Origin of the sequence: Morganella morganii H1r, assembly GCF_000633515.1 — a bacterium.
In the GTDB taxonomy this organism is placed as follows: Bacteria; Pseudomonadota; Gammaproteobacteria; order Enterobacterales; family Enterobacteriaceae; genus Morganella; species Morganella morganii_B.
The window spans coordinates 173,014-274,047 of record NZ_AYMP01000006.1 but is presented as its reverse complement, the minus strand read 5'-3'; the positions used below and the strand labels follow the sequence as shown (position 1 = coordinate 274,047).

The following is a 101,034-nucleotide window of genomic DNA, read 5'->3' as shown; positions in this document are numbered from 1 at the left end:
TTTATTAAACCACTACACTGCTGATACGTGTGGTTCACCAGTACGGCATAGCGGAACGCTCAGAATAAATTTTCAGAGCAACCACTGAGTGGTTTTTGGTGAGATTTATGTTTCAACCAAAGATCACTTAGGAGGCAGATATGACAGTAATCACTTTTCTACCGGCAAAAGAAAACTCGAAGACCCGCAGATTAAGAAAGCAAAGTGAGTTTTTAGCGCGGAAGATATCCAGAAGAGAGATGCAAAAACAAAGCCGCTCAGTGGAGGAGATTTTTGATTCAGTATTTGCGCCAGCGAAAGAAGAACGTCCGGTGCTGACACTGAAACCAACACAGTATTACCCGTCCGGTGATAACTGCTGCTTACCTAAAGTGGCAATTTTCAGCGGAGTTAAGACTAGGCAGCCGAAAGGTGATTTCGGGATTACAGTGCGAGCATGACCTGATGGGTTGTGTGAGCGCAGAGATTTTTATGTACCAACACCAGAACAGGCGCTAAATCGGTCGCATCTTTATGAAAAGCACCGTCAGTACCGGAGGATTTATGTAGAAAGCAAAACGGGAAGACCGCAGTTGCATAGCGACAATGGTTAGGTAGTGACTACCCCCTGAGTAGCCGGATGGCTAGCCTGTGTAGCGACGGGTCAAGGTTTAGATTACAAGTAGCTCTGGTAAAGCAGCGGGAACGCCAAGCCTGCACCAGTTATTAGCGGCCAAAAGGCGACAGGAACTCAAGGGCATGAGCGAGGCCACTGCGAGAGTGTGGTGCTTCACCCAAGCGCCTTCACGATGGCGTTAGGTTGAATAAAACAGGAGATGCCAACCATGTTAGACCACGGAATATTAAATGTACCGCTGAGCAAGCGCGGGAACATTGATTCAGAAATAGACCGTTACAAAAAGCAGCAGGCAGCAGAAAAATCAGACGCAATAGCGGTTCGTAACTCAGATTTCAGGCCTGACAAAGAACACGCTAAAGCACTGTGGGCGCAGGTTAACCGCGACCTAATTAAGGATCACGCAAAGCAGCGCGGCATGAGGTTCAGCGAACTCCGCGACACACTTGACGGATATGTGAAATGGAGTCCAAAAAAAGCGATTCAGGTTCTTCCGATGTTTATTGAAGCATGACAGCCCGGAAGGACGGGCATCCAGTCAGTAATCTGAAATCTATATTTTTTGCTTCAGGATGGAATAGTAACAGTCTGATATCTTAATTAGATTAACTCCGGGACGGAAGGAGGATTCAACAACTTCCAAAACACCCTTATCAATCAAACGCTTTGCTGCTTTTTTATAAATCCTAATTTTCCTTTTTTTGTATTTTCCATTAAGAAAATATATCAGCAATGCACGTTCTTCATCGTCGAAATTTTTTATTACTTTGGGGGCTTTTATGAATCGAAAAATTATTTTTTTAATTAGCTCACTCATTAGCTCTCCATAATTCATTGAATATACAAATAATATTTTAGCATAAATCAACTTGCGATTTTGCTGAAATTTTAACTTTTCTTGCAATCCGGGGATAACTATTCGGACATCACGTAGCACAGGGAAGTGCATAGGAGGAAGTATGCATAAATGCCAATATTGCGGATATATGTTTGAAGATAACGATATGCAACGAATATCCCTGAATATGGTCGGCAGGCCTTACGGCATCTGCAAATCATGCGGAGACAAGTATAAGAAGAAAGGCATGTGGGATAACGAAAAAAATGATATCAACTGGAAATTAGTTCCACATATCGATGAGAGTTAAGGGAGGAAGTATGACAGATAAAACAGGTGGAGCGGCTTTCCCTGCAAGTGGACATCCAGATACGCAGTTTGTAGCGCAGGAAGGTATGACGTTACGAGACTATTTCGCTGCCAAATTTATGCAAGCTGCCAAATCTAACCCTAACTGTGGATATGACTGGGACGATTTGGCTCATGATGCATATGAAATGGCAGACGCAATGTTAAAGGCTAGGGGGTGATATGGAATTTAAGGGTACACCGGGGCCGTGGTACACAAGCAATGAAGGTCGGTTACTGGTAAGGGATGAGGAATGGCAATGCGTTATTGCTGACGGTATCGGCTGTAATGGTGAAGAGGAAGAAGTGGCGAACGCCAGACTAATAGCGGCAGCGCCTGGTTTACTTGATGCGCTGATTAATTTGATTGAATACTGGAAGCTGGACGAAACTGCTGAAGCTTATGCGGCAATGCTAGCAATCAACAAAGCACTTAGCAGCGAATAGTCGCCCTGCTCTCTTTCACACAGAAGTAACCCACCCTATAAATAAACGGAGTTAATTATGGCAAACGAACTGGTCGTTATCGAACCAGCGACAGCGCTCGACCTTTTTACAGCGCCGGATAAGGTTCAGGTGCTGCTGTCTGGTATCCGGGAGAAAGCATTAGCAGAACAGGCATTACTCGATACTGATTTATCGAAAGCTAAGAATCGCGATGCTATTAAATCTCTAGCCTACAAAGTAACGCAGTCAAAAACATACATCGACAAAGCCGGAAAGGCTGTCGTTGATGAGCTGAAAGAGCTGCCGAAAAAGTGGATGCCAGTCGCAAGCAGTGCCGGGATGAACTCGACGCACTGAGCGAAGAAATCCGCCAGCCGGTAACAGCCTGGGAGGATGCAGAAAAGGCGCGTGTAGCAGCGGAAGAATTAGCTCGCCAAATTGAGCGTGACCACGAAGAAGCACTGCAGATGAATGAGCTGCACGACCTGCGTAAAGCTGAAGAAGAACGCAAACGCATTGAGCATGAAAACGAAATCAAGCGTCAGGCAGCAGAGCAGGCACGAATCGAAGCTGAACAGAAAGCACAGCGTGAGCGTGATGCGGTGGAGCTGAAAGCTAAACAGGAACGTGAGGCTGCGGAATTAAAAGCACGGCAGGAAGTCGAGGCGGCAGCTAAGCGCGAACGTGAGGCCAGAGAGGCGCAGGAACGCGCAGAACGTGAAAAGCAGGAGGCTATCGCGAAGGCTGAGCGTGAAAAGTTGGCTGCAGTTGAAGCGGAGCGGCGCAAGGCAGAGGAAGCCGAACGCGCACGACTGGCGGAGATTGAGCGCCAGAAGCAGGAAGAATTAAAGCGCCAGGCGAACAAAGAGCATCAGCGTAAATTTAACCGCGAAGCTTTACAGGCACTGACTGAAGCAGGATTTGACGATAAAACCGCAACAAAATTCCTTGAGTTGGTAATTAAAGGCGAAGTCCCGCACCTCTCAATGAACTACTAACCCACCCTATCCCACCTCGGGATATCAGCAGGTAAACAACATGGACATGCTTAAACAGCAGGAGCATCGCTACAAGCTTTGTAGTGAGAGTTTCGCACGTAAAAAATCAGGCTTAAAGCCGGTGTTAATTACATTTCTGGCGCTGACGGTTGTTCTGTTGTTCGCCAGATGAGGGGGATTTATGCAGAAACTGGAAGTATCCGGAGGGCAGACATCATCACGGACGGTTCTTGGTCGGAAAGTAACAACGCATGAAGGGTTCGATCACATTACCGGAAGCCTGAGTCAGCTCCTCGGTTCGTCAGCATGGAGCATGAACGAACTGGTCGAATACATGATTAACAACGAATACATGGACGACTTCACTGACGAGTTAATCAAAGCCGGACACGGAAGTTCTTTCTTCGCACGGATAGCGGAGAAGATGCGCAAGGAGGCAGCATGAACGCATACGCAGCACAGGATGCTCAGGAAAAGCGACGGCTGGAGCATGCAGCATGGCAGGATGCCGTGTCATGTGACTTTGAGGAATTCACACAGGACGTGATATTCGAAATCAGCACGGACACACTGGAATACCTCGGCACTGAAAGGGAAAACGAAATCAGGGAGGCAATAGACAAAGTTCTAAGAAAACGGAGTAAGCAGCATGGAAACGGGAATTCATTATGGGCTTAGTAACGAGGACTATCACAAGGATGAAGCGATAGGCTCCACATCAATAAAGGCGATCAGCGTCAGCCCTGCAAATCTGTATTTCAACCCATTTAAAGGAAGTAAATCGGCACAGATTGGCACAGCAATTCACGCAGCATTGCTGGAGCCGCAGGTATTTGAAAGGGATTTCATTTTGCTGCCAGACGTCAAGGATCGGCGCTCGGCAGAATACAAGGACGCATTAAAACTGACGGATGCTGAAAAGATACTGGTGAACGGTGAGGTTGAAACAATACAAAGGATGATTGAATCGGCCAGCCTGAACAACGATTTCACTGATTACATGGCAACACCTGGGCATTCTGAAATATCAATGTTCGCCACCTGCCCGGAAACAGGACTGAAATTAAAGTGCCGGTTTGACAGGATGTCAGACTCACACCCTTACCCACTAGATGTAAAAAGTTGCATGGACGCAACAGAACGCGGGTTCAGTCAGGCTTTCGGGAAATATCACTATCATGTGCAGGCTGCATTTTATTTGTACGTGCTGAAATTAGTCACAGGAAGAGACTTAAATCAGTTCTGCTTTTTCGCCATTCAGAATAAGCCGCCGTACACCAACTGCATGTATTACATCGGCGAGGACTCGCTGGAGCTGGGAAGAAAGGTAATGTTCGAATCTCTGCACACAATAAAACAGTGCATTGATGGCGACATACCGAAAACCGAAGGAATGGTTTTGCCATCCAGCGAAATAAACGTGCCCTCTTATCTTTTCGATGATGAATATCTTGATGACGAGGTATATCTCTAATGGATTTATCAAAAACAATTATCCCGAAATCGGATCAGCTTAATTTCGATGATGTCAGAAACCAGTCAATAACGGCAGTAATTAAATCTGTGCGCGAAGGCTCAAAAGACCAGCCTGTATTTATTGACCTTGTTGGGTATGACGGAAGGCCGTACAAACCATCGAAATCAATGCGGCGTGTTCTTATTGGCGCGTGGGGTAATAACGGTCACGCATGGGTGGGAAGGTCTCTGAAACTTATCGGTGACCCATCAGTGACATATGGAGGTGTTAAGGTTGGTGGCATCAAAATTAACGCCATGAGCGATATTGACGGCGAGTTATCCATGATGCTTACCGTGTCCCGGGGGAAGCGCGTTGAATACCGAGTTAGTCGGCTGGTAACGAACAGTATGATGCTTGCAGACTTCACAGCCAAGGTCGGCGAAATGGAACCTGAGAAATTCGAAAATTCATACCAGTGGCTGAAAAATAAATTTACTGGTGACGCAGAAAACACGGAAAAGTTAGATGTCGTGTACCAGAGCCATAAGGCCGATATGCAGGGGCAGTAAAACATGGGTGATATAGACGATATATTCCGCGCAATGCGTGAGAATGCCAAAGAACGGAAGCAACAGAGATTAAAAGAAAATGCAGGGAGGTTATCAGGGATTGATATTCCGTTTGCTCAGGACAAAAGCGGAACAATTCATTTTTCAACACCAGCCGGAAAAGTTCTGTTTTACCCCACCACAAACAAAATTCAGCACAAGAAAAAGGTCACGCGCGGCAATCTGGAAAAGGCTGTCGCACTGGCTAAAAGTCTTGGTGCGTAACCCCACCGTTTCAGGATGAAGCGTAATGCAGGGATGCTGAGATAAGGATCAATTATGACTATCGAACAGTTACAAAAAGAAAACGAAAAGCTGAAAGAGGTTTTATTTGCAGGCGCTTTCGTTATGAAAAAAGCAGTTCACAAATATGACTTTGGTATTGGTATGGAAGAACAAGCCAACGACTTTATTAAACATGCCGAACGGTTGACCAAAAAGAAAATGCCGAAGTTCGTGTAGGGATGCTGATAACAGAGGAATGAATATGCCGCGACCAATCGACTTAATAGCTGATATCACGGATGAGTATATCGGCAAGCATTTTGAAGGAACGAACTACGGCCACACTAATTATCGGGACATCGTTGGCAAGGGGTGTCTGAGCGCTATGGCCGGTTATCACAACGGATATACCACGCAGTGCATATTGATAAGCATGGGACTGACCACGGAGAAATTACGACTGACTAAGCGCGGCCGTGAATTTCTGTTCTGGCATTTTAACTATCACCCGGTTAATGGGCGAAAAATTGATTAGCCAGATGCCACAATAGTGACGCACAAGGATGTGTTTAGTCACTGATACAGGTACAATGTGCCGTCTTTTTATAAGGGGGTGTTATGTCTGATTTTTTAACTGTAGTTAAAGATAATGCGTTGGCAATAACAACATTGGTCGGTGTATTCACCATTATAGGCGCTGGTCTTGGTTTTTGGCTTAATTTTCGCCTTTCAAGAAAAAAACTAGAATCAGATAAAAAAGCTCTGCGCCAGCAAATGATAACTAATAATATAGCTCCAATGAGACAAGAATGGATCAATGATTTAAGGTCGAAAGTGGCTACATATATATCTTCAACAAAATATGTTTTGAATTTTAAACATCGTAATGCACCAAGTACATTTAATGATGATAACCCTATGTATCTTTATTTCAGAGAAATGGCAAGAGTATCAGATGAAGCACAACAATACATCGACCTCGTCTTGCCAGAAAATGCAAACAATAAAGACCCTGAAGCAGATGAAATAAGGTTTATAATGGGGGAGGTTGATGAGCTATTATCCACTGATAGCTATGAATATGTTGACGTGATTATACTGTTAGACCGGTGTGCTCAGGAAACAAAAACACTACTCAAAAAAGAATGGGAAGTAACAAAATCACTTAAAGAGATAGAATAATACCCACCCTGCACCGGCAGGGTTTTTTATACCCAAAATTAAGAGCTAACCATGACAATCGGATTTGTATTACTACTGGTAATACACGGCTCTGCTGTGCCTGTTACCGATGATATTTATACGCTCGAAGAATGTGAGAGCCGCGCAGTGCAGGTAATGGCTGTGCGGGATGTTGAATTAGTGTGTGCGGAGGTGGTGAAATGAAAGTTAGATTATTGAACAATGGTGGATACAACTCACTGGAGACTGTGGAGTTCCCTGTCATTGTTGATGGGTTTTATTATGATGATGTAAAGCACTGTATTGGCGTTAGAGGTGATGAGTTACTGTCAATAGGTGGTGATTCATCATGCATTTTCTCAAAAGATGACCTTTCTTTTTTATTGGGAGAAGAATGCGAGGTGGTCAATGAACAAATATCGTGACAAATCAGACCTTGAGATTAATGGCGGGTAACATGCGTGTCCATAAAATAAAGAATAACTCTCACATCAATAAGTATATTGAAGATAATGGATGCCTTTTTGTTAGCAAGTATAGGGATTCACATACCAAAGCAAGGAAGCTAGCGAGGAAAATGGCATCGGAAGGCATCATTAAAATGGAAGAGGTCAGTGGTGGGTTTATTTACAGAAAACGAGAGGTAATAAAATGATGCGGTACAAAGAAGTGACCGATTACGAAATTAATAAAACCGTAGCGAAATATCTAAAATTAAACACAATCGCATATGACCGCACGGAAATCGTTTTATTCGATGATATGGACGCAACACCATTCGACCCATGCAACAACCCAGCGGACGCAATGCCGATTGTTATTGAGAATGGCATCAGCATGGTTCGAGTAAATAACGAGTGGTCAGCGCGTCAATTTAACAGTTACTGCATCGAAGTTAATGATAGTAACTATTATCGCGCCGCTATGGAAGTATTCCTGATGATGAAAGAGGCGGAGAATGAAAAATGAATATTAAATTAGGGCAGTACGTTATTACATCAGACCCACACCAGTTAATCCTCAGTGAAATTAAAATAGCAAAAGAAGGAAAGAATGCCGGACAGGAATTTACGGCGACCATTGGCTATTACCCAAAACTGGAGCAGCTGATTAAAAAGATAATCACCATTGAAGTGCGCAAGGATGATATTCAGTCTCTTCAGGACATGGCTGACAAAATCGACGAACTGAGCGCCACCCTCTCCCGTCAAATCCGGGAAGCACAAATCTGAGGTGACCAATGACACCACAGGAAGAAGAGAACGGACGCAGACGAATAGCAAGGGAATGCCTGAAGGAATTAATGCAGTTCACATCTGACGAACAACACACCGCAATACTCGACAAATACACACCGAAATTTAAACCACTTAATCACCTGCGCTTTCCGGCAAAGAGAGTGCTCGGGTATTACGTGCGTACGTTACAGAAGGAGATGAAGGATGGAGGTTGCAACTAAACCGACTTTAGCCAGAGCCAGCTCGCTGACTTTATGCCGGCCGGCGGTAGACTCCTACCCGATGGATAGCCGTGAAGCATGTGCCTTCATGGGGATATCTTACCCTACCCTGAAAAAATGGATTGATGCCGGAAGATTGTCAGGCGCGAGAAAAGACCCTCTTAAGCCTAAATCGCCGTGGCAGTTCACCAGGGCAAATTGCATTGCAGCCATCAACTACAAAATGCACAATACGCCTGAAAGCGTGATTAGTGCGGAAGAGGAAAGGACATGTCAATCTTCCGGAGAGGTGAGACCTGGTACGCCAGTTACTCGCACAATGGTAAAAGAATTAAGGAGTCGCTTGGTACAACGGACAAAAAGCAAGCGCAGGAGTTGCACGATAAACGAAAGGCCGAGCTGTGGCGTGTAAGCGCGCTGGGTGAAACCCCAAAGGTTACTTTTGAGGTTGCCTGCATGCGGTGGCTTGAGGAAAAATCAGGCAAAAAATCACTTGATGATGATAAGACCAAGATCCTGTTCTGGCTTGACCACTTTGAAGGGATGCACCTAGCAGATATTGATGAAATTAAAATCTATGATGCTGTCAGCAAGCTGAAAAATCAGAAGCAGGAAGAAAACTGGGAAAAGCATGTTGCCGGCAGGAAGCGACGCGCTGTCAGTAAGAAATCAGAATCTGTTTCTGTGGCAACCAAAGCGGCCTACCTGGCTTTCATAAAGTCACTGCTGCGCGCCGCCGAACGCGACTGGAAGTATCTCGATAAAGCTCCGAATATCAGGGTGCCGAAACCGAAGAATAACCGGATCCGCTGGCTCGAGCCGTGGGAAGCGAAACGACTGGTCGATGAATGCAGTGAGCCGCTTAAATCTGTCGTGACATTTGCTCTGGCTACCGGCCTGCGGCGTTCCAATATTGTTAATCTGGAATGGTCGCAAATAGATATGCCGAGAAAAGTAGCGTGGATTCACCCTGATCAGACAAAATCAGGAAAAGCGCTGGGTATTGCTCTTAACGATACTGCGTGTCGCGTACTTCGTGAGCAAATAGGCAATCACACAAAGTATGTTTTTGTACATACGAAGGCCAAAAACAGATCTGACGGCTCAATGACTCCGGTTGTCAGAAAAATGCGCGTTGACGGTAACACCGCGTTCAGGACTGCACTAAAACGTGCCGGCATAGATAACTTCCGGTTTCACGATCTTCGCCACACATGGGCGAGTTGGTTAATTCAGGCTGGGGTACCACTATCTGTATTGCAGGAAATGGGAGGATGGGAATCGATAGAGATGGTACGCAGGTATGCTCACCTGGCACCGAGTCATCTGAGTCAGCACGCGCAGCAAATAGATGCTGTTTTTGGCAATGATGTCCCAAATATGTCCCACCCCACCCTGAGTGTGGTTGGTGAGCACAAATGAAAAACCCGCTATATCTGTGAAATATAACGGGTTTAATATGGTGCCGGCTACCGGAGTCGAACTGGTGACCTACTGATTACAAGTCAGTTGCTCTACCAACTGAGCTAAGCCGGCTAATTTGGCGGAAGGATAGAGATTCGAACTCTAGGACGGTCTCCCGTCGGCGGTTTTCAAGACCGCTGCCTTAAGCCACTCGGCCATCCTTCCATGGGGCGCGATTATGCTGAAAAATGAGGAACCTGTCTACCCCTATATGCAAAAAAAAATGATTTTTTTGTCTGCCTGCTCAACATTCACGCACCGTACCGGCCTGAGGGCGGAAGACAGCTGTTATTGTGACAGGAATTAGTATGATAGAATTAATTCCCGGTGAATTTACAGTCAAGTACTTACTATAAGGTTGCAACGGAACATATGTACAGACAGTCACATTCCAGGCCTTATGCGATACCCGGCTTTTATGCATCATTTATTTCGTTATTAGTCTTATCTCTCTTTTTATACGGATATAACTATTACGATGCCTGGCTGGGAAGCAAGAAAGGCGCACTCTACAGTTTCAGCAGCCGGATAGAACATCAGGTTGAAACGTACCGCTATCAGTCCGCTGAGCTGTTCCGGCTCGCCAATACCACGGATACTGATAAACGGCCCGAGCTCGTTCCCCCGCATAAGATCCTGAATGATATTTACTGGATTGACAGCCGTGTACCGGTGGTGGATGCCATTTTATTCGGTCAGACCAATGATGAGACGTACGCCATTGCACGGCGTTTTTCGGATTATCTGACCATTCTGTGGGGCGGCGAGAATCAGTTTAACTCCATGTATTACCTTAACGGTCTGGATAACAGTCTGCTGCTGGTCACATCCCACTCCGCCCTGCGCCCGGAACTGCGCTATCGTGAAAGCCAGCTGACGCTGGGAGCCGATGAAAAACGGGCAGAAATGCTGGCGGATTCCACCGCGCTGGATGAACGGGAGACACTCTCCTCTTTTACCAAGATGCCGTCGGAATCAACGTATTACTATACCTACCGCGCAATGTTCAATAACCCCGGTCAGCTGACCAGCGTGGTAGCGTTTGATTTACCGGTGAATAACCTGGTACCGGACAATCTGGATCTGTCCAATCTGTCACTGATCCCGGCCGGGTCCCATACGCTCAGTAACCGCCCGAATGCGGTACAAATCAGTATTAACGGCCTGTCACTGAAACTCAGTTACCGTCTGCGTGAAATGCCGTATCAGGTGGTTTATCAGCTCTCGCTGCTGGCACTGGCCGAAGAAATGCTGTCGGCGAATATCTGGTTATTAATTTCTGCCTTCCTGTTCACTGTACTTTCTGTCGGCGGCCTCGTTTATATCCGCAAGCGATTTATTTCCCCGCTCAATACATTGGTCCGCCAGGCCAGAAACAGTGAGGCAATAACCAATGAGATTGTGGCTCAGGTTCCTGTCGGGCTGGCGATTTATGATTTTGCCGCCAATAAACGGCTGGTCGGTAATACGATTGCCACCCAGCTGCTGACCCTCAGTGACCTGAACAAAACCCGCGATATGGCCCGGGAGCATCAGGGCCGGATCCAGACCACAATTGATAATGTGGTCAATGAAGTCAGTATGAATCCGGTCCGCAATATGAATGATACGTATCTGATCCTGTTCCGGGATGTGGATCAGGAGGCACTGACCGCGCGCCGTCTGCAACTGTCTGACCGCGAGTATAAGAAAAGTATCAAAGCCCGTCAGTCGGTGTTATCGAATATCCGTTCCGAGCTGGTGGTGCCGGTCAAACAGCTTGGTAATGATCTGCATACACTGGCACCGTATGTCACCGATCCGGCCGGTGCTCAGCTGTTGGACAAAGTGGTGACAGAATCCGGTTATTTGTGTGAGTGGATTGAAAATATCATTCTGCTGGCTGACCTGGAAACCGATGACTGGAAGCCGACCAATGATGAATTCCTGTTGTCACAGATGGCTGAGGATATTGTTAAGCAATTCTCACGTCAGATAAATGACAAAGGTATTCCGCTTTATTTCCATAACGGAATTAACAAGCAGCTTAATTATATTGGTGACGGTCCTGTTATCAGTAAGATTTTTTTATTATTGCTGAATTATGCCGTCAGCAATTTAAGATACGGGAAATTAGTTATTCGCCTTAAGAATATATTCAAAGATGAACATAATAATATCAAATTTGAAATAATCGTCAGCGGTTCGGGTCTGCCGCAATCTGATCTTGTTAATCTGCATGATCCGTTTATGTTTCAGGTCGCGGATACCGAAGGTCGTCCGAACTCCGGTCTGGCATTCTATTTGTGTGATTTATTATGTAAGAAGCTGAAAGGTGAACTGAAAATAAATAGTAAACCGGATATCGGCACTCACTATAGCGTTGAGCTGCCGCTGCCTGCCACTGAGATGATCGGTGAACCGTCAGAGGTGCTGGAAGACACGCTGTTTAAGATCAATATCATTAATCCGAGCATTCGGGAAATAATTAACACAATTATAATTGAAAATGGCGGAATTTTATTTGATAAAAATCGCGCATTATTGCAAGATGAATATGACATCCTGATAACTGACTTTGATAAGAAAGCGAGAAAGCCAATACTCTTTTTACGAAATGACATTATTGAACATAAAATGATTACGCCTTCCCTGGTGGAGTGTAATTATAATTTCAATGATGAAATTCTGAATGCTATTACGCTGCTTATCGAACAAAGCTTAACTTCGGATGAGTTTGATGATAGATTCTTACCCGGGAATCCGGGTATTAATACAGCAGCGCTTTCCGTCGGGGAAGTTGTTGCATTATATAAAAATCAGCTGGCACAAAGTACGTATAAAGATTTATTTGCCACCACAGTACCTCCTGATATAAGTAAGATGTACACAGAAGCAGAATTAAGTGAATTGCAGCCACTGGCGCTGACAGTACATCGGGTCAAAGGGGTCTTTGCTGTACTCGACTTTGATTATCTGAAATCACGCTGTGAAGATATAGAACGCTGTATCGCTGACAAAAACAAAATGAAAGTGGATGAAGGTATCCGGGAAATTGATGCCATTGTCACTGAATTGCTGCAGCAAGGTAACCAAGAGTATGAATAACCTGAATGTTATTATCGCTGACGACCATCCTATTGTTCTGTTCGGGATAAAAAAGTCTCTGGAACAGCTGGAAACGGTTAATGTTGTTGGTGAATTTGAAGATTCCACTTCACTTATCAATAACTTAGCACGCCTGGATGCGGATGTTCTGATCACTGACCTCTCCATGCCGGGAGATAAATACGGTGATGGCATCACGCTTATCAAGTATATCAAGCGCCATTATCCTGACCTGGCGATTATTGTGCTGACCATGAACAATAATCCGGCGATCCTCAGTGCCGTACTGGACCTCGATATCGAAGGGATCGTACTGAAGCAGGGGGCTCCTGCTGATCTGCCGAAAGCACTGGCCTCGTTACAGAAAGGAAAGAAATTCACGCCTGACAGCGTTTCCAAACTGCTGGAAAAAGTGAATGCCAACGGATACGGCGATAAACGCCTGTCTCCGAAAGAGAGTGAGGTTCTGCGTCTGTTTGCCGAAGGGCATCTGGTCACTGAGATTGCGCGTAAACTGAACCGCAGTATCAAAACCATCAGCAGCCAGAAAAAATCCGCCATGCTGAAGCTGGGTGTGGATAACGATATCGCCCTGCTCAATTACCTTTCGTCTGTCACTATCGACAGCCACAGAGACGAGTAATCCGGACACGTTTTACAATACTGATACAAAACCGCCATTCATCTGAATGGCGGTTTTTTTATGTGTCCGGTTATTCTGCCCGGGGCGGTGTGATCTGCGGGATATAGTGCTCCATCATGGTGCGCAGCGCCTGCATCGAGACCGGTTTGGAAAGGCAATCATTCATGCCGGAGGCCAGACAGCGCTCGCGCTCCTCTGCCATCGCGTTGGCGGTGATCCCGATGACCGGCAGTGTCATGCCCTTCTCTCTCAGTGTCCGCGTCAGGTCATAGCCGTTCATATTCGGCATGTTAACGTCTGACAGAATAATATCCACTTCATGGGTTTCGAGGAAATTGAGTGCATCCAGCCCGTCATCCGCCGTTGCCGTGTGGTAGCCGAACAGATGCAGCTGATCGGACAGCAGATGGCGGTTAATCGGATGGTCATCCACAATCAGGATCCGGACATGCACCGCCTGCTGACTGTCCGGCAGCGGCGGCGGCGGCAGATCATCCGCTTCCTGACGGCGGTTATTCAGGCGATCGGAAACAAAATCAAACAGCCCGTCGAGCTGATGCGTGTTATGCCGCCAGTGATTTCCCCCCTGCGGCACCGGTTTGTCGGTATAACCGGCATCCAGCTCAATCAGCAGACGAGCCTGTTTCATCACCGGAGTGACCACATCCGTTATCACCACCGCACAGGTAATATCCGGACATTCAGACAGCGCCACCGGTACCGGTGCAATATCCCGCCAGTAACGCTGCATATAATCCGCCAGCACACCGTTACGGAAATCAAAGACCAGCGGTACGGTCAGCGGCACAATATCCGCATGATGACCGGACGGATAAGCGGTATAGCACGGGAAGCGGATCCCGAACAGACTGCCGACCTCTTTCTGCGATTCCACCATCATGTCGCCGTCCATCAGTGAAATCAGTTTTTCACAGATAGGCAGACCCAATCCGGTCCCTTGTGACGGGCTGTCCGTGTTCGGCATAATCTGATAGAACGGGTCGAATAACTGGCGCAGTTCCTCCTCACTGATACCACCGCCGGTATCCTGAATATCCACATGCAGATATTCACCGCAGACATAGACGTGAATACACACCATTCCGACATACGTGTATTTAATCGCATTATTAAACAGGTTGGCGATCACCTGCTGCATCCGTACCGGATCATTACAGACCAGTTCCGGCACCTCTTTTTCGATAAAGCAGTACAGAGAAAGGTGTTTTTTCGCCACCAGCGGCAGGTAGTTTGCCACCACAAAGTGAATATGTTCGCGGAAATTAAACTCTCTCGGCTCAATTTTCAGCTGTTTGGATTCAATTTTGGAGAAGTCGAGAATATCACTGATGATTTTCAGTAATAAAGATGACGAGTTATTCATGGTACCGAGCAAACGCTGGGCATCCCGCGAATGTGCCATGGACTGTAACAGTTCCAGGTTACCGATGATACCGTACAGCGGTGTGCGCAACTCATGGCTGACCGTGGCGAGGAACATGGATTTCGACTGGTTGGCCTGCTCTGCCGCCTGTGCGGCGTCCTGTAATGAACTTTCCAGCTGCACACGGGCGCTGATATCCACCAGCACACAAATCGCCACTTCCTCGTTCTGGTAACGGGAATGCACAAAACTGACCTGAAGGTGCCCGCCGTTACGGGTCACCATATCTTCCATCCCCTGACGTTTATCTTTTATCAGCAGACCGATGCGGTTGCGATCCTCGAACGAAAGCATACGCCAATAATTATGAGCCAGCTCATTACTCAGCAGTGCCGTACCGTCGAGGGTACGCAGGATACAGATCCCGACCGGCGCGGAGGCCACAATTTTGTGGTTAAACTGCTCGTGCTCCTCCAGACGTATTGCGCTGTTTTCCGCAGGCATAAATATCCGCCGTTCCAGCAGCCAGGTGAACAGCCCGATAATAATGGCGGAGATCAGGTTAAGGATCGCCCCGTTGAGGATCTGGAATTTCAGTTTCTCATAAATTGAGCTCAGCGGCGTGGTATACACCACACTCAGCAGCGACGGCGTCAGTCTGCGTTTAAAGACCAGCCGGGTGAATCCGTCGTCATAGCCGAAATAATTGTCATCCACCAGATAGCTGTCTTTATTTTTCTGCGTGTTAATTTCTTCCGGATAGGAGAGCACGACATCATCCTGCTCATTAATGATCACCATATTAGCCGGAAAATCGCGCAGGCGGTTAAAGTTCTCCAGCTGCAGGCTACGTTCAATCCCCATCAGCGCCAGAAAACGACCGTCATAATAAAGCGGCATCATCACAAACAGGCTGGCTATACCCTGATTACCGCCCGGTGCCGCCCAGTAAATGGTGCGTTCTTTCCCCTGACTTTTCAGGCGGAAATAGTTCTGAGAATAATCATTGACCATTCTGCGCAGCGTTTCGCTGCTGGTGGAGAGATTGCGGATCGGAAATGACACCATACACAGGGTTTTTGAACCGACCAGAAAGACCTGATTCAGTCCCGTTGGTGCGGCAATATTATTCTGCCAGTACGTCAGGAGATCTTTGAATGCAATAATATAGGAGCCGCTGCCGGTACGGAAGGCCGTACAGTCGCCTTTGGTGTTCAGTGCCCGGTAATCGATAAAAAACCCGTCAGTTGTCCGGTCAGCGGGTTCTCCCGGCCGGACTTCTTTATTTTCGACAAACCGTTCATTCATATAACGGATATCACGGGTTATATCGGTGGATTGCCGGAAATAGGCTAATAAGGCATCGTAATCGGAATAATACTGCTGGCGGATATCATTGCGCATCCCGTTATAGATATTCAGTAAATAGAATACTGTCACCAGCGCCCCCAGCCCCCATAACATCACACCGACGATCCGGAACAGGTAACGCGAAATTTTCAGTGATGTCTGGAAAGATGAAAAGTATCTCAAAGGGGCTCCGCCAATAATGAATCTGATATATTCACGAGGTTTCAGGCTGTTATGCCTAGGATATACCACTGTGCAATGTTTACAAAACCCCCGGGGTAAATAAAAAGCAGGAACAATATTATTGTTCCTGCTTTATCCGTTTTCTGATTTTATATTACCGGAAACCGGTGATATTAATCGTTATTCTCTTCTGCATTATCATCCGGTGCCGCATCCGTCACTTCACCGTCTTCAGAGAAATCATTTTCATCCTCTTCCGGCTCTGCCAGACGCTGCAGACCGACCACTTTCTCTTCTTCTCCGGTACGGATCAGTGTCACACCCTGGGTATTACGGCCCACGATACTGACTTCAGAGACGCGGGTACGGACCAGTGTACCGGCATCCGTGATCATCATGATCTGATCATCCGCGCCGACCTGGATTGCCCCCACGACTTTCCCGTTACGCTCACTCACTTTGATGGAGATAACCCCCTGAGTGGCACGGGATTTGGTCGGATACTCCGCTTCCGCAGTCCGTTTGCCGTAGCCGTTTTCGGTGACCGTCAGAATTTCACCTTCACCGCGCGGAATAATCAGTGACACGACCGCATCGTCATCACCCAGGCGGATACCGCGCACACCGGTGGCAGTACGCCCCATGGCACGGACAGCATCTTCCGCAAAGCGGACAACTTTACCGTCAGCAGAGAACAGCATCACTTCATTGCTGCCGTCAGTCAGGTCAACACCAATCAGCTCATCACCCTCATTGAGGTTGACGGCGATAATACCGGCATTACGCGGACGGCTGAAGTCCTGCAGGGAGGTTTTCTTCACGGTACCGCTGGCGGTCGCCATAAAGACAAATTTACCTTCCTCATATTCACGAACCGGCAGAATCGCGGTGATACGCTCATTCTGTTCCTGATCCAGCGGTAATATGTTGATAATCGGACGACCGCGCGCACCACGGCTGGCTTCCGGTAACTGATACACTTTCAGCCAGTACAGCTTCCCTTTGTTGGAGAAGCAGAGAATGGTGTCGTGGGTGTTCGCCACCAGCAGACGTTCGATAAAATCTTCTTCTTTGATGCGGGCGGCAGATTTGCCTTTCCCGCCGCGGCGCTGGGCTTCATAGTCGGTCAGCGGCTGATACTTCACATAGCCCTGATGGGACAGTGTCACCACAACATCTTCCTGACTGATCAGGTCTTCGATGTTGATATCCGCCGTGTTTTCTGTGATATCCGTGCGGCGCTTATCATTGAATTGCTCTTTCACTGCCACCAGCTCTTCACGGATAACTTCCATCAGACGCTCAGGGCTTTGCAGGATATGCAGCAGACCGGCGATCAGTTCCAGTAATTCGCGGTATTCGTCGAGCAGTTTTTCATGCTCCAGACCAGTCAGTTTCTGCAGACGCAGATCCAGAATCGCCTGAGCCTGAACGTCGGTCAGATGATACAGACCATCGCGGATACCAAACTGCTCATCCAGACCTTCCGGACGTGCGGCATCATCACCGGCACCGGCCAGCATGGCAGCAACCGTACCCAGTTCCCACGCCTGTGCCAGTAACCCGGCTTTTGCTTCCGCAGGTGTCGGCGCACGGCGGATAAGCTCGATAATCGGGTCGATATTAGCCAGTGCGATCGCCAGACCTTCAAGGATATGGGCGCGTTCACGGGCTTTGCGTAATTCATAGATTGTCCGGCGGGTCACCACTTCACGGCGGTGGCGCACAAACGCACTGAGAATTTCTTTCAGATTGAGGATCTTCGGTTGTCCCTGATGCAGGGCAACCATATTGATACCAAACGTGGTCTGCATCTGTGTCAGCAGATACAGGTTATTCAGTACCACTTCACCGACCGCATCGCGTTTGACTTCAATCACAATGCGCATACCGTCTTTATCGGATTCATCACGCAGCGCGCTGATGCCTTCCAGACGTTTTTCTTTAACCAGCTCGGCGATTTTCTCAATCAGGCGGGCTTTGTTTACCTGATACGGAATTTCATTAACGATAATGGTTTCGCGGCCGGTTTTTTCATCCGTTTCCACGTCGGCGCGGGCACGGATATGAATTTTGCCGCGTCCGGTGCGGTAAGCATCAAGAATACCGCGGCGGCCGTTGATAATCGCCGCTGTCGGGAAGTCCGGCCCCGGGATGTGCTCCATCAGACCTTCGATACTGATATCTTCATCATCAATATAGGCCAGGCAGCCGTCGATGACTTCGCCCAAGTTATGCGGCGGAATGTTGGTGGCCATCCCGACGGCAATACCGGATGAGCCATTCACCAGCAGGTTCGGGATGCGGGTCGGCATCACATCCGGGATCATTTCGGTACCGTCATAGTTCGGTACAAAATCCACGGTTTCTTTGTCGATGTCGGCTAACAGTTCATGGGCAATTTTCGCCATACGGACTTCCGTATAACGCATTGCCGCTGCGGAGTCACCGTCGATTGAACCAAAGTTACCCTGACCATCCACCAGCATATAGCGCATTGAGAACGGCTGAGCCAGGCGGACAATCGTTTCATACACAGCACTGTCACCATGGGGGTGATATTTACCGATCACATCCCCGACCACACGGGCAGATTTTTTATAGGCTTTATTCCAGTCATTACCCAGTTCTTTCATCGCGAATAATACGCGGCGGTGAACCGGTTTCAGACCATCCCTGACATCGGGGAGCGCGCGTCCGACAATAACGGACATGGCGTAATCCAGATACGAGCTTTTCAGCTCCTCTTCGATGTTAACGGGCAAGATTTCTTTGGCATTGTCGCTCATGGAGCCAGTATCCCTCATTACTCCGGATTCAAGGTGCGGAACTATACCACAAATCGCCAATGTTTAAAAAAGGAGATATAAAAATCGGGAGAGTATTTTATTTCTGACGCATCCGCGCCCGGCATTGTATACTGACGCCATCGCGTATTCCGGCAGGTTCTGCCGCAGCAAGAGAGAGAAACAGACCATGAATGACACAGCTTCCCCGCTGACAGCCAACGTCGATCCTGCGGAAATTAAAAAGTTTGAGGATGTTGCCTCACGCTGGTGGGATTTGGAGGGTGAATTTAAACCGCTGCACCGGATCAATCCGCTGCGTCTGGCCTATATTCAGCAGCGGGTTAACGGTGTGTTCGGGAAGAAAGTGCTGGATGTCGGCTGCGGCGGCGGAATTCTGGCAGAAAGTATGGCGCGGGAAGGTGCGGACGTCACCGGGCTGGATATGGGCGCGGAGCCGCTTCAGGTTGCGCGTCTGCATGCACTGGAAAGCGGCACCGATATCACCTATGTGCAGGAAACGGTGGAACAGCACGCAGAAAAACATGCGCAACAGTATGATGTGGTGACCTGCATGGAAATGCTTGAGCACGTACCGGACCCGGCCTCTGTGGTGCGTTCCTGTGCCCGTCTGGTCAAACCGGGAGGGGATGTGGTGTTCTCCACCATTAACCGCAACAAAAAAGCCTGGTTTATGGCGGTTATCGCAGCAGAATATATTCTGAAGATGGTACCGCCCGGCACACACGATGCGAAGAAATTTATCCGTCCGGCAGAGCTGATCGACTGGCTGAATAACACCGGCCTGCGTGAGCAGCATATGATCGGTTTACATTACAATCCGTTAAGCGATAAATTCTGGCTGGCATCCAATGTGGATGTAAATTATATGTTGCATACCCGCTTTATTTTATAGTGTCAAGTTAATTACTCTGCCGATTAATAAAACGCCAAACAAATCGCATTTTTCTAAAATTATCGCTTCGCGTAATCAGGTAAGCACTGTTTCATTTTATCAGCGATCTCAGTGCTTACCACTCCGTCCATGGGTAACTATCCTCAAGTTATCCACAAAAGATCCTGATTTTATACACTTGATCCTGAGCGCATTTATCATTATCTTGTTACCCATCTTTTACAGACACACTACATCTTGTGTTTAAATCGCTCATCACCCGCTATTGACTTTCCCGGAACAATTGTTTCAGGGATCGTTTTTTATCGGGCTGATATACATTATCAGCGTGTTAATCACAGTAAGGTGTCCTTTTCAAAACAGGGTATATCAACTGATGAACCAGAATCTGCTTGTTACCAAACGAGATGGTCACAAAGAACGTATCGATTTAGACAAAATCCACCGCGTCATTACCTGGGCCGCCGAAGGCCTGAATAATGTCTCTGTCTCCCAGGTCGAGTTACGTTCCCAGATTCAGTTCTATGACGGGATCCGTACCGCAGATATTCATGAAACCATGATTAAGGCCGCCGCCGACCTGATTTCCGCTGAAACCCCGGATTATCAGTATCTGGCTGCCCGCCTGGCCATTTTTAACCTGCGCAAAAAAGCCTACGGCCAGTTTGAGCCGCCGGCGTTATATGCCCATGTGCAGAAAATGGTGGCTGCCGGTAAATATGACGAAAATCTGTTAACCGATTACACCGAAGCTGAATTTGACCAGATGAATGAATTCATCGATCACTGGCGCGATATGAATTTCTCCTACGCCGCTGTCAAACAGCTGGAAGGGAAATATCTGGTTCAGAACCGGGTTACCGGCGAAGTGTATGAAAGCGCACAGTTCCTGTATATCCTGGTTGCGGCCTGTCTGTTCTCGCATTACCCGAAAGAGACCCGTCTGGATTATATCCGCCGGTTCTATGACGCCACGTCAACCTTTAAGATTTCCCTGCCGACACCGATCATGGCCGGTGTCCGCACCCCGACCCGCCAGTTCAGCTCCTGTGTGCTGATCGAGTGCGGCGACAGCCTGGATTCCATTAACGCGACCTCCGGTGCGATTGTCAAATACGTGTCCCAGCGTGCCGGTATCGGTATCAACGCGGGCCGTATCCGCGCACTCGGCAGCCCGATCCGCGGCGGTGAGGCATTCCATACCGGCTGTATTCCGTTCTACAAGCATTTCCAGACCGCCGTGAAATCCTGCTCTCAGGGCGGTGTGCGCGGTGGTGCGGCAACACTGTTCTACCCTATCTGGCATCTGGAAGTGGAAAGCCTGCTGGTTCTGAAAAACAACCGGGGTGTTGAGGGCAACCGTGTCCGCCACCTCGATTACGGCGTCCAGATCAACAAACTGATGTATGAGCGCCTGATCAAAGGCCAGGATATCACCCTGTTCAGCCCGTCAGACGTACCGGGGTTATATGACGCGTTCTTCGCCGATCAGGATGCGTTTGAGCGTCTTTATGTGCAGTACGAAAAAGATCCGTCAATCCGCAAACAAACGCTGAAAGCCGTGGAGCTGTTCTCCCTGATGATGCAGGAACGTGCCTCTACCGGCCGTATCTATATTCAGAACGTGGATCACTGTAACACCCACAGCCCGTTTGACCCGTTTATCGCGCCGGTGCGCCAGTCCAACCTGTGTCTGGAAATCGCCCTGCCGACCAAACCGCTCAGCGACATGAATGATCCGAACGGGGAAATCGCGCTGTGTACGCTGTCCGCGTTTAACCTGGGCGCCATTGATAACCTCGATGAGCTGGAAGAGCTGGCTATCCTAGCAGTACGCGCCCTGGATGCCCTGCTCGATTACCAGGATTATCCGATTGAAGCGGCACGCAAAGGCTCAATGGGCCGCCGTACCCTCGGTATCGGGGTGATTAACTTCGCTTACTACCTGGCGAAACACGGCGTGCGTTATTCTGACGGCAGTGCCAATAACCTGACTCACCGCACCTTTGAAGCTATTCAGTATTACCTGCTGAAAGCGTCCAATGAGCTGGCAAAAGAGTACGGTGCATGCCCGTGGTTTAACGAAACCACCTATTCACAGGGCATTCTGCCGATCGACACGTACAAGAAAACGCTGGATCAACTGACCAACGAGCCGCTGCATTATGACTGGGAAGGCCTGCGCGAAGAGATCAAAAAACACGGTCTGCGCAACTCCACCCTGTCTGCCCTGATGCCGTCAGAGACATCCTCGCAGATCTCTAATGCCACCAACGGCATTGAGCCGCCGCGCGGTTATATCAGCGTGAAAGCCTCGAAAGACGGCATTCTGCGCCAGGTCGTGCCGGAGTATGAGCGGCTGAAATCCGCCTATGAGCTGTTATGGCAGATGCCGGGTAACGAAGGGTATCTCCAGCTGGTGGGGATCATGCAGAAGTTTGTCGATCAGGCAATTTCGTCCAACACTAACTATGACCCGACCCGGTTCCCGAGCGGCAAAGTGCCGATGAACCAGTTACTGAAGGATTTGCTGCTGGCCTATAAATACGGCGTGAAAACACTGTATTACCACAATACCCGCGATGGTGCGGAAGATACCCAGGAAGATCTGCCTGAGGAAGTGGTTATCGCCGACGATGATGGTTGTGAAGGCGGCGCGTGTAAAATTTAAGGTGAATAAATAATGTCTTATACAACATTTTCGCAGGTACATAATGATCAGCTGAAAGAACCGATGTTCTTCGGGCAGCCGGTAAACGTTGCCCGTTATGATCAGCAGAAGTACCCGATTTTTGAATCACTGATTGAAAAACAGCTCTCTTTCTTCTGGCGTCCGGAAGAAGTGGACGTATCCCGCGACCGCATTGACTACAATGCCCTGCCGGATCACGAAAAGCACATTTTTATCAGTAACCTGAAATACCAGACCCTGCTGGATTCCATCCAGGGCCGCAGCCCGAACGTGGCGCTGCTGCCGCTGATCTCCATTCCGGAGCTGGAAACCTGGGTGGAAACCTGGTCTTTCTCGGAAACCATTCACTCCCGTTCTTACACGCATATTATCCGTAATATCGTGAATGACCCGTCGGTGGTGTTCGATGATATCGTGGCAAACGAAGAGATCATCAAACGCGCGGAAGATATTTCCGGCTATTATGATGATCTTATCCGTATGACCAATGAATATCATATGTTTGGTGAAGGTACACACACGGCAAACGGTAAAACCTTTACTGTTACCCTGCGCGCCCTGAAACGCCAGCTGTATCTGTGCCTGATGAGCGTCAACGCACTGGAAGCGATCCGTTTCTATGTCAGTTTCGCCTGCTCTTTCGCTTTTGCCGAGCGCGAACTGATGGAGGGTAATGCGAAAATCATCAAACTGATCGCCCGTGATGAAGCACTGCACCTGACCGGCACCCAGCATATGCTCAACCTGCTGCGCAGCGGCCAGGATGATCCGGAAATGGCGGAAATCGCCAGAGAGTGCGAACAGGATTGCTATGATCTGTTTGTCCGTGCGGCGGAGCAGGAAAAAGAGTGGGCAGATTACCTGTTCTGCAACGGCTCTATGATTGGTCTGAACAAAGATATCCTGTGTCAGTATGTGGAATATATCACCAATATCCGCATGCAGGCGGTGGGTCTGCCGCTGCCGTTCAAAGTCCGCTCGAACCCGATTCCGTGGATCAACGCCTGGCTGGTATCTGATAACGTCCAGGTGGCACCACAGGAAGTGGAAGTCAGCTCCTATCTGGTCGGCCAGATTGACTCTGAGGTCAACACTGACGAACTGAGTAACTTCGAACTCTGATGCCCCGCTATAAAATCACCCTGCATGGCAACATGCAGGGTATTCAGCTGCATTATGTCAGCGAAGAACACAACAACCTGCTCAATACACTCGAACAGTCCGTCCCGGTGGAATACCAGTGCCGTGAAGGTTACTGCGGTGCCTGCCGTGTCCGCCTGAAACGCGGCAAAGTCGGTTACCGGCAGCGACCGGTGGCGTTTATTAATGACGGTGAAATTCTTCCCTGCAGTTGCTACCCGCTGAGTGACATCGACATCGAGTTGTAAGCTGTTTTGTGACCGGATATGCAATCCGGTTTTTTTACATCAAATGTGTAACGAAATCTTTACGTAATACGTAATTTAAATTTGACACCCTTCCCGTTTTTCATTACGCTTTGCCCACATATTATTGATTGAAATATCATGAGGTTTTGGTGAAAAATCGTACACTCGGCAGTGTTCTGATTGTTGCGGGAACAACGATCGGTGCCGGTATGCTGGCAATGCCCCTGGCGGCTGCGGGGATCGGTTTTCCGGTCATTGCGGTTATTCTGATCGGCCTGTGGGCTATCATGAGCTACACCGCCTTACTGATGGTTGAAGTGTATCAGTACAGTTCACCGGACACCGGTTTAGGCAGTGTCGCCCGTCAATACCTCGGATTACCGGGTCAGATCCTGACCGGTTTCAGCATGTTATTGCTGATGTATGCCCTGACCACTGCCTATATCGGCGGTGCGGGGGAAATGATCTCCGCCAGCCTGCTAAGCTGGTGGCAAATATCTGTTACACCGGGCACCGCGACCATTATTTTCACCCTCGTCGGTGGCCTCGTGGTGTGTGTCGGAACGCACTCGGTTGATTTTATTAACCGCATTCTGTTCACCGGCAAAATTATCTTCCTGATCATCATGCTCGCTGTCATGATGCCGCATGTGAATATGACCAACCTTGTCAGCATGCCGATCCAGAACGGACTGGTGCTTTCCGCTATTCCGCTGGTCTTTACCTCCTTTGGTTTCCACGGCAGTGTGCCGAGCCTGGTGAATTACATGAACGGCGACAGCAAAAAGCTGCGCTTTATTTTCCTCACCGGCAGCGCCATTCCGCTGGTGGCGTATCTGCTGTGGCAGGTTGCCACTCTCGGCGCGATCCCGTCCGATACCTTCTTTGGTATTCTGGCGCAGAAATCCGGCCTTGACGGCTTACTGACCGCACTCAGTGAAACCGTGGCCAATAAATACGTGGATATCGCTGTCAGCCTGTTTATGGATCTGGCACTGGCTACCTCGTTCCTGGGGGTGGCGCTGGGGTTATTTGATTATCTGGCTGACCTGTTCAGACGCAAAAATTCTGCCTTCGGCCGTACTCAGACCGGGATCCTGACCTTTGCCCTGCCGCTGATTTGCGCCCTGTACTACAAAAGCTTTACCGGCGCGCTGGCGTATGCCGCAATGGCACTCTCCTTCCTGGCGCTGATCCTGCCGTCATTATTAGCATGGAAAGTACGGCAGAACCCGAAAGCCGGTGCTTACCGTGTCGCAGGCGGAAATGGTGTACTGATCTTTATCTTCCTGTTCGGCCTGCTGGTGATCTCCATCGAATTCATCAAAAGTGCCGGTTATCTGCCGAGTATTTAATGCCATTTTTCTGAAAACACGCCCGGATTTCCGGGCGTGTTTTTTTATCAGTACGCCGCATTCAGCCGTTCAAATCCGGCGGTCAAATCCGCAATCAAATCTTCCGTGTCTTCCAGGCCGATTTGCAGGCGCAGTGTCAGGCCGCCCGGCTGCCAGTCAGTGACCGTCCGGTAACGGCTGCAGTCAAACGGCACTATCAGGCTCTCAAACCCGCCCCAGGAATAACCCATTGCGAAAATAGCCAGCCCGTCAAGCATCGCAGCGAGATCGCCGGTGGTGTATTTCGCATTCAGAACCACCGAGAACAGGCCGGAAGAGCCGGTGAAATCCCGCTTCCAGATAGCATGCCCCGGACATTCCGGGAAGGCAGGATGCAGCACTTTGCTGACTTCCGGGCGGGACTGTAACCACTCCGCAACTTTCAGCGCCCGGTGCTGCGCTTCTTTCAGGCGGATATGCAGTGTGCGCAGACCGCGCAGCACAAGGAAACAGTCCTCAGCCCCGGGCAGCATCGCCATCTGGTCATAGGTATTGCGCAGTGCCGGCCACCACTGCGCATTGGCCGAAACCAGCCCCATCAGCACATCCGAATGACCGCCGGGGTATTTGGTACCCGCTTCCAGGGAGATATCACAACCGTGCTCATGAGCACGGAAAAAGAGTGGTGTCGCCCAGGTGTTATCAATAACGGTTGTCACATGATGGCGTTTCGCCACGGCGGTAATTGCCGGGATATCCTGTACCTCGAACGTCTGGGAGCCGGGGGATTCAAGGAAAATCACGGTTGTTTCCGGGCGGATAAGCGATTCAATCCCCGCGCCGATCAGCGGATCATAATAGGTGGTGGTAATGCCCATCTTTGCCAGCAGACCGCCGCATAACTGCCGGGTCGGGTGATAAACGGAATCTGTCATCAGCAGATGGTCACCGCTTTTCAGGGCAGTCAGCAACGCAAGTGTCACCGCGCCCAGCCCGGACGGGGATAACACCGTACCCGCAGCGCCGGTCAGTTCACTCCAGGCATTTTCCAGCGCCGCAATCGTCGGGGTACCGTCAGTGCCGTAATGAAATTCCGCCCGGCGGTTGATCAGGGCATCATACGTGGGGAAAACCACGGTAGAGCCGCGGTATACCGGGGTATTCACAAATCCGTGCTGTGACGCGGGGTTACGGCCGCTCTGCGTCAGCCGGGTTTCTGTCCGTAAAGGGCGGCGTACATGTTCTGACATAATCACCTCAATAATAGTCTGCCTGGTTATGCTGCTATCCTGCCATAAGCACCGCGGCTTGCCTTAGTCGCTTTTCAGCTAAGATATACCGTTATTCTCATCGTCGTGTTGTAAAGAAATATCTGGCAATTTTGCTGCATCACTATTATTAATACGTTACGAAACCTTATATTATCAACAGATTAATTTTCATATGACGGAAAGGATATGGAATCAGAAGAAATCAGGGACCGGCGTCCGCTGCAACGGCGCGGTGTAACCCCCAACAGGATCTCTGTCGCCGGTTCAGTCTGTGCGTTATTCGCCGAAGGCGGCCTGCGCAGCCCTGCCGGGGCTGATTTACGTAAGGAACATAAAGGATGACCCGTAAAACGTTTTCGCCGGATCAAAAAATTGTCTCGGCGCTGCTGGTGTCGGTATGCCGGTTTCTGACCGGGATCCGCGCAAAACAGAATGCCCCGCTGCCGGAAGGTAAGCCCTGTATTTATTATGCCAACCACTCCAGCCACCTTGACGGGCTGGTGATCTGGTCCTGCCTGAACAACGCGGCACGCAAACATGTTCATCCGGTCGCAGCGCAGGATTACTGGAATAAAACCCGGTTCCGCCGCTATATTGCCAAACGCATCTTCGGTGCCGTGCTGATTGCACGCGGTAAAAAAACCGAACCGGCAACAGCGGATGAACAGCAGGAAACCACCCCGGCGGAGAATCCGCTGGATGTGATGCAGAATGTCCTCAATAGCGGGGATTCCCTGATTTTATTCCCGGAAGGTACGCGCGGCGACGGTGAAAAAATTCAGGATTTCAAAGCCGGGCTCTGGCATTTATCACGCAATAATCCGGATGCGGTGCTGGTGCCGGTTTATCTGGAAAACCTCAACCGTGTGCTGCCGAAAGGCTCACGGCTGGTTGTGCCGATTATCTGCACCGCCACATTCGGTGCTCCGGTTGAACCGGCCGGGGGAGAAGAGAGCAAAGCGGACTTTTTAGTGCGGACCCGCCTGGCGTTAGAGGCAATACATCATGAAAGATAATGAGTTATTCTGGATCTTCAGCGGGCTGTTCGGGTTCCTGGCGGTGGCAACGGTTATCGGCCTGATCCTGAAACAGATTAAAGGAAATACCTCGGTTATCAGTAACCTGAATGCCCGTATCCGCGCCTGGTGGCTGATGTGTATTATCGCCGCTGTCGCTATCAGCATAGGGCCTGTCGGCTCTGTGGTACTGTTTGCCTTTATGTCCCTGCTGGCACTGCGCGAGCTTATCACCCTGACGCCGACACACCGCGCCGACCACGGTGCCCTGTTCTGGTGTTTCTTTATCATCCTGCCGGTGCAGTATGTACTGGTCGGCGTTCAGTGGTATAACCTGCTGGCGGTCTTTATCCCCGTCTATGCGTTCCTGTTTATCCCGACCCGCATGGTACTCTCTGGTGACACCCGCCACTTCCTGGAGCGCATGGCAAAAATCCAGTGGAGTGTGATGATTGCAGTTTACTGCCTCAGTTACGCCCCTGCACTGCTGGTACTGCCGATTCCGGGTTTCACCGATAACATCAACCTGCTGCTGTTTCTGATGATCGTGGTTCAGATTTCTGACGTGCTGCAATATGTGTTCGGTAAACTGTTCGGCAAACACCCGATTGTGCCGAAACTGAGCCCGAACAAAACCGTTGAAGGCTTTATCGGCGGGATCCTCAGTGCCAGCTGTGTCGGGATGGCGCTGTGGTGGGCCACACCGTTCAGCCCGTGGGCGGCATTCCTGCTCTCAGTGATGATTTGTCTGGCCGGTTTCGCGGGCGGATTGTGCATGTCCGCTATCAAGCGGGACAGCGGGATCAAAGATTTCGGTGCCATGATTGAGGGGCACGGCGGCATGATGGACAGACTCGACTCCCTCTGCTTCGCCGCCCCGGTCTTCTTCCATGTGCTGAAATATTTTTATACCTGATGACTCAGGAAATTCTGCTGATCCGCCACGGTGAACCGGTGCCGGATAAAAAAACACCGCTGGCGCTGCGCGACCTCCGCGCCTGGCTGGCGGAATATGATGCGGGCGGGATTATCCCGCCTGCAGCGCCGCCGTTACCGCTGTCTGCAGAAGCATTGTCCCGTTATTTCCCGGTAGCCAGTCCGCTGTTCCGTACCACGGCATCTCTGGACGTTCTCGGGATCACGCCCCGCGCCATTGTTGATGAGCTGCATGAAGCGGTCCTTCCCCTGTTCTCTCCCGCACTGCTGATGCCGGTAAAACTGCCGCCGATGTGGTGGGTAACGGCGTTCCGTCTGCTGTGGCTGGGGGGTGGCGGAAAATCTGTTCCCTCTGTGGCGCAGGTACGCGGGCGGGCACAGTGCGCCGCGAAAATCCTGGCCGGTTATGCACAGGAACACGGTGCCGTACTGGTCATGGCACACCGGATTATCAATCACGCCCTGCGCCCTGCACTGGAACAATCCGGCTGGCAGATGACAGAAAAAACGCATAACAGCTACTGGGGAATGATGCGGTTTACCCGTACCGCACCACACCGCTGATACCTGCCGGTGTATTCTGAACCACATTCCTCCGCATGTTCCGCCATATCCGCTCTGTTTTGCTCACTTTCCCGTATAAGGCGCTGCCTGCTTTGTTCCGCAAGCTGATTATCTGCTGCTGCCTTGCTTATTTTTAAATAGTTATTGCCATTAAGTGAATATTTATGTATTTTTAATTGAAAATCACGCATAAAAATGAGGTTGTCATGTTTAAGAAATTAGTCTTTGCAGGCTGTTTATCATTATTAGCATTCACCGGGGTAAGTCAGGCCAAAGAAACCTATGTGGTCGGTGCGGGCGGCACCTATCGCCCGTTTGAATTTGAAAACAGTGAGAAACAACTCGAAGGGTTTGATATCGATATTATCAAAGCGGTTGCTGCCGCCGAAGATTTTGACGTCAAATTAATCAATACGCCGTGGGAAGGTATTTTCGCCACACTGTCTACCGGGGATCGCGATATTTTAATTTCCGGTATTACCATCACCGATAAACGCAAACAGATGGTGGATTTCTCCGCTCCGTATTTCCCGGCAGAACAGGCAATTGTGGTAAATGAGAATTCACCGATCAGCGCATTATCTGAACTGAGTAAATATAATGTCGGCGTGGTGAACTCCAGCACCGGGGATATTGTGGTCTCTGATGTGCTCGGTAAAACCAGTACTGCCATCAAACGCTTTGATAATACCCCGCTGCTGTTACAGGAATTATATGAAGACGGCGTGGATGCGGCGGTCGGCGATGTCGGTGTGGTGAAGTTTTATATAAAAACCCACCCCGATAAGAAATTTAAGCTGATTTACGACAATCATTTTGAAAAACAGTATTTCGGTATTGCAGTCGCCAAAGGTAATACGGAATTACAGGAAAAAATTAACCGTGGTCTGGCAAAAATTATTGCCGACGGTACTTACGCCAAAATCTATCAGAAATGGTTCGATAACGACGTACCTGCCCTGCCCGCGCAGTAATTCATTATTTGTCTGATTATAAACCCGCCCTGCGGCGGGTTTGATCTGTTTTTTCAGGATGGATGTTATGTCAGCTTTCCGCTGGGAAATTATAGAAGAATACGCTCCGTTATTTATGGACGGGGCGCTGATGACAATAAAATGTACGATTATCTGCGTCATCCTGGGGACCCTCTGGGGACTGACGCTCGGCCTCGGCCGGACAGCCCGTGCCGAACGCGGCCCGGCAAAATGGCTGCTGCTGTTCTTTGTGCAGTATCCGGTACGGTTTTATGTCAGTGCATTCCGCGGTACGCCGCTGTTTGTACAGATCATGGTGGTTCACTTTGCACTGGTGCCGCTGTTTATCAACCCGCGTGACGGTCTGATGGTCACCAGCGGTATTATCAGCTCCGACACCGCCAGAATGCTGCGATCTGAGTACGGCGCATTTCTCTCCTGTATTGTTGCTATCACACTCAATGCCGGGGCGTATGTTTCCGAAATTTTCCGCGCCGGGATCCAGGCTGTCGATCGCGGTCAGACAGAAGCCTCCCGCGCACTGGGCATGAGCTGGGGGAAAACCATGCGCAAGGTGATCCTGCCGCAGGCTTTCCGCCGTATTCTGCCGCCGCTGGGTAACAATGCGATCGCGATTGTCAAAGATTCCTCCCTGGCCTCCGCTATCGGCCTTGCCGACCTTGCCTATGCTGCACGGACAGTATCCGGCGCATATGCGACTTACTGGGAGCCGTACCTGGTCATCTCCGTTATTTACTGGATGCTGACATTCCTGCTGGCGCAGCTGGTTCAATACACCGAAAGAAGGTTGAGCAGAAGTGATTCACGTTAATAATTTACAGAAAAAATTCGGTAATACCCATGTGCTGCGCGGCATCAGCTGTGATATCCGTCCGCAGGAAGTTGTCTGTGTGATAGGGCCGTCCGGCTCCGGAAAAAGCACCTTTCTGCGCTGCCTGAATGCCCTGGAACGCCCGGATTCCGGTGAGATTGTGGTAAACGGCACCGATGTGTGTGATCCGAAAACAGATTTGAACAAAATGCGCGAACATACCGGTATGGTATTTCAGCGCTTCAATCTGTTTCCGCATATGACGGTGCTGGATAACATTACAATGGCGCCGCTGATGGTATCAGGACTGAAAAAAGCCGATGCCCTGCTTAAAGCGGAGCGGTTGCTGGAAAAGGTCGGTCTGCCGGACAAAATTGATGCCTGGCCGGAGAGTTTATCCGGCGGTCAGCAGCAGCGCGTCGCTATTGCCCGTGCCCTGGCGATGGATCCGACGGTGCTGCTGTTCGATGAACCGACTTCCGCGCTTGACCCGGAACTGGTCGGTGAAGTGCTCAATGTGATGAAAGCCCTTGCCCATGAGGGCATGACAATGGTGATTGTGACCCATGAGATGAATTTTGCCCGCGAAGTGGCAGACCGCGTCTTTTTTATCGACCAGGGGATCATTCAGGAGTCCGGCACACCGGAGCAGATTTTTAATCACCCGCAGAACCCGCGTACCGCCGCGTTTCTCAGCCGCGTGCTGTAGTTGCTGTAGTGAACAGAGAAGAAGGACAGAGACAGACAGCCTCTGTCCTTTTCTGTTTATGCCGTTAACTCACTGTGTGTAAAAATAAATTTGTTCACATCATATAACCCGAGGCTGGTGAGTTTCAGTGTCGGGATCACCGGCAGTGACAGGAATGCCATCTGAATAAACGGCTCATTCAGCATCACTCCGCAGTCGCGGCAGGCCGCTTTCAGTGATTCAATTTCAGCGGCGATTTCATCTGCTGTTTTATCACTCATCAGCCCGGCAATCGGCAGTGCAGCATGGCTCAGCACCCGCCCGTCCGCAACCACACACATCCCGCCGCCACCGGCAATCAGCTGATTCACCGCCAGCGCCATATCCATCGGATCAATACCGGCGACAACAATGTTATGGCTGTCGTGGCTGACCGTTGATGCCAGAGCCCCGCGCGTCAGGCCGAAATTGTGCAGCAATGCCGTTGCAGGTGGTGTCTGGCGGCCATAGCGTTCAATCACTGCAAGCGAGCAGATATTATCGCAGTCATAGCGGCGACCGTCCCAGCTGACCCGCTGTTCACCGGTGATCAGCTCATTCGGAATGACACTGATGGCGCGGTACTCGCGCCCCGGTTCCGGCACAAAGGCCAGAGATTGCGCTGTCACTGCCTGACGCCGCACGGTATTCTGCACCGGCGGACGTGATGCTGCCTGTTTAGCTTCCCGCTCACGCAGCAGCGCCGCTTTATCCACCCAGCGACCGCCGCACATAACCGCCTGAATATCTACGGTTTTCTCATCCCGCAGCAGAACCAGATCCGCCTGTTTACCCGGCGCCACCAGCCCGAGGTTTTTCAGCCCGAAATGCCGTGCGGCAGACCAGCCGGCAACACGGTAAGCAATATGTACCGGAATCTGATGCTGATTGATCAGACGATACACCAGTGCATTCATATGTCCCTCATGAATGATTTCCCACGGATTGCGGTCATCGGTACATAACAAACACTGCGGGCTGCTCATCGCCGTGATGAGCGGTGCCAGCGCATCCAGATTCCGTGCCGCCGACCCTTCTCGGATCATCAGTGCCATTCCCAGCGCCAGTTTTTCCAGCCCTTCCTCATAACGGTGCGATTCGTGACAGTTTTCAATCCCCCCGGCAATATAGCCGTTGAGGTCTTTCCCGGTAACCATCGGGCAGTGACCATCCAGCGTCATACCGCGGAATGCATCCAGTTTATCCAGCGTTTCCGCCTCACCGGCAATCACCGCAGGAAAATTCATCATCTCCGCCAGTCCCGGCACATGCGGATGATCCTTGTATTTCAGCATCTCTGCCAGCGGGAATTCCGCGCCGTTCACATCACTGCCCGGTAATGCAGGCACACAGGAACTTACCTGAACAAACTGGTTCTGCTGTGCCTGTTCCGCGCAGCGCAGAAACCATTCAATCCCCTCTTCCCCCATGACGTTCACGATTTCATGGGGGTCACACACGATGGTCGTGACTCCCAGCGGCAGCGTGGCACTCTCAAAGGTGACCGGCGTCATCATGCTGGATTCAATATGCAGGTGCGCGTCAATAAACCCGGGGACAACCACCGCATTTTTACCGTCAATAACCTGATGCGCCGGGGCATCCTTATACACCACCCCGACACCGGCAATGGCATTCCCGCTTATTACCACCGGGCCCGGAAATTCACCGCCGTTAATCAGATCCAGGATCCTGACATTATCAATACGATAATCCGCCGGTGCCTCACAGCGGGCCACGGCGAGGAGTGTTGTCATTTCTTCACGGCTGCGCGTGCAGGTGTGCTTATTTTTCTCACTGTTCATCACTGTCCCCTGTTTTTCTCTCACATTGATAATGTGAATTCACGGTGTTCTCTCTGTCCTGTGAGGTGTACCGGAATAAAGGTGATCCCCGCCGCAATGGTTACAAATTATTGCGACACAACCGGATGATTACGGTTTCTCACGGAATGTCGTCACGATGCTGGCATTGATTATGCATTTATCAGACCAGTTATCTTTTCCCCGGGAGACAGGAGCATAAAATGGATAGTCAAACACCGGAAACCATCCGGGAAACAGGTGTACTGGGACGTTTATTCCGTTTACAGGCACACGGTACCACGGCACGAACCGAAGTTATCGCCGGTATAACCACCTTTCTTACCATGGTGTATATCATTTTTGTTAACCCGCAAATCCTCGGCGCTGCCGGGATGGATACACAGGCTGTCTTCGTCACCACCTGTCTGATCGCGGCATTCGGCTGTATTCTGATGGGCTGTCTGGCAAATCTGCCGGTTGCACTGGCACCGGCAATGGGACTGAACGCCTTTTTTGCTTTCGGTGTGGTTTCCGCCATGGGTTACTCCTGGCAAACCGGGATGGGGGCTATCTTCTGGGGGGCACTTGGCATGTTACTGCTGACTGTTTTCCGCGTCCGTTACTGGATGATCGCCAATATCCCGCTGAGTCTGCGGGTGGGGATCACCAGCGGTATCGGGCTGTTTATCGCTATGATGGGGCTGAAAAATATCGGTCTGGTTGTGGCGAACCCGGACACCCTGGTCTCTATGGGGGATCTGACCTCCCACTCCGTCTGGCTCGGCGCACTGGGCTTTTTTATTATCACCATTCTGGCCTCCCGCCGTATTCACGCGGCGGTCCTGATCTCCATTGTGGTCACCACACTGATTGGCTGGCTGCTGGGGGATGTCACCTATAACGGCATTTTTTCTATGCCGCCGGATGTCACCAGTGTGCTGGGTAAAGTGGATGTGGCCGGGGCCTTTAATATCGGGCTGTCAGGGATTATTTTCTCATTTATGCTGGTTAACCTGTTTGACTCATCGGGTACCCTTATCGGGGTAACCGATAAAGCCGGACTGGCAGATAAAGACGGTAAATTCCCGAATATGCAGAAAGCCCTGTATGTGGACAGTATCAGCTCGGTGATCGGCGGGTTTATCGGCACATCGTCGGTCACCGCGTATATTGAAAGTACCTCCGGGGTCTCTGTCGGCGGGCGGACAGGGCTGACCGCCGTGGTGGTCGGGATCCTGTTCCTGCTGGTGATTTTCCTCTCCCCGCTGGCCGGGATGGTACCTGCCTATGCCGTCGCCGGCGCACTGATTTATGTCGGGGTGCTGATGACATCCAGCCTGGCGCGGGTAAACTGGAATGACCTGACTGACGCGGTACCTGCCTTTATCACCGCGATTATGATGCCGTTCAGTTTCTCCATCACGGACGGTATTGCACTTGGTTTTATCTCTTACTCTGTGATGAAGCTGGGTACCGGACGCCGGAACGAGCTGAATCCGTGTGTGATTCTGGTTGCCCTGCTGTTTGTGCTGAAGTTTGTGTTTGTCGACCACTGATGTATCAGCCGGATGCCGGGTTTTCCGTCATCCGGAGATTATTTGGCTTTCTCTTTCAGACGACGATGCAGCGCCTTAAACGGGATTGCCAGTCCGAATGTCAGGAAAATGATGAAAACAAACCCCATATTGACATAATCTTCTTTACTGTTTGCAGTCACCGGCTCCGGAACAGCCGCCACCGGTTCCCCTTCCTCATCAATCCCGAAATCCCCGTGATGATAATCCGCCAGAATCTCCTGCGCACGGGTTAACTCGTCCTGATTAACCAGCAACTTCACCCCGCCGACAGCCTGCGCATACATCTGATTATTCCAGACAATATTTTCATCCAGCAGCATCACCTTAATCCCTTCGGATTCCAGCAATCCGGCTTCAATCCGGGCATCCAGCGGCGACAGATACTGAGCCACTAATGCATAGCGGCTGCGTGTCGGATGTATGTTCCACATAGTGTCTCCTTCGGCCGGCGGGTGTCACAGTACATGATAGCAGAAAGAACCGGCGATAACGTCAGGTAAACAATCCGTATTTAATCTTTGTGCATTCCCCTGTGTTTAGGGTACCCGCAATGTTAATTTCCGGAAAAAATATTTAATTAATGAAAGATGAAGACTGATTTTTATCGCTATTGTTTTTCTAAAAAATATCATTTAACATTTAGTGCTAATTTTTGATACTAATCCTGATATTAAATTTATAATGAAAAAGTATAAATACCCGGCAATACTAATAATACTCATGATCATGAGTTATCTTATAAATACATTTATTTATAAACGTGATTCTACTGCACCTCATTTAGCCACATTAGCGTTATTTTTATGCACACTAATTCTCTTAAACAGTAAAACGTGGTTTTCAGTCATTACCGGATTTATCATCACGCTGATATTTTCTCTTGAGATAGCTTATTTTGCTGAATTTCATGAAAAAATATCTACCGGGGTTATCGATTCAGGAATAGAAACAAACAGTTCCGAAGCTTCTGCTATGCTCGGACATTACGTCTTTTCAATTTTGCTGCCCTCACTGGCCGTCAGCCTGTTAATTACCTTTTTTTTCAGAAAAAAGACACTGACACTCCCCCGCTGGTTTAAAATATCACCACTTATCGTCTGTGTCTTTTTACTGATTTCACTGGCCAGAGAAGCCATTGCTGATCACCGGATCCTGATGCTTTCGTTCCGGGAAGATCCTCATGAGCTGGGCAGATATCTGCGGGATAAGTTCCCGGTGGTTGCCGGTAACCTTTTATATATAGCCGGTGCCGCTGTCAGTAATGACCGGTATGCTGAAGAGTATCCTGACCGCAAACTGAACAATGCCGTTATCGCCGGTAAAAAACCGGAAAATAACGTCATCGTTTTTGTTATCGGCGAATCATCTTCACCTTCACGGTATCATATCTACGGATATCCCGGCGCAACAACACCTGAAATGGAAAGAATATTTACCGGTTCAGGTTCCTGTATTACTGAAAAAGTTCATTCATCAGCACCAATTACCCGGAATTCAATTTCATTGTCACTGTCATTTTATACTCCTGAAAATGAAGAAAATTTATTCCGGGAAAAATCGATTATTGAGATGGCTCAGGATCAGGGATACAAGACCTATTGGTTAGGTGCACAGCCCGTATTTGGAGTTCACGGCTCTAAATATGGTTTTATCGCCAACAGAAGTGATGTTATTACCATTGACGAAGATAATGACATGGCACTGCCGGGTTTATTGAAAAAAGCACTGGCAGAGCCGGATGAATATAAATTTATTATTGTTCATTTACTGGGCAGCCATAAACCTTACGCCAATTATACCGACGCCGAGAAGAACCGGTTCAGCGATGAATATGACCGGACAATCCGCTATACAGACCGTATCACAGGAAATCTTTATGACGAAACTACCGCTGCGGCTGATAACTATACGTTTATATATACCTCTGATCATGGTGAGTTAATCGGTAAAGGCCATGGTTTCACCAACGGCTCTGAACAATTTATGATCCCATTCCTGTATAAATCCGGAGATTCATCTTTTGATTGCCGGCTTATTGAAAAATACCGTAATCAGGATGGCTGGCTGAGCGGATTAATGAATAAATATATTTTGTCTGAGCTTCTGGGATATTCATTAAACCCGGAACTGGTCGAAACTGAAAAAAATAACGACAGGGTTCTTTCCGTAGATAATTACGCTGTCCCTTTTAGCGCCTATTTTACTGACAGAAAGTAATTCTCCCGGTATTATTTAATCCCGTCAGCAGGCGGCCGCCTGCTGATATTTTTTTCATAAATCACACTTAACAGAAGACATACATCAATAATCAGTTCATAAGATTATTCTGTAAAATATCTTAAACAATGGCACTTTATTGTTTTCATCCCCTGTACGGCTGATTTATTGTATTCCTGTTTAACCGCATTACACAATACTTTCCCTGTTTTTCGTAAACATCCTAAGTTATCACTGTGACTCTTGTGTTACAGTCATCACACGGTAAATACACAGGGAACCGTATTTCCATGAAGAATTGGATATTTTTAGCCTGGATGCTGGGTTTTTCGTTTACATCCTATGCGTATACAAATACAGAGCGGGCCCCGAAAGACCAGGCCATGTCGTATGTGATTAAATACTCCGGCAGCAAAACGGATGAGGGCAAGGAAAAAGCACTGGATCAGTTTGACACCCTGATCAGCCAGTACCCTGATGATATTGCACTGCGCGAGCTCTACAGTGATTTACTGATTGCGGATAACCGTTATGAAAGAGCGATCACTCAACTGAAAATCGTTTATCAGAATACCGGGGTTCCGTCACTGAAACTGATGGAGTGCATGTTAACCGAACGCATTAAATTACCGCATAATATGTGTTACCGGGATGTCATTTCTGTATTTGAGCAGAGCAATGTCCGGGATTTTAATTATCTCCTGGCACTGTATCTGGGCGAATCCCCTGATTTTGAGAAACACAAAGCCCGCTGGCTGGAAACACACACATTATCGGAAGAACAGAAAAAATTAATAGCATTACAGCCGCGTATGCTGGTCAGTACCTATTATCCTTAACAGGATCCGGTGCAGGTTATATCTGCGTAATAATACGTAACCGGTGGCGGATATTCTGCCCGGGAAATAAAAACAGGAGTGTTATCATGCCGTTTTTACATAAAAGAATGCACCTGACAGCAGGTGATACGGTAGTGGTGGATTGTGGTCGTTCGTGCAATGTCTTAATGATGACCAAAATGAATTTTAATCAGTACCGCAAAGGAATGCCGTTCCGGACACATGGCGGCAGTGGTTTCTTCCATGAACTTCCGGCCAGAATGGTGGTGCCTTTCGATGCAGACTGGAATATTACTCTGGATATTGAGGAAGGGGCACTGACGGTTGAGCATTCCATCACCGTCGAGCCGCGCGCTGACAAAGCCATTGCAAAAAAATAACCCGCCGGTTCCGGCACCGGAATAATACCTGTCCGGATAATTCCCCGCAGATAATATGTACTGCGGGGATCGTTTTATATCACCGGTAATCTGCCGCCATTCTCCGTGTTATTTTGTCCATAAATACCCTTCCGCAATAAAAATATCCCTGTGACATATCACCGGTATACGCGGGAAATCCCCAAAATATACTATTCTGACCCGTTATCGCCGATTTGGGGTTTCTTATTAATGTTACTGCAAAAAATGCCCTTTTCTGCTGTTTTGTAAACCCGTGTAATATTATTTTCACCCACAATAAAACTAATGCGAAACAATAGCTCCTGACCTATATTATCTATCAAGCCTATGAATTTAACGGAAAATTTCTCGTTACTCATTCTGAGAAATGTGTCACACTATTCGCTTACAGCACCATTTTTGAATGAATAAAAATAATGGTTATTTTTTAGCTTAACGGATTTGTTTATGGACGAAAAAACGCCTGCCACGCCGCCGCGCGGCGAACTCAAACGCAGTTTAACCAACCGGCATATTCAGCTGATTTCCATCAGCGGGGCAATCGGTACCGGGTTATTTATGGGATCCGGTAAAACAATTTCGCTGGCAGGCCCTTCGGTATTATTTGTCTATATGATCATCGGGTTTGTCTTATTCTTTGTCATGCGGGCAATGGGCGAAATCCTGCTGTCAAACCTGAATTATAAATCGTTCAGCGATTTTGCCGGTGACCTGATTGGCCCGTGGGCCGGTTTTTTTGTCGGCTGGACGTACTGGTTCTGCTGGGTCATCACCGGTATTGCCGATGTGGTGGCGATTACCGGTTATATCATGCACTGGGCACCGGATTTTCCGCGCTGGGTCAGCTCGCTGCTCTGTATTCTGCTGTTGCTGTCCCTGAACCTGGCGACAGTGAAATTATTCGGTGAGATGGAATTCTGGTTTTCCATGATAAAAATTGTTGCGATCGTCGCGCTGATTATCATCGGCGGCATTCTTATCGGCACACATTTTGTTTCACCGGAAGGGCATGAGGCGGCATTATCCAATATCTGGTCTGACGGCGGTATGTTCCCGAAAGGGATAATCGGGTTCTTTGCCGGGTTCCAGATAGCCATTTTTGCTTTTGTCGGTATCGAACTGGTCGGTACTGCCGCAGCGGAAACCCGTGATCCGGTAAAATCCCTGCCGCGTGCCATTAATGCCATTCCGTTCCGGATTATTGCGTTTTATGTGCTGGCGCTGATTATTATTATGTCCGTCACACCGTGGCGCTCCATTCCGGCGGATAAAAGCCCGTTCGTGGAACTGTTTATTATGATCGGGGTGCCGGCAGCTGCCAGCCTGGTCAATTTTGTGGTGCTGACAGCCGCAGCGTCCTCTGCAAACAGCGGCGTGTTTTCCACCAGCCGGATGCTGTTCGGGTTAGCCAAACAAGGCAGTGCACCAAAACAATTCTGCCGTCTGTCAAAACAGGCAGTACCGGCCACCGGGCTGATTTTCACCTGCATCTGTTTGTCTGTCGGGGTGATTCTGCTCTATTTTATCCCTGATGTGATGCATGTGTTTACCCTGGTAACAACAGTATCGGCGATCCTGTTTATGTTTATCTGGAGTATGATCCTGTACAGCTACATTATGTTCCGCCGCCGCCGTCCGCAACTGCATGCCGCATCGGTCTATAAAGTGCCGTTCGGCAGCTGGATCCCGTGGGTATGTCTGTCCTTTTTTGCCTTTGTGATCGTGCTGCTGACACTGGAAGCCGATACCCGCCAGGCACTGATTGCCACACCGTTGTGGTTTATCCTGCTGGCGGTCGGTTACCGGAATGTCAGAAAGCGCCGCATTGCGGAAACACAAAAGTAACCGACAAAAAAATCCCGGCAGCGCCGGGATTTTTGTTTTTATACTCTGTTACTCAGTCCGTCCGAGGTAACGGTCTTCCGCCTCAGTGAAACGTCCCTGAACGGATTTGTCCGGCTCACGGCCTGCCAGGCTGACCACCACAATCGCAATACCGGCCAGAATAAAGCCCGGAATAATTTCATATAAATTAAACCACTTATATTCTATCCAGATAAGAACCGTCACCGCACCGGTAAACATCCCGGCCAGCGCACCGTTACGGGTCATCCGCTTCCAGATAACAGAGAACAGGATAACCGGTCCGAATGCTGCACCGAACCCGGCCCATGCGTTACTGACCAGCCCCAGCACTTTGTTGTTTTTGTCCATTGCAATGTAGATAGCAATCGCCGCAATCACCAGCACCATGATGCGCCCGACCAGCACCATCTCTTTTTGTGAGGCATTTTTGCGGAAAAACGGCTTGTAGATATCTTCTGTCAGGGCACTGGCACTGACCAGCAACTGACAGCTCAGGGTACTCATAACCGCAGCCAGGATGGCTGAGAGCAGAATACCGGCAATCCACGGATTGAATAAGATGGATGTCAGGCTCATGAAAATCCGCTCGCGGTTCTCCGTCACCGATCCCGCCAGTTCCGGGTTCTGCTGGAAGAAGGCAATACCGAAGAAACCGACACAAATGGTGCCTGCCAGACAGAGGATCATCCAGGTCATACTGATGCGGCGTGCGCTGCGGATAGTGTGATGAGAATCCGCCGCCATAAAGCGTGCCAGGATATGCGGCTGCCCGAAATAGCCCAGCCCCCAGCCCAGCAGAGAGATAATAGCGACAATATCCAGCCCGCGGAACATATCCACATACGCCGGGCTTTTCGCTTCGATAATCGCCAGTGCGGTATCAAACCCGCCGACAGACACAATCACCATAACCGGAGTCAGAATCAACGCGAAAATCATCAGTGTCGCCTGTACGGTATCTGTCCAGCTGACCGCGAGGAATCCGCCGAGGAAGGTATAAGCGATAGTTGCCCCTGCCCCGAGCCACATGGCTTTTTCATAACTGATACCGAAGGTGCTTTCAAACAGCAGACCACCGGCCACGATGCCGGAAGCACAGTAAATGGTGAAGAAAATCAGGATCACGGCTGCCGAGACAATCCGCAGAACACGGCTTTTATCCTCAAAACGCTGCGTGAAATAATCCGGCAGGGTCAGCGCATTGTTGACTTCCGTCTGAAGGCGCAGACGACCGGCAACAATCCGCCAGTTCAGCCAGGCACCGATACACAGACCGATGGCAATCCAGGATTCGGAAATACCGGAGAAGAAAACCACACCGGGTAATCCCATCAGCAGCCAGCCGCTCATGTCGGATGCACCGGCAGATAATGCCGTCACAAAACTGCCCATCCGGCGGCCGCCGAGAATATAGTCGTCAAAGTTATTGGTGGAGCGGTAAGCCATATAGCCGATGAACAGCATCCCGGCGATATAGACAATAAATGTCACAATCAGCGGTGTGGTCAGCGTCATTGTCATAATTAAGTTCCTGTACTGAATTTATAGTCCGTCACATATCAGCATTGCGTGTACCAATCGCTGTACAGGATGCGCGTCACACCAGTATCACTGTGTTGCACACCGCCTCAGCCATCCCCGGGCTGCACAGACAATGCCCCGTCAATTATCATTATTTGTTAAATTTGTCATGAGTTGTGTTCAGCCTGATAGTAACGACAACAACAATAAAACAACAATTGATTAACGACACTAAAATAAAGATTTGTGATTTTTATCACGGGATATGTCATCAGAAAGTGATGTGGTTAATCACTTGATTTACTTATTATACGCCTTAAAACCAATAATATACTATTGTTATATAATGATTTTATTTTAATTCATACCGATTACTTCTTAATCATTTTAACCAGTTAACATAAAACAGCGACATTATTCACACTTTATACATCTTGTTATTTAACAATGTTGCACAAAGTTGCAACCTCATAGATATTAATGTGCAACGCATGACCTGTAGCCGTTTATGAGGAGTGAACATGGTGAGTACCACAATGGGCGTCAGACTGGATGATGAAACCCGTGAGCGGATCAAAGCCGCAGCGCAAAAAATTGATCGCACGCCACACTGGCTGATCAAACAGGCTATTTTTGATTACCTGGCTCAGCTCGATTCGCTTCCGGACGGCACACTGCCCGTGACCGGAACACCTTCCGCACAGGAAGATGACACCGCCCCGGCTGAGCCGCCGGTCAGCTGCCAGCCATTTCTGGAATTTGCCGGTGATATTCTGCCGCAGTCTGTCACCCGGGCAGCGATTACATCCGCGTACCGCATTCCGGAGCCGGAAGCCGTAGCCATGCTGCTGCCGCAGGCGCAACTCTCCCCGGAAGCTGCACAGGCAACCCATAAGCTGGCTTACGGTCTGGCAGAAAAGCTGCGTAATCAGAAAAACAGCAGCGGACGTGCCGGATTGGTACAGGGGCTGCTTCAGGAATTTTCCCTCTCCTCCCAGGAGGGGATCGCACTGATGTGTCTGGCGGAAGCGCTGCTGCGTATTCCGGATAAGGCCACCCGCGATGTGCTGATCCGCGATAAAATCAGCCACGGTGACTGGAACGCCCACCTCGGTCAGAGCAAATCCATGTTTGTCAATGCCGCCACCTGGGGGCTGCTGTTCACCGGTAAACTGGTTGCCACACATAATGAAGCGGGACTGAGCCGCTCACTGAACCGTATACTGGGCAAAAGTGGTGAACCACTGGTGCGCAAAGGCGTGGATATGGCAATGCGTCTGATGGGCGAACAATTTGTTACCGGTGAAACCATTGCCCGCGCGCTGGCAAATGCCCGTAAAAATGAAGCCAAAGGCTTCCGTTATTCTTACGATATGCTGGGGGAAGCCGCACTGACAGCTGCAGATGCACAGGCATATCTGATCTCTTATCAGCAGGCGATCCACGCCATCGGCAAAGCCTCCGCCGGACGCGGTATTTATGAAGGGCCGGGTATCTCCATCAAACTCTCTGCCCTGCACCCGCGCTACAGCCGCGCGCAGTATGACCGTGTGATGTCTGAACTGTATCCGATCCTGCGCGACCTGGTGGTGATGGCACGTCAGTATGATATCGGTATCAATATTGATGCGGAAGAAGCTGATCGCCTGGAAATCTCCCTCGATTTACTGGAAAAACTCTGTTTTGATCCGCAACTGGCAGGCTGGAACGGCATCGGTTTTGTTATCCAGGCCTATCAGAAACGCTGCCCGGTGGTGGTGGATTATCTGATTGATCTGGCATCACGCAGTCAGCGCCGTCTGATGATCCGCCTGGTGAAAGGTGCTTACTGGGACAGCGAAGTCAAACGCGCCCAGGTGGACGGGCTGGAGGGCTACCCGGTGTATACCCGCAAGGTTTACACCGATATATCTTATCTCGCCTGTGCCCGTAAACTGCTGTCAGTACCGAATCTTATTTATCCGCAGTTCGCCACCCACAATGCACACACCTTATCAGCCATTTATCAGCTGGCAGGCAATAACTACTATCCCGGCCAGTATGAATTCCAGTGCCTGCACGGTATGGGTGAACCGCTGTATGAGCAGGTGGTCGGTAAAGTGGCGGATGGCAAACTGAACCGTCCGTGCCGTGTGTATGCACCGGTCGGCACCCATGAAACCCTGCTGGCTTATCTGGTGCGCCGCCTGCTGGAAAACGGCGCAAATACCTCCTTCGTAAACCGGATTGCCGATGGCTCGATTCCGCTGGAGATGCTGGTGGAAGACCCGGTTGCGGCGGTTCAGGCAATGGCGGTCAAAGAAGGTGCTGTCGGCCTGCCGCATCCGAAAATTCCGCTGCCGCGCAATCTGTACGGCAAGACGCGGGTCAATGCCGCCGGTCTGGATCTGAGTAACGAACACCGTCTGGCATCACTGTCGAGTGCCCTGCTCAGTCACGCCGGGGATAATCTGCTCAGTGAGCCGATCACCGGCGGCACATTTACGCCATCCGCCCCGGCAGAGAGTCAGCCGGTCAGAAACCCGGCCAATCATCATGATATTGTCGGTCACGTTCGTCCGGCCACTGAGGATGAAGTGGATCATGCCCTTGCCACCGCCTCCGGTGCGGCGGAGATCTGGTTTGCCACACCGGCACAGGAGCGGGCGGACATCCTTATCCGTGCCGCACAGCTGATGGAAGATCAGTTGCAGCCGCTGCTCGGGATCCTGGTGCGGGAAGCCGGTAAGACCTTTGCCAACGCGATTGCCGAGGTCCGTGAAGCGGTTGATTTTCTGAATTATTATGCCTCTCAGGTGAAAACTCACTTTGCCGGTGATACACACCGTCCGCTGGGGCCGGTAGTCTGTATCAGCCCGTGGAACTTTCCGCTGGCGATTTTCACCGGTCAGGTGGCTGCCGCCCTCGCCGCCGGAAACCCGGTACTGGCGAAACCGGCGGAACAAACCCCGCTGGTGGCCGCCGTTGCCGTATCCCTGCTGCATGATGCCGGTGTCCCGCGCGAGGTACTGCAATTGCTGCCGGGTGATGGTGAAACCGTCGGTAATCAGCTGGTGTGTGATCCGCGTGTTCAGGGCGTGATGTTTACCGGATCCACCGCCGTTGCCAAAATTTTACAGCGTAATCTCGCCGCCCGTCTCAGTACGGAAGGCAGGGTCATTCCGCTGATCGCCGAAACCGGCGGCCTGAATGCCATGGTGGTGGATTCCTCCGCCCTGACAGAACAGGTGGTTACCGATGTGGTCAGTTCCGCCTTTGACAGTGCGGGACAACGCTGTTCGGCGCTGCGCCTGCTTTGTATTCAGGAGGATGTGGCTGATCGCACCATTGAAATGCTGAAAGGTGCGATGGCGGAATGCCGCCTGGGTAATCCGGATATACTGGCTACCGATATCGGCCCGGTGATTGATGAAGAGGCTCACAACGGTATCCGTCAGCATATTCAGCAAATGCGCGGCAAAGGCAGACCGGTGTATCAGACCGCTTTCGGGATGGAGACCGGCTCACCGGCACTGCTTAACGGCACCTTTATCCCGCCGACCCTGATTGAGCTGGATGATGTTACTGAACTGACACGGGAAATTTTCGGTCCTGTCCTGCATGTGGTTCGTTACCCGCGCGACACCCTGCCGGCGCTGGCGGAGAAAATTAATGCGGCCGGTTACGGACTGACATTCGGTATCCACACCCGTATCGATGAGACCATTGCACAGCTGACGCAACAGATTGAAGCCGGTAATATTTATGTCAACCGCAACATTGTCGGCGCGGTGGTCGGCGTTCAGCCGTTCGGCGGTGAGGGGCTTTCCGGCACCGGGCCGAAAGCCGGTGGTCCGCTCTATCTCCACCGTCTGCTGGCAGAACAACCTGATGATTCGGTAGTCACACTTCTGGCAGAGCAGGATGCCCTCAGCCCGCCGGATGTGACAGTGCGCACGCAGTTACTGGCACCGTTTGATACCTTCCTCACCTGGCTGGAAGCACAACGCCGCCACGACGTCCTGACAGCGGTTATCCGTTACGGTGAATTATCACAGGCCGGCACCTGCCGTCTGCTGCCGGGGCCGACCGGGGAACGCAACAGTTATTATCTGCTGCCGCGCGGAACGATTCTCGGTCTGAATGATTCGGAACAGGATGCCCTGCTGCAACTGGGTGCCACACTGGCGGCGGGCTGCCGTCAGCTCTGGCCTGTCGCGGAACATACCCGTTCGCTGTATAACGCGCTGCCGGACAGTGTTCGTGCGCAAATTACCCTGACAGAAGAGTGGTCAGCGGACGGTGTGGTCTTTAACGGTGTGATTTTCCACGGTGACAGTGACCGCTTACAGGCAGTAAACCGGGATGTGGCCGCACGCGGCGGAGAAATTGTACCGGTCGCCGGGCTCAGTCACGGTGATACACAGATCCCGCTGATGCTGTTGCTGCATGAGCGTGCTGTCAGTGTCAATACTGCTGCTGCGGGCGGAAATGCCAGCCTGATGACGATCGGCTGATAATCACGGCGTCTTAAAACGGAAAAAGGGAACGGACGTTCCCTTTGCTTTATCATTTACTGATAAAAAATGGTCTGACGGATAAATCAGTGTTTACCCTGCCAGTCAAGATACTGTTCGTACTTGCGCAGTGCGATGTTGTAGTTGCTCAGAGCGGAGTCAGATAAATCGTCACTCAGCTGTGCCTGGATAATTTCAGTGGAGAATTCCGTGGTGGCCGGGAAGGCTTTGGAGGACAGCAGCTCATCGAGACGGCGCAGACGAACAACATATTCGCGCACAGTGCTGTGGCTCATTTCCGTTTCTTCAAACAGATACTGTTTGAATGCCATAATATCGAAATAATCGGTTGCACTGTTGCAGTAGATCTCGCTGCAAAAACGGCAGAGAGCCACAAATTTGTCCTGTAATCCCATCCAGGTGGTGTCATCGATCATATCTGTCATTTCAGAAATTGCTTCTTTATTGATCAGCTGACCGTTGAACACCAGGGAGATACGATCAAGGGTTTTGTGACAATGACTGCAATGAGTCTGGCTGTGTTTGAAATCTTTAATGTAACGGCTTACGGGCCGTTTCTTTTGTTTTGAAACAGACATATTCTGGCGCCTTGTGTAGTCTAGTCTAATAAAAATAAATCAAAGATAAAGTCAAAGTTACTTCATGGATTTTAAGCGCGCCCGCAGCCTTTTGATTGCCTGACTGTGTAACTGGCTGACGCGGGATTCCCCCACTTCCAGCACTGCGCCTATCTCCTTGAGGTTCAGCTCTTCCTGATAGTAAAGAGTCAGAACCAGTTTTTCACGTTCAGGCAGTTGTTTTATCGCCTCAACCACCTGGTGACGCAAACTTTCGTCTACCAGCAAACCGAGCGGGTTGCCCCCGTCATCATCATCATCGCGGACGGGTTCGCAGCTTTCACCGTGGATTTCGTGCCACTCATCGTAAGAAAACAGCTGGCTGCTGTTGGTATCGGTTAACACCTGACGGTATTCCGCGATATCCATCTGTAACGAATCAGCGATTTCCTGCTCTGTGGCTGCACGCCCCAGAGACTGTTCGAGCGCACGCACGGCTTTGGTTATTTCCCGCGCCTGACGGCGCACACTGCGGGGAGCCCAATCTCTTCCCCGCAATTCATCCAGCATTGCCCCGCGGATCCGTTGTACCGCATAGGTTGCAAAGGTGGCACCCTGCATGGCGTCAAAACGCTCTACCGCATGCAGCAAGCCAATACCCCCGGCCTGAATTAAGTCGTCAATATCAACGCTTGCCGGTAATCTCACCTGCAACTTCAGGGCTTCGTGCCGGATAAGGGGATAATAACGCTCCCACAGGCTATTTTTGTTGATAACACCTTCGGCGGTATACAAATCACTCACAACCTGAAACACCCTTCGAGATTCATGAAAGGCTTTTATTATCGTGCCCGAAAAAGATTTCAATCCGGTGAGTAGTGAGGTAAATCACGCCTTATTTGCCTTATCCTAAATCACCTCATTAACAAATAGCAATACTCTCTTTCATTTTTATCATAAATTTTGCAAAATTCCGGTTATTTTATATGACAAAAAGAGAAATAGGCGTTCATTAATAGAATAAAAAAACAAATAGTTAGCATATTATTTGTTCTGTTATGGGTAACACTTATAAAAAAAGGTCAGAATATTCTGACCTTTTAAATACCTTAAAGCAACTAGGTAAATTAACGTAACAGGCTCAGAACACCCTGAGGAACCTGGTTTGCCTGTGCCAGAACAGCGGTACCCGCCTGCTGCAGGATCTGACCACGGCTCATGTTAGACACTTCTGTTGCGAAGTCAGCGTCCTGGATACGGCTGCGTGCTGCGCTCAGGTTATTAACAGAGTTGTTCAGGTTGTTAATGGTAGACTGCATACGGTTCTGGAATGCACCCAGTTTTGAACGGTAGGTATCTACAGTTTTCAGTGCATCGTCTAATGTTTTCAGTGATTCGTCTTTCGGAGCGTTAGCCAGGTTCGCTTTAGTATCAACACGACCGGTAATTTCAGTGTCTGCATTCAGTGTAATGGTAGAACCTTTAGTTGCATCTGCCGGATCTTTTAAGACTGAATCCTGTTTAACACTGTAGAATTTGCCGTCAGTATCTTTAGCAACTAATGAACCGCTTTCTGTTTCAAAAATTTCTAAATCTTTGGTGTTGTCTGCGATACCTTTACCGATAGCAACGTCAACTTTCGCATCAGTAATTTTTAATGCCGTTTTTGCTGCAGCGCCATCAGCCAGTTTAATACCGGTTTTCAGTACGGTATCTTTTTCCGGAACTTTGAAACCATCAACTTTCAATGTTTCCAGGTTGATTTTGTCCATTTTCAGGTCAATCACTTCACCGTCATTTGCGCCGACCTGGAAGCTCATTTCGTTGTCACTTGCCAGCACTTTGATGCCGTTGAACTGAGTCTGGTCAGAAATACGCTGAATTTCAGCTAAACGGTCAGTGACTTCAGCCTGGATAGAAGAGATATCGCTGTCTGAGTTAGTGCTGTTTTTAGCCTGAACAGTCAGTTCACGGATACGCTGTAAGTTATCGTTGATTTCGTTAACTGCACCTTCAGCGGTCTGTGCGATAGAGATACCGTCGTTGGCGTTACGTGCAGCCTGAGTCAGGCCTTTCACGTTAGAGGTGAAACGGTTAGCGATAGCCTGACCTGCTGCATCGTCTTTTGCGCTGTTGATACGTGAGCCTGAAGACAGACGCTCGATTGCAGAGCCCAGTACGCCCTGTGAACGGTTTAAGTTGTTCTGAGTAACCAGAGACAGAACGTTAGTATTGATAACCTGTGCCATGATATATGTCCTTGTTATTGAAAATAATAAACAGCGTTTATCTGTTTGGCTTTCTGATTTTCGCCAGCAATAACACTATCGGCACCCTGAGAGGCCACTTTAATTTTTTTGGTAAATATTTTTAGAAAATCGCCGCAGACCTCATTTCTTCAGGTATAAAAAAAGCCGGAACTAACGTTCCGGCAAAATTATAAAACAGAGGAATTGCCTGATTTATAAGGTTATATCATTAACCCAGTAAACGCAGTACTGACTGCGGGACCTGGTTTGCCTGCGCCAGTACGGCGGTACCCGCATTTTGCAGAATCTGACCACGGCTCATATTAGAGACTTCAACCGCGAAATCCGCATCCTGAATACGGCTGCGTGCTGCGCTCAGGTTGTTCACCGAGTTGTTCAGGTTATTGATAGTGGACTGCATCCGGTTCTGGAATGCACCCAGCTGACTGCGCTGACTGTCGATTTTTGACAGTGCTTTATCCAGTGTGCCCAGCGGACTTTTGGCATCAAGCACTTTCTGATCAGCCGCATCTATTTCTTTCACATTTTTAAATTCAAGTCCCGCAGGTGTTGCCCCCGCAGTACCTGTCGCCGCAGTCGCGGTAACATCTGCTTTTAATGTGACATCTTTGCCGTCAACCTTACCCTGAATATAAACTTTGGTTTTGTCCACCGTACCATCCGCGGCCACCTGGTAAGAAACTTTTGCCCCCGCGACAGCTTTACCGCCAAACTGAATACCTTTCAGTGCGTCTTCCGCAACTTTTTGAGCCTGTGCTTCAGTACCGGTACCTGTAAGATCTGCGACAAAATCACCCGCCGACAGCGTTGGCCCGAACCGGGAGGCTGCGATATCCAGGGTATCCAGACCCAGTGCTGTGCGATCCACCTTCTTCAGGTCGATATTAATGGTTTCACCGTCATTGGTGCCGACCTGGAAGGTCATTTTGTTATCGCCGGACAGCACTTTAATACCGTTAAACTGGGTCTGCTCTGAAATACGATCAATCTCTTTCATGCACTGATCAACTTCTTCTTTAATAGAGCTGATATCGCTTTCGGAGTTGGTGCCGTTTTGTGCCTGTACCGTCAGCTCACGGATACGCTGGATATTGTCATTAATTTCATTGACCGCGCCTTCTGTGACCTGCGCCAGGGAAATACCGTCGCTGGCATTACGGGAAGCCTGAGTCAGACCTTTGACGTTAGCAGTAAAACGGTTGGCAATCGCCTGACCGGCGGCATCATCTTTTGCACTGTTAATACGGAAGCCTGAAGAAAGACGCTCAATCGCGGTGCCTAATGCACCCTGTGAACGGTTTAAATTATTCTGGGTAACCAGTGACAGAACATTGGTATTAATAACTTGTGCCATAATGATATTTCCTTTTTTTGTATAAAATAATGTGAATTATTTCTTGCCGCCGCTGCGGGATAATACTGTTAACGGAAGTTAATTCACTTTATTTACAGACAAAACGCCGCCATATTATTAATTTCTGACATTTTATTCCAATAACTCCCCTGTACAAAAAAAGCCGGAACTGACGTTCCGGCAAAAACATAAAACAGAGGAATGACCTGATATATAGCGTTATATTATTAACCCAGTAAGCGCAGTACTGACTGCGGTACCTGATTTGCCTGCGCCAGTACGGCAGTACCCGCATTTTGCAGAATCTGACCACGGCTCATATTAGAAACCTCTGTTGCGAAATCCGCGTCCTGAATACGGCTGCGTGCTGCGCTCAGGTTGTTCACCGAGTTGTTCAGGTTATTGATAGTGGACTGCATCCGGTTCTGGAATGCACCCAGCTGACTGCGCTGACTGTCAATTTTTGACAACGCTTTATCCAGAGTCCCCAGCGGGCCTGCGGGTGCTTTCGTACCGGCAGCCAGCACTTCAACATCTTTAGTGGTTGCTTTAAACTTCGCGGTAATCACACCACCGACATCTTCTGTTTTATCGAGTGTGACTTCCAGCTTGACATCTTTCCCGCCGGCAGAGCCGTCATCAACCTTACCAACAACATAGTATTTATCTTTGACAACCTGACCATTTTCATCTTTCACTGCATGAATACTCGCTGCTCCCGGTGCAGTTTTCCATTTCATGCCATCCGGTGCGTCGACTGTTGCTACTGTAGCAGGCGCATTAGCACTGTCCTTGAAGTCAGCGAGATTAATGGCACCACCATCCCACACATAATTCTTCGTGCCCTCTGCAATATCCAGTTTGTCCAGACCCAGCGCTTCGCGATCCACTTTCTTCAGGTCGATATTAATGGTTTCACCGTCATTGGTGCCGACCTGGAAAGTCATTTTGTTATCGCCGGACAGCACTTTAATACCGTTAAACTGGGTCTGCTCTGAAATACGATCAATCTCTTTCATGCGCTGATCAACTTCCTCTTGAATAGAGTTGATATCGCTTTCAGAGTTTGTACCGTTTTGTGCCTGTACCGTCAGTTCACGGATACGCTGGATATTGTCATTAATTTCATTGACCGCGCCTTCTGTGACCTGCGCCAGGGAAATACCGTCGCTGGCATTACGGGAAGCCTGAGTCAGACCTTTGACGTTAGCGGTAAAACGGTTGGCAATCGCCTGACCGGCGGCATCATCTTTTGCACTGTTAATACGGAAGCCTGAAGAAAGACGCTCAATCGCGGTGCCTAATGCACCCTGTGAACGGTTTAAATTATTCTGGGTAACCAGTGACAGAACATTGGTATTAATAACTTGTGCCATAATGATATTTCCTTTTTTTGTATAAAATAATGTGAATTATTTCTTGCCGCCGCTGCGGGATAATACTGTTAACGGGGGATAATTCACTTTATTTACAGACAAAACGCCGCCATATTATCAATATCAGGCATATTTATCCGGGCAACGTATTCTGTGCGTTTTGTAACCAACTTGCTGTCCCCCGGACGCTTTTTTGTTTCCTTATCTTAATGATGACAATAACCCTGCTTTCCCTGCGCAACTCCGCCCATCATTTTTTGCTGTTAACGCTAAAATTCTTCCGCTGCCAACCGATAACTATGTAAAACCAATTAAATTCAGGAGAAATACATGGCAGGCATAGCATCGTTAGGCGTTGGCGCCGGAATGGATCTTAATCAGCAGCTGGACATGCTGGAGAAAGCAGAAATGCGCCGTCTGGAGCCATTAACTGCCCAAAAAACAGCGTGTGATGCACAAATTAGCGCATTCGGTAAATTACAGGCTTCACTGGAAAAATTAAAATCCGCGTCTGAAGGTCTGAAGAAATACGAAGATATCAGCACCACCAAAGTCAGCGGTGAGTATAAAAGTTTTGATGTCACGACTGACGGCAAAGCGGTTCCCGGCGTTTACGACGTTAAAGTAGAGCAATTAGCCAAATCCCAGACTATTGCCACCAAAGGCCAGGACAGCAATACAGCCAATCTGGGGAGTAACAGTGATGAACGGACAATCACCATTACGCAGGGTGACGGCAGTGATCCGAAGAAAACTTTCAGTATTAAACTGGATAGAGATCATACGTCATTAATTGAAATCGCAGATGCGATTAATAAAGCAGATAAAGGTGTCACTGCAGCGGTAATAAAAACCGGTGATGGCAAATATACCCTGTCCATGTCTTCAAAAACGGAAGGGACTGAAAGTCATATTTCCGTCAGTGTTCAGGGTGATCAGAAACTGGACGATATTCTGCATGTTGAATATGACGCATCCGGTAAATTAGATACGTCGAAAAGTGCAATGGTTGAAAAAGTTGCACCGCAGAACTCAAAATTCACCATTAACGGTTTTGATTTCGAAGAGCAGACCAATACCATTAAAGATAAATTCCCGGGCCTGACCCTGACACTGAAAAAAGAGAGTGAAAACGGCAAAGAAGAACATTTATCTGTGACGTCTGACAGTGAACCGGCGAAAAAGAAAATTAAAGAATGGGTGGATGCCTATAACGAGTATCAGAAACTCTGCAAGGATCTGACCAAATATACCCAGACTGAAAAAGGCCAGGCTGCTGATAAAAGTAATGGCCCGCTGATTGGTGATTCTACTCTGCGCGGTATTCAGAATACTATCCGGGCGCAGATCAGAACACCTAACGGCAATGGTGAAATTAACACCATGAACAAGATGGGTATTAAGCAAAAAACAGACGGTACCCTGGAAATAGATGACAAAGTGCTGGATAAAGCACTGAAAGAGAATGGCTCCAGTGTCAAAGAGTTCTTTGCCGGTGACGGAAAAGAGACCGGTTTTGCCACCGAGAACTTTAATTACCTGAAAAAGACATTAGACAGCCGTGAAGGTACGATTCATAACGCGACCGACGGCCTGGAGAAAAAGAAAAAAGGTATCGATAAACGTATCGAACAAACAAATAAACAGATCGAAAACACCATGGATCTGTATCGCCGTCAGTTCCAGAATCTGGACAAAATGATGAACTCCCTGAGTGGCACCACACAAGCACTCGGCAGAATGTTAGGTTAAAAATAATGTATCAGCGCAAGGCAAATCAGGCTTACCAGCAGGTTAATCTTGAAAGCGAAATTACCAATGCCTCGCCTTATCAGTTGATCCGGATTTTGTTTAACGGGGCGCTCAGCGCCCTTCGCCGCAGCGAAATCTTTATGGAACAACATGATATTGCCGCCAAGGGTAATGAGCTGTCGAAGGCCATTAATATTATTGAGAATGGTCTGAAACAGGCTCTGGATTATGATGCCGGCGGTGAGCTGGCGCATAATCTGGCCTCCCTGTATGACTATATGATTATGCGGTTACTCAACGCAAATATCGACAATAACGTGACCTACGTAAAAGAGGTCTATCAACTGCTCTCCGATCTCGCGGCAACATGGCAACAAATCGGGGCAAATGTGGATGAAAGATAATCAGGTGAGTATTCAAACAACCATCAATTTACACGATATATATCAACATGTACTGACACTGAGTGAAGAACTCGTTACCCTGGCCAGAAACAGTGAATGGGATGATTTGATTGCCCGTGAAACTGATTATGTTTGCGCGGTTGAACACCTGACACAGTTATCTCATGAACTGGAAAAAGAACAGCCGGTCACCGGCGAACTGGTGGAAATACTGCAGGCTATCATTGAAAATGAACGGGTAACAAAAATCTGTTTACAGGATCACCTCAACTTTCTGAGTAAAGAAATAAAACAGCTTGACCAACAACGGGTGATTAATAAAAGTTACGGGCAATTCAGTGACCCGGATTATTCGATTAATATTAAACCAGTAGAATAAGTTTTTCTGATCAGCGCGGTGTTTTAAAATAATGAAAAAATGGCCTGATCTGTTCCGGCCGGACAGTCGTTCTCTGCCCGGCCGGAACTTTTTGCTATCCGGCAATATCTTTTACACCGGGTTTCACACAATTTCCCAGATATAACCCCGCCATAACCGCTGCAAATCCGCCGATCACACTGACCAGCAGATACGTTATTCCTGTACCCAGTAATGCCGGGGATGACATAATTTCAAAGGTTCCGTACACAAAACTGCTGAACGTGGATAACCCGCCCATAATACCGGTTGCCACCAGCGCATTGACATACTGATTAATCCGGTTGCGCTGTAATAATGCTGCCGTTATTCCCAGCAGGAATGACGCAATAATATTGGCCGCCAGAATATCAAGCGGGAACCCGTCACTCAGGGACGGCACACCAAGCATCAGTAATTCGCGGCAGATTGCACCGAAGGCTCCGCCAATAAAAATAAGAATCACCATATTCATATTGTTATCCTTATGCCGCCAGCCAGACACCCAGTGCGGCGGCTGCCAGACCGGCCACAACAGAGATAAGCAAATACCCGAAAGCCAGCATCCGCTGTTTTGAATTCACCAGTTTTGCCGCGTCAAGCTGCATACTGTTGAATGTGGTGTAACCGCCGAGAATACCGGTCAGAACCGCTGCATGCAGGAATGAACCGAAACGGTCATGCCAGTCAATAACAAATAGTGTGCTTAAAAAACCGATAATAAAAGCTCCGGAGACATTAATGATAAATGTACCCAGCGGAAAATGGCCGTGATAACGTTCACCTGTCAGTTTACCGACCCACCAGCGCAGTAATGAACCACTGCCGCCGCCGATACCGACCCAGAAAATATCAATTGCTGTCATATAGCCTCACCTGTAAATATCCTTGCCGGGAGAAATACGTACCGCGGGTAGTGTAGATCCTCTCTCTTTATTTCACAATTAGCGGAATGAAACCGGCTGAATTTGTACAAAGATACCGGATCGGAAGTCCGGTTACAGGTTATGCCCTGTAATATTCTGTGATTATACAGAGAACGGATACCAATAACTGACGGTCAGCAGAAAAATAGCCACTCCGCCTGCCAGTGCGGCAGCCATCAGATAAAAACGGGACCGTGGTGCGGTTATTACCGGGTTACGCCGGATATTGCGGTAAACACGGAACAGATCCGCCGACAATATCAGCAGCAGAATGACCAGCAGAAATTTACTGACCAGATATAACGAATCCCAAAAATCAGCGGAAACCGGCGGTTCCCGCAGGTTATTATTTATCCGGTTTATCAGTACCATTCCGGTTGTTGTATACAGCCATACCCGGAAATAAAAACCGGCCAGGATTATCACACTTGTCACTGATGTTTTATATCTCTTCATTTGTACTCTTTTTACAGATAAAAAAGCGCCTATACGGAACTGATTCTGTTTTTATGCTGTCATAAACAGAGTAAAAATACACCATTTTAATATCCCATTAAGGACAACTGATGAAATCAGCCTATATTATTGCTCCGCTCTTCTTATTAATGGCAGGATGCAGTCAGAATACCCTGACAACACCGGCAACGGATAATACCAAAACACTTTACATCGATTCTGAGCTGGCCGACTGCACAGGTGTCGCACCGATGAAGTGCATGAAAATAAAAGAATCTCCGGAGGCAGACTGGGAATTCTTTTATCAGAATATTGACGGTTTTACGTACGAACCGGGGTACCGGTACCGGGTATCCGTCAAAACCACCCATATTCCGAATCCGCCTGCCGATGCACCCAATATCCGTTATCAGTTAATCTCCGTACTGAATAAAGATCTGGTACCGGCGAAAGAGGCAAAAATTGGCATGGCAAACCCGGCATCGGTATATTGTGAACAATCCGGCGGTAAAACAGAAATCGTGAAAGCAGAATCAGGCTGGACCGGTTACTGCAATTTACCGGGTGGTGAACGGGTTGAAGAATGGACTTACTACCGTAAAAATCATAAATAAACCAATCAAAAAGAGCGGGATTTGAAGTGCCCCCGCTCTCTTTATTTATCCCTATAACAAAAACCACACGTTATTCCGGCAAATTCCGCATTCATAGCGACACAAATACTGCCCCGTATGTGTCCCCTGATAACAGAAAAAACCATTAAATCCGTTTAATTTCAAATTGTTAAGTCATCACACCGGCATTGACATAATTTCCTGATACGCCGCCACCAGTTTATTACGCACCTGAATACCCATTTGCAGGCTCAGGCTCGCTTTCTGCATATCCACCATGACATCATTAAGGGAAATATCGGCTTTGCCGAGTGTAAAGTCTTCCGCCTTTTTTGCGGAATTAATGCGGGTGGTATTGATCTCATTCACTGCTGAGATCAGGTGATCACCAAACCCCGGCGCATCAACTACCGGCCTGGTCTGGTTTGCTGCCTGTGCTGCTGTTACATTCAGCTGGGAGACGACTCCCTCAATTGCCTGAATTGTCATGTTTTTTTCTTCCGTTAACAGGGATTAATGTGTCCCCCGGAAACCGCTTTCTGCTGAAAAAGGCACCGGTCACATCTTATTGCCTGCATACCCTAACACACCCTTTTTAACTTGAAGCCCGTAAATAACACCAAAATCACGGGCTGATTCTGTCATTAGATTGGTTATCCGCGGGGAATAATAGCAGCGTAAAAAAGTGACGTTACAAAGAGGGAAATTACGTTGTTTCGCCAAAACTATTTTCACCCGTCAAATCAGCAAGGCAGGGAATGTTTATGAGTGCCGCACCACAAGACACCGGAGAGACCAAAAAGGGATTCGCTCTGATTATTGACCGTATTAAGGCTGATCCGAAGGTTCCGCTGATGGTCGCGGGCGCGGCGGCAATCGCCGTTATTGTTGCGTTGTTCCTCTGGATGCGCAGCCCGGATTACCGCGTTCTGCTCAGTAATCTGAGTGCCAAAGACGGCGGCGATATTGTCAGCCAGCTGACACAGATGAATATGCCTTACCAGCTCGCAGATAACGGCAGTGCCATTCTGGTACCTGCTGATAAAGTGCATGAGCTGCGGCTGAAACTGGCACAGGCCGGTCTGCCGAAAGGCGGTAACACCGGTTTTGAACTGCTGGATAAAGAGCAGTTCGGTATCAGTCAGTTCAGTGAGCAGGTGAACTATCAGCGCGCCCTCGAAGGGGAATTGTCACGCACGATTGAATCACTCAGCCCGGTTCAGACCGCGCGGGTGCATCTGGCGATCCCGAAGCCGACCCTATTTGTCCGCGAGCAGAAATCACCGACCGCCTCCGTCACCGTCGGATTGCTGCCGGGCCGCGCACTGGATGAAGGCCAGATCAGCGCGATTGTGCATATGGTTTCCGGCAGTGTATCCGGATTAACCTCATCCAACGTCATTATTGTTGACCAGGCCGGACGCCTGCTGACAAACAATGATAACAGCCAGCAGTCTGTCAGCACATCCCAGATGCGCCTGACCCAGGAAACAGAAGCCCGCCTTAAACAGCGTATTGAAGATCTGCTTGCGCCGCTGGTCGGCCGTACCAACGTACAGGCGCAGGTAACCGCGCAGGTGGATTACTCCAAAGTCGAGCAGACCGCTGAAGAATACAAGCCAAACCAGCAGCCGGATTCCGCCGCTGTCCGCTCACGACAGAGCAGCCAGAGTCAGCAGAACAGCAACGGCGGCCCGGGCGGTGTACCGGGGGCATTATCCAATCAGCCGGTCAGTGCCCCTTCCGCCCCTGTTGAAACAGCAAAAGCGGATACAAAAGATAACAAAACGGCATCCCCTGCCGATAATAACCGCAACAGCAATATTAATTCACAGAGTGATGAGACCACAAACTACGAAGTGGATCGCAAAATCAGTCATACCCAGCGTCAGATTGGCGTGGTTGACCGTCTCTCTGTCGCGGTAATTATTAACTGGCTGCCGCAGAAGAAAGAAGACGGTACTGAGGAAATGCAGCCGCTGCCGCCGGAGATGATCAAAGAGATTGAAGCGCTGACCCGTGAGGCAATGGGCTATTCCGCCGATCGCGGCGACACGCTGAGCATCACCAACTCCCGCTTTACTGATGAAGGTCAGCTGACCGAAGAGCCGTCGCTCTTCACAAGCCCGGTCATCATTGCGCAGGCACTGGAGTACGGCAAGATCCTGCTGCTGTTACTGGTGGGCTGGCTGTTATGGCGTAAAGGTATCAGACCGCAGTGGCAGCGCTACCGCAAAGCACAGCAGGCGGAAGCGGAAGCCCGTATGTTTAAGGCAACGCAGATGAAAACCCCGCTCGTGGCTGATGAGGTTATCAGTGACGATATGGACGAGAAAACCCGCCGCCGCCTGACCCGTCAGCGAGTCAGCGCCGAAATTCAGAGCCAGCGTATCCGTGAGATGGCGGATAAAGATCCGCAGGTTGTGGCAATGGTTATCAGTCAGTGGTTAGGAAAAGCACAATGAATTTAAGCGGAACAGAAAAGAGCGCCGTCATGCTGATGACGCTCGGTGAAGACCAGGCCGCCGAGGTCTTTAAACACCTGAACAATAAAGAAGTTCAGCAGCTGAGTATGGCGGTGTCCAGCATGCGTCAGGTCTCCAATGCCGAGCTGGCGGAAGTCCTGACGGAGTTTGAGGAAGCGGCGATTCAGTACGCGGCACTAAACATCAATACCAATGATTATCTGCGTTCCGTGCTGGTCAAGGCGCTGGGTGAAGACCGTGCCGCCAGCCTGCTGGAAGATATCTTCGAGAAGCACGAAAGTGCCTCCGGGATCGAAAGCCTCAACTATATGGAGCCGCAGACCGTGGCCGATATTATCCGCGACGAACATCCGCAGATTATCGCCACCATCCTGGTGCATTTAAAACGCAACCTGGCCGCCGATGTGCTGGAACTGTTCGACGAACGCCAGCGCAACGACATTATGCTGCGTATCGCCACCTTTGGTGGTGTCCAGCCTGCGGCACTGGCGGAACTGACCGAAGTTCTCAACAATCTGCTGGACGGCCAGAACCTCAAGCGCAGCAAAATGGGTGGCGTGAGAACCGCAGCCGAGATCATCAACCTGATGAAAAGTCAGCAGGAAGAAGGTGTTATCGGGGCAATGCGCGATTACGACGGCGAACTGGCGCAACGCATTATCGACGAAATGTTCCTGTTCGAGAACCTTATCGAAGTGGACAACCGCAGTATCCAGCGCATCCTCCAGGATGTCTCCAACGACTCGCTGGTTATTGCACTGAAAGGCTGCAACGAAGAGCTGCGCGAACACTTCCTGCGCAATATGTCCACCCGTGCGGCTGAGATTGTCCGTGATGATCTGGAATCCCGCTCACCGGTGCGCATGTCGCAGGTTGAAAATGAACAGAAATCCATTCTGCTGATTGTCCGCCGTCTGATGGAAACCGGTGAAATTGTGATTGGTGGTGGTGACGATGTCTATGTCTGATAAGGAAAACACCACGCTGCCGTGGAAGCGCTGGCAGCCGCGGGAGCTGAACCAGTGGGATCTCAATTCCTCTGTACTCCCTGCCCTGTCCGATGAGCCGGAGCCGGAAAAACCCAAAGTGCCCTGCCTCGAGCCGAAAGAAGTACTCGAGCAGATCAATCTGCTGGATAACCTGAAAGAAGAGGCGCAGCGCAGCGGTTTTCAGTCCGGTCATGAACAGGGACAAAAAGCCGGTTATGACGCCGGGTTTGCTCAGGGTCTGCAGGAAGGTGCGGAACAGGGCCGTCAGCAGGTACTGACAGAACAGCAGCCGCTCACGGAAGCGTGGCAGAAACTGTTGTCCGAGTTCAGTTATTCCCTCGACAGTTTTGACAGCGTGGTGACCACCAAACTGTTGCAGATTGCCCTGACCGCCGCCCGTCAGGTGCTTGGTCAGCCTGCGGTCTGTGACGGTACCGCACTGCTGGAAGAGATCAGCCGTCTGCTTCAGCAGAAACCGCTGTTTGCCGGTCAGCCGGAACTGCGGGTCAACCCGGTACATATTGAGATGCTGGAGCAGCATATCGGCACCCAGCTCAGTCTGAACGGCTGGCAGCTGGTGCCGGATCCGCAGCTGCATGCGGGCGGATGCCGTGTGGTGGCGGATGACGGCGAAATCGATATGAGTGTTGCCACCCGCTGGCAGGAGCTGTGCCGGTTATACGCGCCGGAGACGTTATCATGACCGCGCGGATCGGCCGCTGGATAGGCGCGCTGGACAGCTTTGAATCCCGGATGTCCGGTGTGGTGATGACCCGCCATTACGGGCGCCTGACCAAAATCACCGGGCTGGTGATGGAAGCCGAAGGCATCAAAATGCCGCTCGGTGCCACCTGTTTTATCGAGCGCGTGATCAACGGCAACACCGAAGAAGTTATCTGTGAAGTGGTCGGTTTTAACGGCCCGCGTATGCTGCTGATGCCGCTGGCAGAGCCGGACGGTATCGCGCCGGGTGCGCGCGTGTATGCACAATCCACCGGAAGCGGCGGGCAGACCAGCCGTATGCTGCCGCTGGGTGATGAGCTGCTCGGCCGGATTCTTGATGCCTCAGGCAATCCGCTGGACGGCAAAGGGCCGCTGGACGCCAAAATCCGGGCTCCGCTGACCACGCCGCCGATCAACCCGCTGGAACGTTCACCGATTAAAGACGTGCTGGATGTCGGTGTCCGCGCTATCAATGCCCTGCTGACCGTCGGGCGCGGTCAGCGTATGGGCCTGTTTGCCGGTTCCGGTGTCGGGAAAAGTGTGCTGCTCGGCATGATGGCGCGTTTCACGCAGGCGGACATTATTGTGGTCGGGCTGATTGGTGAGCGCGGTCGCGAAGTCAAAGATTTTATTGAGAATATCCTCGGTGCGGAAGGACTTCAGCGCGCGGTGGTCGTCGCGGCACCGGCGGACGTTTCCCCGCTGCTGCGGATGCAGGGTGCCTCTTATGCCACGCGGATCGCGGAATATTACCGTGATCTGGGCCGCAATGTGCTGTTAATTATGGATTCACTGACCCGCTACAGCATGGCACAGCGTGAAATTGCGCTCGCCATCGGAGAACCGCCTGCCACAAAAGGCTATCCTCCGTCGGTGTTCGCAAAATTACCGGCACTGGTCGAACGGGCAGGCAACGGTAAAAACGGCGGCTCTGTTACCGCATTTTACACTGTTCTGACCGAAGGGGATGACCAGCAGGATCCGATCGCTGACTCCGCGCGGGCCATTCTTGACGGCCATATCGTGCTTTCACGGTCTCTGGCGGAATCCGGACACTACCCTGCTATCGATATTGAAGCCTCTATCAGCCGTGCCATGACCGAGCTGATTGAGAAAAGCCATTACCGGAAAATTCAGCGTTTCAAACAGCTGACCTCGGCTTACCAGCGCAACCGTGACCTGATTAACGTCGGTGCCTACGCGGCGGGCAGTGACCCGATGCTGGATGAGGCCATTCAGCGGTTCCCGTCTATGGCGGCGTTTCTGCAACAGGATATCGATGAGCGCTGTGACTACCCGGCCGCCTGTGAGCAGCTCAGTCAGGTGATACCGGACGCATAACGAGGTCGTCAATGTCAAATACGCATGCACTCACCACATTGTTAAATTTAGCTGAAGAAGCCGCCGAAGAGGCGGCTAAAGTGCTGGCGCAGGTGCGTCAGACCCACACACAGATGAGTCAGCAGCTGACCATGCTGGAAAATTATCAGGCCGATTACCGGCAGAAGCTGAATCAGACACTGTATAGCGGAATGGCCGCCGATAAGTGGCAGAACTATCAGCAGTTTCTGGTCACCCTCGAACTGACCATTGAACAGCAGCAGGGTCAGCTGAACCTGTGGGAGCAGCGTGTCAGTGATGCCAACCGTCACTGGCAGGAAAAACAGCAGCGCGTCAATGCCTTCGATACCCTGATCCGCCGTGCGGATCATGCAAAAAATCAACGACAAAACCGGCTGGAGCAAAAGCAGATGGATGAATTTGCCCAGCGCACGACTTTATGGAGAACCCGTTAATGGATGTCAACGCCGGTAGCAAAGCAGTCAGTTCAGCTGACAATACACTGAATAAACAGGGATCCCCGCGTGCGGAAGATGCACAGGCAACCGTCCTGCCGTTTCAGGCGGTGATGGATGCACAGCAGCCGCGCCCGGAAAAACCGGCACAGGCGGTACATGCGGTGAAACAAACCCGCAATGACACTGCCGCGCATAAACAGGCCGCAGAGGGTAAAACGGTCTCCGCACAGGAAAAACAGACCGGTGCCGACACCATGGCACAGCTGAATTTCTCCCGCCGCCTTGCCGGGGATACAGCCTCACCGGCGCTGGATGCAAAATTGCTGACCACCGGGGATGATGCACCTGCATTACCGCAGACAGACGGTGACGCTGACAATACCCTGCTCGCGGCACTGAAAGAACGCCTGACCGGGAAGGAAAGCAACGCATCGGATAAAGCGGCCGCAGACACAAAACTGCATATTGATGACAACGGAAAAAACAGCGCCAAAACCACAGAACTGCCGCAGGACACGCTGACGACGACCGGTGATAAGCCTCTGCTTACGGATGAAAATAACGATGCCCGCACCCTGTTTGTTGATGACAAGTCCAAACCGCGTGTGGATCAGCCGCGTTTTTCACTGACCGATACCCAAAAACCGGATCAGAAAGCCCTGCCGGATGATTTTTTACCGCTGAATAAGAAACCCGCTGACACTTCCGTGCCGTTATCACTGACTTCCGCCGCCGATACCGGCAGCGCGGATAACAGCAAAAGCGCATTCAGCATCAAAACAGAAAGCAGCGCCTTTCAGACGATAACCGCGCCGGGCAGCCATACTGCCGTGCAGAGCCCGGCGCTGATGCCGGCAGCGGCACAAGGCACCGCCGCGCAGACCAATGCGCCGGTGGCTCAGCCTGCCATGCAGCTGACCGCGCAGCTCGGCAGCGAACTGTGGCAGCAGCAGGTCAGCCGGAATATGATCTATTTCTCCCGCCAGGGATTACAGCAGGCACAGCTGCGTCTGCATCCGGAAGAGCTGGGCTCGCTGAATATCCATCTTAAAATTGAGGATAATCAGGCGGTGATGCACTTTGTCTCCCCGCACAGCCATGTCCGCGCGGCGATGGAGTCCATGATGCCGGTGCTGCGCAACGCCCTTCAGGAGAGCGGAATTCACCTGGCGCAAAGCTCTGTCGGGCAGGAGTATCACGGTAATCAGCAAGGCTCCGGTGATGATCGTCACAGCGGCGGCAGTGCTGACAGTATTGTTTCCGCCGGCAGTATCAGCGGCGTGAATATCAGCACCGATAACCTTGTCCGCCCGGCGGCACTTCATGACGCCCGCGCCCGCGGCGGGATCGATACCTTCGCCTGATCCCTGTGCATAACGGCGGTACAGGCGACTAAAGCCCCGAGTTACCGCCTTTTTGCTTCGTTTTTCCTCCCTTTAGTCCTTCAGAAGCACGCCATAATGGACGGGCTTACAGAGTATGAACCCCCTGCCGGGGTTCGCTATCAAGAAATAGGAATTCAGTTAACATGTCGTCTTCACGCAATGCCTCAAAAGGTTCCAATACCGGGTTACTGGTTATCTTTGCCCTGATTGCCCTCGCAGGAGCAGGTTTCGGGGGGTACAGCTGGTGGTCTTCTCAGCAGGACACCACCACTGCCGGTACCGCAGACGAAAAACGGGCCAATATGCCTGAGCCTATCTTTATGGGCATTGAACCGTTTACCGTGAATCTTCCCGGTATGAACAACGGCCGTGATCGTGTGCTGTATATTGATATGACACTGCGTCTGGCCAACGAGCGTTCCCGCAAACAACTCCATGAATATCTGCCGGAAGTCCGCAGCCGCCTGTTACTTTTGCTCTCTCAGCAGTCCCCGCAGACGCTCAGTACCCATGACGGCAAACTTCAGCTGATGAAGGCAGTGAAAACCACCTTAGCGCCGACCGTGGTACAGGGACAGCCGGATCAGGAAATTTCGGATGTGTTATTCACCACCTTTATTCTCCGGTAAAACTGATGAGCGATAATATTTTATCTCAGGCAGAGATAGACGCGCTGCTCAATGGTGACTCGCCGTCAGAGCCGCAGCCTGCCGACACAGCACTCAATAAACGTAAGGACAACGTCCGTCCTTATGATCCGAATACCCAGCGCCGCGTTATCCGCGAGCGTATGCAGTCCCTGGAAATTATTAACGAGCGTTTTGCCCGCCAGTTCCGCATGGGGCTGTTCAACATGCTGCGCCGCAGTCCTGATATTACGGTCGGTGGTATCAAAATTGAACCTTATCATGAGTTTGCCCGTAATCTGCCGGTACCGACCAACCTGAACCTTGTGCATATGCCGCCGCTGCGCGGAACCGCACTGTTCACCTTTGAACCGGCACTGGTTTATATCGCTGTCGATAACCTGTTCGGCGGGGACGGCCGTTTTCCGGTCCGTTCCGAAGGCAAAGAATTTACCAACACCGAACAGCGCATTATCCACCGCATGCTGAAACTGGCACTGAACGCCTACCGCGATGCCTGGAAGCCGATTGCCGAAGTCGACGTGGAATATGTACGTTCCGAAATGCAGGTGAAATTCACCAATATCACCACCTCCCCCAACGATATCGTGGTCACCACCTCCTTCCTGGTGGAGATCGGCAATACCGTGGGTGAGCTGAGTATCTGTATTCCGATCGCCATGATTGAACCTGTCCGTGAACGGCTGATTAACCCGCCGATAGAGCACGGCCACCAGGAAAATGAAGCCTGGGTGTCCAGCCTGGTAACCCAGGTGAAACACTCCGAACTGGAGCTGGTGGCGAATTTCGCTGAAGTCCCGCTGCGGATTTCAAAATTACTGCAACTGCAGAAAGGGGATGTAATTCCGGTGGAGAAGCCGGATCGCCTGATCGTCAGTGTGGACGGCGTACCGGTACTGACCAGTCAGTACGGCACCCGCGACGGCCAGTATGCATTGCGTGTGGAACATTTGATTAATCCTGTATTAAACACTCTGGACGAGGAAAAAACCAATGAGTGAGGCGAACAACACTCCTGATATGAACCCGGAACACGATGGCGAGTCTCTGTGGGCAGAGGCAATGGAACAACAAAAAAAAGCAGAAACCGGGACCAGTCAGGCGTTTGATAATCTCGACAGCCAGAATCCGCTGAATCAGCTGTCTGATATCAATCTGATTATGGATATCCCTGTCCGTCTCTCTGTCGAACTGGGCCGGACAAAAATGACCATCAAGAAGCTGCTGAGTTTATCCCAGGGCTCCGTGGTGGCACTGGACGGACTGGCCGGTGAACCGCTGGATATTCTGATCAACGGCTATCTGATTGCCCAGGGTGAAGTGGTGGTGGTCTCCGATAATTACGGGATCCGCATCACCGATATTATCACCCCGTCTGAACGTATGCGCCGCCTGAGCCGCTGATATGACACCGACCGCATCCGGTACCCCCGTTTTACCGGCCGCAGAAAAAACGGCAGACCATGCCGTTTTTTCTTCCGTGACCCTGCCGCCGCCCGCGGCCGGTTCTCAGGCGATTAACAGCACAGACAGTCTGCTTCAGGTGTCCGGCGCCCTCAGCGGCATTATTCTGCTGATCCTGGGGCTGACCTGGCTTGTCCGCAAATTCGGCTTTACCGCAAAACTGGCCGGTAAAAACCCGCTGCTGCGTATCAGAAGCACCTGTTCTCTGGGAAACAAAGAACGGCTGGTGGTGGCGGAAATTCAGGGCGAATGGCTGGTACTGGGAGTGACCGCGCAGTCGGTGAATCTTCTGCACCGCTGTCCGGCTGACCCGGCAGCGGTGACCGATGCCCCTTCCGCCTTTCAGGCACTGCTGAAAACCAAACGTACCGCCAATAACGATGCGGTACCGGCTGACGAACCACGCTGAGATTTCTCATGATGTCATTGCTCAAACGCACCCTTCCCGCACTCGCTCTGTTTCTGCTGGTTCCGCAGGCACAGGCTTCACTGCCGGGGGTTGTCAGCCATGTGCTGCCGGACGGCGGCCAGAGCTGGTCTCTGCCGGTTCAGACCCTGCTGTTTCTGACATTGCTGGGCTTTATCCCTGCTCTGCTGCTGATGACCACCAGTTTTACCCGCATCATTATTGTGCTGGGCCTATTACGCAACGCCCTCGGCACACCGTCGGCACCACCAAACCAGGTACTGCTCGGGCTGGCGCTGTTTCTGACGTTTTTTGTGATGTCACCGGTGTTCGATAAAGTCTACGACGATGCTTACCGTCCGTTCAGTGAAGACAAGATCAGTCTGGAAACGGCACTGGATCGCGGTACCGCGCCGCTGCGCACCTTTATGCTCGGCCAGACACGCGAAAACGACCTGGCACTGTTTGCCCATATCGCCAAAGTGGGTGAAATTCAGGAGGCCAAAGATGTGCCGATGCGCATTCTGATCCCGGCTTTTATCACCAGCGAACTGAAAACCGCCTTCCAGATTGGTTTCACGCTGTTTATTCCGTTCCTGATTATTGACCTCGTGGTGGCCAGTGTACTGATGGCACTCGGGATGATGATGGTACCGCCTGCCACGGTTTCCCTGCCCTTTAAGCTGATGCTTTTTGTGCTGGTGGATGGCTGGCAGTTGCTGCTCGGTTCGTTATCACAAAGCTTTTTTTAGTCGGAAGATAATATGAGTCAGGAGAGAGTATGACACCGGAATCCGTAATGGCGCTGGGCACCGAAGCCATGAAAATCGCCCTGATGCTGGCCGCCCCGCTGCTGCTGGCGGCGCTGGCAGCCGGTCTGCTGATCAGTCTGTTACAGGCGGCGACCCAGGTGAATGAAATGACCCTGTCATTCATTCCGAAAATTCTGTCTGTTATCAGTGTGATTGTGATTGCCGGTCCGTGGATGCTGAATCTGCTCACGGATTATATGCGCGCACTGTTAACCAATCTGCCATTTATTATCGGCTGATTTATGTTAAGTATCACCAGTGAAACACTGACACTGTGGCTGAGCCAGGGATTTTACCCGTTTATCCGGGTGCTGGCACTGCTGGGTACCGCGCCGTTTTTCAATGAAAAGCAGTCGATCAGCAAGGTGCGGGTGATGCTGGCCTTTTTCACGGTTCTGATTGTATCCCCGCAGCTGCCGGTGGTGAATATCCCGCTGTTTTCCGCTCCCGGTCTGTGGGTGATTTTACAGCAGGTGGTGATTGGTGTGGCGATGGGGCTGACCATGCAGATGGCATTTGCCGCCGTCCGCCATGCGGGGGAAGTGATCGGTCTTCAGATGGGTTTATCCTTCGCCACCTTCTTTGACCCGAGCGGCGGGCCGAACATGCCGATTCTGGCTCGTATTCTGAACCTGATTACTCTGCTGCTGTTTCTCGCGTTTGACGGGCACCTGTGGCTTATCCACATTGTGATAAGTTCGTTTGATCTTATCCCGGTGCAGGTCACCCCGCTTAACCGTGAAGGATTCCGTATGCTGGTACAGTCGGCTAACCATATCTTTCTCAACGGATTAATGCTGGCGCTGCCGTTTATCACCCTGTTTCTGATTCTTAACCTGGCGTTAGGTATTCTGAACCGGATGACGCCGCAGCTGTCTGTTTTTGTGGTGGGATTCCCGCTGACGCTGACTGTCGGTATCAGTATGCTGGGTCTGATCATTTCCGTTCTGCCGGGCTTTACCGAGCGCGTGATTCATCAGGCGTTTGAGCAGCTCTCACTGATCTTTAATCTGTTTGCCTCGCCGTAACCGGTTTTCACACATTTCCGGTGTCATAACAGTATAAATATTCTTATATACCGGAAATAAAAAACCGGTAATCACCGAGAAAGTGATTACCGGATCCGGTAATGGCGTACAAATGAATATTGCTGTGTATAATCCGGAAAACGACTTGAGAAATAACACGGTTACCAGTTTCCTGCTGAATAGCCTCCGTCAACCGGCATAACAGTGCCGTTAATATAATCAGACTTCAGCAGAAAACGAATACTTTCTATAATATCATTAATGGTTCCGACTTTATCCGCCGGAGAGACTAAATTAATAAAATCCTGATTAAGTGCTGTATTCAGCGGGGATTCAATATATCCCGGTGCCACGGCATTAACACGGATATTTTTCTTCGCGTACTCCAGCGCCAGTGCTCTGACCAGCCCGTGCACACCTTCCTTTGCCAGAACACTCAGTGCGGCCGGTATTTTCTGTGACGGCTGCAGGGCAATACAGGAGGTTACCACGATAATTTTACCACCGTGATTTTTCAACATGTTTTTAATCGCCAATTGACTCAGATTAAATAAACTATAAATATTACTGTTTATTAAATGCATGAAATCATCCGGCGTCGTTTTTTCATAATTTTTGCTGAGAAAAGCACCGGAATTATGGATAATAATATCGATATTTCCGAAATGAATAATCCCCTGTTGTATCAGTTGCCCGGCGAAATCAGCACAATGGCTTTCACCGGTCACGGGCAGAAATGCGGCTTTATTATCCAGTTCCTGTAAAAAATGTTGCTTGTTTTCATCACTGCTGAATATACCAATCACGTTATAATTTTCATCAAGCAGTGTTCTGACTAATGCTTTCCCCAGACAACTTTCTGCATCAGTGATGATGGCAGTTCGCTGTTGTGGTTTCATAAATAGCCTGTAATTATGATTTAATACCTGTAATTGATGTAAATTATTATATTTCTTCGCTGCGTGAAATAAACTACTCTGATATCACTTCATTACCAACCTGAGGTTAATAATGCCACGCCATTTTGATGACCTGATGCTGGGAACCCTGGAGCTGTTTTGCTGTGCCGCAGAACTGAAAAGCTTTACCGGCGCTGCCAAAGCCATGAATATTTCACCGGCGGCGGTCAGTAAAACCATTTTACGGCTGGAGCAGAAGCTCGGCAGTACCCTGTTTCTGCGTTCCACACGGCATATCCGCCTGACAGAAGCCGGTGAACAGTATCTCGGTTACTGCAAAACCGCATTACAGGCCATGTACACCGCCGAAGAAACGCTGCTGGATATGCGTACCATCCCGGCCGGGAAAATCCGCGTCAGCCTGCCGAATGACTATGCGTACCGCAAGGTGTTTCCGCTGGTGCCGAAATTCCGCCATCGTTACCCACAGATTGAGGTCAATTTCCATCTGCGCTTCCGTATTCTGAGCCAGGAAACCACTGAGTGTGATGTGGTGGTCACCAGCTGGATTGACCGGCTGCCGGACTGGATTGCCACCAAAACGGATTATGCCCGGTTCTGGATCCTGGCCTCACCGGACTATCTGAAACATGCGCCGCCGCTGAACACCCCGGATGATCTGGTGCATCATAACTGCCTCCAGATGCATCTGCCGGAGCATACCCGCCCGCTGCCGTGGCCGCTGGTGATCAATAATGAGGTTGTGCATGTTGAAACCACCGGCGATATGGCTTTTTTTGAGGATGTGATGGCAGCCTATTATATGGCGGTTGACGGTAACGGCCCGGCAATGATGCACGATTTTATTGCCCGTAAGGCGGTGGAGAGCGGAAAACTGGTGCGGGTGCTGGAAGATTACGCCAATGTCTCACACATCTATTACCTGGCCTGTCCGGCGGATGCCCGCCATTCACCGCGTATCCGTGCTTTTATGGATTTTCTGGCTGAAGAACTGAAACCGGAAGGGAATTTTCCGGATCACTGGGTTATAGCCCCGGTACGCTGACCGGTGCCCGGCACAAAAAAGGCCATCGCAATGACGGCCAAAGGAATTCAGTACTGCATCCGGATAGTTTAACGACTGAACAGCGACATGCTGTTGAGATCCTTAAAGATATCCTGTGAGGCCTGAAACAGCGCCATTTCTTTTTGATAATCCGATACCGTGCTGGTCCAGTCAGTGTCGACCAGGCCACTCAGACGGCTTTCATTCTGGATTTTACGGGTTTGGGAGAGGAAATCCAGGCTGTCGATCTCCTGTAACTGTAAGCCCTGTTTCGCTTCAATATTGGAGATTTTATCCATCCCGGCTTTCACACCGCGGTTTGCTTCATCCATCCCGGCTTTGGCTTTGTCCAGATCAGCCTGTGAGGCATTCTGCTGAGGAATTTTCAGTGCTTCCAGGCCTTTGTTGATCGCGGTGAACATATCAGCGACTTTTTCACCTTTCGCGTTTGTCGTGGTGGCGAATACCTCCGAACCGGCGAAGTAGCTGGTCATTTCACGATCACTGCCCACGTTCTGGGTAATGGATTTATCGCCGCCTTTGTAAAGCACATCACCGGTCGTTGCATCCACTTCAAACGGCGGGGTGTCTGATTCATAACCGCCGAAAATATAACGGCCATTACCATCAGTCGTATTGCCCAGCGACACCAGCTGATCTTTCAGACCCTGCAACTGTTCTGCCAGTGAGGCACGGTCGTTATCGCTGAGTGAGCCCTGGTTGGAGGCCTGAATAATCGTGGTATCCATCTGTGTGGAAACGCTGTTCATCTGCGTCAGAATACTCATCTGCAGTGTCATCCCGGTTTTGGCATACCCGCGTGTGGAAGCATACTGCTGATTACGGTTCTCAGACTGAGTGACACGCACCGCCTGCGCGGACGCCTGCGGGTCATCAGACGGTTTACTGACACGTTTACCGGAAGCCAGTTTACTGCCCGCTTCCATCCAGCGGGCCGTGGCATTGTTCATATCCGACACACGCTGACTGAACATTAAATTGGTGCTGAAACGCATGATAATTTCCTTCTTAACTCAAAATCAGAATGCACGCATCAGAACGTTGAATAATTCATCAACGGTTGACAGCACTTTGGCGTTGGCATTAAAAAACTGCTGCATTTTCTGCATCTGCACACTTTCTTCGTTGGTGTTAACACCGGAGATGCCCTGCTGCTGCTCATAGAAGCTGACGGTCAGTTTGTTCTGCACTTCAGAATCAATCTGTGCCTGGCTGGCTTTGCTGCCCACTTCATTCACCACGGAGGCATAGAAATCAGACAGCGTGGATGTGCCGCCGACCAGTTTCTGATCCTGCAGTTTTACCAGCTCTTTGATGTTTTCATTGTTGCTGGCGCCACCGGTGCTGTCTGCCGCCGCAAAATCCGCCGCATTTGTCACCAGCGTGTTCAGGCCGCCGATCACATTATCCACCGGCTTGAGCAGGAATTTGTCACCGGCCTGTGCCGTGTTATTACTGATTTTAATATCCATACCATCAAAACTTAATGTTCCGGAGGTGGCATCAAAATTCGCATTCACGGCCGTACCTTCCGGTAATTTGGTCACATTCCAGTTTGTGCCGTCATAACTGACATCGTAGTTATTACCGGTGACTTTGGAGACATCATTGTATTTGATATCAAAATCAGCTTTGCCTTTGTTGTGGGTATTGCTGACCACACTCCCGCTGCCGACAGCAAAGAAATCTTTGTTGGTCTGACCGTTGGCATCATAACCTTTGCGGTGAACCTCATTGAATTTCTCCGCGAAAACCAGCGCCATCTGGTTCAGTTTTTGTCTTGCCGGGTCGATAATTTCACGGCGTGAACGCAGAACGCCGCTCAGTTCACCGCCGCGGATCTGGTCATCTTTGATTTCACGGACATTACCGGCAGAATCCACAAAACCGATGCTCAGACGGCTGTCATCCGCTCCGGAGGCCACCGCTTCCAGGCGGTTGGCGCGTCCGCCGGTCACCAGAGGCAGACCATTGGCGAACGAGACGTTGAAATTGCCGTTCTGCTCGATCACTTTGATGCCGATAACTGAATTAAGCTCATTCACCAGACGATCACGCACATCCAGCAAATCATTCGGCTCTGCACCGTTCACCGCGCGGGAGTTGCTGATCTGCTCATTCAGCTTGGCAATTTTTTCTGCATAGGTATTGATATCTCTGACTTTATTATCAATCTGATGGTTAACGTCACTGTCCATCTCACGCAGACGGCGGTCAGCTTCCTTCAGCTGGCTGACCATGGTTTTGGCTTTGCCGAGGAACACATCCACCAGCGTTTTGTCACTGGCATCACTGGCAGCTTCGTCCAGTGACGTGAAGAAACTGCCCAGCATGCCGGCAATATCATCGGTGCTGTTGGATAACAGGTCATCCACCCCGGAGGCATTTTTCATGAATGCTTCGTAGTCGCCGCTGCGGGAACGTGCATTGTTATACTGCATGTTGACGAACTCATCGAACTCACGGCGGACATGGCTGAAATAGGTGCCGTTGCCGAAATAGCCGTTGGTTGTCATGGTGCCCGGGTTTTCACCGAATACCGCGCTCTGACGGTGATAATAACCCACCCCGGCGTTGGCCAGGTTGTTGGAAATAACACTCAGCCCGCCCTGGGCCGCGTTAATTCCGCTTAATGCGTTATTCATTACATTATTCAGCATGTGCTTTTCCTTTCTCTGGCGACTGCTTTCCCGGCGACTTACTGAAAATGCAGCGCAGATAGCATCCGTTTAAAATTATGTCTTACCTTGTTATCGGAAAGACGGCGCAAAAATTTAGTGTTAACTGCATTTTTTTACGCCGGAAATAATCAGAAAATGTCACTCAAATCGAGGGTGTACGCCTGAACCGCCCGTGAGGCGACCGGCGCGGCTGCCGGGGTACCGCGGATTTGATTAATGAGGACAATCAGTTTGCCGGAATATCCCGGGTCGGTGGCGTATCCGGCCTTGTGCAGACGCTGTGCCGCCTGCTCCGGGCTGGCCGCCTGTTTCACACCGTGATAACGCGGATTTTCGGTCAGCAAACGGGTGTAATCAGCAATCGCTTCTTCATAAGAGCCGTAAACCCGGAAGTTATCCCGCATTTTGACCGTCTTGCCGTTGATAACCTCGGTGGTCATGATATTGGTGACCGGCCCTTCCCAGCCTTTCCCGGCTTTGATACCAAACAGGTTATGACTGTTTTTGCCGTCAGCGGTCAGGATCTCCCGCTTACCCCAGCCACTTTCCAGCGCTGCCTGTGCCAGGATCAGCAGATGATGTACGCCGCTTTTCTGAGATGCGGCTTTCGCCGGTTCTGTCAGTTTGGCAATGAAATTCTGACTGTTAAGCCCCAGTTCGCGCACTTTTTTCAGCGGTGAACTCAGCACATCCCCTGCTGAACTGAATTTCCGCATCAGCTGCGCCATGGCCTGCTGCGGCATCGATTGGATCACCGTGGCATCATCCAGCGCCATCATTGACGAACGCAGCGGCAGATCCGGTTCATTCTCCGCAGAAAGCTGCTTAAACATCATATCGCCGAAGCCCAGCCCCTTTTCTGACAGGTTCTGGGCTATCTGCTGGTCATACATGCTGGTCAGCATCCGGGTCTGGTCGCTGGAGAACAATCCGTCCTGCGGCAATGCCGCGCGCATGCTTTTCAGCATCATCTGAACAAAGGTCGCCTCCAGTTGCTGCGTCACCTGACGCAGCCCCTCCTGCGGTTTTTCATTCAGCTGCTGTTTCAGGCTGCCCAGCGACTGCACATCGTAGGCCGCGCTCTGCATCAACTGTATGTCGCTCATCAGATGATCTCCAGCTTCGCCCGCAGACAACCGGCACTTTCCATCGCCTGTAAAATCGACATCAGGTCAGTCGGTGTGGCCCCTAATGTATTGAGCGCCTGAATCACCTGGTTAAGATTCGCCCCGGCATTCACTTTTTTCAGGGTGCCATCCTGCTCGCGGATGCCGACATTGGTATTGCGGGTCACAACGGTCTGACCACCGGCAAACGGCGTGTCCGGCTGGCTGACCTGCGTCTGGCGATCGACCGTCACCGCCAGGCTGCCGTGGGCAACCGCACAACTGTCAAGCGTCACTGTCCGGTTAATCACAACAGAGCCGGTGCGGGAGTTCAGGATAACTTTGGCTTCATTCTGCGGCGGACGGATATTCAGATCCTGCACCCGCGCCAGGAAACGCACCTGATCACTGCTGCTCTGCGGTACCCGTAACTGTACGGTGCGGGAATCCAGCGGCGTTGCGGTACCAAAACCGTTCATGCGGTTCACCGCATCACTGATATCCTGCGCCAGCGCAAAACTGTCTTCATTCAGCTGGAGATTAATCACGCCGCTCTGACCGAATGCGCCCGGCAGTTCACGCTCAATCGTCGCCCCGCCGCTGATCCGGCCACCGGCCAGCTGGTTCACTTTGACACTGCTGCCCCCGGCACTGACACCGGCACCGCCGACCAGAATATTGCCCTGCGCCAGCGCATACACCTGACCATCCACGCCTTTCAGCGGGGTCATCAGCAGTGTGCCGCCGCGCAGGCTTTTGGCGTTACCCATCGAGGACACCACCACGTCAATTGCCTGACCGGAACGGGCAAACGGCGGCATTTTGGCGGTGACCATCACCGCCGCCACGTTTTTCAGCTGCATATTGGTGCCCGGCGGGACGGTGATCCCCATCTGCGACAGCATGTTATTCAGACTCTGCGTGGTAAACGGCGTCTGCATGGTCTGGTCACCGGTACCGTCGAGGCCGACAATCAGCCCGTAACCAATCAGCGCATTCTCACGCACGCCCTGTACGGTGGTCAGATCCTTAATCCGCTCACTGTGTGCGGGGAGACTCGCCACACCTAAAACCGCAATCAGCAGGCCGGTCAGTACTTTTTTCATTCTCACTTTACCTCTGCTCAGTACGGTGACACATTCAGGAAGAAACCCTGTAACCAGCCCATATTCTGCGATTCATTGATATAGCCGTCGCCAACGTACTCAATACGGGCGTCCGCCACCTGAGTGGAGCTGACACTGTTATCCGCGCCGATAGTGCGCGGATTGACCACCCCGGAAAAGCGGATAGATTCCGTGCCCTGGTTGATGGCGATCCGTTTTTCACCCACCACATGCAGGTTACCGTTTGCCAGCAACTGATCGACCGTGACCGTAATCGTGCCTTTAAAGGTGTTCTGGGCATTGGCACCACCTTTGCCGGTAAACTCGCTGTTGCCTTTTACGTCCAGTTCCGTGTTACCGCCGCCGAGCCAGCCCTGCATAAAGCCGGGCAGAATAGCGGCGAGAAAACCGGTTTTCCCGGCACGGTTGGCATTGGCGGAAGAGTTTTTGCTGGCGCTGACGTTTTCCTGCAGATTGATGGTGAGGATATCGCCGACGTTACGCGGACGTCTGTCCTCAAACAGCGGCTGGTAGCCGTAGTAGGCAGGCTGCGCACTCTGAAAAATAGCACCGTTCGCGGCCGGGGCAGTCGGTGCGACCGGCAGCGCGGTGGTATGGGTATCCACCAGCGGTTTGGGTTTGATGTAAGCACAGCCGCTGAGTGATACGGCAAGCACTGCCGCTGTCACCAGTCCGCGCCCGCAAACAGAAGTGGCAGGAGAACTCGCGCAATCCTGCTGCCGTGGAACAATGCCGCTTTCAGTCATCTTAATACTCTTGCTGTTCTGTGCGTGTCTCAGTAAAAAGCCCCGGCGGCGATCACCTCAGCGCCGGGACGGGGATTACAGTTGTGTCAGACGCTGTAACATCTGATCAGAGGCGGAAACGGCCTTACTGTTGATTTCGTACGCACGCTGCGTCTGGATCATATTGACCAGTTCTTCCGCCACGTTGACGTTTGAGGTTTCCACCATGCCCTGATACAGACGGCCTGCGCCGTTGGTTTCAGGGGCACTTTCTGTCGGTGCGCCGGAGCTGGCGGTTTCCATGTAGAGGTTTTCGCCGATGCTTTCCAGACCCGCATCGTTGATGAAGGTGGTCAGGGTGATTTGCCCTATCTGCTGCGGCTGGCTCTCACCGTACATGGTGACAGACACGGTACCGTCACGGCCGATTTCCATCTTCTGCGCCCCTTCCGGGATCATAATGGCCGGGACAATCTGATAACCGGATGAGGTCACCAGCTGACCGTTCTGATCCGGATGCAATGAACCGTCACGGGTATAGGCATCAGAGCCGTCCGGCATCTGGACATGGATAAAACCCTGTCCGCTGATGGCGATATCGGTCGAGGTACCTGTTTTATTCAGCGCCCCCTGGGCATGAATACGGGTGGTCGCCACCGGACGCACACCGGTACCCAGCTGAAGGCCGGTCGGCAGAGAAGTCTGTTCGGAGCTCATGGCACCCGGCTGGCGGATGTTCTGATACAGCAGATCTTCAAACACCGCACGCTGGCGTTTAAAACCGTTGGTGCTGACGTTGGCCAGGTTGTTGGAAATAACATCCAGGTTCGTCTGCTGGGCTTCAAGCCCGGTTTTGGCAATCCATAATGAACGGATCATGATAATTCCTTACTGAATATTAACTCACCGCAAGCAGCTGATTGGCCCGCTGGGCATTTTCATCCGCGCTGTGAACCACTTTCATCTGCATTTCGAAATGACGCGCATTGGCAATCATTTCCACCATCGCCTGGGCCGGGTTGACGTTACTGCCTTCCAGCACACCGGACGATACTTTGCCGCGTTCACTCAGCGGCAGTTCGTTACCATTGGCATTACGCGCTGCCGCCGTAAGATGAAACAGCCCGTCCTCGCCGCGCAGCACATCCTGCGGCTTCGCTTCCACCACTTTCAGGCGTCCGATCTGGCCGAGCATGGTCGGCGGATCGGTCGGGATCAGCGCGGTGATCGTACCGTCACCACCGATGGTCAGTTCTGCGTGCGGCGGTACATCAATTGCCCCGCCGTCACCCTGCAGAAGGTGTTCACCCAGCATCAGCTGACCGTCCGCTGAAATCTGAATGCTGCCGTTACGGGTATAGGCTTCTTCACCGCCCGGCAGTGCCACCGCCAGGAAATGGCCCTCATTCAGCGCCACATCCATCTGACGACCGGTGTAGTTCAGCGGTCCCGGAGTCATGTCCGCCCCGGGGGTCGAAGAGACCACCAGTGTCCGGGTCTGCTCTGTATCACCGTTTACCGGCACAGCCCGCATGGCGGATAACTGTGCCTTAAACCCGGATGTTGAGACGTTGGCAATGTTGTTCGAGACAATGGCCTGATTTTCCAGCGCATGCTTAGCGCCGCCCATTGCCGTATAAATGACGTGATCCATGGCCACCTTCTGTCTTTATGCTTAACGTAAGTTAACCAGCGTCTGCAGCATCTGATCCTGCGTTTTGATGGTCTGCGAGTTGGATTGATAGTTACGCTGCATCACAATCATGTTGATCAGCTCCTGACTCATATCCACGTTGGAGGCTTCCACCGCACCGCCGGTCAGGTTACCGAACTGCCCGGTACCCGGAACGCCGTCCATCGGGTTACCGGAGGCATTAGTGGCTTTCCAGACGTTACCGCCCTGGGATGCCAGACCGTTATTGTTGGCAAAGGAAGAGAGTGCGATTTTACCGACAGTCCGCTTCTGCTGATTGGAATAGCTGGCGGTGATGGTGCCGTCATTCTCAATTTTGAAGCTGGTGTATTCACCGGACTGATAGCCATCAATGTCGATTTTGCTGACTGATGACTCAGTGACTTTCTGCTGACGGGTTTTGTTGAAACTCAGGTCAATCGTGCCGTTATTTGCACCGTTTAAGCCGGTATAGTTGAATTTAAAGTCCGCGGTACCTATTAATTTACCGTTACCGTCAAATTCCATATTGCCCAGATCCTGAACAGCCGCTGTTTTATCACTGCTGTCTTTGGCTTTGACCGTCCATTTGTTATCAGCGGTTTTGATAAAGTAAACCGCGACCTCATGGGTATTCCCCTGGCTGTCATAAGTGGTCATGGTGGTGCTGAAGTTGTAGCTGTCCGGATTATCAGGATCAAAGGTGGTCACTGACGGTACTTTGTCATCCGAGTTCAGGTTCATGGTTAATTCACCTTTGGCGGATGCTCTGGCGTCCATCATATCGGTCGGGATATTCAGAGGCTGCGGTACACCGCCGGTCTGGATAGTGGTGTTACCGTCAGCATCCTGACCCGCCGGGAAGCCGGTGACCATCATGCCCTGGTTGTTGACCAGGTTACCGCTCTTGTCACGGTGGAATTCACCGTCACGGCTGTAAACCACATCACCGTTACCATCCAGCAGACGGAAAAAACCGTTACCGGAAATCGCCACATCAGTGGCACGGTCAGTACGGGTGATAGCACCGTCTTTGAAGTTCTGGGAAACCGCCGCAACGTTAACCCCGAGACCGACACCGGAACCGGCAAACATATCAGCAAAAGAAGCATGCGCCCCTTTAAAGCCGTTGGTTGCGGAGTTGGCAATGTTGTTACCGATCGAATCAAGACCGGATGAAGCGGCATTCAGGCCGCTGACTGCTTGTGAAAAAGACATGTCACCTCCATGACAATTGGGTTTTCTTTTTAATTTGACGGATACACTTTAAAGATTTCAGACAGCAGCACGCTGTTGCCGATGCCCACATCCAGAAGCGGTGCATCCGCTCCCGGTGTCACGCCATTCACTTTTGCGTATTTCAGTCTGACGACGCTGCTTTGCGGGATCTCTTCGCCCTTCATGGTGGCTTTGATCTCAAAGGTGTATTTACCTTTGGTATCGGCAACCAGCTCACCATTGTCATTGCGGCCGTCCCAGGTCTTGTCGTAGATGTCCGGTTTGGTTTCACCGTCAATCGTGATGGTTCTGACAATGCCTTTGTTTTTATCGCGGATGGTTATCTCAATTTTGTCTGCCGGTTTGGCGAGGAAGAAACCGAACGGCGACGATTCAAATCCGCTGCCGCTGCTGTCATCACCACCACTGTCATCCGCAAACGGGGCAATCGATGTGTCATCACCCGGCGGCGGGTTATCGGCTTTCACGCGGGTGGTACCGTCACCGGCTGGTACCAGAACCAGGTCACTGCCCGGGATCAGGACATTTTTCCCGACCAGTTGTGTCGCCTGTAATGACTGACCGGAGTTAATCTGTTTCGAAATACCGCTGACACTGTCATTCAGGCTGTTCATACTTTCCAGGGTGGCGATTTGCGCCAGCTGACTGGTCAGATCCGTGTTATCCATCGGTTTGGTCGGATCCTGGTTCTGCATCTGCGTGACAATCATCTGCAGAAAAGTATCCCGCATATCGTCACTCTGACTTTTCTGCGGCTTTTTCTGCGCATCAATGTCGTTATTGACCGGATCATTGGTGGCTGCATTAATCCCCATGACTGACTCCGTTACTGTCCGAGGGTTAAGGTTTTCTGCAGCAGCACCTTGGCGGTATTCATCACTTCCAGGTTTGCCTGGTAACTGCGGGAGGCGGAAATGGTGTTGATCATTTCACCCACGGTGTCCACATTCGGCATGCGCACATAGCCCTTTTCATCGGCCAGCGGATGTCCGGGTTTGTACTCAAGACGCGGCGGTGCCGGATCTTCGATCAACTGGCTGACTTTCACGCCGCCGATGTCATAACGCCCCTGCGGTGCGGTCTGAAATACCACCTGCTTCGCACGGTACGGTTCGCCGTCCGGCCCCGCGACACTTTCGGCGTTCGCCATATTACTGGCGCTGACGTTCAGCCGCTGGGACTGCGCGGTCAGTGCGGAGGCGGAAATATCAAAAATACTCAGTAATGCCATGGTGATTACCCTTGCTGTAAGACAGCCAGCATGCTTTTCACGCGGCTGTTAATAAAGGTCAGGTCAGCCTGATATTTCAGGGTGTTATCAGCAAACTGACTGCGTTCAACATCCATATCCACGGTATTACCGTCCATCGATGTCTGATACGGAACCCGGTATTTGAGATCAACCGCTGACGGTGTTGCGGCAGCGTGTCCGCTGATATGACCTTTCGCGGTCACCGCCATTGCCAGGCCGCCGTTTTTCACCGTGCCGTTATTCATCGCCTGTTTCAGCTGACGGCTGAAATCGATATCCCGCGCCTGATACCCGGGGGTATCGGCATTGGCAATATTGGATGCCAGGATTGTCTGACGCGTTTCCCGCAGCGAAAGCGCCTGCTGCTGAAATGCAAACGTGGCATTTAACTTATCAAGCATGTCTGCCCTCTGTTGATGTGTTACGCCTGTGGTGTGTTACGCCTGTTTTAGTGAACGGTATATTATCCGCCCCGTGAAAATCTAATGGCGGGATAAACGCGAAATAACCGACCTATTTACCGGATTCAACAACGCAGAAATTGCGTAAACTGCGGCCATCAGAAATAAACCGCCTGTGAAGGAGAAAAGTATGACATCCCGTTACCGCACCTTATTTATCAGCGTGTTACTGGTGTTTTCCGCCTCAGCACAGGCCGGATTACCGGAAGATATCAACCGTTACTTCCGCCAGCTGCATCCGGATCCCATGCAGGTGTCTGTTGAGATAAAAACCCCGATCGACCGCTGGCCCGCCTGTACAGACCCGGTTCTGCAACTGCCGGCGGGCGGACGCAACACCGGCAATGTTTCGCTGCCGGTGTTATGCGGTAAAAAGCGCACATTTATGCAACTGACCGTGAATGTTACCTGTCAGTATTACGTGGCAACCCGCCGGATTCAGCGCGGTGAGACGATTCAGTTTGTGGATATCGGCACAAAGCGCGGTTTACTCCACAAATTGCCTGCGGGCACAGTTACCGATAAAATGGCACTCCGTGGTGCCATTGCCCTGCGCAATATTGAGGCCGGACAAACCTATGCCGCCGCCATGACCCGCAAAGCCTGGGCTATAAAAGCCGGACAAAGTGTGTTTGTTATGGCGGGCGGTGATAATTTCTCGGTAAAATATGAAGGCCGTGCCATTAATAATGCCGCCGCCGGAACCACTATCCGGGTCCGGCTGGTAAATGGTCAGGTGGTCAGCGGTGAAGCCCTTGAAAACGGCAGTGTGAAAGTGTCACTGTAGTAATATGCTGAGTGATAAATTTAGTTATAAAGTTTCAGATAAGATTGCCGATAAACAATGAGCATAAGGGAGGCACCCCTCCATCTCATACAGATCGGGAAAAGGAAAACAGATATGGCAATTGAGCAAACATCCGCGATTTCAGCGCTGACCAAAGTAACTAACCGCGACCCGAAAGAGCTGACCGCGCCGGTGCGCGATAAAAAAATTCAGGCCGAAGAGACTGTCCGCGAAAGCGCATTTTCGCCGAGCGAGCTTCAGAAGCAGCTGCTTGCACCGGGTAAAAACGACATGAATGCCGCAAGAGTGGCAGAAATCAAACAGGCACTGAAAGACGGCACATTACGGATGGATGCCGGTAAAGTCGCTGACGGCCTGCTGCGTGATGCACATGAATGTATGTTATCCATGAACAGCGCCGATAAAAATGACTGATCAACTTCTGCCGCTGCTGGATCAACAACTCTCTCATTTGCAGTCACTGCATCAGGTGATGAAAAATGAAGAGTTGTTACTCGGCTACCCGCGTGTTCCGCAGTCTCCGTTTCAGGAAGCCACGGAACAAAAACGGTTTCTGGTTGCCGCTATCGGCCATAATGAAACCCGCCGTCTGGCACTTGAGCAGGAAAGCGGTCTGTGTGCGCCCTATGACAATAATGAAACCATGCACACTGTCTGGACTGCGATTAAAGACCTTATCCTCACGCTGAAAGAGATGAATTACCGCAATCATCAGATGCTGAAGCTGCATATGCAGTTTAATCAGGAACAGCTGGATTTTATGAAAAAACATAATAACCAGGCGACTTACGGCGCTGATGGTCAGGAATCCCGCACACCGGTACTCGGTAAAAAAATCTCCGTCTGATCATTAACTGCCCTCCTCCGGCAGTTAATCTCCTCTGCATAACATTCTCCTGTTTTATCATCCTGCGTTACTGCACGGTATCCTGCTGACATCACTCAGACCGGAATTTGTTCACATCATGTCTTTATTTTCCGGTAACGCCGCGCTATCCGGGGGAAACACCAATCTCCGGGGCACAACGCGGTAAGATTTTACTGATAATGTGCCGCTCAGCCCATTGACAGAGACAGCGGATATCACGGGGCGTAACGGTCTTTTACCTGAGATTCACACCCGGGGACAAAAACAGATCACTGAACATAAAAAAAGGAACCGGCCTGAGCGGGTTCCTCTTTTCATGGTTATCTTGTCCGGCCTCAGCCGCCAATCATGGAAGTCATCCGTATCTGGCGGCGATCATTCAGTTCAAGGTTGGACATCACCGCCAGCTGCGGCAGACTGCGGCGCAGGAAGCGGGACAAAATCAGACGCAGTGAATGATTGACCAGCAATACCGTTGGTGCTCCCATGGCCTCCTGGTGCTGTACCGCATTCATCGCCTGTATTTCGATATTCTGCGCCAGGTTCGGCTCCAGACCACCGCCGCTTTTCGCGGCCTGTAACAGAATCTGTTCCAGACCCGCATCAAGCCCGATAACCTGAATTTCACCGGACGAACCAAACCACTGCTGGGTGATGGCGCGGCCCAGTGCTATCCGCACCTGCGAGGTCAGAACATCGGTATCTTTCTGCTCACCATTTTCACCAACCTGCTCTGCCAGGGTTTCAATAATAGTCCGGATATCGCGGATCATGACATTTTCAGTCAGCAGGTTTTGCAGTACGCGGTGGAAAACAGTCAGTGATAACGTATCCGGGATCAGGTCATCCGCCAGCTTCGGCATCTCTTTTTTCACGCGGTCATACAGCATCTGCGCTTCCTGACGACCAAACAGATCACTGGCATATTCCAGCAGGATCTGATTAAAGTGAGTCGCCACCGCGGTACTGGCTGAGACCACCGTGTAACCCTGGATCTGAGCCTGTTCACGCAGGTCATCATCAATCCATACCGCCGGTAAACCAAATGCCGGTTCCTGTGTGGCATCCCCTTCCAGAGAGCCCGCCGCATTGCCCGGGTCGATCGCCAGCCAGCGGCCGGGCTGAGCCTCGCCGCGTCCGACTTCCGCCCCTTTGATCAGGATACGGTAGGCGGTCGGTGCCAGCTCAAGGTTGTCGCAGATATGCACCACCGGCGGCAGATAGCCGACTTCCCCGGCAAATTTTTTGCGCAGTCCGCGGATACGCCCGAGCAATTCGCCCTGCTGGTCGTTATCCACCAGCGGGATCAGCCGGTAACCGACTTCCATCGCCAGCAGGTCTTCCGCCACCACATCATCCCAGGTCGCTTCCGTGACTTTATTGGCCTCACGGAACTGCTGCGCCTGGATATTCGTGTCGGTTTCTTTGACCGGCTCCTTGCTTTTTTTCACCAGATACCAGCCGAGTGAGGCCAGCGCCACCGTGAATAACAGGAACACAAAGTTCGGCATGCCCGGGATAAGCCCCAGCAGACCGAGAACCCCGGCACTCAGCCACATCACGCGCGGGTTATTGAACAGCTGGGTGACCATCTGCTCCCCGGCATCTTCATCGGTTGCCACGCGGGTGACAATCACACCGGCTGCGGTTGAGATAATCAGTGCCGGGATCTGCGCCACCAGACCATCACCAATGGTCAGCAGGGTATACGTGCTGGCCGCATCGCCCAGCGGCATATGGTGCTGAACCACACCGACAATCAGGCCGCCGATCACGTTAATCACCATGATCATAATCCCGGCGATAGCATCACCGCGGACAAACTTACTGGCCCCGTCCATTGAGCCGTAGAAATCGGATTCCTGAGTCACTTCCGCCCGGCGGCGTTTGGCTTCTTCATCATTGATGATCCCGGCGTTTAAATCCGCATCAATCGCCATCTGTTTACCCGGCATACCGTCAAGCACAAAGCGCGCACCAACTTCAGCGATACGTCCCGCACCTTTGGTGATAACCATAAAGTTGATTAATACCAGGATGATAAAGACCACAATCCCGATGGCAAAGTTACCGCCGACCAGAAAGTGCCCGAATGCCTCCACCACCCGGCCCGCTGCGGCGGGACCGGTGTGACCGTCCATCAGGATGATACGGGTGGACGCCACGTTCAGTGACAGGCGCAGTAAGGTGGAGAACAGCAGGATAGTCGGGAATGCGGCAAAATCGAGGGTACGCCGGGTGAACATTGCCACCAGCAGCACCATAATGGACAGCGCAATATTAAAGGTAAACAGCAAATCCAGCACAAACGCCGGCAGCGGCAGTACCATCATTGACAGGATCATCAGGATGAGGACCGGCCCGGCAAGTAACTGCCATTGTGCTCCCTGCATCGTTTTCGGTAATCTCAGAAGTGCAGCCAGATTAGCCATTTCGGGTATTTTCTCCAACAAAATCAAGTGCCTTCGGCACCGGTAAATTCTTCGGTTTTTTCGGTTTCAGGCCGCCTTCACGCCGCCAGCGGCGCAGCTGAAACACCCATGCCAGCACTTCCGCCACGGCAGCATAGAGTGCAGCCGGAATTGACTGCCCCACTTCGGCATGGCGGTAAAGTGCCCGTGCCAGCGGCGGAGCCTCCAGCAGCAGAATACGGTTTTCCGCACCTATCTCTTTGATCCGCTGAGCCAGCACCCCGGCACCTTTGGCCAGCACTCTCGGCGCGGTCATTTTTTTCTCGTCATACTTCAGGGCAACGGCGTAGTGAGTCGGGTTGGTCACAATCACATCCGCCTGCGGCACATCCGCCATCATGCGGTTACGCGCCATGGCGCGCTGCTGCTGACGGATTTTGGCTTTTATCTGCGGGTCACCCTCCTGCTGTTTAAATTCATCCTTGATTTCCTGGCGGCTCATCCGCAGCTTTTTCAGGTGCGAACGGAGCTGCCAGAACACATCAAACGCCACCATCGGGATCAGCATAAAGATGATCAGATAACCGGCAAAAATTACTTTCTGCATGGCGTTCGTCATTGCTGTTGCCGGCGATTCCATCGCCAGATGCAGCAATGACGGCCACGCCTGCCATAAAAAAATCCATGCGCCCAGACCAATCAGCAGTGATTTAAGAATCGCCTTGAAGAGTTCGGCCAGCACATTCATGGAAAAAATACGTTTAAAGCCCTTCAGCGGGCTCAGTTTTGTCAGGTCAAACCTGATGGATTTGGTGTTAAACGCCAGCCCGCCGACCAGCGCCGAGGCGGAAATACCCACCAGTGCCAGTCCGCCGACAACCGGCAGCAGGGCAAACAAAGATTCACCAAGCACTTTGCCGAGAAAACTCAGCATCAGCCCCGGGTTCTGCAGATAAAAGTTATCGAAGATAAATCCCTGACGAAAAATACCGCGCAGCTGTTCCGCCAGATGACCGCCGCTTAACCACAGCAGACTGACACCCGCCAGCATCATCATCAGTGAACTGAGTTCTTTGGAGCGGACAATCTGTCCGTCTTCTTTGGCTTTCTGTTTTTTATGGGGGGTGGGTTCTTCTGTTTTTTCTACATCACTTTCATCAGACACACACGCCTCCGCCGTCTGCCGGGATTTTGCTTATGGCTATAGCATGACAGAGTGCGGAAAATTCAATGGTGGAAAATGACCGGTCTTAACGGTGTAATTCCCTGATTAAAGCAGGAGTGACGGATTTATCAGCAGAAAATCACTCAGTGACACCTGCGGACAGTGGTCCGCAACGCAATATCGTCAAATAACGCCGCTGAACCTGATGAAAGCCCGTATTTCGCACGGCGTGTTAAATTAGGAACAATTCCGATAGGCAGGTATTACCGGTACTTTATAATTTGCCACTGTTTTATTCCACGATAATCACAAGGTACTCACTGATGAAAAAAACTATTTTAGCCTGCTCTCTGGGTTTAATGGCTCTGGCTCTGACAGCCTGTTCCGGCGAAGAAAAATCAGCATCATCTGTTCCGGGTGCAACTGAAACCTGTAACAAATACTTTGCTGAAGTCGATGATTTAATGAAGAAAGCAACCGAAAAAGCCGGTAATAACGAATCGGTTAAAGCGCAGTTAGAACCGATGATCAAGCAGTATGAAGATGCGAAAAAACAAATCGCAGCAATGCCTGCTGACCAGCAGGATGCCGCATGTAAAGCCGGCAGCGAAGCAATGGCTCAGGTTAAGCAGGCAATGGGTCTCTGATTTCCGTTGTAACGGACTGACAGATCTGAACCGCGGCGTCCCTGCTGCGGTTTTTTTATATCAGAAACCGAGCTCGTCGAGCAGGTCATCAACCTGTGACTGTGATGCCATCACGTTTGTCCCTTTCGGATCAATCTGCGGTCCGTTTTTCAGACTGTCGGCCGGATGTTTTGCACGGATTTCTGCCGGGGTGTTTTCCATCAGCAGAAACAGCAGCTGTTTCTCTGTTTCTTCCACCACTTCCATCATTTTTTTCACAACCTGACCGGTCAGATCCTGGAAATCCTGTGCCATCATAATTTCCAGCAGCTCACTTTTGGTCACCGCACTGCCGTCAATCACCCGGCGGATAAAGGCCAGGGTGGATTCCTGCAGGGCCGGATCGACCTCCGCTGACGGACAGGATTGCCAGCGCGCCTGTAAATCCAGCGCGTCCTCGTGCATTTTTACCTGTAACGGCTTGATAGTATCGATACCGTTGAGCGTCTTTTCCGCCGCCTGTGCGGTCATCTGAGCGATGTAACGCAGTCTGTCTTTTCCGTCCGGAATTGTCGCGACCGCCTGCTGCACGCCCTTTTCTAATCCCAGTTCACGCATGCTTTCTCTTAACATCCTCGTTAAAAAACCAACCCGGGTGATGATCTGTTTTAAGTCATCATCACTGTTTTTGTTTCTGTCCGTTGATTTATTTTCCGTCATCCTGCTTTCCTTCTGCTGAAGCCCCTCAGTTCAGACCCATCTTTTCGAAGACTTTATTCAGTTTTTCCTCGAGGATCGCGGCGGTGAACGGTTTGACAACATAACCGCTGGCACCGGCCTGAGCGGCGGCAATAATATTTTCTTTTTTCGCTTCGGCAGTCACCATCATGACCGGGATGTGTTTGAGCGCATCATCCGCACGGATGGTTTTCAGCAGCTCCAGCCCGTCCATGTTCGGCATGTTCCAGTCCGCCACCACGAAATCAATCTGACCCGCACGGATTTTCTCCAGCGCATCCACACCGTCTTCCGCCTCTTCAATTTTGTTGTAGCCCAACTCTTTTAAGAGGTTACGCACGATACGGCGCATGGTGGAAAAATCATCAACTACCAGAAAATTCAAATCTTTAGCGGCCATAACCACTCCTGCAACAATACAATGAATAATTGCCGGTTCCGTCAGGCGGAAACGGCAGCAAGCCTGCCCAGCACACTGGGGGCAATTTTGACGAGATCCTGAATTTCATCGACCGCATTCAGTTCAATCGCCGCTCTCGGCATACCGAAAACCACACAACTGCGCTCATCCTGGGCATAGGTGACCGCGCCTTTCTGCCGCAGATTCAGCATGCCGCGCGCACCGTCCATCCCCATACCGGTCAGCAGGACCGCGATACATTTGCGGGCGGCACACTCAGCCACGGAGTCAAACAGCACATCCACAGACGGACGGTGACGGTTGACCGGCGGTGTCTGCTGAAGCACCACCTGGTAACCCTGGCCTTTATCCGTGATCAGCATATGGGCATCACCCGGCGCAATGTAGGCATGCCCTTTGAGCAGCACATCACCGTGTTCCGCCTCTTTTACCGTCAGCGCACAGAGCTTGTTCAGGCGCTCGGCAAATGAACGGGTAAACCCGGCCGGCATATGCTGGGTGATCACCACCGGCGGACACTCCGGCGGCAGCATCTCCAGAAACTGACGGATAGCCTCGGTACCGCCGGTCGATGCCCCGACCGCAATCAGGCGGTTATGGCAAACGTACGATGACAGCGGCTTGCTGAGAGCCGCCGGTGCGGCCGTCACTTTTTCCTGACGGCGGAAGCGGTTACTCTGCGTGACTTTTGACATCGCTGCCGCCCGGATTTTTTCACCGATAAGATCGCGGTAACTCATCATGGTTTCGCGGATCCCGATCTGCGGTTTGGTGACAAAATCCACCGCGCCCAGTTCCAGCGCTTTCAGCGTCACTTCCGAGCCTTTGGACGTCAGTGTGGAGACCATCACCACCGGTACCGGGTGCAGGCGCATCAGTTTTTCCAGAAAATCGATACCGTCCATCCGCGGCATTTCCACATCCAGCGTCACCACATCCGGTTCATGCTGTTTAATCAGATCACGCGCAACATACGGATCCGGTGCCACATCCACCACGGTCATATCCGGATGGCTGTTAATAATTTCACGCATTAACTGGCGCATCAGCGCCGAGTCATCAACGCAAAGCACTTTTATTTTTTTCATCACTTCTCCCGGCCGCCTGAATGCTGTAAACGGTCTGTCCTCTGATGACATAACGCGAAGATAACTGTGATAAGTTCTCCGAGTGTCCGATAAACAGCAGCCCGTCCGGCTTCAGTAGCGGAACAAAACGTTCCAGTAGTTGTTTCTGCATATCCTTATCGAAATAAATCATGACATTACGACAAAATATGGCATCGAACTGTCCCTGAAACTGCCAGTCGTTGTCCGTCAGATTCAGATAACGGAAATCAATCATCCGGCCGAGCGCCGGTTTCACCCGGGCATAGCCTTCATATTCCCCGACCCCTTTCATAAAATAGCGCTGACGCTGAAGGGCGTTGAGGTTTTTCAGCTCTTCGATACGGTAAACACCCTTGCGGGCCTTCTCCAGAACTTCGGTATCGATATCACTGGCGATCACTTTGGCATTCATGGCGTTCGCACCGAGAACATCACTGAGTGTCATGGCGATCGAATACGGTTCTTCCCCTGTCGACGCCGCCGCACACCAGATAGTGACCGGCTGGTTACGGCGGGGACGGATAAAGTCAGTCAGTGTCTGAAAGTGATGCGGCTCCCGGAAAAATGCGGTTAAATTGGTGGTCATTGCGTTAATAAATGCCTGCCATTCCGGATGCAGCGGCTCCCGTTCCAGCAAACGCAGGTACTCGGCGAATGTGCTCATATTGCAGTCTCTGAGCCGCTTTAACAGGCGGTTGTAGACCATATTCTTTTTATTCATGCTAAGGACGATGCCTGACTTTTTATGAATAAACCGGCACACCCGACCAAACTCATCATCTGTGAGTGGTTCTATCTGTGGCGCAAAAAGCATCGTACTTGTTGTCCTTTCGGTAAAAACGATTCACTGACAGTCTTCGGTACAAACAGATCGGTTACCCGCCTGCCACCGGCGTCTGCGATACGAACCGGCGGCAGGCGGTGATCAGGACTGTCAGCCGGCAAAGCCGGACTGAGTGCCCCTGTTATCCGGCAGCTCAAAGAAAGCGACCGTGCTGACCAGGTTGTTCGCCTGATCTTCCAGTGCGGCTGTTGCACCCGTTGACTGCTCAACCAGTGCGGCGTTCTGCTGGGTCACCAGATCCATCTGGCTGACGGCGGTTGCCACCTGCTCGATACCACGGCTCTGCTCGTTGGAGGCAGACGCGATTTCGCTCATCAGTTCCGTCACCCGGTTCACCGCAGTGACCAGTTCTTCCATTGTTTTACCGGCGCTGTCCACCAGTTGCGTTCCCTGACCGACGCGGTCAACCGACTCATCAATCAGGGACTTAATCTCTTTCGCGGCTTCCGCACTGCGCTGTGCCAGCGCACGCACCTCACCGGCGACCACGGAGAATCCGCGCCCCTGCTCACCGGCACGGGCGGCTTCCACAGCGGCATTCAGTGCCAGGATGTTAGTCTGGAAGGCAATACCGTCGATAACACTGATAATGGCGCTGATCTTCTGCGAACTGTTGGCAATCGAGGTCATAGTTTCGATCACGCTGTCGGTGATCTGACCACCGCGGCTCGCGGTTTTCGAGGCCGTCACCGCCAGCTCACTGGCCTGACGCGCGTTATCAGCATTCTGTTTCACTGTTGCTGTCAGTTCTTCCATGCTGGCGGCAGTTTCTTCCAGTGATGCAGCCTGCTGTTCTGTCCGCGATGATAAATTATTATTACCCAGGGCAATCTCGCGAATTCCGGTATACATCTGGTCTGTATTCAGGCGAACGTTTGAGACAGATTCTGCCAGTGATTCCTGCATCAGCTTAAGCTGGCCGAATACCACGCCGATTTCGTCGCGGGTGGTCACTTCTATCTTCTGGTTCAGTTTGCCCTGTGCCACCTGCATAAAATGCTCACTCATACTGGTGAGCGGGTTGATCACTTTGTGACGCATCCAGAAATGCGCGAGGCCGGAAATCAGCAGAATGGTGGCGGTCACCGCGAAGAACATGATCCATGCCAGCCGGTTATAGAAGGTGCCTGACTCAATCGCACTGCGGCTCTCTTCATCCAGCAGGGCCAGATAGTCATTCACCACCGCGCCCATTCTGTCCTGATACATCTGGGTCGGGTGTTCCACATATGCAGGGATATTGGCGTGATCAATGTAACCGCGCAGTTCTTTGATCACGCCAAGGTAAGACTGGTACTGCTCCTCAATACCGGCAAAATCCTCTTTGTCACTGAGGACCGGCTGAGATTTGAAGTTGCTGTAATCTTCCACCGCTTTCTCCAGCAGCAAATCAAACGCCGCTTTAACCCGGCGGATATCGCTCTCTTCAGAACCGACTTTGATATGAACAACAACCTGGGTAAGCAGATTACGGGCCTGCATCAGATCTTCATAAGAAGACACCAGCAATGCCCGTTTTTTTGAGCCGAGATCGACCCGTTCCAGTGACGATAATTCAGATGAAACAATCCCCAGCGATAATCCGCTGGACACTATCTGCATGCCGCAAAAGAAAATAAGCAACAGATATAAACTGACAGAAATCCGTATTCTCTTACCAAACATATGCTATCCCCACTGCGTCCGGCCGGGCTCACCTGCTTCGGTTATTGTTATCGCTGTGATGCACAAAAGCGCCGTCAGGTTTCCCTGACAGCGCAAGGCGAAGACGCGTCGTTAAAAAGTTTCCCAATTGTCATCATCTTGATGATTCTTCGATGATATTTTGCTGAGATCCGGGGTTTTCACGACATTGGAAATCGTTCTTGCCGCCGGTTCAGTGTGTTTATCGTCCTTGTGTTTCAGGGCCGGTAAGCGGAAAATGGCTATCAGTTGTGACAGTTTTGCCACCTGTTCTTCCAGCACATTTGCCGCCACCGCAGACTGCTCAACCAGTGAGGCGTTCTGCTGCGTCACCTTGTCCATTTCAGCAACTGCAATACTGACCTGTGAAATACCTTTGCTCTGCTCATCGGATGCGGTGGCAATATGGGCCATAATGTCGGTAACGCGGGTAACGGATTCCACGATTTTGGTCATGGTTTCACCGGCATCTTCTGCCTGACGGGCGCCGGTTCCGGTACGGGATACCGAGTCTTCGATGAGGATTTTGATCTCTTTTGCCGCATCGGCGCTGCGCTGCGCCAGGTTACGGACTTCATCCGCCACCACGGCGAAACCACGGCCGTGTTCACCGGCACGGGCAGCCTCAACCGCCGCATTCAGTGCCAGAATGTTGGTCTGGAACGCAATGCTGTCGATAACGGCAGTGATATCAGAAATTTTCTGTGAACTGTCAGCGATATTCAGCATGGTATTCACCACATTGGATACCACTTTGCCGCCTTCACGGGCAATCTCGGACGCCTGACCGGCGAACTCACTGGCCTGATGGGCATATTCGGTGTTCTGTTTCACCGTTGCGGTCAGCTCTTCCATGCTGGCAGCGGTCTCTTCCAGACAGGCAACCTGCTCCTGGGTACGGGCAGACAGATCATTGTTGCCGGCGGCGATTTCGCTGGTACCCTGATAGATGTTTTCACTGCCGTCGCGCACACCGCGCACCGTATTAATCAGCTCCTGCTGCATGTGCTGCACACCGCGGCCCAGATCGGCGATTTCATTTTTACCGTTCACCGCGACTGTCGGAGTCAGGTCACCGGCAGCAAAGATTTTGATGCGATCAACCAGACCATTGAGCGGGAGAATAATACCGCGCTGTACATAGCGGTAACTGATAAGACTGATCAGCGCGAGGATAACAGCCAGAATAATCAGCATATACAGGGATTCACTGAAGTTATCTTCCGCATTCTGCACTTCCCCGCGGAACGCCACCGAAATGCTGTCGAAATATGAATTAAACTGCTCTTCGAACTTCATCTGATAGCCGGATGTGGCATAGGTGTAGAACTGTTCCAGCTGATCTTCCCGGACATAGGACATCAGCCGGGTCAGTGCATTACGGTAGGTTTCATAGGTGGAGAGCAGCTTTTCAAACTTTGCCTTGTCGTAACTGGTGCCCTCCATCATTTTCATATAGCGGGCATACGCGGCATCTGCATCCGCTAACTGACGGGTGGCCTGTTTGATCAGCTCATCCGGGGTGGCATCGTCTTTAAAGGTGTGCTCTCTGAGCAAAAAGCCGTTTGCCGCCCGGTTTAAATTGGCGCGGGCCTGGATCAGGTTAACCCAGCTCTGGGTAAGCACCTGTCTCTGACTCTGGAGCGAGTCCAGAAAGTGAATACTGTCGCGGTTTTCACCCAGTTTGCTGAACATCAGCCCGCTGGATGCCAGCTGTAACAGTACAAATATAAGAATAACGGATAAAAGCCCTGATACAATTTTAATTCTGCTATACATAATTTTCTACTGGCATAGTGTTATTGTCTTTTTGATATCGGTCACGCGACAAAAAACTTTAGTGATGGATTAACCAAAACTATCTGGCTGAATTATCATTCAGCCATGCTGTCGATGAGTGCCATTTCCTCACTGGAAAGCAGCTTTTCGATATCCACCAGAATCAGCATCCGGTCACCGATAGTGCCCAGGCCGGTCAGGTAACGGGTCGATAAAGTGACCGCGAAATCCGGTGCCGGGGCAATCTGCTCATCTTTGAGCACCAGTACGTCAGACACGCCGTCCACCACAATTCCCACCACGCGATCTTTCAGATTGACCACAATCACCACGGTGTTGTCGTTGTATGTGACGTTCTGATGGGAGAATTTCACGCGCAGATCAATAATCGGGATAATCACGCCGCGTAAGTTGGTGACACCCTTGATAAAATCCGGGGTATTCGCGATACGGGTGACCTGCTCATAACCACGGATTTCCTGTACTTTCAGGATCTCAATGCCGTACTCTTCTTCGCCCAGGGTAAAAATCAGATACCCTTCGCCGTTTTTCTCTTCATCGAGTTTGTTTAAATCTTCATCCATCATCGACATGGTTATTTACCTTTGTTTATTGCATCACAACGTGTGACGTGTTCAGTTTTTTTTGGCACAAAATTTCGTTGTTCATCCGCTGTAATTCCGCCACATCAATAATCAGTGCAACAGAACCATCGCCCATAATGGTGGCGGCAGAGATCCCCGGGATTTTGCGGTAATTACTTTCCACATTTTTCACCACCACCTGCTGCTGCCCGATCAGTCTGTCCACCAGCAGGGCGTAACGGTTACCGGCGTTCTGTACAATCAGGGCGATACTTTTCGCCAGATCACGCTCCGCCTCTTCAATGCCGAAGACCTGATGCATTTCCACCAGCGGCAGATATTCGCCGCGCACCAGCAGCATTTTTTCCTCACCGGCAAGGCGGTAAATGTCTTCCTGACGCGGCTGAAGTGTGCTGATAATGGCACTGAGCGGAACAATAAAGACATCATCCGCCACTTTGACGGACATACCGTCGAGGATAGCCAGGGTCAGCGGCAGCAGGATCCGGGTCACGGTGCCGCGTCCTTCGGTGAAACCAATCTGAATGCGGCCTCCCATGTCCTGAATATTTCGTTTCACCACATCCATCCCCACACCACGTCCTGACACATCGGTGATCACTTCGGCGGTGGAGAAACCCGGCGCCATAATCAGCATCGCGATTTCATCGTTGGTCATGTTGTCGTGCACATCCATGCCCTGCTGGCGCGCCTTGGCCAGGATCCGTTCCCGGTTCAGACCGGCCCCGTCATCCCGCACTTCAATGCAGATATTGCCGCTCTGGTGTTCAGCCGCCAGGGTCAGAGTCCCGGCTTCCGGTTTGCCGTTTGCCGCGCGGACGTCCGGTTTCTCAATACCGTGGTCAAGACTGTTACGCACCAGGTGGGTCAGCGGGTCGATAATCCGCTCGATCAGGCTCTTATCAAGTTCTGTAGAACTGCCTTCCACTTTCAGCTCGATTTTCTTATTCAGTTTTGAGGCGATATCGCGCACCATGCGCGGGAAGCGGCTGAAGACATAATCCATCGGCATCATACGGATAGACATGACAGATTCCTGCAGCGCCCGCGAGTTGCGCTCCAGCTGGACAATCGAACTGAGCAGATCCGCATATTCGGTCTGATCCACCTGCTGACTGTGCTGGGTCAGCATTGACTGGATAATCACCAGCTCACCGACGAGGTTGATCAGCTGATCCACCTTCTCCACCGCCACACGGATACTGCCGCTGTCACCTTTATTTTTTGCCGCCGCAGCCGGTGCTTTACGGACTGCCGGGGCAGATGACGGCGCGGCTGCAGGTACCGGTGCGGTAACCGGCGTACTGACAGTTTCCGCTGCCGGCTCTGCCGGGGTGCTGTCTGCGGCCAGCATGGCGCTTAATTCGGCTGCCGGGGTTTCCTCATACGCAATCTGCGACTCATCCACCACAAAGCAGAGCACGCCGCTGATATCATCAATTGCGGTATTGGTGCCCAGCCAGACTTTCAGGGTATCGGTGCCCTGTTCGGTTTTGTATACCGTGCCGAACAGTGACAGCTCATCAGCCAGCAGAGCGACCTCGCTCTCCTTTAACTTACTGAGTGTAAAAGTGAAATGATGTGAAAAGCCGGTTTCCGGTGCTGTGCTGTTCTCTTCTGACGCAACAGTATTCTCTGCGGCTTCACTGACCGGTTCCGGTGCCGTGGTTTCCGTGACAACGGCGTTATCCGCCACACTCTGCTCCACATGCCCCAGCACTTCACAGATACGGTTAAAACTTTCTTCATCCGGTAATGTGTCGCTCTTATAGGCATCCAGCTGTGAGCCCATCACATCTTTGGTATCAAGGAAGACATCAATGATATCCGGCGTCAGCGTCAGCTCATCATGGCGGGCTTTATCAAGCAGGTTTTCCAGGGTGTGTGTGGTTTTCTGCAACAGCGTGAATCCGAATGTTGCCGCGCCACCTTTAATGGAGTGCGCGCTGCGGAAGATAGCATTGAGCTGTTCACTGTCCGGATCCCGGGGATCAAGCTCCAGCAGGTGCTGTTCCATATCCCGGAGCAGCTCGTCGGCTTCATCGAAGAACGTTTGATAAAACTCGGTTATATCCATCGCGGTTATCCAATTTTTTTCTTGTGTTACGGCTGACAGGTACTGCCGGCGATCCGGCAGTACCTGTCCATCCTGTTTATTGTGTTATCTCTGCCGCCGCAGCGCTGTTCTGCGGCGGTGTCTGATCCGGTACCGCCGGTTCCGGCACCCTTTCCGGCGGGATCTCCGGCGGAGCCGGTATCTCTGTATGCGGTGCCGGTAACTGCTTCAGCTGCTGTAAATCGGTAATGGGAACAGCCCCCTCGTATTCATGGAGAATATTTTCCATCTCTGACTCATTCAGAACGATGATACTTATGCGGCGGTTCACCGGCGCAAGCCCGTCGTTTTTATCCAGATGGATAGAGGATGCCATCCCGACCACCCGCAGAATTTTGTTTTCGGCCATACCACCGCGTACCAGTTCACGGCGCGAGGCATTAGCACGTTCGGCGGACAGTTCCCAGTTGCTGTAATTGCCGCCGTTGGCATACGGCAGGTCATCGGTGTGACCGGAAATGCTGATACGGTTCGGTACATCATTGAGGATCGGTGCGATAGCGCGCAGAATGTCCCGCATATACGGTTCAACATGAGTGGAGCCGACCATAAACATCGGGCGGTTGGCACTGTCGACAATCTGGATGCGCAGCCCGTCATCGGTGGTATCAATCAGCAGGTGCGGTTTCAGTTCATTCAGACGCGGGTCTTTGAGAATCGCCTGTTCCAGATCCTGTTTCAGTTTCTCAAAACGACCTGTTTCATCCTGTCCCTGCTCCTCCTGCATACTGTCCGGGTCCGGCAGGGTGTCACCGTCTTTATAAATGATGTCTTTGCCGCCGCCCGGAATCGGGTTGGTGGCATCCCCGGTTTTTGTTCCCGGATTAATGGCGGTTTTCAGCGGGGTGCGAAAGTATTCCGCAATCTGCGTCAGTTCCTGCGGGCTGGAAATAGAAATCAGCCACATCACCAGGAAGAACGCCATCATGGCCGTCATAAAGTCAGCGTAAGCAATCTTCCATGACCCGCCGTGTCCGCCGCCGTGCCCGTGACCGCCCCGCTTTTTAACGCGGATAATATGCGTATTGCCCGGTTTCATTGTCGGTTTACTCCCCGTCCTGTGCTTCGGTACGGTGGCTGACTTTTACTTCACGGACTTTATCTTCCAGCTCGGTAAAGGACGGGCGATCGGCGCTGAACAGGACTTTACGACCGAATTCAACCGCGATTTGCGGCGGATAACCCTGTAAAGAGGAAAGGAAAGTGACTTTGATGCATTCCAGCATTTTCAGCTGTTCACCGCTGCGCAGGCGGATCAGTGACGCCAGCGGCAGAATAAAGCCGTACGCGACAAGAATACCGAGGAATGTCCCGACCATCGCATGTGCAATCAGCGCCCCCAGCTCACCGGCCGGACGGTCAGCGGAACCCAGCGCATTCACCACCCCGAGAACGGCGGCGACAATACCGAATGCCGGCATGGAATCCCCGACCATATTCAGGCCGGAAGCAGGTACTTCGCTCTCCTGACGGAAGGTTTCCAGCTCTTCATCCATCAGGGCTTCGATTTCATGGCTTTGCAGATTACTGGTGATCATCAGACGCAGATAATCCACCAGAAACATCAGTGCTGCAGGGTCTTTAAGAATGCGCGGGTACTGGGAAAAAATATCGCTTTCCTGCGGGTTTTCAATATCTTTTTCCAGGGCAAGCAGCCCCTGCTGGCGGGATTTATTGAGTAACTGGAACAACAGCGCCATCAGATCCATTGACATCGCTTTGTTGTAGGAGGAGCGCCGGAACAGACGCGGCAGCACTTTACCCAGGGCAACAATGGATTTCCCGCTGTTACCGACGACAAATGCACCAAAACCGGCACCTAAAATAATAACAAATTCAGCGGGTTGATAAAGTGCGCCCATATGGCCGCCAACCATCAGATAGCCGCCGATGACCGTGCCCGTAACAATGATGTATCCGATGAGTATTAACACACTATTCCCTTTAACTCAGTTAGGTATCGGATGGCTGTCAAAGGGAATTTTCAGGAAAGACAGGCAAAACGGGTTTGCCTGTTTACCAACTCAATCCGGTCACATTACCGCTTTGGCAATGCCATCCTCTCGATATAGCGTAATATCGGCGGGAAGCGCGGAAAGTTTACGTTTTTTTATTGCCCGTGACGGCGGCTGGCACAAACTGCAGGTAAAGCTGTTTTCGGGGATATGAGCGTAGGTGATAAATGACCCGCTGCAGCAACTGCAGACAGAACGCTGCAGCATACCGCTCTCCACAAAACGCACCAGCGTCCAGGCACGGGTCAGCGCCAGTAGCGGCTCTTCACCGGGAACCGGCGGACACTGCTCCAGGTAGAGCCGGTACGCCTTTACTATCACATCAACACCGGAGCACTGTCCGCTGTTCATCAGAAACTCGTAAGCGTTATAAAACATGGAGGCATGAATATTTTGCTCCCATGTCATAAACCAGTCGGTGGAAAACGGCAGCATGCCTTTCGGGGGCGGGCATCCGCGCAGCTCTTTGTACAGACGGATCAGGCGTCCGCGGCTGATTTGTGTTTCACTTTCCAACATCTGAAGACGAGCACCCAGAGAGATTAATTCCATCGCGAGACGGATATCCTGAGCCTCTTTGATGATACTTTTTTCGGCCATGATACTTATCTTTTTCTTGCGTGTGAGTCAGTGCCAGCCGCGCCGTGCGTTTGCAGCAGGCGGGTTGACAGTAAAATTCCGGTATGAACCTGTTGTAGTTCATCCACGCGGGAATCACGTGTGAGTTTTTCAATAGTGTCGCTGCTTTCAAATCTGAACTGACAGATTAGCTGGTTGGTTTCCGCTAATTTGACCAATTGAGAGAGCGTAAGGTTTGCTAACGTAGTTGCCATTGCATCGTTAATGCCTAAGCGGAACATGGCAGAAGCTTTTTCCTGAGCGATAAGTTTTTGGGCTAACAGCAGGTATGAGAGGTTAATATCATAAATATGCTTCAGAAAATCAGTCGTCTGGCTCATTTTTTTTCCTTTCCGAATATCAGCAGCATCAAAGTACAGCAGAAACTATCTCCGGCGCTGTGTGATACCGGAGATCCTGTTTTACGTAATGTTATAAATACCGGAGAAGCTCATTCCATTGTTTACTGCCAATCCATATAAATATCCGGCATGCGTGCGAAACACACAAAAGTAAACTTAAATTAAATGCATATCAGGAATACCTGTAAACAATAAAAGTAACGATTAAAATCAGCATCAGCTTATTTAATGTCTGAATCATCTTATATCATTTATAGACGTTATTTATTATGCACCACAAATTTAACTATTCAAGCCACTGATGTTTGTTTTTGGCTGATAAAGATAAACATCCCAGTATGCATTAGTACAATTTTACTATTAATTATATTTTGTCTCACCATATCCCAAATACTCACCGCATTTATAACTCCCATAAGCTAAATGCCAATAATCTTCAGGTAAATATGACTCAAAATGTGTGTGTCTCAAGTCCATTGCACCAATCACATAATGTACGGATATATATTGATTCAGATCAATGTACTTTATTAGGAAACTCCGTCTTACACCATTCAGAATGAGAACACATGGTAAAAATAGCGGTATAAAACACTTTTTTTCCACGGGGATGGTGATATAACGTGCGATTTAGTCCTTTTTTGTACGGTTTATGATAAGAATATAACAAAGTGTAACTGCGGGCATGACATGATACCCCGGCGGATCAATGTTTAGTTATTTTTAACAAAAAACAGACATTCCGGACATCAAAACATAAAATTATCTAATGTTGGCGCGGGTTATTTATTCGGCAGGAAGACAACTGAAGATTAAATGAATTTAATTTATTTTTCCGATTTTCTATTCTCGTTCCTCTTTATTTCTTATTAAAAATAATGTCTCTTTCTTTTTATATGCTCACTTATTTGTCTTTACGGAGCGGATAAGGTTATGTATATACGTCCGGCGGATACTTTTATAAACTCAGCGGCCTCTCTGATACGCTGGTTGCTGTTCTGAAAAACACATTAACACCCTGCTGTCACCGAAATGACATCATGCCATCACAATCCCGGTATTTTCCTATTAGCACAGTCGTTAATTAAATGTAGCATTGCTTTGTGCGGTCATCTCTGAAGTAATACCCATAAGTATAGTAACTTATAGTTACTATATACTTTTTTTTTTACAAATTAGAAGTGTACTGCGGCTGAGTACGAATTTTGAGTAATCATTTCACGCTATCCAGCCCGGCAGAACGGTGCATTTTATTCCCCGGGTCTGAAGACCGGTACGCAGATCAAAATTTGCGATTTCGCGCTTTTTATACTGACACCTGCTGATGGCAGGAATGTTACCGGGTTGTGACTGTCATCACATTTAATTGCTGTTTTTCTGAAAACTTTCTTAAATCCGGGCCGATACTGATAACAGAAATCACGCTCTCCGTCCCGGGATCCCGCTTTACGGTCACAAAAAATTCTTTGTAGTGTGACACGGAAAAGGTATTTTCCATCACGCGGAAAACTGAGAATTTGGTGCTTTATTCTTAAAATGAGTAAAAAACACCGCGTCTTCCCCATCAAAAAATATTACTAAATATAAATATTCTGTTGATACACAGAATAAAGCCGGTGGATTATCCACCGGCACAAAGCTTAAGATTTTATTAAAATAATTCCTCTGTTCACTGAGCAGTGTACAAAAAATCCTCAGACCGGCAGTTCAGACGCAATCATCCAGTTGACCGCACTGACACTTCTTTCCAGACTGACCCGGCAGACAATACCTTCTATCTCCTTCTGCTCCGCCGGTGTGGCACGGACTTCCGCACACACTTCCAGCTTTCCGCCGGACGTATCCGCACTGCTGAGTGAATGCAACCTGACATGTGAACCATTCAGTGCCTGGAGGATCACCGTTCTGACCAGAATCTCATCTTTTTCATTGCAGACGGCACGGATTTTATAGTCCTGCACCAGATCCGTGGCGTGAATAACCGGCCGGGCATTGATGCGCTGTGCGGCTTCGCGCAGCAAAATATTGGCACATAAGATAACCAGTGCCGCCGTCACTGCCGGACCGAATTCGCCCAGCCCGCACAACACACCAATACCGGCTGAGCACCATAACGTTGCCGCAGTATTCAGTCCGCGGATATTCATGCCTTCACGCATAATCACCCCGGCCCCGAGAAAACCGATCCCGGAAACCACCTGTGCGGCAATACGCCCCGGGCTGTCCGGTGATGTGGTCACCGAACTTAAGATAAATACAGCGGCACCTACTGCTACCAGTGCATTGGTGCGCAGACCGGCCA

The 101,034-nt window shown here is 50.7% G+C and carries 106 protein-coding genes and 2 tRNA genes (1 of these 108 only partly in view); 63 read left to right on the top strand and 45 right to left on the bottom strand.

Translation table 11 applies throughout. The annotated features are described in order from the left end of the window. Positions 1–140 precede the first annotated feature (140 nt). Positions 141–440, top strand: a complete 300-nt coding sequence (locus U868_RS0104595; protein WP_025152261.1) for a hypothetical protein — start codon at positions 141–143, stop codon at positions 438–440. 384 nt (positions 441–824) lie between these two features. Beyond that, positions 825–1,130 carry a hypothetical protein gene (locus tag U868_RS0104590; protein WP_025152260.1) on the top strand — a complete coding sequence of 102 codons (306 nt, stop codon included), beginning with the start codon at positions 825–827 and terminating at the stop codon, positions 1,128–1,130. Between the two features lie 39 nt (positions 1,131–1,169). Here U868_RS0104590 and U868_RS0104585 read toward each other — a convergent pair whose 3' ends face one another. Continuing rightward, positions 1,170–1,433, bottom strand: coding sequence for a hypothetical protein (locus tag U868_RS0104585; RefSeq protein WP_162817207.1), 264 nt, complete (start codon positions 1,431–1,433; stop codon positions 1,170–1,172). A gap of 341 nt (positions 1,434–1,774) precedes the next feature. Here U868_RS0104585 and U868_RS0104575 point away from each other — a divergent pair, with 341 nt between their 5' ends. The 18 genes from U868_RS0104575 (at position 1,775) to U868_RS0104485 (ending at position 9,602) form a co-directional block, all read left to right on the top strand. Then, entirely contained in the window at positions 1,775–1,984 is a 210-nt protein-coding gene (locus tag U868_RS0104575; RefSeq protein WP_025152257.1) for a hypothetical protein, read from the top strand. Position 1,985: 1 nt separating this feature from the next. Then, positions 1,986–2,249, top strand: coding sequence for a hypothetical protein (locus U868_RS0104570; protein WP_025152256.1), 264 nt, complete (start codon positions 1,986–1,988; stop codon positions 2,247–2,249). 57 nt (positions 2,250–2,306) lie between these two features. Then, complete coding sequence (locus U868_RS25245) at positions 2,307–2,606, top strand: hypothetical protein (RefSeq protein WP_051583015.1); 300 nt, start codon at positions 2,307–2,309, stop codon at positions 2,604–2,606. Further along, complete coding sequence (locus U868_RS23405) at positions 2,561–3,247, top strand: cell envelope integrity protein TolA (protein WP_051583014.1); 687 nt, start codon at positions 2,561–2,563, stop codon at positions 3,245–3,247. The genes U868_RS25245 and U868_RS23405 overlap by 46 nt, the downstream gene beginning before the upstream one ends. Before the next feature lie 40 nt (positions 3,248–3,287). Beyond that, positions 3,288–3,419: a hypothetical protein gene (locus U868_RS26120; RefSeq protein WP_263974379.1), complete on the top strand. Its 132-nt coding sequence runs from the start codon at positions 3,288–3,290 to the stop codon at positions 3,417–3,419. A gap of 9 nt (positions 3,420–3,428) precedes the next feature. Continuing rightward, a complete protein-coding gene (locus U868_RS0104555; protein ID WP_025152255.1) occupies positions 3,429–3,692 on the top strand; it encodes a hypothetical protein in 264 nt (87 codons plus the stop codon). After that, a complete protein-coding gene (locus tag U868_RS0104550; RefSeq protein WP_025152254.1) occupies positions 3,689–3,925 on the top strand; it encodes a hypothetical protein in 237 nt (78 codons plus the stop codon). Before U868_RS0104555 ends, U868_RS0104550 begins: the two co-directional genes overlap by 4 nt. Continuing rightward, the gene (locus tag U868_RS0104545; RefSeq protein WP_025152253.1) at positions 3,897–4,721 is read left to right on the top strand and encodes a PD-(D/E)XK nuclease-like domain-containing protein; all 825 of its coding nucleotides are present in this window, start codon (positions 3,897–3,899) and stop codon (positions 4,719–4,721) included. Before U868_RS0104550 ends, U868_RS0104545 begins: the two co-directional genes overlap by 29 nt. Continuing rightward, positions 4,721–5,275 carry a hypothetical protein gene (locus U868_RS0104540; RefSeq protein ID WP_025152252.1) on the top strand — a complete coding sequence of 185 codons (555 nt, stop codon included), beginning with the start codon at positions 4,721–4,723 and terminating at the stop codon, positions 5,273–5,275. Before U868_RS0104545 ends, U868_RS0104540 begins: the two co-directional genes overlap by 1 nt. Positions 5,276–5,278: 3 nt before the next feature. Beyond that, positions 5,279–5,539, top strand: a complete 261-nt coding sequence (locus tag U868_RS0104535) for a hypothetical protein (RefSeq protein ID WP_025152251.1) — start codon at positions 5,279–5,281, stop codon at positions 5,537–5,539. A gap of 54 nt (positions 5,540–5,593) precedes the next feature. Next, complete coding sequence (locus tag U868_RS0104530) at positions 5,594–5,776, top strand: hypothetical protein (protein ID WP_025152250.1); 183 nt, start codon at positions 5,594–5,596, stop codon at positions 5,774–5,776. Positions 5,777–5,801: 25 nt separating this feature from the next. Then, positions 5,802–6,074: a hypothetical protein gene (locus U868_RS0104525; RefSeq protein ID WP_025152249.1), complete on the top strand. Its 273-nt coding sequence runs from the start codon at positions 5,802–5,804 to the stop codon at positions 6,072–6,074. Between the two features lie 83 nt (positions 6,075–6,157). Beyond that, positions 6,158–6,721: a hypothetical protein gene (locus tag U868_RS0104520; protein ID WP_025152248.1), complete on the top strand. Its 564-nt coding sequence runs from the start codon at positions 6,158–6,160 to the stop codon at positions 6,719–6,721. 51 nt (positions 6,722–6,772) lie between these two features. Next, the gene (locus tag U868_RS25675) at positions 6,773–6,925 is read left to right on the top strand and encodes a hypothetical protein (RefSeq protein WP_205275477.1); all 153 of its coding nucleotides are present in this window, start codon (positions 6,773–6,775) and stop codon (positions 6,923–6,925) included. Next, the gene (locus tag U868_RS0104510) at positions 6,922–7,146 is read left to right on the top strand and encodes a hypothetical protein (protein ID WP_025152247.1); all 225 of its coding nucleotides are present in this window, start codon (positions 6,922–6,924) and stop codon (positions 7,144–7,146) included. The genes U868_RS25675 and U868_RS0104510 overlap by 4 nt, the downstream gene beginning before the upstream one ends. 226 nt (positions 7,147–7,372) lie before the next feature. Further along, positions 7,373–7,690, top strand: a complete 318-nt coding sequence (locus U868_RS0104500; RefSeq protein WP_025152245.1) for a phage protein NinX family protein — start codon at positions 7,373–7,375, stop codon at positions 7,688–7,690. After that, positions 7,687–7,953: a DUF5405 family protein gene (locus U868_RS0104495; protein ID WP_025152244.1), complete on the top strand. Its 267-nt coding sequence runs from the start codon at positions 7,687–7,689 to the stop codon at positions 7,951–7,953. The genes U868_RS0104500 and U868_RS0104495 overlap by 4 nt, the downstream gene beginning before the upstream one ends. Before the next feature lie 497 nt (positions 7,954–8,450). Next, complete coding sequence (locus tag U868_RS0104485) at positions 8,451–9,602, top strand: tyrosine-type recombinase/integrase (protein WP_025152242.1); 1,152 nt, start codon at positions 8,451–8,453, stop codon at positions 9,600–9,602. 38 nt (positions 9,603–9,640) lie between these two features. On the opposite strand, the gene U868_RS0104480 is transcribed toward U868_RS0104485, so the two are convergent. Beyond that, positions 9,641–9,716, bottom strand: a tRNA-Thr gene (locus U868_RS0104480). A 5-nt stretch (positions 9,717–9,721) separates the two neighbouring features. Then, a tRNA-Ser gene (locus U868_RS0104475) sits at positions 9,722–9,809 on the bottom strand. A gap of 207 nt (positions 9,810–10,016) precedes the next feature. Between U868_RS0104475 and rcsD the strand changes: the two genes are divergently transcribed. Beyond that, a complete protein-coding gene (gene rcsD / locus U868_RS0104470) occupies positions 10,017–12,731 on the top strand; it encodes a phosphotransferase RcsD (RefSeq protein ID WP_025152241.1) in 2,715 nt (904 codons plus the stop codon). After that, on the top strand, positions 12,724–13,374 hold the full coding sequence (gene rcsB, locus U868_RS0104465) for a response regulator transcription factor RcsB (RefSeq protein WP_004236763.1): 651 nt from the start codon (positions 12,724–12,726) through the stop codon (positions 13,372–13,374). Before rcsD ends, rcsB begins: the two co-directional genes overlap by 8 nt. A gap of 70 nt (positions 13,375–13,444) precedes the next feature. Here the strand turns inward: rcsB and rcsC are convergent, their stop codons facing one another. Together rcsC and gyrA are read right to left on the bottom strand one after the other, a co-directional pair. Then, positions 13,445–16,291 (bottom strand): two-component system sensor histidine kinase RcsC, encoded by a 2,847-nt coding sequence (gene rcsC / locus U868_RS0104460; RefSeq protein WP_025152240.1) that lies wholly within the window; start codon positions 16,289–16,291, stop codon positions 13,445–13,447. Between the two features lie 173 nt (positions 16,292–16,464). Next, complete coding sequence (gyrA, locus tag U868_RS0104455) at positions 16,465–19,080, bottom strand: DNA topoisomerase (ATP-hydrolyzing) subunit A (protein ID WP_025152239.1); 2,616 nt, start codon at positions 19,078–19,080, stop codon at positions 16,465–16,467. A 187-nt stretch (positions 19,081–19,267) separates the two neighbouring features. Here gyrA and ubiG point away from each other — a divergent pair, with 187 nt between their 5' ends. The 5 genes from ubiG (at position 19,268) to tyrP (ending at position 25,428) form a co-directional block, all read left to right on the top strand. Next, positions 19,268–19,993: a bifunctional 2-polyprenyl-6-hydroxyphenol methylase/3-demethylubiquinol 3-O-methyltransferase UbiG gene (gene ubiG / locus U868_RS0104450; protein WP_025152238.1), complete on the top strand. Its 726-nt coding sequence runs from the start codon at positions 19,268–19,270 to the stop codon at positions 19,991–19,993. Positions 19,994–20,369: 376 nt separating this feature from the next. After that, positions 20,370–22,664, top strand: a complete 2,295-nt coding sequence (gene nrdA, locus U868_RS0104445) for a class 1a ribonucleoside-diphosphate reductase subunit alpha (RefSeq protein WP_025152237.1) — start codon at positions 20,370–20,372, stop codon at positions 22,662–22,664. A 12-nt stretch (positions 22,665–22,676) separates the two neighbouring features. Then, the gene (nrdB, locus tag U868_RS0104440) at positions 22,677–23,807 is read left to right on the top strand and encodes a class Ia ribonucleoside-diphosphate reductase subunit beta (RefSeq protein WP_025152236.1); all 1,131 of its coding nucleotides are present in this window, start codon (positions 22,677–22,679) and stop codon (positions 23,805–23,807) included. Then, entirely contained in the window at positions 23,807–24,073 is a 267-nt protein-coding gene (yfaE, locus tag U868_RS0104435) for a class I ribonucleotide reductase maintenance protein YfaE (protein ID WP_004236769.1), read from the top strand. The genes nrdB and yfaE overlap by 1 nt, the downstream gene beginning before the upstream one ends. A gap of 209 nt (positions 24,074–24,282) precedes the next feature. After that, positions 24,283–25,428 carry a tyrosine transporter TyrP gene (tyrP, locus tag U868_RS0104430; RefSeq protein WP_430623530.1) on the top strand — a complete coding sequence of 382 codons (1,146 nt, stop codon included), beginning with the start codon at positions 24,283–24,285 and terminating at the stop codon, positions 25,426–25,428. A gap of 47 nt (positions 25,429–25,475) precedes the next feature. Here tyrP and metC read toward each other — a convergent pair whose 3' ends face one another. Continuing rightward, the gene (metC, locus tag U868_RS0104425) at positions 25,476–26,657 is read right to left on the bottom strand and encodes a cystathionine beta-lyase (protein WP_025152234.1); all 1,182 of its coding nucleotides are present in this window, start codon (positions 26,655–26,657) and stop codon (positions 25,476–25,478) included. A gap of 207 nt (positions 26,658–26,864) precedes the next feature. Here metC and U868_RS25850 point away from each other — a divergent pair, with 207 nt between their 5' ends. The 7 genes from U868_RS25850 (at position 26,865) to U868_RS0104390 (ending at position 31,709) form a co-directional block, all read left to right on the top strand. After that, positions 26,865–27,020 (top strand): hypothetical protein, encoded by a 156-nt coding sequence (locus tag U868_RS25850; protein ID WP_240182656.1) that lies wholly within the window; start codon positions 26,865–26,867, stop codon positions 27,018–27,020. After that, the gene (locus tag U868_RS0104415; RefSeq protein WP_025152233.1) at positions 27,017–27,694 is read left to right on the top strand and encodes a lysophospholipid acyltransferase family protein; all 678 of its coding nucleotides are present in this window, start codon (positions 27,017–27,019) and stop codon (positions 27,692–27,694) included. Before U868_RS25850 ends, U868_RS0104415 begins: the two co-directional genes overlap by 4 nt. Continuing rightward, positions 27,684–28,610 carry a phosphatidate cytidylyltransferase gene (locus U868_RS0104410; protein WP_025152232.1) on the top strand — a complete coding sequence of 309 codons (927 nt, stop codon included), beginning with the start codon at positions 27,684–27,686 and terminating at the stop codon, positions 28,608–28,610. Before U868_RS0104415 ends, U868_RS0104410 begins: the two co-directional genes overlap by 11 nt. Then, complete coding sequence (locus U868_RS0104405; protein ID WP_025152231.1) at positions 28,610–29,194, top strand: hypothetical protein; 585 nt, start codon at positions 28,610–28,612, stop codon at positions 29,192–29,194. The genes U868_RS0104410 and U868_RS0104405 overlap by 1 nt, the downstream gene beginning before the upstream one ends. Positions 29,195–29,400: 206 nt before the next feature. Then, positions 29,401–30,168, top strand: a complete 768-nt coding sequence (locus U868_RS0104400) for a basic amino acid ABC transporter substrate-binding protein (protein ID WP_025152230.1) — start codon at positions 29,401–29,403, stop codon at positions 30,166–30,168. A gap of 67 nt (positions 30,169–30,235) precedes the next feature. Next, entirely contained in the window at positions 30,236–31,000 is a 765-nt protein-coding gene (locus tag U868_RS0104395; RefSeq protein WP_025152229.1) for an amino acid ABC transporter permease, read from the top strand. Further along, a complete protein-coding gene (locus U868_RS0104390) occupies positions 30,987–31,709 on the top strand; it encodes an amino acid ABC transporter ATP-binding protein (protein ID WP_004240079.1) in 723 nt (240 codons plus the stop codon). Before U868_RS0104395 ends, U868_RS0104390 begins: the two co-directional genes overlap by 14 nt. A 56-nt stretch (positions 31,710–31,765) precedes the next feature. Here U868_RS0104390 and adeD read toward each other — a convergent pair whose 3' ends face one another. Next, the gene (adeD, locus tag U868_RS0104385) at positions 31,766–33,532 is read right to left on the bottom strand and encodes an adenine deaminase (protein WP_025152228.1); all 1,767 of its coding nucleotides are present in this window, start codon (positions 33,530–33,532) and stop codon (positions 31,766–31,768) included. A 221-nt stretch (positions 33,533–33,753) separates the two neighbouring features. On the opposite strand from adeD, the gene U868_RS0104380 reads away from it, so the two are divergent. Then, on the top strand, positions 33,754–35,088 hold the full coding sequence (locus U868_RS0104380) for an NCS2 family permease (protein ID WP_025152227.1): 1,335 nt from the start codon (positions 33,754–33,756) through the stop codon (positions 35,086–35,088). Between the two features lie 38 nt (positions 35,089–35,126). Here U868_RS0104380 and U868_RS0104375 read toward each other — a convergent pair whose 3' ends face one another. Further along, positions 35,127–35,540: a putative signal transducing protein gene (locus U868_RS0104375; RefSeq protein WP_025152226.1), complete on the bottom strand. Its 414-nt coding sequence runs from the start codon at positions 35,538–35,540 to the stop codon at positions 35,127–35,129. Between the two features lie 289 nt (positions 35,541–35,829). Between U868_RS0104375 and U868_RS0104370 the strand changes: the two genes are divergently transcribed. From U868_RS0104370 to cycA, 4 genes are all read left to right on the top strand, one after another. After that, positions 35,830–37,326 carry a phosphoethanolamine transferase gene (locus U868_RS0104370; protein WP_025152225.1) on the top strand — a complete coding sequence of 499 codons (1,497 nt, stop codon included), beginning with the start codon at positions 35,830–35,832 and terminating at the stop codon, positions 37,324–37,326. Between the two features lie 290 nt (positions 37,327–37,616). Then, entirely contained in the window at positions 37,617–38,165 is a 549-nt protein-coding gene (locus U868_RS0104365) for a hypothetical protein (protein WP_025152224.1), read from the top strand. A gap of 86 nt (positions 38,166–38,251) precedes the next feature. Next, a complete protein-coding gene (locus U868_RS0104360) occupies positions 38,252–38,545 on the top strand; it encodes a DUF1883 domain-containing protein (RefSeq protein WP_025152223.1) in 294 nt (97 codons plus the stop codon). Between the two features lie 468 nt (positions 38,546–39,013). After that, positions 39,014–40,411 carry a D-serine/D-alanine/glycine transporter gene (gene cycA / locus U868_RS0104350; RefSeq protein WP_025152221.1) on the top strand — a complete coding sequence of 466 codons (1,398 nt, stop codon included), beginning with the start codon at positions 39,014–39,016 and terminating at the stop codon, positions 40,409–40,411. 48 nt (positions 40,412–40,459) lie between these two features. On the opposite strand, the gene putP is transcribed toward cycA, so the two are convergent. Continuing rightward, positions 40,460–41,947, bottom strand: coding sequence for a sodium/proline symporter PutP (gene putP, locus U868_RS0104345; RefSeq protein ID WP_025152220.1), 1,488 nt, complete (start codon positions 41,945–41,947; stop codon positions 40,460–40,462). A gap of 527 nt (positions 41,948–42,474) precedes the next feature. On the opposite strand from putP, the gene putA reads away from it, so the two are divergent. Further along, a complete protein-coding gene (putA, locus tag U868_RS0104340) occupies positions 42,475–46,449 on the top strand; it encodes a trifunctional transcriptional regulator/proline dehydrogenase/L-glutamate gamma-semialdehyde dehydrogenase (protein WP_025152219.1) in 3,975 nt (1,324 codons plus the stop codon). Between the two features lie 86 nt (positions 46,450–46,535). On the opposite strand, the gene fliZ is transcribed toward putA, so the two are convergent. The 5 genes from fliZ to U868_RS0104315 all read right to left on the bottom strand — a co-directional run bounded on the left by fliZ (position 46,536) and on the right by U868_RS0104315 (position 52,027). Then, the gene (fliZ, locus tag U868_RS0104335) at positions 46,536–47,048 is read right to left on the bottom strand and encodes a flagella biosynthesis regulatory protein FliZ (protein ID WP_025152218.1); all 513 of its coding nucleotides are present in this window, start codon (positions 47,046–47,048) and stop codon (positions 46,536–46,538) included. Positions 47,049–47,105: 57 nt separating this feature from the next. Then, the gene (locus U868_RS0104330; RefSeq protein WP_025152217.1) at positions 47,106–47,831 is read right to left on the bottom strand and encodes an RNA polymerase sigma factor FliA; all 726 of its coding nucleotides are present in this window, start codon (positions 47,829–47,831) and stop codon (positions 47,106–47,108) included. A 323-nt stretch (positions 47,832–48,154) separates the two neighbouring features. Continuing rightward, a complete protein-coding gene (locus tag U868_RS0104325; protein WP_025152216.1) occupies positions 48,155–49,276 on the bottom strand; it encodes a FliC/FljB family flagellin in 1,122 nt (373 codons plus the stop codon). A gap of 229 nt (positions 49,277–49,505) precedes the next feature. Then, the gene (locus U868_RS0104320; protein ID WP_025152215.1) at positions 49,506–50,651 is read right to left on the bottom strand and encodes a FliC/FljB family flagellin; all 1,146 of its coding nucleotides are present in this window, start codon (positions 50,649–50,651) and stop codon (positions 49,506–49,508) included. Positions 50,652–50,878: 227 nt separating this feature from the next. Next, the gene (locus U868_RS0104315) at positions 50,879–52,027 is read right to left on the bottom strand and encodes a FliC/FljB family flagellin (protein WP_025152214.1); all 1,149 of its coding nucleotides are present in this window, start codon (positions 52,025–52,027) and stop codon (positions 50,879–50,881) included. A 330-nt stretch (positions 52,028–52,357) separates the two neighbouring features. On the opposite strand from U868_RS0104315, the gene fliD reads away from it, so the two are divergent. Genes fliD through fliT form a run of 3 tightly spaced genes read left to right on the top strand, consistent with a single transcriptional unit; the run spans position 52,358 to position 54,562 of the window. Further along, positions 52,358–53,779, top strand: coding sequence for a flagellar filament capping protein FliD (fliD, locus tag U868_RS0104310; RefSeq protein ID WP_025152213.1), 1,422 nt, complete (start codon positions 52,358–52,360; stop codon positions 53,777–53,779). 5 nt (positions 53,780–53,784) lie between these two features. Next, complete coding sequence (gene fliS, locus U868_RS0104305; RefSeq protein WP_025152212.1) at positions 53,785–54,183, top strand: flagellar export chaperone FliS; 399 nt, start codon at positions 53,785–53,787, stop codon at positions 54,181–54,183. Then, a complete protein-coding gene (gene fliT / locus U868_RS0104300; protein ID WP_025152211.1) occupies positions 54,173–54,562 on the top strand; it encodes a flagellar protein FliT in 390 nt (129 codons plus the stop codon). The genes fliS and fliT overlap by 11 nt, the downstream gene beginning before the upstream one ends. Positions 54,563–54,656: 94 nt before the next feature. Here fliT and U868_RS0104295 read toward each other — a convergent pair whose 3' ends face one another. The 3 genes from U868_RS0104295 to U868_RS0104285 all read right to left on the bottom strand — a co-directional run bounded on the left by U868_RS0104295 (position 54,657) and on the right by U868_RS0104285 (position 55,962). Further along, positions 54,657–55,055 (bottom strand): CrcB family protein, encoded by a 399-nt coding sequence (locus U868_RS0104295; RefSeq protein ID WP_025152210.1) that lies wholly within the window; start codon positions 55,053–55,055, stop codon positions 54,657–54,659. 10 nt (positions 55,056–55,065) lie between these two features. After that, entirely contained in the window at positions 55,066–55,446 is a 381-nt protein-coding gene (gene crcB / locus U868_RS0104290) for a fluoride efflux transporter CrcB (RefSeq protein WP_025152209.1), read from the bottom strand. 162 nt (positions 55,447–55,608) lie between these two features. Then, on the bottom strand, positions 55,609–55,962 hold the full coding sequence (locus tag U868_RS0104285) for a hypothetical protein (RefSeq protein ID WP_025152208.1): 354 nt from the start codon (positions 55,960–55,962) through the stop codon (positions 55,609–55,611). A 110-nt stretch (positions 55,963–56,072) separates the two neighbouring features. Between U868_RS0104285 and U868_RS0104280 the strand changes: the two genes are divergently transcribed. Continuing rightward, positions 56,073–56,576, top strand: a complete 504-nt coding sequence (locus tag U868_RS0104280; protein ID WP_025152207.1) for a DUF4377 domain-containing protein — start codon at positions 56,073–56,075, stop codon at positions 56,574–56,576. A 177-nt stretch (positions 56,577–56,753) separates the two neighbouring features. Here the strand turns inward: U868_RS0104280 and fliE are convergent, their stop codons facing one another. Continuing rightward, positions 56,754–57,065 (bottom strand): flagellar hook-basal body complex protein FliE, encoded by a 312-nt coding sequence (gene fliE / locus U868_RS0104275; RefSeq protein WP_025152206.1) that lies wholly within the window; start codon positions 57,063–57,065, stop codon positions 56,754–56,756. 275 nt (positions 57,066–57,340) lie between these two features. Between fliE and fliF the strand changes: the two genes are divergently transcribed. The 13 genes from fliF (at position 57,341) to fliR (ending at position 68,315) form a co-directional block, all read left to right on the top strand. After that, a complete protein-coding gene (gene fliF / locus U868_RS0104270) occupies positions 57,341–59,041 on the top strand; it encodes a flagellar basal-body MS-ring/collar protein FliF (protein ID WP_025152205.1) in 1,701 nt (566 codons plus the stop codon). After that, complete coding sequence (fliG, locus tag U868_RS0104265; protein ID WP_025152204.1) at positions 59,038–60,030, top strand: flagellar motor switch protein FliG; 993 nt, start codon at positions 59,038–59,040, stop codon at positions 60,028–60,030. The genes fliF and fliG overlap by 4 nt, the downstream gene beginning before the upstream one ends. Then, positions 60,023–60,754, top strand: a complete 732-nt coding sequence (gene fliH, locus U868_RS0104260; RefSeq protein WP_025152203.1) for a flagellar assembly protein FliH — start codon at positions 60,023–60,025, stop codon at positions 60,752–60,754. Before fliG ends, fliH begins: the two co-directional genes overlap by 8 nt. Beyond that, a complete protein-coding gene (gene fliI / locus U868_RS0104255) occupies positions 60,751–62,115 on the top strand; it encodes a flagellar protein export ATPase FliI (RefSeq protein WP_025152202.1) in 1,365 nt (454 codons plus the stop codon). The genes fliH and fliI overlap by 4 nt, the downstream gene beginning before the upstream one ends. A gap of 11 nt (positions 62,116–62,126) precedes the next feature. Further along, positions 62,127–62,570 carry a flagellar export protein FliJ gene (gene fliJ, locus U868_RS0104250; protein ID WP_025152201.1) on the top strand — a complete coding sequence of 148 codons (444 nt, stop codon included), beginning with the start codon at positions 62,127–62,129 and terminating at the stop codon, positions 62,568–62,570. Beyond that, the gene (locus tag U868_RS0104245; protein WP_240182655.1) at positions 62,555–63,937 is read left to right on the top strand and encodes a flagellar hook-length control protein FliK; all 1,383 of its coding nucleotides are present in this window, start codon (positions 62,555–62,557) and stop codon (positions 63,935–63,937) included. Before fliJ ends, U868_RS0104245 begins: the two co-directional genes overlap by 16 nt. Before the next feature lie 164 nt (positions 63,938–64,101). Next, positions 64,102–64,587, top strand: a complete 486-nt coding sequence (fliL, locus tag U868_RS0104240) for a flagellar basal body-associated protein FliL (RefSeq protein WP_025152199.1) — start codon at positions 64,102–64,104, stop codon at positions 64,585–64,587. A gap of 5 nt (positions 64,588–64,592) precedes the next feature. Continuing rightward, positions 64,593–65,606 carry a flagellar motor switch protein FliM gene (gene fliM, locus U868_RS0104235; RefSeq protein ID WP_025152198.1) on the top strand — a complete coding sequence of 338 codons (1,014 nt, stop codon included), beginning with the start codon at positions 64,593–64,595 and terminating at the stop codon, positions 65,604–65,606. Beyond that, on the top strand, positions 65,599–66,009 hold the full coding sequence (gene fliN, locus U868_RS0104230) for a flagellar motor switch protein FliN (RefSeq protein ID WP_025152197.1): 411 nt from the start codon (positions 65,599–65,601) through the stop codon (positions 66,007–66,009). The genes fliM and fliN overlap by 8 nt, the downstream gene beginning before the upstream one ends. A 1-nt stretch (position 66,010) precedes the next feature. Next, entirely contained in the window at positions 66,011–66,478 is a 468-nt protein-coding gene (gene fliO, locus U868_RS0104225) for a flagellar biosynthetic protein FliO (RefSeq protein WP_025152196.1), read from the top strand. Positions 66,479–66,486: 8 nt separating this feature from the next. Further along, positions 66,487–67,227, top strand: coding sequence for a flagellar type III secretion system pore protein FliP (gene fliP, locus U868_RS0104220; RefSeq protein ID WP_029990644.1), 741 nt, complete (start codon positions 66,487–66,489; stop codon positions 67,225–67,227). A 29-nt stretch (positions 67,228–67,256) separates the two neighbouring features. After that, a complete protein-coding gene (gene fliQ, locus U868_RS0104215) occupies positions 67,257–67,526 on the top strand; it encodes a flagellar biosynthesis protein FliQ (protein ID WP_025152194.1) in 270 nt (89 codons plus the stop codon). 3 nt (positions 67,527–67,529) lie between these two features. Further along, complete coding sequence (gene fliR, locus U868_RS0104210; protein ID WP_004236824.1) at positions 67,530–68,315, top strand: flagellar biosynthetic protein FliR; 786 nt, start codon at positions 67,530–67,532, stop codon at positions 68,313–68,315. A gap of 161 nt (positions 68,316–68,476) precedes the next feature. Here the strand turns inward: fliR and U868_RS0104200 are convergent, their stop codons facing one another. Beyond that, positions 68,477–69,214, bottom strand: a complete 738-nt coding sequence (locus U868_RS0104200) for an SDR family NAD(P)-dependent oxidoreductase (RefSeq protein ID WP_025152193.1) — start codon at positions 69,212–69,214, stop codon at positions 68,477–68,479. A gap of 112 nt (positions 69,215–69,326) precedes the next feature. On the opposite strand from U868_RS0104200, the gene U868_RS0104195 reads away from it, so the two are divergent. Further along, on the top strand, positions 69,327–70,280 hold the full coding sequence (locus U868_RS0104195; protein WP_025152192.1) for a LysR family transcriptional regulator: 954 nt from the start codon (positions 69,327–69,329) through the stop codon (positions 70,278–70,280). A 68-nt stretch (positions 70,281–70,348) separates the two neighbouring features. Here the strand turns inward: U868_RS0104195 and flgL are convergent, their stop codons facing one another. The 11 genes from flgL to flgB form a co-directional block, all read right to left on the bottom strand. Further along, complete coding sequence (gene flgL, locus U868_RS0104190) at positions 70,349–71,296, bottom strand: flagellar hook-associated protein FlgL (protein WP_025152191.1); 948 nt, start codon at positions 71,294–71,296, stop codon at positions 70,349–70,351. 24 nt (positions 71,297–71,320) lie between these two features. After that, on the bottom strand, positions 71,321–72,961 hold the full coding sequence (gene flgK, locus U868_RS0104185; protein ID WP_025152190.1) for a flagellar hook-associated protein FlgK: 1,641 nt from the start codon (positions 72,959–72,961) through the stop codon (positions 71,321–71,323). Positions 72,962–73,110: 149 nt separating this feature from the next. After that, a complete protein-coding gene (gene flgJ / locus U868_RS0104180; protein WP_025152189.1) occupies positions 73,111–74,088 on the bottom strand; it encodes a flagellar assembly peptidoglycan hydrolase FlgJ in 978 nt (325 codons plus the stop codon). After that, the gene (locus tag U868_RS0104175; protein WP_025152188.1) at positions 74,088–75,194 is read right to left on the bottom strand and encodes a flagellar basal body P-ring protein FlgI; all 1,107 of its coding nucleotides are present in this window, start codon (positions 75,192–75,194) and stop codon (positions 74,088–74,090) included. The genes flgJ and U868_RS0104175 overlap by 1 nt, the downstream gene beginning before the upstream one ends. A 17-nt stretch (positions 75,195–75,211) precedes the next feature. Further along, entirely contained in the window at positions 75,212–75,961 is a 750-nt protein-coding gene (locus U868_RS0104170; RefSeq protein ID WP_025152187.1) for a flagellar basal body L-ring protein FlgH, read from the bottom strand. 75 nt (positions 75,962–76,036) lie between these two features. Then, the gene (flgG, locus tag U868_RS0104165) at positions 76,037–76,819 is read right to left on the bottom strand and encodes a flagellar basal-body rod protein FlgG (protein WP_004236835.1); all 783 of its coding nucleotides are present in this window, start codon (positions 76,817–76,819) and stop codon (positions 76,037–76,039) included. A 19-nt stretch (positions 76,820–76,838) separates the two neighbouring features. Next, positions 76,839–77,594: a flagellar basal body rod protein FlgF gene (locus U868_RS0104160; RefSeq protein WP_025152186.1), complete on the bottom strand. Its 756-nt coding sequence runs from the start codon at positions 77,592–77,594 to the stop codon at positions 76,839–76,841. 21 nt (positions 77,595–77,615) lie between these two features. Next, positions 77,616–78,830 carry a flagellar hook protein FlgE gene (gene flgE / locus U868_RS0104155; protein WP_025152185.1) on the bottom strand — a complete coding sequence of 405 codons (1,215 nt, stop codon included), beginning with the start codon at positions 78,828–78,830 and terminating at the stop codon, positions 77,616–77,618. A gap of 29 nt (positions 78,831–78,859) precedes the next feature. Continuing rightward, positions 78,860–79,666, bottom strand: coding sequence for a flagellar hook assembly protein FlgD (locus tag U868_RS0104150; protein ID WP_025152184.1), 807 nt, complete (start codon positions 79,664–79,666; stop codon positions 78,860–78,862). 11 nt (positions 79,667–79,677) lie between these two features. Continuing rightward, a complete protein-coding gene (gene flgC, locus U868_RS0104145) occupies positions 79,678–80,082 on the bottom strand; it encodes a flagellar basal body rod protein FlgC (RefSeq protein WP_004236840.1) in 405 nt (134 codons plus the stop codon). 5 nt (positions 80,083–80,087) lie between these two features. Beyond that, entirely contained in the window at positions 80,088–80,504 is a 417-nt protein-coding gene (flgB, locus tag U868_RS0104140; protein ID WP_025152183.1) for a flagellar basal body rod protein FlgB, read from the bottom strand. Between the two features lie 190 nt (positions 80,505–80,694). On the opposite strand from flgB, the gene flgA reads away from it, so the two are divergent. The 3 genes from flgA to U868_RS0104125 all read left to right on the top strand — a co-directional run bounded on the left by flgA (position 80,695) and on the right by U868_RS0104125 (position 82,219). Then, a complete protein-coding gene (flgA, locus tag U868_RS0104135; RefSeq protein ID WP_025152182.1) occupies positions 80,695–81,351 on the top strand; it encodes a flagellar basal body P-ring formation chaperone FlgA in 657 nt (218 codons plus the stop codon). 114 nt (positions 81,352–81,465) lie between these two features. Next, complete coding sequence (gene flgM, locus U868_RS0104130) at positions 81,466–81,786, top strand: flagellar biosynthesis anti-sigma factor FlgM (protein ID WP_025152181.1); 321 nt, start codon at positions 81,466–81,468, stop codon at positions 81,784–81,786. Continuing rightward, positions 81,779–82,219: a flagella synthesis protein FlgN gene (locus U868_RS0104125; protein WP_025152180.1), complete on the top strand. Its 441-nt coding sequence runs from the start codon at positions 81,779–81,781 to the stop codon at positions 82,217–82,219. Before flgM ends, U868_RS0104125 begins: the two co-directional genes overlap by 8 nt. Before the next feature lie 356 nt (positions 82,220–82,575). Here U868_RS0104125 and flhA read toward each other — a convergent pair whose 3' ends face one another. Both flhA and flhB read right to left on the bottom strand, forming a co-directional pair. Further along, positions 82,576–84,672 carry a flagellar biosynthesis protein FlhA gene (flhA, locus tag U868_RS0104120; protein WP_029990639.1) on the bottom strand — a complete coding sequence of 699 codons (2,097 nt, stop codon included), beginning with the start codon at positions 84,670–84,672 and terminating at the stop codon, positions 82,576–82,578. After that, a complete protein-coding gene (flhB, locus tag U868_RS0104115) occupies positions 84,665–85,816 on the bottom strand; it encodes a flagellar biosynthesis protein FlhB (RefSeq protein ID WP_025152179.1) in 1,152 nt (383 codons plus the stop codon). The genes flhA and flhB overlap by 8 nt, the downstream gene beginning before the upstream one ends. 323 nt (positions 85,817–86,139) lie before the next feature. On the opposite strand from flhB, the gene U868_RS0104110 reads away from it, so the two are divergent. Then, positions 86,140–86,463 carry a DUF5339 domain-containing protein gene (locus U868_RS0104110; RefSeq protein WP_025152178.1) on the top strand — a complete coding sequence of 108 codons (324 nt, stop codon included), beginning with the start codon at positions 86,140–86,142 and terminating at the stop codon, positions 86,461–86,463. Between the two features lie 60 nt (positions 86,464–86,523). Here U868_RS0104110 and U868_RS0104105 read toward each other — a convergent pair whose 3' ends face one another. The 4 genes from U868_RS0104105 to U868_RS0104090 are packed head-to-tail and all read right to left on the bottom strand — an operon-like array spanning position 86,524 to position 89,524. Beyond that, positions 86,524–87,162, bottom strand: coding sequence for a protein phosphatase CheZ (locus U868_RS0104105; protein WP_025152177.1), 639 nt, complete (start codon positions 87,160–87,162; stop codon positions 86,524–86,526). A gap of 25 nt (positions 87,163–87,187) precedes the next feature. Beyond that, positions 87,188–87,580 carry a chemotaxis response regulator CheY gene (gene cheY / locus U868_RS0104100; protein ID WP_004236857.1) on the bottom strand — a complete coding sequence of 131 codons (393 nt, stop codon included), beginning with the start codon at positions 87,578–87,580 and terminating at the stop codon, positions 87,188–87,190. A 41-nt stretch (positions 87,581–87,621) separates the two neighbouring features. Then, positions 87,622–88,689 (bottom strand): protein-glutamate methylesterase/protein-glutamine glutaminase, encoded by a 1,068-nt coding sequence (locus tag U868_RS0104095; protein WP_025152176.1) that lies wholly within the window; start codon positions 88,687–88,689, stop codon positions 87,622–87,624. Further along, positions 88,661–89,524: a CheR family methyltransferase gene (locus tag U868_RS0104090; RefSeq protein WP_025152175.1), complete on the bottom strand. Its 864-nt coding sequence runs from the start codon at positions 89,522–89,524 to the stop codon at positions 88,661–88,663. The genes U868_RS0104095 and U868_RS0104090 overlap by 29 nt, the downstream gene beginning before the upstream one ends. Between U868_RS0104090 and U868_RS25435 the strand changes: the two genes are divergently transcribed. Continuing rightward, a complete protein-coding gene (locus U868_RS25435) occupies positions 89,456–89,635 on the top strand; it encodes a hypothetical protein (RefSeq protein ID WP_162817202.1) in 180 nt (59 codons plus the stop codon). The two genes, U868_RS0104090 and U868_RS25435, sit on opposite strands and share 69 nt — an antisense overlap. Positions 89,636–89,644: 9 nt before the next feature. Here U868_RS25435 and U868_RS0104085 read toward each other — a convergent pair whose 3' ends face one another. The 9 genes from U868_RS0104085 to U868_RS0104040 all read right to left on the bottom strand — a co-directional run. Continuing rightward, the gene (locus U868_RS0104085; protein ID WP_025152174.1) at positions 89,645–91,219 is read right to left on the bottom strand and encodes a methyl-accepting chemotaxis protein; all 1,575 of its coding nucleotides are present in this window, start codon (positions 91,217–91,219) and stop codon (positions 89,645–89,647) included. A 111-nt stretch (positions 91,220–91,330) separates the two neighbouring features. Then, positions 91,331–93,016 (bottom strand): methyl-accepting chemotaxis protein, encoded by a 1,686-nt coding sequence (locus U868_RS0104080; RefSeq protein ID WP_025152173.1) that lies wholly within the window; start codon positions 93,014–93,016, stop codon positions 91,331–91,333. Between the two features lie 95 nt (positions 93,017–93,111). Then, positions 93,112–93,609, bottom strand: coding sequence for a chemotaxis protein CheW (cheW, locus tag U868_RS0104075; protein WP_025152172.1), 498 nt, complete (start codon positions 93,607–93,609; stop codon positions 93,112–93,114). Between the two features lie 16 nt (positions 93,610–93,625). Then, a complete protein-coding gene (cheA, locus tag U868_RS0104070; protein WP_025152171.1) occupies positions 93,626–95,698 on the bottom strand; it encodes a chemotaxis protein CheA in 2,073 nt (690 codons plus the stop codon). A gap of 76 nt (positions 95,699–95,774) precedes the next feature. Further along, positions 95,775–96,776 (bottom strand): flagellar motor protein MotB, encoded by a 1,002-nt coding sequence (motB, locus tag U868_RS0104065; RefSeq protein WP_025152170.1) that lies wholly within the window; start codon positions 96,774–96,776, stop codon positions 95,775–95,777. A 7-nt stretch (positions 96,777–96,783) separates the two neighbouring features. Then, positions 96,784–97,671, bottom strand: coding sequence for a flagellar motor stator protein MotA (motA, locus tag U868_RS0104060; protein WP_004240017.1), 888 nt, complete (start codon positions 97,669–97,671; stop codon positions 96,784–96,786). Between the two features lie 99 nt (positions 97,672–97,770). Then, entirely contained in the window at positions 97,771–98,352 is a 582-nt protein-coding gene (gene flhC, locus U868_RS0104055; RefSeq protein ID WP_025152169.1) for a flagellar transcriptional regulator FlhC, read from the bottom strand. Between the two features lie 5 nt (positions 98,353–98,357). Then, positions 98,358–98,711, bottom strand: coding sequence for a flagellar transcriptional regulator FlhD (gene flhD, locus U868_RS0104050; protein WP_025152168.1), 354 nt, complete (start codon positions 98,709–98,711; stop codon positions 98,358–98,360). Between the two features lie 1,715 nt (positions 98,712–100,426). Next, a protein-coding gene (locus U868_RS0104040) for an MgtC family protein (protein WP_025152167.1) crosses the window boundary here: on the bottom strand, positions 100,427–101,034 show its 3' portion. The gene runs 88 nt beyond the window's last position; 608 of the gene's 696 nt are visible here — the last part of the coding sequence; its start codon lies off the right edge, out of view; its stop codon occupies positions 100,427–100,429.

What these genes read in the sequence shown, in the direction of transcription:
- U868_RS0104595 (WP_025152261.1), top strand. Translation starts at nt 141, where the DNA reads ATGACAGTAATCACTTTTCTACCGGCAAAAGAAAACTCGAAGACCCGC.
- U868_RS0104590 (WP_025152260.1), top strand. Translation starts at nt 825, where the DNA reads ATGTTAGACCACGGAATATTAAATGTACCGCTGAGCAAGCGCGGGAAC.
- U868_RS0104585 (WP_162817207.1), bottom strand. Translation starts at nt 1,433, where the DNA reads ATGAGTGAGCTAATTAAAAAAATAATTTTTCGATTCATAAAAGCCCCC.
- U868_RS0104575 (WP_025152257.1), top strand. Translation starts at nt 1,775, where the DNA reads ATGACAGATAAAACAGGTGGAGCGGCTTTCCCTGCAAGTGGACATCCA.
- U868_RS0104570 (WP_025152256.1), top strand. Translation starts at nt 1,986, where the DNA reads ATGGAATTTAAGGGTACACCGGGGCCGTGGTACACAAGCAATGAAGGT.
- U868_RS25245 (WP_051583015.1), top strand. Translation starts at nt 2,307, where the DNA reads ATGGCAAACGAACTGGTCGTTATCGAACCAGCGACAGCGCTCGACCTT.
- U868_RS26120 (WP_263974379.1), top strand. Translation starts at nt 3,288, where the DNA reads ATGGACATGCTTAAACAGCAGGAGCATCGCTACAAGCTTTGTAGTGAG.
- U868_RS0104555 (WP_025152255.1), top strand. Translation starts at nt 3,429, where the DNA reads ATGCAGAAACTGGAAGTATCCGGAGGGCAGACATCATCACGGACGGTT.
- U868_RS0104550 (WP_025152254.1), top strand. Translation starts at nt 3,689, where the DNA reads ATGAACGCATACGCAGCACAGGATGCTCAGGAAAAGCGACGGCTGGAG.
- U868_RS0104545 (WP_025152253.1), top strand. Translation starts at nt 3,897, where the DNA reads ATGGAAACGGGAATTCATTATGGGCTTAGTAACGAGGACTATCACAAG.
- U868_RS0104540 (WP_025152252.1), top strand. Translation starts at nt 4,721, where the DNA reads ATGGATTTATCAAAAACAATTATCCCGAAATCGGATCAGCTTAATTTC.
- U868_RS0104535 (WP_025152251.1), top strand. Translation starts at nt 5,279, where the DNA reads ATGGGTGATATAGACGATATATTCCGCGCAATGCGTGAGAATGCCAAA.
- U868_RS0104530 (WP_025152250.1), top strand. Translation starts at nt 5,594, where the DNA reads ATGACTATCGAACAGTTACAAAAAGAAAACGAAAAGCTGAAAGAGGTT.
- U868_RS0104525 (WP_025152249.1), top strand. Translation starts at nt 5,802, where the DNA reads ATGCCGCGACCAATCGACTTAATAGCTGATATCACGGATGAGTATATC.
- U868_RS0104520 (WP_025152248.1), top strand. Translation starts at nt 6,158, where the DNA reads ATGTCTGATTTTTTAACTGTAGTTAAAGATAATGCGTTGGCAATAACA.
- U868_RS25675 (WP_205275477.1), top strand. Translation starts at nt 6,773, where the DNA reads ATGACAATCGGATTTGTATTACTACTGGTAATACACGGCTCTGCTGTG.
- U868_RS0104510 (WP_025152247.1), top strand. Translation starts at nt 6,922, where the DNA reads ATGAAAGTTAGATTATTGAACAATGGTGGATACAACTCACTGGAGACT.
- U868_RS0104500 (WP_025152245.1), top strand. Translation starts at nt 7,373, where the DNA reads ATGATGCGGTACAAAGAAGTGACCGATTACGAAATTAATAAAACCGTA.
- U868_RS0104495 (WP_025152244.1), top strand. Translation starts at nt 7,687, where the DNA reads ATGAATATTAAATTAGGGCAGTACGTTATTACATCAGACCCACACCAG.
- U868_RS0104485 (WP_025152242.1), top strand. Translation starts at nt 8,451, where the DNA reads ATGTCAATCTTCCGGAGAGGTGAGACCTGGTACGCCAGTTACTCGCAC.
- rcsD (WP_025152241.1), top strand. Translation starts at nt 10,017, where the DNA reads ATGTACAGACAGTCACATTCCAGGCCTTATGCGATACCCGGCTTTTAT.
- rcsB (WP_004236763.1), top strand. Translation starts at nt 12,724, where the DNA reads ATGAATAACCTGAATGTTATTATCGCTGACGACCATCCTATTGTTCTG.
- gyrA (WP_025152239.1), bottom strand. Translation starts at nt 19,080, where the DNA reads ATGAGCGACAATGCCAAAGAAATCTTGCCCGTTAACATCGAAGAGGAG.
- ubiG (WP_025152238.1), top strand. Translation starts at nt 19,268, where the DNA reads ATGAATGACACAGCTTCCCCGCTGACAGCCAACGTCGATCCTGCGGAA.
- nrdA (WP_025152237.1), top strand. Translation starts at nt 20,370, where the DNA reads ATGAACCAGAATCTGCTTGTTACCAAACGAGATGGTCACAAAGAACGT.
- nrdB (WP_025152236.1), top strand. Translation starts at nt 22,677, where the DNA reads ATGTCTTATACAACATTTTCGCAGGTACATAATGATCAGCTGAAAGAA.
- yfaE (WP_004236769.1), top strand. Translation starts at nt 23,807, where the DNA reads ATGCCCCGCTATAAAATCACCCTGCATGGCAACATGCAGGGTATTCAG.
- tyrP (WP_430623530.1), top strand. Translation starts at nt 24,283, where the DNA reads ATGCTGGCAATGCCCCTGGCGGCTGCGGGGATCGGTTTTCCGGTCATT.
- metC (WP_025152234.1), bottom strand. Translation starts at nt 26,657, where the DNA reads ATGTCAGAACATGTACGCCGCCCTTTACGGACAGAAACCCGGCTGACG.
- U868_RS25850 (WP_240182656.1), top strand. Translation starts at nt 26,865, where the DNA reads ATGGAATCAGAAGAAATCAGGGACCGGCGTCCGCTGCAACGGCGCGGT.
- U868_RS0104415 (WP_025152233.1), top strand. Translation starts at nt 27,017, where the DNA reads ATGACCCGTAAAACGTTTTCGCCGGATCAAAAAATTGTCTCGGCGCTG.
- U868_RS0104410 (WP_025152232.1), top strand. Translation starts at nt 27,684, where the DNA reads ATGAAAGATAATGAGTTATTCTGGATCTTCAGCGGGCTGTTCGGGTTC.
- U868_RS0104405 (WP_025152231.1), top strand. Translation starts at nt 28,610, where the DNA reads ATGACTCAGGAAATTCTGCTGATCCGCCACGGTGAACCGGTGCCGGAT.
- U868_RS0104400 (WP_025152230.1), top strand. Translation starts at nt 29,401, where the DNA reads ATGTTTAAGAAATTAGTCTTTGCAGGCTGTTTATCATTATTAGCATTC.
- U868_RS0104395 (WP_025152229.1), top strand. Translation starts at nt 30,236, where the DNA reads ATGTCAGCTTTCCGCTGGGAAATTATAGAAGAATACGCTCCGTTATTT.
- adeD (WP_025152228.1), bottom strand. Translation starts at nt 33,532, where the DNA reads ATGAACAGTGAGAAAAATAAGCACACCTGCACGCGCAGCCGTGAAGAA.
- U868_RS0104380 (WP_025152227.1), top strand. Translation starts at nt 33,754, where the DNA reads ATGGATAGTCAAACACCGGAAACCATCCGGGAAACAGGTGTACTGGGA.
- U868_RS0104375 (WP_025152226.1), bottom strand. Translation starts at nt 35,540, where the DNA reads ATGTGGAACATACATCCGACACGCAGCCGCTATGCATTAGTGGCTCAG.
- U868_RS0104370 (WP_025152225.1), top strand. Translation starts at nt 35,830, where the DNA reads ATGATCATGAGTTATCTTATAAATACATTTATTTATAAACGTGATTCT.
- U868_RS0104365 (WP_025152224.1), top strand. Translation starts at nt 37,617, where the DNA reads ATGAAGAATTGGATATTTTTAGCCTGGATGCTGGGTTTTTCGTTTACA.
- U868_RS0104360 (WP_025152223.1), top strand. Translation starts at nt 38,252, where the DNA reads ATGCCGTTTTTACATAAAAGAATGCACCTGACAGCAGGTGATACGGTA.
- cycA (WP_025152221.1), top strand. Translation starts at nt 39,014, where the DNA reads ATGGACGAAAAAACGCCTGCCACGCCGCCGCGCGGCGAACTCAAACGC.
- putP (WP_025152220.1), bottom strand. Translation starts at nt 41,947, where the DNA reads ATGACGCTGACCACACCGCTGATTGTGACATTTATTGTCTATATCGCC.
- putA (WP_025152219.1), top strand. Translation starts at nt 42,475, where the DNA reads ATGGTGAGTACCACAATGGGCGTCAGACTGGATGATGAAACCCGTGAG.
- fliZ (WP_025152218.1), bottom strand. Translation starts at nt 47,048, where the DNA reads ATGTCTGTTTCAAAACAAAAGAAACGGCCCGTAAGCCGTTACATTAAA.
- U868_RS0104325 (WP_025152216.1), bottom strand. Translation starts at nt 49,276, where the DNA reads ATGGCACAGGTTATCAATACTAACGTTCTGTCTCTGGTTACTCAGAAC.
- U868_RS0104320 (WP_025152215.1), bottom strand. Translation starts at nt 50,651, where the DNA reads ATGGCACAAGTTATTAATACCAATGTTCTGTCACTGGTTACCCAGAAT.
- U868_RS0104315 (WP_025152214.1), bottom strand. Translation starts at nt 52,027, where the DNA reads ATGGCACAAGTTATTAATACCAATGTTCTGTCACTGGTTACCCAGAAT.
- fliD (WP_025152213.1), top strand. Translation starts at nt 52,358, where the DNA reads ATGGCAGGCATAGCATCGTTAGGCGTTGGCGCCGGAATGGATCTTAAT.
- fliS (WP_025152212.1), top strand. Translation starts at nt 53,785, where the DNA reads ATGTATCAGCGCAAGGCAAATCAGGCTTACCAGCAGGTTAATCTTGAA.
- fliT (WP_025152211.1), top strand. Translation starts at nt 54,173, where the DNA reads ATGAAAGATAATCAGGTGAGTATTCAAACAACCATCAATTTACACGAT.
- U868_RS0104295 (WP_025152210.1), bottom strand. Translation starts at nt 55,055, where the DNA reads ATGAATATGGTGATTCTTATTTTTATTGGCGGAGCCTTCGGTGCAATC.
- crcB (WP_025152209.1), bottom strand. Translation starts at nt 55,446, where the DNA reads ATGACAGCAATTGATATTTTCTGGGTCGGTATCGGCGGCGGCAGTGGT.
- U868_RS0104285 (WP_025152208.1), bottom strand. Translation starts at nt 55,962, where the DNA reads ATGAAGAGATATAAAACATCAGTGACAAGTGTGATAATCCTGGCCGGT.
- U868_RS0104280 (WP_025152207.1), top strand. Translation starts at nt 56,073, where the DNA reads ATGAAATCAGCCTATATTATTGCTCCGCTCTTCTTATTAATGGCAGGA.
- fliE (WP_025152206.1), bottom strand. Translation starts at nt 57,065, where the DNA reads ATGACAATTCAGGCAATTGAGGGAGTCGTCTCCCAGCTGAATGTAACA.
- fliF (WP_025152205.1), top strand. Translation starts at nt 57,341, where the DNA reads ATGAGTGCCGCACCACAAGACACCGGAGAGACCAAAAAGGGATTCGCT.
- fliG (WP_025152204.1), top strand. Translation starts at nt 59,038, where the DNA reads ATGAATTTAAGCGGAACAGAAAAGAGCGCCGTCATGCTGATGACGCTC.
- fliH (WP_025152203.1), top strand. Translation starts at nt 60,023, where the DNA reads ATGTCTGATAAGGAAAACACCACGCTGCCGTGGAAGCGCTGGCAGCCG.
- fliI (WP_025152202.1), top strand. Translation starts at nt 60,751, where the DNA reads ATGACCGCGCGGATCGGCCGCTGGATAGGCGCGCTGGACAGCTTTGAA.
- fliJ (WP_025152201.1), top strand. Translation starts at nt 62,127, where the DNA reads ATGTCAAATACGCATGCACTCACCACATTGTTAAATTTAGCTGAAGAA.
- U868_RS0104245 (WP_240182655.1), top strand. Translation starts at nt 62,555, where the DNA reads ATGGAGAACCCGTTAATGGATGTCAACGCCGGTAGCAAAGCAGTCAGT.
- fliL (WP_025152199.1), top strand. Translation starts at nt 64,102, where the DNA reads ATGTCGTCTTCACGCAATGCCTCAAAAGGTTCCAATACCGGGTTACTG.
- fliM (WP_025152198.1), top strand. Translation starts at nt 64,593, where the DNA reads ATGAGCGATAATATTTTATCTCAGGCAGAGATAGACGCGCTGCTCAAT.
- fliN (WP_025152197.1), top strand. Translation starts at nt 65,599, where the DNA reads ATGAGTGAGGCGAACAACACTCCTGATATGAACCCGGAACACGATGGC.
- fliO (WP_025152196.1), top strand. Translation starts at nt 66,011, where the DNA reads ATGACACCGACCGCATCCGGTACCCCCGTTTTACCGGCCGCAGAAAAA.
- fliP (WP_029990644.1), top strand. Translation starts at nt 66,487, where the DNA reads ATGATGTCATTGCTCAAACGCACCCTTCCCGCACTCGCTCTGTTTCTG.
- fliQ (WP_025152194.1), top strand. Translation starts at nt 67,257, where the DNA reads ATGACACCGGAATCCGTAATGGCGCTGGGCACCGAAGCCATGAAAATC.
- fliR (WP_004236824.1), top strand. Translation starts at nt 67,530, where the DNA reads ATGTTAAGTATCACCAGTGAAACACTGACACTGTGGCTGAGCCAGGGA.
- U868_RS0104200 (WP_025152193.1), bottom strand. Translation starts at nt 69,214, where the DNA reads ATGAAACCACAACAGCGAACTGCCATCATCACTGATGCAGAAAGTTGT.
- U868_RS0104195 (WP_025152192.1), top strand. Translation starts at nt 69,327, where the DNA reads ATGCCACGCCATTTTGATGACCTGATGCTGGGAACCCTGGAGCTGTTT.
- flgL (WP_025152191.1), bottom strand. Translation starts at nt 71,296, where the DNA reads ATGCGTTTCAGCACCAATTTAATGTTCAGTCAGCGTGTGTCGGATATG.
- flgK (WP_025152190.1), bottom strand. Translation starts at nt 72,961, where the DNA reads ATGCTGAATAATGTAATGAATAACGCATTAAGCGGAATTAACGCGGCC.
- flgJ (WP_025152189.1), bottom strand. Translation starts at nt 74,088, where the DNA reads ATGAGCGACATACAGTTGATGCAGAGCGCGGCCTACGATGTGCAGTCG.
- U868_RS0104175 (WP_025152188.1), bottom strand. Translation starts at nt 75,194, where the DNA reads ATGAAAAAAGTACTGACCGGCCTGCTGATTGCGGTTTTAGGTGTGGCG.
- U868_RS0104170 (WP_025152187.1), bottom strand. Translation starts at nt 75,961, where the DNA reads ATGACTGAAAGCGGCATTGTTCCACGGCAGCAGGATTGCGCGAGTTCT.
- flgG (WP_004236835.1), bottom strand. Translation starts at nt 76,819, where the DNA reads ATGATCCGTTCATTATGGATTGCCAAAACCGGGCTTGAAGCCCAGCAG.
- U868_RS0104160 (WP_025152186.1), bottom strand. Translation starts at nt 77,594, where the DNA reads ATGGATCACGTCATTTATACGGCAATGGGCGGCGCTAAGCATGCGCTG.
- flgE (WP_025152185.1), bottom strand. Translation starts at nt 78,830, where the DNA reads ATGTCTTTTTCACAAGCAGTCAGCGGCCTGAATGCCGCTTCATCCGGT.
- U868_RS0104150 (WP_025152184.1), bottom strand. Translation starts at nt 79,666, where the DNA reads ATGGGGATTAATGCAGCCACCAATGATCCGGTCAATAACGACATTGAT.
- flgC (WP_004236840.1), bottom strand. Translation starts at nt 80,082, where the DNA reads ATGGCATTACTGAGTATTTTTGATATTTCCGCCTCCGCACTGACCGCG.
- flgB (WP_025152183.1), bottom strand. Translation starts at nt 80,504, where the DNA reads ATGCTTGATAAGTTAAATGCCACGTTTGCATTTCAGCAGCAGGCGCTT.
- flgA (WP_025152182.1), top strand. Translation starts at nt 80,695, where the DNA reads ATGACATCCCGTTACCGCACCTTATTTATCAGCGTGTTACTGGTGTTT.
- flgM (WP_025152181.1), top strand. Translation starts at nt 81,466, where the DNA reads ATGGCAATTGAGCAAACATCCGCGATTTCAGCGCTGACCAAAGTAACT.
- U868_RS0104125 (WP_025152180.1), top strand. Translation starts at nt 81,779, where the DNA reads ATGACTGATCAACTTCTGCCGCTGCTGGATCAACAACTCTCTCATTTG.
- flhA (WP_029990639.1), bottom strand. Translation starts at nt 84,672, where the DNA reads ATGGCTAATCTGGCTGCACTTCTGAGATTACCGAAAACGATGCAGGGA.
- U868_RS0104110 (WP_025152178.1), top strand. Translation starts at nt 86,140, where the DNA reads ATGAAAAAAACTATTTTAGCCTGCTCTCTGGGTTTAATGGCTCTGGCT.
- U868_RS0104105 (WP_025152177.1), bottom strand. Translation starts at nt 87,162, where the DNA reads ATGACGGAAAATAAATCAACGGACAGAAACAAAAACAGTGATGATGAC.
- cheY (WP_004236857.1), bottom strand. Translation starts at nt 87,580, where the DNA reads ATGGCCGCTAAAGATTTGAATTTTCTGGTAGTTGATGATTTTTCCACC.
- U868_RS0104095 (WP_025152176.1), bottom strand. Translation starts at nt 88,689, where the DNA reads ATGAAAAAAATAAAAGTGCTTTGCGTTGATGACTCGGCGCTGATGCGC.
- U868_RS25435 (WP_162817202.1), top strand. Translation starts at nt 89,456, where the DNA reads ATGAATAAACCGGCACACCCGACCAAACTCATCATCTGTGAGTGGTTC.
- U868_RS0104090 (WP_025152175.1), bottom strand. Translation starts at nt 89,524, where the DNA reads ATGCTTTTTGCGCCACAGATAGAACCACTCACAGATGATGAGTTTGGT.
- U868_RS0104085 (WP_025152174.1), bottom strand. Translation starts at nt 91,219, where the DNA reads ATGTTTGGTAAGAGAATACGGATTTCTGTCAGTTTATATCTGTTGCTT.
- U868_RS0104080 (WP_025152173.1), bottom strand. Translation starts at nt 93,016, where the DNA reads ATGTATAGCAGAATTAAAATTGTATCAGGGCTTTTATCCGTTATTCTT.
- cheW (WP_025152172.1), bottom strand. Translation starts at nt 93,609, where the DNA reads ATGTCGATGATGGATGAAGATTTAAACAAACTCGATGAAGAGAAAAAC.
- cheA (WP_025152171.1), bottom strand. Translation starts at nt 95,698, where the DNA reads ATGGATATAACCGAGTTTTATCAAACGTTCTTCGATGAAGCCGACGAG.
- motB (WP_025152170.1), bottom strand. Translation starts at nt 96,776, where the DNA reads ATGAAACCGGGCAATACGCATATTATCCGCGTTAAAAAGCGGGGCGGT.
- flhC (WP_025152169.1), bottom strand. Translation starts at nt 98,352, where the DNA reads ATGGCCGAAAAAAGTATCATCAAAGAGGCTCAGGATATCCGTCTCGCG.
- flhD (WP_025152168.1), bottom strand. Translation starts at nt 98,711, where the DNA reads ATGAGCCAGACGACTGATTTTCTGAAGCATATTTATGATATTAACCTC.